The sequence below is a fragment of the Clostridium sp. YIM B02500 genome (genome assembly GCF_022324665.1).
GTDB lineage: Bacteria > Bacillota > Clostridia > Clostridiales > Clostridiaceae > Clostridium > Clostridium beijerinckii.
Genome location: NZ_JAKGTE010000027.1, coordinates 1 through 84,335, shown reverse-complemented (window position 1 = coordinate 84,335; position 84,335 = coordinate 1). Strand labels below are relative to the sequence as shown.

The window sequence follows — 84,335 nt, the reverse complement described above, 5'->3', positions numbered from 1 at the left end:
AGTAAACTTGTGTTTCATTCGGATCAAGGTTGGCAATATAAAATGAAACTCTATCAAACAATGTTAAAAAAGAGAGGAATAGTTCAAAGTATGTCTCGTAAAGGAAAATGTTATGATAACTCTGTGATGGAAAATTTCTTTGGATTGTTAAAGTCGGAGTTATTCTATTTTCAACAGTTTGACTCTTTAGAACACTTTAAGGCAGAACTTGAAGAATATATTGGTTACTATAATAATAGAAGAATTAAGAACAAACTAAAAGGACTGAGTCCTGTTCAATACAGAATTCAATCCTTCATGATAGCTTAGTTAAATTTGTCTAACTTTTTGGGGTCAGATCATTTTATCGATGTTTATTGCCTTAAATATTATCTCTATAGGAATTGACTTAAATTTATGCTATTCCTCAATAGATATCTTATAACTACACTCAAATACCTTATCAGTTGATAGGGATATCGTACCCTCTTTATCACTAAATTCACCTGCAAAATCTTCATAATCAGCATGCCCAAACCATGGTTCTATACATAGAAATGGTGCACCAGTTTCAGGTGCCCAAATACCTAAGTCTGGAAATCCTTTAAATTCTATACTTAAAGACTTATCATGATTTTTTGATTTCAATGATATCTTATCAGATTTTAGATCATCAAATACTAATACTCCATCTTTAAAGAGTTCTCTAGAAAGTGGTAATGTATGAGTATCTCTAAGACATTCTGTCCTTTTACGAGAAAGATATGTATCCTTAGTTATCTCAATAATAGAACTTGTCTCTTTTTTATTGAATTGTAGATAACACTCCTCTAATTCTTCACCTTTCTCTATAGGACACATAAATGCTGGATGAGCGCCAATTGAGAATACTATATCCCTATCATCTAAATTTATTACTTTATATGTGACTATAATAGAATTTTCTTCTAATGTATATGTTACAAATAAAGAAAACCTATAAGGATATATCTTTAATGTGTCCTCTGAGTAATTTAATCCAAAAGTTAGTGAATTATTACTTTCTATTAATAAGGTAAATTCAGATATTCTAGCAAGTCCATGTGCGGGCATTTCATATTGAATTCCATCAACTTTAAATTTAGAATCCACCACCTTTCCAACTATAGGAAACAAATGTGGTGCGTGATATTTCCAATACTTCGCATCTCCGTTCCAAAGATATTCTGTACCTTCTTTTTGTCCTGTTATCGAATGTAACTCTGCACCATGGGTACTTGCTGTGATTTTTATTTTTGAATTTTCTATCGAGTAAATCATATAAATCATCCTTTCATAGATATTAAATTTATGATATATATATGTTGCAATTCACAATTACAGCTAAAATTCTTACAATATTTTTAGAATTATGATGAAGAATTATTTTTGCAATATATATATTTAATAAAAATTATGAGAGTTAGGTTCTTAAGTCTCCCTAACTCTCACATATATATATTAACTTAAGGGGGATATCATACGTAGGACTTATCTAAATTTCTTCAACTGTTACCTTATTAAAAAGTTCGTTTACTATAGATTCACTTACAAATCCTGTTTCTTTTTCCATAGCATTTGCTGTTCCGCAAGCTGAAGCAAATTTCAAAGTATCTTTGATATCATATTTTCTTTGCAGTGCTACTGCTATTCCTGCAACATAAGAGTCGCCTGAACCTACAGGGTTTACAGTCTCAATCTTTGGCACATTTACTTTATAATACTTTCCTTCAAATCCAGCTATTGAACCGTCTTTTCCTAAAGATATAGCTACAAGTGATATTCCTTTAGATTGGAATTCCTTTATTTCTCTTATAGCATCTTCTACAGACCTAATGCTTCTTCCTGTTAGTGCTTCTATTTCATCCTTATTAGGTTTAATAAAGTATGGTTTGCCTTCAATACCTTCTCTTAAAAGCTCACCACTTGTATCTAATAAAAATTTCTTGCCTTGAGAATTGGCCATCTCCACTAATTTCCTATAGAAAATCTTAGGCACATTTTTAGGAACACTTCCAGAGGCTACAACAACACTAGCTTTCTCAATCAAGTCTATATATTTATCTAAGAAATTTTGTTGTTCAATTTCACTTACTTCTGGTCCTGGTTCGAGTATTTCTGTCTGAACATTATCATCAGTAATAAATGCTAAACAAGATCTCGTTTCTCCACTTATTTTTACAAAATCTTGTTTTATTCCATATTTCTTAAGACTTTCTTCTATAAATTCACCAGATTTACCTCCAAGTAAACCTGTTGCTATACAATCTTCTTTTAAGATAGTTGCTACATTAGCTACATGTAAGCCCTTTCCTCCTGGTGTATTTTCTACATACCTTGCCCTCATTACTTGTCCTTTTTTTATATCATCTATTTCATATCTCTTATCTACAGAGGCATTAAGGTTTATAACTAATATCATCTTTTTTCTCCTCCATCTTGTATTAATTTTCTATTTCTTATAAAACAGAAATTAATATCTATTTGCGCTACCACAAACTTCAATCTTATGCTTCACTATCTTTTTCATAGCTTCTTTGCCTGGAGTCATATATTTTCTTGGATCACTTTCCTCTGGGTGTACCTCAAAAAACTCTTTCACAGCACTTGAAAATGGAATCTTTAAGTCTGTAGCAACATTTACTTTGCATATTCCAAGTGAAATAGCTTTTTTAACAAGCTCGTCCGGTACATCAGATGCTCCATGAAGTACTAGTGGAACACTTACTTTATTTCTGATTTCCTTTAACCTTTCAAAATCAAGTTTTGCTTCTCCTTTGTATAATCCATGTGCTGTTCCTATTGCAACAGCCAAAGAATCTACTCCAGTTCTCTCTACAAACTTCGCTGCATCATCAGGATTTGTATACATAGTATCTTTCTCATCTACGACTAAATCATCTTCTCTTCCGCCTAATTTTCCTAGTTCAGCTTCAACAGTTGTATCAAATTTATGAGCATAGTCTACTACCTCTTTTACAATAGCAATATTTTCTTCAAATTCATGTTTTGAAGCATCAATCATACATGATCTAAAGCCAATATCTATGTCTTTTTTAATTTCATTGACATCTTCAAAATGGTCTAAATGAATAGCTATTGGAATGTCATATTTCCCTGCTGCAACTTCTGCCATAGCTTTTATATAATCTGGCCCTGCATAATCTGTAATTGTTGAAGGTGTTCCAGCTATAATTACAGGAGATCTCATTTCGTGTGCTGTTTCTACTACAACTTGTAGTGTCTCTAAATTATGAATATTAAAAGCAGGTACTGCATACCCATCCTTTTGTGCTTTTTTTAACATTTCTCTAGTTGATAATATCATTTTTACTCCTCCTCTTAATTTGAATATGTACAATTTTTTATATTAATATTTCTAATTTACATTTAAGAATTACATAATGAGCTTTAAGTTTCTAAGCGTTTTTTCTTATTACACTTCTTCAAAGCGAAACGTTTAGCTTTAATGGTAAATTATATGTTTTTTTCATTATATATCAAAAACTTACTGCCTTCAAGTCTAATTTAATATCTTTCATAAATATTGAAAATGTATTTTTTATGTATAAATTCATCTTTCTTGCAATAAAATTATGATTATTAAAAACATCTTTCTATTTCTAATTCTTTAAACTAAATCTATCCAATTGCTCTTTTAATAGTTGTGATTGAGATGCTAACTCTTGGATTTCTGCTGCAACTTTTTGAGATGTATTTGAATTCATCTGAACTACAGTAGATATTCTGTCTAACCCACTAGTAATCTCACTTATTTCTAAGGTTTGATTCTCAGAAGATATTGAAATTTCTTTAACTAAATTGGTTGTTTGTTCAATATTGGTGACTATATTTTGTAATGATTCAACGGTTTCTTGCGCTAAACTAGTTTCTTCATCTACCGCCTTTATGGATTTTCCAATTATTTGAGTTGTATTTTTAACTGCTTCTGAAGATTTTTCTGCTAATATCTTAACTTCATTTGCAACAACCGCAAAACCTTTACCTGCTTCACCTGCTCTTGCGGCTTCTATCGCGGCATTTAATGCAAGAAGATTTGTTTGTTTTGAAATATCCTCAATAGTATTTATTATATTAGCTATTTCTCTAGATGATTTATTCACTTCTTCCATTGACCTCATTAGTGTATTCATTCTCTTACTACCTTCAGCCACTATCTCTTTAGTCGTACTAGAAAAATTATTTGCTTGCTCTGCATTTTGTTCATTTTTTCTTGCTTTATCTAATATTTCATTAAAGCTAAAAGCTAATTTTTCTATAACATTGGCTTGTTCTATAGACCCTTCTGAAAGAGTTTGAGTCGTTAATGCAATGCTCATAGAAGTACTTGCAACCAAATTGACAGCAGTATTGATATTGTTAAAAATATCATTTAACTTATAAATAATTTTTTCTAATGAATCTCTCATTGGTATAAAATCACCCTTATATTCCATTTCAATATCAATATCTAATTTTCCATCTGATATATTTTCTAAGATCGAAGATAAATCTATTATATATGATTTTAGTGTTTTCACAGTTTCATTTAAGTTTTTAACCATAATTCCAAGTTCATCTTCTGACACAAAAGTATCATCATCTTTGAGATTTCCTTGAGATATATCCGCGGATATCTTCATAACATGATATATACCTTTAATTATAATTTCTTGCATTATTTTAGCTACTAAAATTGCTGTTCCAAGTATGAATATTATCATTAATATATCTATTATGAAAACCACATTTTTATATTGGTTCGTTTGACTAACAAATTCGCTTGCTGTTTCCTCTGAAATCTTTGAAATATTAGTTAAGCAATCTAAAGCACCATCAATATTTTGTTTGTATGTACCTTTCATCATGCTTATTGCCTGATTATTGTTTTTTTCTAGAAGAGCTTCACTTATCTTATCCCTATATGCTTGTGAGGCACTCATATATACTTCAAATGAATCGATTAACTTCTTTTGCTCAGAAAACAAATTTCTGAGACTCTCTACTTTTTCTTCAATTTTTTCAGCTTCATCATTCGCATTTGCCACATTATCTTTTATCTTTTGCGGATCTGTTTCTAACATAGCCTCATACATATTTTTATCCATTATCATAAAGTCATTTCTCATATCCCATATCATGTTAGTAACATTATATGGTCCATTATATAAAGTGTTAGTTTTATTTGCTACACTTCTTAAACTTATCAATGTTGTGATGACGCAAAGAATTGTTAGTGCAATAATCAATGAGAATCCTATCCCTATTTTTCTTTTAATAGGGTAATTCTCTAATTTTGCTTTAAATATCTTATACATTTGAATCAACGCTCCTCACAATCTGTTAAAATTGTTATCGGTAATAACATTATAATTTATCTGTGATTTCCTAAAAAACAGTTTTAATGCAAGGTTATTCTTATAAATTTAAATTTCATATTTGATTTAGATGCGAATAGTAAATTTATAGTCTGTGAGCACTTGAAGTTTGATAAAACTTTGCGTTTATATCTTTATTATCATGAGTTACTCACAGACTATTTTAAATATCTTTTTTGTATTTCACTAAACTAGATTTCAAAATATTTTTCTTAATTTCGCTACAATGACCTTTAAAATATATTTTATTTATCGATTCAATACTACTTTAATGGATATAAAACTTTTTGTGATTCATCATCATTAAAGTTTTCTGGTGTTACAATAACACAACCTGTATCAACATTTTTTTCAATTTTTTCTCCATTTAAGCTTTTCATAATATTTTCTACTGCATCATATCCCATTGTATATGGTTTTTGAACAGCTGTAGCTTTTATAGTCTTATCTTGTAGTAAAGGAATAACATCATCTGATGAATCAAATCCAACTACAATAGCTTTTGAATTTGTTTCTTTAACTCCTCTTGCAACACCAACTAGTGATTGTTCATTAGCTCCATATATTGCTGTTATATCTGGATGTGCTGTTATTATATCTTGAGTAAGTGTCAATGCTTTAGCCTTATCACTATCGCAATATACTGTTTGAACAATTTCCATACCTGAGAATTCGCCAATAGCTTTTTTAAATCCTTTTTCTCTTGCTATTGCTGATCCGGCTCCTGGACTAAAACTTACTATTGCAACTTTTCCTTTTCCTCCAGTTAATTCTCCAAGTTTTTTACCAACTTGATAAGAAGCTTGTTCGTTATCTGTTGTTGCATATGATAAATAATCTTTAACATCACAAGCTGAATCTATTAAAGCTAATGGAATTTTAGCATCTATTAATTTTTGTGCTGCTGGCGCTACTGCCTTTGAATCTGAAGCTGCCAATACAACACCATCTGGTTTTTGGCTTACTGCATTTTCAACGAGAGTAACTTGTCCATTAATATCAGATTCTCCACCTGGTGCTCCCACAAAATCTATGCTAGCTCCATATTTTTTAGCTGCCTCTTCTGCTCCTTTTTTAACCGTTTGCCAATATGGTGATTCTACAGTCTTAACTACTACTGTTATTTTCTTATTTCCCCCATTACTACTACCACCATTACTTGCTTGATTTGATGATGTACCTCTTCCGCACCCCATTACAGCAACACTTGAAACCATTGCTAATGCAAGAATTAAAGCTAATTTTTTAGTTCTTAATTTCATAATAATTCTCCCTTCATCCTTCTTGATTTGTTCAATTATTTAAAATATAGTGTTTAGTATTTTTATATTTATAAAATTTTATTTATCTTGATATAATAATGCTTTAGTAAATACTTATTCATATCATTTTTTGTTTCATTATTGCATCAGTTATATAATAAAATTTTAATAATATCGTTTACTTCTCTTACATTATTTTAGCTGTTTTCTTTCTTCTATAAGTATCTAATGCAACTGCAAATATAATTACAAGACCGATTGCTACTTGTTGCCAGAATGCACTAACACTTAATAGATTTAGGCCATTTCTTAAAACTCCTATTACAAAAGCTCCAATTATTGTTTCTCTTATTTTACCTACACCACCTAAAGGACTACATCCACCAACTATTGCTGCTGATATTCCATCCATTTCATAGCTAAGTCCAGCAGTAGCTTGAGCTGATACTAATCTAGATGCTAATATTATTCCTGCTGCAGCTGCTAATAGCCCTGAAATCATATAAACGCCAATTTTAGTTCTATCAACATTAATTCCTGAAAGTTGTGCTGCATCTTCATTACTTCCTAAACAATATACATATCTTCCAAAAGTAGTTTTTCTTAAAATAAATCCGAATATAAATGCAAGAGCAAACATAATAAGTACTGCTACTGGTATTCCTAGCACTTTACCTCCACCAATTACATAAAAGCTTTCTGGTAATCCTGATACAGGTAGCGCACCTGTGATAATATATGCTGCACCTCTTGCAATACTCATCATTCCTAGGGTTGCTATAAATGGTGCAATTTCAAGCTTTGTTATTGCTAATCCTGTCAATAAACCACATAGAGTTCCTACAGCAAGACCTGCTAGTATAGAAATCGGTACTGGAACTCCATAAACCATAAGTTTACCTGAAACAACACCTGAAACCGCCAACACTGATCCAACAGACAAATCTATTCCCGAAGTTATAATCGCATATGTTTCTGCTATTGCTAAAACACCTATTACCGATGTCTGCAATGCTATTGTAAGTAAATTATTAACAGTTAAAAAATTTTCACTTAATATTGTGAATACTATTCCCATTAATAAGAGTCCGATAAGAATCCCTGAATTTTTTATTAAATATTTTAAATCTACAGTTTTTTCTTTTGAATTTACAACTACTTTTTCCATCTCCATACCTCCAAAACTTTAACTTATTGCATAAGAAAGTATATTTTCTTCTGAATAATCTTTTTTCTCTAACTCTCCTGCAACACTTCCTTCTCTGAAAATAATAACTCTATCGCTAACCCCAATAATTTCTGGTAGTTCTGATGATATCATTATTACACCTATTCCGCCTTCTACAAGCCTTTGCATCAATTCATATACTTCGTATTTTGCACCGACATCTATTCCTCTAGTTGGCTCATCAAATATTAATATTTTAGGGTTTCTACTTAGCCATTTTCCTATTATTATTTTTTGTTGATTACCACCACTTAAATTTTTAGCTAATTGATTCATACTTGGTGTTTTTATTCTAAGACCTTTTATATAAGATTCAGCATTTTCTCTAGCTTTTTTATCATTTACAACTTTAAATTTACTGATTTTCTCTAGATTAGATAAATTGATATTATATTCTACCGATTGACCTAAAGCTAGTCCATCTTTTTTTCTATCTTCTGTTAGGTATGCTATTCCTTGACTCATAGCATCATGTGTTGATCTTACCTTTATATCTTTTCCTTCTATTTTAAATTCTACAACCTCAGCTTTATCCGCTCCAAATAAAATTCTGGCTAACTCTGTTCTTCCAGATCCCATTAAGCCATAGAAACCTAAAATTTCATTTTTGTATAAGTTTACATTTTCTATATCAAGCTTCTTTCCTTGTTTAACTTTTTTAATTTCTAAGATAACTTCTTTTTTATCAGATGCCTCATATTTTGCTGTGGGAAATTTGTTGCTCATATCCCGTCCAACCATTGATGCTATCATGTCTTTCATCGTTATGTCTTTGTAAGCACATGTCTTTATAAAATTTCCATCTCTCAATATTGTTACCGTATCACATATTCTTTCTAGTTCCTCTAATCTATGTGATATATATATAATTCCTACACCTTTTTCTTTAAGTTCTTCTATTACTCTAAATAAGTTTTCTGTCTCGCTTTCTGTTAAGGCAGCTGTTGGCTCATCCATGACTAAAATCTTACAATTTACTAGTAGCGATTTTGCTATTTCCACCATTTGTTGCTCAGCCACACTTAAATTTGAAACCTTTTCATCAGGGTTGATTTTAAGGTTTAAACTATCTAGCAATTCTATAGCTCTTTCTTTTTGACTTTTATCATCAATTATAAATTTCAAGCTTTTGTTCATTTTTTCACGTTTAATAAATAAATTTTCCGCGACAGTTAAATCCTTAAATAGATTAAATTCTTGGTACACTATACTTACACCCAGTTTTAAGGATATATCAGGATTTAGTTCTTGTATTTCCTGGCCTTCTATAAATACCTTTCCAGCATCTTTTTGATGAACCCCTGCTAATATTTTCATTAATGTTGACTTTCCTGCTCCATTTTCTCCAACTAAAGCATTAAGTTCTCCTTTTTTTAATAACAAATTAACTCCTGATAAAGCTTTAACTCCTGGAAATGATTTTTCTATATTTTCCATTCTTAATAATTCATCCATTTTATACTTCACCACTTCCTATTATTTTTTCTCGCTAAACGTTTAGCTTTTTTTATTCAATTAACATCTAACCGTTATTTTATATAATGATATCACATTATGGTATCATTTACAATATGTAATTACATAATATTATAGAAATTTTCACCTCCAGTTTTTATTTACATACATTGTAAATAGCGGAGTTAATATTATAGTAATTATTACTGCAGCAGCGATTTGAGTAGTTGCAGATTCAACATAAATCTGAAATCTATTATCTAGTAACGCTAATGCCGAAGGCGTTGCTATAGCATTACCTGCAACACTAGATAGCGCAGCCCCTGCATATCCTGGTCTTTTATTTATAACCTTATCAATCACCACCAAAGGTATTCCTGTTCCTATAAGAACAATTAGTCCAAGTAAAACTCCACCTAGTCCAGCTTTTACAACGTTTTGTAAGTTTATAGAAGCGCCTATACAAAAGCCCATTAAAGGAATTATCATAGTTATTCCTGGTTTAAAAAACGCCCCTGTCTCTTCATCTATATTTCCAATTAACATTCCAACTAAAAATGGTCCCATTACACTAATAAAACTAATTATCGATATATTAGCCTTGCCACCTATCCCTAAAATTATAAGGGTAAAAAAAGCTCCTGTATTAAAATTTAGTATATTCTGAGCGGCTAAATCTTTTTCATCACCATACTCACTTACTAGAGTTAAATACAAATTATTATTGCTATTAGTAGCAGCTCCAACAATTGCAATTGTAGATATGCCTAGAATACCATCAAATCCGAAATATGCATTTAATGTAATTCCAATAATGGCTCCAGATAAAACTTTTGCAGCCAGCAATACAGCTCCTCTTTTAAAGCACTCTTTAATATCTCTAATTTTAAAATTTGTTCCTAAGCAAAATAAACATATTCCTATTATCGTAGCAGATCCTTGCGCTGAAAATAAAGCGGTTGTAAACGATCCTATTTTCATTACATCCGGTATAAAAGTGTTTATTACAGCAGCTAATATTAATGGAACCATCATTAATCCACCAGGCACTCTTTTTATAGTTTTTAAAATTTGCAAAATGTTCACCTCTGTTTGCTATATACTTTTTTCAATTATGTTTTGCTGGTCATTTTAGTTTCACTTTATATAATTTGCATAGATCTAGTGAAATTTTTATAGCATATACTCATGGGTAAATTTCTATCAGCTTAAAAACATAAGTGCCTGATATATCATTATAAATTCTTAAAGAGTTGTTATTGTCCCATCAAGATCCCATAGGTCTTCCCAACTTTTAGCACCTTCCCATAAGAATACTTGTCCTTTAATTAGACGACAATTCTTATCTGCCTCTTCAAGCTCTTTCATTTCTTCATCAGTTAAAGGATCTTCAATTGCACTTAAAAGATTGCTATAGTATTCATTTTCGTGAATTGAGAATGGAATTGGTGTATGTCCATGTTGAACTCCCCATTTAACACAAATTACTGCTGGGTGAACATTGTGCGCTTTTGCGATTTTAACTACTGTAGGTTCTTCAATATCTGCAATATCACTATCAGTTTTATCTCTATCTGGACGAGTTGGTGATCCAATTGGGCAGAATCCAATTACTTCTATACCATTATCTTTACAGAATTTATATAATTCTGGTTGTTGGAAACATGGGTGCAATTCCATTTCATTAACAGCTGGCTTAATCTTAGCATCTCTTAATATTAATTTTAATTTAGGAATTGTTACACTAGATGTTCCTATATGTTTTACTAGTCCCATTTCAACTAATTGTTCCATTTGTCTCCATGTCTTCATGAAATCTTCATGTATATATGGTTTTGCATTTGGATCACGAGAATCTACTGATACTCCTTTAGCATGGAAGTTAGGGAATGGCCAATGTACAAAATAACAATCTAAGTAATCTAATTGAAGATCTTTTAATGTTTTCTTGCAAGATTCTATAACATTATCATGTTGATCATTCCAAACTTTTGATGTTATAAATAATTCTTCTCTTTTGATTCCACTTGCTAATATTTCCTTATAAACTTCACCAATTAAATCTTCATTTCCATAAACACTAGCTCCATCAAAAAGCCTAAATCCTAATTTAGCTGCTCCTTTTACTGCATTTGCAATATCTTCAGCTGAAAAACGATCTGAACCGAATGTTCCCATTCCTATTCCAGGCATTTTAGCCCCTGTATATAATGTTCTTTGTGGCACTTTATTTGGGTCTATAGGTGTAAAATTCATATTTATCTCTCCTCTTTAATTTATTTCTTATAGTTTATTTTTTATAAATTCTTCTAATATGATTTATCTTAAAATAGCTATTAATCAGCTATTGATTAAGCTTGTCTATTCTTATATAATTAACTTTTAAATCTCAAACAATACTTTTGTGGCGCAAGCTTCTCTGTCTCTCATTATTTCAAATGGTGCTAACCCATCTTCTAATTTATATACATTTGTAATCATTGATTTTAAATCTATTTTCTTTTCTTTAATATATTCAACTGCTGTAGTCCATTCATATCCTGGATAAGGTGCACTATAAGACATCCATGAACCTGTTATATTTAATTCTCCTCTTAATATCTTTTCAAAAGTCTCTGGTTTAAGAGTTAAATCTCTAGTTGCAGTTCCTATATATACAACTGAACCACATTTTTTTACTATCTCTAAACATTGGGCTTGAGCTATAGGTGATCCTGAATTTTCAACTACTACTTCTGGCTTACCATGTTCAGTTAAATACTCATTTAAATCCACCTTCATTGAATTTATTACATCATCCGCACCTAATTTTTTTGCCAATTCTAATTTTTTGTCAACAACATCTACCATATAAACTTTGCCTGCACCTACTGCCTTCAAACACTGAAGTGCTAAAAGACCTATAGTTCCTGCACCGAAGACTAAAGCTGTTGCTCCTGCTTTAATATTAATTCTTTGAATACCATGTAGTGCTACTGTTAATGGCTCAATCATAGCTCCTTCTTTATAATCAACTTCATCTGGTAATTTAACTACATTTTGAGATTTAACTGCTACATACTCTGCCATAGCTCCATTTTGCCTAGAGCCTATAAATCCATAATTACTGCACATTGCAGGCCTGCCTTGCTGACAAGCTTCACATTTTCCACATGGTAGTAATGCTCCTGCTGTAACCCTATCGCCAACCTTAACGTTCTTTACTTTCTCTCCTACTTCAACTATCTGTCCAGAGAATTCGTGCCCTACCACTATAGGAAATGAATGTACGCCTCCATCTAAAGCTCTTGGAAGATCAGATCCGCAAATTCCACAGTACTTAACTTTTATCAATACTTCGTCATCCTTATATTTAGGTATTTCTAAATCTTGCAATTCTACCTTTGAAATGCCAGTTATAACTAATGCTTTCATTTCTACACCTCGCCTTTTTTGAATGTGTCTTTCAAATTTTCATATATTTCTAAATATATAGGATAATATCTCTTATATATTTCATGAGCCTCCATATTAGGTTCATGCACTCTAGTAATTTTTATAGTTCTTTGAACTGCTTCCCTATAATCCTTATAAAGACCAGTACCAACTCCAGCTAATATTGCTGCTCCTAAGGTAGTCGCTGTATCTGAAGTTGGAACTTTAATTCGTTTTCCTGTTACATCACTTTTTATTTGAGTCCAAGTTAAACTATTAGCAGCTCCACCGATAGCAATCAGTTCCTCAACATCAACATTTACCTCTTTTGCAGTTTGTAAATTATGCTCTAATGAATAAGCTGTTCCTTCTAATATAGATCGTACTATGTGTCCCTTTGTCTTATCATATCCTAGACCATAGAACACTCCTTTAGCATGTTTATCCCATATAGGTGATCTCTCACCTGCCATATATGGTAAATATATCACTCCATCTGCTCCAATATTGACACCCTTTGCTTTATTTACTAGTGCATCAAATGAATTTTCTCCAGTTTGTTCTTCCATATGCTTTTCGTATTCTCCAAATTCATTTCTAAACCACTTAAGACTTCCCCCACCAACTGTTCCTCCTTGGAGTAGCCATGCATTCGGAATTACATGAAATCCTAATATCAATTTTTTATGGCCAATTGGCTTATCTAAACAAATACTCATGCCACCAGCTTGTCCACCTTGCTCCTGCGTTTGTCCAAACTCAATAACTCCAGCTCCTAATGTTCCGCAAGCTGCATCTAATCCACCAGCTACTACCGGTGTTCCAATTGCTAACCCAGTTTGCTTTGCTGCAATATCGTTTACAGTTCCAACAACTTGATCACAAGGAACTATGTCTGGTAACTTTTCCATAGGTATTCCTAATTCTTCGCATAGTTTAGCATCATATTTTCCCGTTTTCATATCAAAGCAATGAAGTCCATATCCTTGGGATAAATCTTGTGTCATAGCACCTGTTAATTTGAATGCTATGTAACTATTGCTTTGAAGGAATTTATAAGTTTTAATGAACACATCAGGTTTGTTTTCTTTAAGCCATAAAATCTTAGGAGTTGTGTATGTGGCATCAAATGAATTACCACTCACTTCGAATATTTTGTCTTCTCCTATTTTTTTTATAACTTCCTCACATTGTTTTGTAGATCTTCTATCCATCCAGATCATTGCATTATGAAGAGGTTTACCTTCAACATCCACAGGGAGTGCAGCCCAACCTTGTCCATCTATTCCAATACCTTTTATTTGTTCTGGATTAATATGACTCTGTTCAATGCATTCCTTTGTTGCATCACACACAGCATTCCACCATTCTTCAGCATCTTGTTCTACAAAATCCTTTTCTGGATAATACACTGAGTATGCCTTATTAGATTGTGATACTACATGTCCATCTAAATCAAATATTGCAACTTTACAAGCTGATGTTCCAATATCTATTCCTAATAACAACTTTTCCATCGTTTCACCTCTTTATAGATTAATATTTCTAATTCTATTAACTTTACTCAGTTACAACGCCTTTTTTAATTAAAATATTTGCATATAATGCTGATTCGCCGGTAACTACAACCGCATATGCTTTTTTAGATCTTTCATAAAAATCCCATTTATCCATATATTCAAAATCTGTAAAATCATCATGACCATTCTTAACTATTTTTCTATATTCCTCCCAAATTGTAGGAACTATAGGATCACCTTTTACAACTTCCATCAATGCCACTGGTTTTTCAACATAAGTATCAAGAGGGAATAATTTTAATATAGCCTCCAGAACTTCTGGAACATTGTGTCCATCTAATCTAACTAACCTTTGAGAATATGTTCCAGCCGGAAAATTTCCGTCAGAAATCACAATTTCATCTGTATGACCCATTTCCATTAAAATTTTCAAAAGCTCTGGTGATAATATTTTCGAAATTCCTTTTAACATATTAGCTCCTCCTAATTGTTTCGCCTATTAACTTTCAACTATAGCGAAACGTTTTGTTTTTTATTTAAAAATCATGTGTAATTTCTTACACACGTATTTTCACTTAGCTTTTCCAATAGATTTAGTAACAATTAAATCTGATTTCAATCTATTTATTGATGGGAAATTGCTATTATCCCCACTCATTCTTTTAAGCAATAATTTTGCTGTCGTTTCACCTATCTTTTCCATAGGTTGAACTACTACTGACAATGGCGGATTCAATACCCTTATTAATTCCATATTATCGAAACCTATTATCGATAAATCATCCGGTATATTAATCCCCATCTCATTTATTGCCATTACTGCACCTAATGTCATTTCATAATTAGTTACATAAACGGCAGTTGGCGGATCATCCATGCTCAACAATTCCTTGAAAAGAGCATATCCACTATCCATCCTGTAATCTCCATATTTTATTAAATTCGAATCGATTTTAAATGAATAATCTTCATGTACTCTATAATAACCTTTTAATCTTTGCTCAGCGGTATACATTTCTTGAGGGCCTACAATTACACCTACTCTTTTATGTCCCTTGGTAAATAAAGTTTCTACTGCATTATATGATGAATTTAAATTATCCCCAAGTACCACATCACATTCTATATCTTTTAAAAGTCTATCAATAAGTATTACAGGTATTCCACTTTCTAATATATCACGTAACTCGTTTACTTCTTTCCCTGATGGTACTAAAACTATTGCATCTACTGACTTATTAACTAAGAATTCTAATTTCTTCTTTTCTAAGTCATAATCTTGCTTATAGTCACATATTATAGTTCCGTAACCGTCTTTCAAAAGAACATCTTCTATTTTTGAAACAATTGATGTAAAAAACAGATTATTTAAATCTGGTAGAGCGATCCCTACTGTTCTAGTTTTATTAGTCTTTAATCCTCTTGCCATTTCATTAACCGTAAAATTTAATTCTTCAATGGCAGCTTGAATTATTTCTCTATTTTTATCTAAAACATTTCCACCATTTATGTATTTAGATATAGTTGCTATTGATAAGCCTGTTTTTCGAGCTACATCTTTAATTGTCGCACTTATTATAACCACCTCCCTAAGTGAAACGTTTAGCTTAATTTAATATTATATCTTTCTATTTTATTTGTCAATAGATAATGTCTAATTTTACTAAACAAATTAGTAATAATTTGTTTTCTTATATTATTAATTAATTGAAAATATCTAAGCCAGTGCTCAAATTGAGGAATGCACTTAAAACCTATATCACTTTAGAGTTTTGATATTTCATTTTATTATCACTAAGATTACTGCCTAGTCTTGCCCTTTTTAGCATTCCTCTTTTTGGTTTATCCTATCTTTTTATTATTTATTTCTATTTTCTTAACTCCTCACTAAATAATTAAAATATTAATTACCAAAGTTGGATAATACGTTTAGCTTTGTACACTAACACTAATGTTTAATGTTCTTACTTATAATCTCCATAAAAGTTTCTGGAGGTACTACTCTTACGCTTTTGTTTTCTTTTAGCATGTTTGTAACTTTCTCTACATTACTTGTCTCTTTTGTCCATACATGAACATAAACAAATGTGTATGCTTCTGGATTATGGACATTTGTTTGTCCTAAACTAACTCTATCATTTATCTTTTTTACTAACTCTTCTTCGTCTTCAAGTGAATTCCAAAGTAGATCTCTGCAAGACACTAATGGTTTATTATTAGACCATAAAATTTCTCCTTTATAATTATCGTGTCTATGATAATCAAGATAAAATAAACCTTTGATATTTGATTTTTTAGTAAACTCATTCCATAGCTCAACATCATGAAAGGCGGAATCATCTATTATTGATACGTAATTTTCATTTACTCTTTTCATATAACTATTTAATGAGTCAACATATGAACTTAATTTATTACGTGGGAATTTGCTTGGATATATGTATCCATTTCCTGATGGAGCCACGATAAAATTATTCCTTGTATTTTCATTGCTTACGCTTTTATAATATAAATCAAACACAGTAGGACTTAAATAATATAACGCTGGAGTCATAGACCAACCTAAAGAAAGTTTGTCTCTATTTTCATAACCAAACCACTTAGGCGAACCATAATTAGTTCCAAGATTCCACTGCTGATTATCTCCATCTGACATTATAAAAGTAACATAGTGAACATTTTCTTCTTTAGGAACTTTTAATGAAGAGTTTTTATTAATATGAGGTTCTTTGAAAGCACTTAATGTAGTTAAATTATAGGACCAATCTGCTGCAACCATGCTTACACCATGTTTTGAAGCTGTACTTACATTAATAAACTCATCTGGCCCCCAGCCTAAACAGGTAGCGTTATTATCCACAGAAGAAAATATTTTATCTCTAAGAGATGTTTTATCTACACTTCCTTCGTAAAATATTAAAGATTTAGTCATTATAGCATAGTCCCTTAATGCATCAATTCTATCAGGAGAAAGCTCCATTACCATGGAATGATTTAGTCCTTTATTCCACAAATTATCATAGGCCCAATTTTCATCTGTATTTCTGCAATCTCCTTTACTTTCTATACCAAGTTCCTTTATTTTAGGTTCCAGCTTTTCATCAATAACTATAGCGTTTTTAAGGCCTGCTAAGGAACAAGCATTATTTATTGAAGGATCTTTAGTTTCACCATTATAAAGCACGTACCCTTTTATATAGTCTTTATATATTTTTATTAGCTCCCAAGGATCTGATATCATTTCATAAGGTACATTATGATTACTTTTTAAATCTTCCAACCATATTTTATAATCAGGCTGAGAAGAATTAAGTGTATATATTTGAAAAGAACAATGATTATTAACTAGCCCCTGAAGGCTAGTTATCATTGTTCTTTCACCAGGTGTCATCGAATCTAAAGAAATCGCATATAAAGATTTAGGAATTATATTATTTTTCATATAAACAGAATTTACATTTGATACCTGAATAGCATTAGATTTATCTGTTTCATCTATACTCGAAGCTTTACTATTCCACTCACTCCATTTAGTATCAAATGAGTCTCCGTTAGCTTTGCAATAATCATAAAATTTATTTAAGAATCCCATTCTTTCATTATTATAAAAAGACTTCAATGTAGTATCCTCAAAATTTGCTAATGCCAATTGTCTTTTAATTATGCCATCAGCATTGACATCTTTATAATTATTAATCATGTCGTACATTATCATGAAAGTAGATGTTCTTCCTATACCCTCTTTGCAATGAAAGTGAAGCCAAGAATCTTTTGGTTTATTTTTTATAAATTCCATAAAATAATCAACCATATCATCATTAGGTATTCCACCATCTCTAACTGTTACTCTTTCATATCCTAAATTTTTTGATTTAGTAAGTTCTTCTTCGCTTTGAACTGTTTTAACATCCATAGTTTGTTTAGAGTTGTTATAAAAAGTTATAGGTTCATTTAATTTGATACTTTTTAAATCCTCTTTTTCTTTAGCTATAACTTGATCTCTTGTAAGTCCCACATTAGCATTATTCTTTGCATCTGCCCAGCTAACTGAGAACCCATTTATGAATCCATGACATTCCTGTCTTAAATCTATTACTGTCATAGGCAGAGAAGTATCAATTGCCTTTGTTAAAAGATCTATATTATTCCCTGAAAATTGTTGACTGCCAGAAATATTCAGCTTATCTAACCCTTTAAGATCTAAATCTTTATTGTCCTTTACAACTGCTAAATCAGTAGTTTTTCGGAAGTGCTTTGGTAAAACACTATTATAATTAACTGAGTCTAAAATTAGATGTACTCCATTATCCTTATCCGACGGTACCTGAGCTATTGCATTGTTGTTCACTGCAAATGAGAAAATGCTGACTATCAGCAGCGTTAAAATTGTAATCCTTTTAAAATTTTTCTTCATATTGTTCCTCCTATTTTTAGATAATCATTAGTTATAATGATAGTATCCGATAGGAACATAATTTTTATTCAAAATAGTAATTTAAAATTATATAAATTCAAAATATCATATATTTCTTCTTGCACCTTAATCTATATATTAATATTGTATTTACTTTATTTGTATTTATCTAGAATCAATGCATTACAAAGTTTATTGTAATTTTATATACTTTTTATCCTTCCTCAAAATATAAGATATTAAATCTAAACCATTCATAGTTTAACATTAATAAGTGGAACTTTATGCCATGTGTAAGTATATCTATAAATTATAGACCTTTTATATAGATATCAAACTTTAAGACTAGATTTATGTGGTAACTTACCAAAACCATAAATATTTTGATTCCAAAAACTATGAAAATATCGTTGAAGGTTCTAAGCATCATGTAGCTTATGGTTTAGATTGATTAAATATAAGTTAACATTAGTGATAAATTTCAAGTGCTAAGTTAATAAAGTATAAGGAGGATGAGGACTAACATGTGCACAGCAATAACACTACAATCTAAAAAGATGGAAAATTTTTTTGGAAGAACTATGGATTTTTCTTATGATATTGAGCCAGAACTTTATGTCGTACCCAAACATTATCTCTGGAATAATGCTCTTAGCATGAATAAAATTTGCGATCACTATAGCTTTATAGGAATTGGACAAGAAGCAGGTGGAATGCTTGGTTTTTTTGATGGAGTAAATGAAAAAGGATTTGCAGCTGCAGCATTATATTTTGCAGGTTATGCTAAATACAAAAATCATAATGATTCCATTACCAGGGAAGCTGTTTCTTCCTTAGATTTTCTTCATTATATTTTAGGAAGATGTGAATCAGTAAAAGATCTTAAAGAAATATTAATGGAGATAGATATTGTAGGTCTTGAAGATCCTGTAACGCAAACAGTCGCGCCTTTACATTGGATTGCTACAGATAAATGCGGAGAATGTGTCGTCATTGAACAAACAGAAAAAGGTCTAACTTTATACAAAAATTCAATTGGAGTTATGGCAAATAGTCCTGATCTTCAGTGGCACATGACTAATTTACGAAATTACATGAATGTATCTCCAACTCAGACTAGTGATACATGCTGGGGAAACATTCATTTAAGGCCATTTGGTCAGGCAGGAGGAACTATGCAATTACCTGGAGGCTACACATCTCCAGAACGATTTGTAAGAACAGCATATCAAAAAACACATATTAAAGCGCCTAGTGACAGTTTAGAAGCAATAAATACATGCTTTCATATTATGGAAAGTGTTTCTATTCCAAAAGGGATAGTAATAACAAATAGAGATACTTATGATTATACAAAATACACTGCCTTTGTTAATACAAATACTTGTGAATACTTCTTTAAAACTTACGATAATCCTAATATTACAAGAGCAAGCCTTTGGGATAACTATAAAAAGAATACTGAGCTAATCTCTCTAGGAAAGTTAAGGCGTCCAATTAAATTTGAGAAAATATAGCATTGATTCTACCATTTAAAATATATAATCTACACTTACGAAGGATACAATATCCATGGATTTGACCGTGCTATAATTTTATGAAGGATAAAAAAGTTCACCATACAGCAATGATGAACTTTTTTTGAGTACATATTGTACTCTACTATTAATTTATTTTTACCACCTTTAAATCCACTTATATCTCAGTTAAACTATTTCTGATAAGAAAAAGTGTATTATTTTTTTAGTTCAATTACTATATCATCTAATGCAAATTCATTATTCTTAGGATGATTCTCATCTATAGTAGGACTTGTATCAACTGCTTTTCCCTCTTCATTACCTGATTCTTGATGTACATTATTTGATAAATGTACTTTTGGAGTTATTATTAATTTAGTTGCATTTGGATTTAACTCCCCAAAACTTGACATGGATTTTCCAGCATATCTTCCTTCACTACCTTCATTTGTTGAAACACTCGTTGCTTTATAAACATTTCCTAAATCATCTTTTAGTTCTTCTATTGGAATATCTACAATAAAGTATTTCTCCTGTAAATCCTTTGAAATTTCTTGAGAATAATTTAACGTAAATGTTGCTGACGTTTTAGAAATACTTTCTATATTTAATTGAACTCCATTTTTTTCAGTTGTCTTATTTACCATTTGTTTAACATTATCTAATGCTTTTAAATTAATTTTAAACTTCCAATTTCCACTTATTTCTTTAGAATTTTCAGAGCTCATATCGCCTATATCTGTAAAATTTAATTCAAAGTTTATGTCCTTTCTTTCTTCATTAATAGTAATAGTTTCTTGACCTACATAAGTATTCTTAGAGACTTTTTTTACTTCAGAATTACCCGTTGATCCACCACTATAATATTTTATAGCAATCCTTGGTCCATTCATATTGAAAAACGGATTATCGCCTAAATCTTTATCACTTATTATTTCATAGGTATAAGTCAAATTTTTCCCATCAAATATTGCTTCTTTTATTGTGACTTTAATACCATTACTTTCTTGCGTAACTCCCACCACATCTGCATATTCCTTATATTTATCATATGCACCTGTTCTACCATTATCTATAAACCTAAATATATCTCCAACTATGGGAATTACTGCTGCATAAGATGGATAAGCCACTCCTAAAGTTCCTGCACCTCCAATTAACAAACAACATAAAACTGCTGCAGCTATTCCCTTATTTCTATATGACTTATTTTTATTTATAGACTTCTTTAAATACTTTTTTACCTTTGCTTTTTCAATATCAGTCGCTTCTATCATTTCCATTTCATCTTCATCTATTTCTATATCATTTAGAATTTCATAAATATCTTTCATATTACACTACCTCCAAATTTAGCCTAAGTTTTTTCTTACCCCTATAAATTCTATTGTCTAATGCAGCTCTGGTAAGTCCAAATTTTCTAGCAATATCCTCAGACTTTTCCCCTAGAAAGAACTTCATAATAAATATGTCCCTATCCATAGGCTCAAGAGTGTTAATTAAATTTATCAATTCATTTCTTTCTTCTAGCTTAATAATTTCTTCTTCCACTAATTCATTTGTGCTTATTTCCTTATCCTCTATGCTTACATTCAGATTCTTAACTTCTTTCCTGTAATAATCAATAGCCTTAAATCTTGCTATCTTAAATATCCATTTCTTGAAATCAACTTCTTCACCTGTAAATTTATGTGAATTATTCCATACTGAAAGAAACACATCATTTATGCACTCCTCAATAATTCCATCCTTATTAAGTGGTGAAAGTACTTTATATACTGTGGATTTAACTAATGCCAGATATTTATCCACTATAAATTCTAGTGCATCTTCTTTCCTCTTTTTCAGCCTACTGATATAATTTTTTTCGGTACACCTCATTGAAATTTCTCCAATCCATTATTTTCATAAAAGCTCTTACACTTTATATAACGTAAATAAAAATTTTTTCTCTCATTTCATTTTTATTTGTTCTACATATTTCTATTTTATTACTATATAAAGATTTTCATATTCATTAAATTTATTAAACCTCTTCGTGTTAAATCAAAGTAAGACTCATAGTAAAACGATGATGCCTTCTCTGAATCTAAGAAATACTTTTTTACCTAATTGACTTTCCTTTAATATATAAATTTTAAATAATACAATTAATTTTTTATAAAATCATTTAGTTTATAGTTCTTGCTTATCCCCTAAGACCTAATGGATTAAACCTTTTAGAATTCATATAGATGAACCATAAAATTTTCTTTGTGTCTTTACTTCAACTGTTTTGATTATTTGCTGCTTAAAAAAATTTTAGAATACTTATGTAATCTATGGAATTAATGCGTATATCATATACGAAAACAAAATGAAGGAGGTAAAAATATATGGCTGTAACTAAAACTATTGACTCTGTTTCTCTTAGTATTGAGGTTCAAAAAGGATTAGATAAAACTGGCGATCCAATTTATACTAAGAAAACTTTCTCAGGCATCAAAACAGATGCAGCACCAGAAAATATCTATGCTGTTGCTGATGCAATTAAAGCTGTTATGGAAGCCAATACTAAAGACTACTTTATAAATGAATCTTCTAGTTTAGCAAATGCTTAAGCAGATAAGTGAGAGTCCAAATCTATGATTTGGTTTCTCGAACTTAGTTAAATCATGTATATGATTTAACTTCCTTGACTCTACTCTAAACAGAAAGGTGGTGAATTAAATGGAATATTCTTTATCTATGACTTTTTTAACTGCGGCTGGTGAAAAAAGTACTTTAAGTGTTTCTGGTGCTAAATCAAGTCTTACAAAAGACGAGATTAATGCACTTATGGATACTGTAATCGCTAAAAATGTTTTCAAAACTAATTCTGGTGATTTAGTTAAGAAATCTGGTGCTCAAGTTACTCAAAGACAAGTTACTAAATTTGATGTAGCTTAAGTCTTAAGTAATCTAAAAAAGGAAGCTTATCTCATAGTGGATAAGCTTCCTTTTTTATTATCTTCATTGTCTAATGATTCAATCATTCAAGTTAATACCTCATGAAAAACCATGCTTAAGATTTCTACGTCCCTCATGATTCAAATTTTGCCAAGATTCTATAAATGCCTCTTTCTCCGTTAACACTCATTTTTTACATTCTAAATAGTAAACTGCTAATCTTGTCCTGTCCCCTCTTCAGGTTTAATTTTTATTTTTAATATTTCAGAATATATTCTCATCACTTTCACATAATAAAATTAAGTTTATAATTCCATAATATTTTAATTTAGAAAGGTGAGTGATCTAATGAAAAAGTACCCACTGGCATTTTTATTTTTTTTAATATTAATCTTTCATATTTTTACAATCCCTGTTGGCGCTGAACCAAAAACCTTACATGAAGGATTTTATAAAGCTACAGATTTAAATTTATCCCACGGCATTCATACTGTACAAAATACTTCAACCAGTGATTATGCCTTTATTGCCATTTTCGATTCAAATCAAGTAACTAGGCAATATATGCGATTAGATCCTCAGTCAGACAAGTATATTTTAATACCTTTAGAATCTGAATTTGAAATAATTGTATCTAGTAAAGGTAGCATTATTATAAACTAGATAAAATGCTCAATTCATTTTCTTGTTATCTATAAAAATTTAGAGGTGATTATGTTTATGAAAAAATTTATTTATGCATTACTATTCTTCTTCTTTATTTCTTCTAATATTATGATTTCACCTTGTATGGCTGAAAGTAAAATTCTTAAGCGTGGTTTCTACAAAGTTGAAGATTTAAATTTATCTCTAGATGCTACACATACAGTTCAAAATAATTCTTTTAATGAGCGGATTTACATATTTATTTTAGATTCTACTGAAACTCCTGTTCAAGCTATTCGCATATGGCCCCAATCGCAAAAATTTAATTTATTTCCTCTCAAAGCTGGATATAAAATTATAATAACTGGCGATGGTGAATTAGTTATTTCATAAGAGATGCTTTTATAGTGTCTCTTATGATACGGTTCGCTTAAATTATTCTTCACTTCATTCCCTCCAATAAGACTTTAGAACTTCCCACAAATAAGTATATCTCTCCCCCAAAAATTTCTTCATAACTTATATAGAATTTGAATTTTTTAATACGCTTCATACCAGTTCACTAATTATCACTCTTAGTTATTTCTACAAAGACACCCTCGTTAATTTCTAGTTCTTTTCTTATTTTTTTTAATAATATCTATAACTACTATCAGTAAATATGTTATTAAAGACAATATTAAATAAACTATTATGGCTGGAATTATGCTGCCCATTCTATACCATTGATTAATAGGCAGTATGATTGATAGTGATAATAACAAAAATCCAATCAACATATTTTTTATTGATTTGAATGAAATAATAGTCTGAATTATAAACATTATCGGAAATAAAATATAAATACCAATTAAAATCCACTTACTATATGGGAAATGAGAATCTATAAATATAAATAAGAATGTTAATATACTCGGTAATATAGTTAAAAGTATTTTTTTCATAAATTATGACTCCTTTATTTAATACTATCCCATTTTCCATCTTTCATTTTCAAGGTTTTATTGCAAAAGCTTGCAACAAGATTATCATGTGTCACAACTAATATTGTCTTATTATGTTTTTGATTTAATTCTTGCAATATTTTCATAATTTTAATGCTATTTTCTTGGTCCAATGCTCCTGTTGGCTCATCAGCTAATATAATTTCGCTTTCTTGAGTAAGTGCTCTAGCAATGGCAACTCTTTGCTGCTGCCCTCCTGATAATTGCCTAATACTTTTATTTTTTAAATTCAATATATCTAATTCTTTCAAATACTTTATTGCCTTATTTATTCGTTCTTTTCGTGAAATACCTCTAAATTTAAGAGGAAGCATTACATTTTCTAACACGCTAAGATCTTTTATTAATGCAAAGTTTTGAAATATAAAAGAAATCTTTTCATTTCTGATTTTAGATAACTGATTAAGTTTCTTAAAGTCCACTTGAAAATCGTCAATATAATATTCACCTTTAGTAGGGTTGTCTATACAACATAATATATTAAGCAATGTGCTTTTACCACAACCAGAAGGCCCCATAATAGCTATAATGTCACCTTTATCCACCTTTAAGCTTATTCCATCTACAGCTATAACTTCGTTATCACCTTTTCCATAGGTTTTATATATATTTCTTAAATCTAATATACTCATTCTGTAAATCCTCCCATCATCTCTTTTGGAGTCAACTTATTTATTTCTTTAAAACTCATTAGCATAATTAAAATAATTGTTAATAACAATATCCCAATTGAAATATATAAATTGAATAATAAGTTTTCATTAATAAAAAATGCATAAACGCTTCCGCAGTTCTTTAAATAAAATAAACTTCCTCCTATGATTCCAATTAGTATATTTATAAGAAATTCAGAAGAAAATGTTTTAAATATATCTTTTTTACTAATTCCAAAAGAATAAAGAATTCCAATCCTATCTACATCTTCAGTTATTTTATAACTAATTGTAGTAATTATTGATGCAGATGCAATAATAGTAATTATAATTATTCTAAATATTTCATAGTACTTTTTTGATTTTATTTCTTCCAAAAATTTATCTAAATCATCACCAAAATCTGAAACAACTATATCATCAGAAATTTTTCTTATATTTGATTCTAATTCAGTTGAATTATTTTCTTTGTCACCATTGAAAAATATCGTTATAGGTTGATATCCAAAATTTTGAAAGAATGTTTCGTCACTAAGTGGAATAACAAATGACTTATTTAATAAAAATGAGCTATCTACACTATTTGTATAATCAAATGCTAATACATCCTTCTTAAATTGCCCTACAATTTTATAAGTTATATTATTAGCTACATAGCTAGTGCCAACCTTAACTTTTTTAGCCAAATCATTTCCGACAATTACAGGTACATATTCATCACTTCTAATCCATTCTTCTTTTGAAATTTCCTGAGTTATATTATTTTGATAATGTTCTATCATTCCATAATTGAATCCAATTGGATGTATCAACTCATCATTTGTATCTTTTTCTGTAAAATTAGACTCTAAGTCTTTAGAATTTAACCCTAAAACATCAATTGGAATATCCGTATACAGATCCCTTTGAATAAAACCGTAAGTATAATTATTTTTTGATATTAATTCAAGACTTTCCTTTATATCATTTTTATAATCTTCAATATCTTTGTTTTCCTTAAGGATCATCTTATAAAACGTCATGAACTTAGAATTATCTATGGAAATTGATCTGTTGTACCTATTTCTATATGACCTATCAAAGTTAATTAAAGAAACCAAAGACGCAGCATAAAATATCCATAAAGCTACTTCCAATATAATTAATACATTAACTATCAAGTTTCTTTTTATATCAAAAAAGATAAATTTGCTTTTCATACTACTTACCTTATTTCTTTCATTATTTTAAATCTAATTACATTAAACAACACTAGTATAGATACAATTATAGATATTATAAATATTAGCATTGAACTTAATATAATATTTGGAATGTTAACAGCTGAATATTGAGATGGGAAAGACTTCATCATAAAATCTATTGTAATTTTTGATAAAGCTAGTCCAGCAATAATTCCAATCGAAGATATTCTTATGAATTTTGCAAAAACCTCTTTAAATACATCAGAGTTTTTAGCCCCCAAGACTTTCATAATAGCAACTTTTTCACGTATATTTTTAGCAAAGAAATATGAAAATAAAAGTAAATTTGCTATACCAAGTATTATTTGATATAAGCTATTTTTAAGTTCGTAAACATTTTTGAATAAATAATCTATAACCGAAGTCCTCGAAATCTCTTTTTCAGAAACATTAATATTTTTCAGGTTAATTTCTTTAATGTCTATATTACTTATATTATTCTTATAAAAAATAACATTAGGAACCTTAGTGTTTATAAAATATAGAGATCTTATAGGAATTATACTGCTATATTTAAATACTTCAGTATTTCCAAGAACCCCAACAACTTTATAATCTTCATTAAATATTTTTATATAACGTTCCCCATTTTTCTCTTCAACTAATCTTTCTAAACAAAAACCTATAATAGCAACTTTTTCATTGCTCATTAACTCTTCTTCAGTTAAGTATCTTCCTTTAATTAAATTTCTACTTTCTATGTCAATCCCATTAGAGCAAGGCCATATATCATTAATATAAAACTTATTATCAACTTGTATTTGATCTTCAAATGGCTTTAAAATAATTTTCTTATATCCTGCCTCTTGAACAGCATCTACTATTTCTGATAAGCTTGGATTTTCTTTATCCTCATCTTTATTTACAACTTCAGCTCCATCAACATATTTAGTCTCATGTACTGTATCTATTTTTAGATACTTATAATCTTTATTAAATCGGTTTTGTTCTGTAACTCTATTATAATTTGAATATACAATACTTACTGTTAAACTAAATGCAAAAGTTGACACTAAAAAACCAATTATTAAAAATAGCTCTATCTTAGTATATTTATTCATATATTACTCCACATGAATATTAGTAACGCACTGATTTTTACTAATATTCTTATCTAAATTTTGATTTTAAACTAGCCTACCTTCACGTAAATGCACTTTTTCTAAACCTATGAGTTTGAGATATAACTCATCTTCCATACGTTTTGTGATGAGGTAGTGTATGTCCACTTTCCTAGCATCGTGGAGTTCTTGCAGCCCCTCTAGCATAGACATGATTATCACTACCTGAAATTGTATTTACGTCTAATGTTTTACATATCTTTATTTTAACATATATAACATTATTGCTAAGATTTATTTTTTCTTATTCTATATTTCTATTGCCACTGGACAAATGTAATTCTACTTCAATTTGGGCATTCGAATCCATCCAGCAAGTTTTATCATTTACCTTACCTACAAATGATAAACTAACAGAAATTAATATAGAATAAATTGTACATACAAAAATAAACGGTAGTTGGATTTCTCATTCCTAACTACCGTTTTTTACTTTTATGAATCTTTCATGAGCTAATATTCAATAATGTTATTTAATTTAATGACATACTTAATTTGAAAAATGACTTTAAAGAGATGTTAACCCTTCCTCTAATTTGATAAGATTAGTTGCAATTTTTATTCCATATAATATATTGCTTTTCTTAACTTGTATTGTTCTTTCTTCATATTATTATTTTCAGTATAGCTTAAACATTATATAATGTTATTGTCATATAGAAAGTCACTATCGTTCATTATCTCATCATAATTACCATCTCTAATAATCGCATGATTACTTGAAAAAACAATTGCTCTTTTAAATACCCCTTTTACATATTCAAAGTCATGGGTAGAACATAAAATAGTTTTTCCTGCATTATTTATAGCTATCATGAATTCTTTTAAAAATCTCTTAGTTTTAGGATCAAGTCCGTTCATTGGTTCATCAAATATATAAACGTCTGGATTTAAAACTACTACGGTAGCTATAGAAACCTTTTTCTTTTCTCCACCGCTCAAATGATATGGCTGTCTATCTCTTAATTCTTCAATTTTCAATAATTTTAGAGTGTCTTCTACCCTTTTTCTAACTTCTTCTTCATCCATTCCCATCTGTCTTGGCCCAAATGCAATTTCATCATATACATTTGAACAAAATAGCTGTACATCTGAATTTTGAAAAACAAAACCTATTTTTTTATGAAAAGCCTTCGAGAACTCTTCATTTTGCATTTTTTTATTATTAATTTCTTCACCTTCAAATAAATAACTTCCACTATCAGCAATTATTAATCCATTAATTAATTTCATTAATGTAGACTTCCCACTTCCATTTACACCTATTAAAGCAATGGCTTCACCTGCATCAATATGTAGGTTTACATTTTTTAGTGCGGTAACTTCAGCATCATATGAATAATTCGCATCTTTTATATCAATCATTAAATCACAACCTATCAAAATAAAAATATGTTAACACAAAAATTATGGTAAGAATAAAACAAACATAATCAACTAGCTTAAATTTAAATTTCGTATATACTTTATATGTTCCTGTAAATCCTCTAGATTCCATTGCTCCATACATCTCTTCTGCCATCTCTTTAGACTTTATAAACATAGTTCCTACGACTCCGGAAAGTGCAGTGCTTTTATGATTGTTTTTACCTACTGATCTTAATTTAAGAGCATAAACCATATTTAATGAAAATTCGCCTAAAATTATAATATATTTTATAGTAATATCAAGTACCAAAATAAATATATCTGGTATTCTAAATATTTTTAAAGTAATTATTAATTCATTCCACTGAGTAGTGCAAGTTAATATACTGACAGAAGCAACTGAAACTAATACTTTTAATGTGATCATTAAGGTATTATTACTATACCCTAAAAAAATAGCTGGTAACAAAATAATAAACGTAAAAATTGCCGCCGCCATACTTGCTTTGACAACATATTTTATTTCTTTTATACTTAAAAGATTTATTAGCACAAGCATAAACACAGTTGTAATTACAATAAAGTGAAAATTTCTGCTTAAGGAAACAAAAATAATTAGTATGAGCGTTGATATTAATTTAGTTAATGGGTTAATTCCAAATTTAGAGTTTCTTATTTTAGTTTGCTGCCTAAACATAGCAAGCACATTAAATATTGACAGAATGCTCTTATCTATAAAAGAATTCTTGTCTTTTAGCGGTGTATAATTGTCTTTCTTTAAAAGCCATTCTGGCATTAATAACTTCCTTTCTTATAACGTATATTAGGCACATTTAAAAGAGAACCCAAATATAAAATTTGGACTCTCACTTTTGTTTCACTACATATTGCTGAATTGATGGAGCACATATAAGTTAAACTAAGATTCAGATTTAAATCACCTCACCTGAATCAAGTTTCACTTTATACTTTTGTTGTCTTTTTCATACTTGCTATTATTCTAAATACTAACAATAGTATTGCAACACCTGCAACTGCAGATAAAATATATCCAAAATTATCTGGAAGACCTGCAACAGAATAATCTGGCATTAATGCATTAAAGCTAAATCCATTTTCCATGCCTTTAGGTATAAATCCTAACGTATTACCACCTGTTACTACAGAACTTATTTCATCAGTTCCCCATTCTCCCCAAGCTGTACCTGTAGCTAATAACCCTAATGGTGAGAGGCATATTAGCGCTATTATTAATCCATATACAGGCTTTGATTTTGTAGTAGCTCCCTCATAGATAATTCCTGGTGAAACTTTTTTTATAAAGCTTAATACGCCAACAGTTATAATTCCTTCTAATACTCCTGCGACTACAAGATGTGGAATAAGCATTGAAGGTATAGTAATTGATAAAGGATAAGGACAATATAGCGGTATACCTGCTGCATCTTTAAAAAGTAATGGCTGTACTCCGAATTCTATTGCTGCACATAAAGCGGCCAAATTTATTCCAATATAAGCTGCAATAAATGTCCCAATATATTCTCCTTTCTCTGTCTTAAATTTCTCTTTTAAAAACTTATAAATATAATAGCCTACAAATGGTATGACGAATGCCATATTAAAGCAGTTGGCTCCAAAGGCTAAAATACCTCCATCACCAAATAGTAATGCTTGAATCAAAAGTGCTATCGTCACTGAAATACATGCCGCCTCAGGGCCTAAAAGAATAGCAATTAATGTTCCTCCTACAGCATGTCCAGTGGTTCCACCTGGTAACGGAACATTGAACATCATCGTTAAAAATGATAGTGATGCCCCCACTCCCATAAGCGGCAATTTCTTTTTAGTTACCTCTTTTTTTACTTTTGTTACAGCTCTTGTCCAAACTGGAATCATTGCCGCCCCCATAACTGCACAGGTAGCTGGGCTTAGATAATTGTCTGGAATATGCATTTTAATTCCTCCTTTAAAGCATGTGAAGATAATTACACTTGTTATTTCCTCAATATGCCCAATTTTTAATAAAAACAAAACCACAAAAACTGATTACAAATAAAGCAATCAACCTTCGTGGTTATTAATAATCCAAATTAATCTATTAATTTATATATGTTGCAATTCACAATGCACATTTCACAACTACAGCCAAAATTCTTTTAATATTTTTAAAATTATGCTGAAGAATTATTTTTGCAATATATATTGTATGAAAACTGTATACCCTCGTAGTATACAATTTTATGATACTATACAATTCCAAAATTGTAAATATTAAATTACCTTTGAATTCTTGTTTTTATTTTTTCTTCAATATATGTAACAAATGAATTTAATCCTTGTCCAGTTCTTGATGATATTCTAAAGGTAGCTGCCAACGGATTTAATTCTTTAACATTTTCTTCTACCTTATTGTCATTAAAGTCAAAGTATTCCATCATATCATACTTACTTAATACAACTGCATCAGCTTTAGAAAATAGTAATGGATATTTTTCAACCTTATCATCCCCTTCTGGAATACTTAAAACAGCAATTTTAAAATCTTCACCAAGTTCAAACTCAGCAGGACATACAAGATTACCAATATTCTCAATAAAAATCAAATCAATTTCGTCTAAATCAAAGTATCCTAAGATATTATAAATTGCTTTTGATTCTATATGGCACTCTCCTTCTGTATTAAGCTGAATGACAGAAATTCCAAGTGAATCAATTTTTTCAGCATCTACTTGTCCCGCAATATCGCCTTCAACTACAGCAATATTAAATTTATCCTTTAATTGTTTTATTAGCTCTATAATCAAACTTGTTTTGCCTGTCCCTGGTGAACCCATCACATTTACTAAATATACATTTTTTCTTCTTAAAATTTCTTTAATATCATTGTTGAAATTTTCGTTTAATTCTAGCAGCTGTTTTACAACTTTAATTTTCATCCATTCACCTCATATCTGCAATTTTTTAATAACTTTATTATTTTGTGTTTCCAATAATCATATGAAATCTCTTCTCTTTATTCTATAATAATATATGTTAAGAACAAAATCACAGATTAATTTCAGTCAATTTAAAATTATATAGCCTTTTTATGAAATATGTGACCACCAATCACTTAATGTTACTAAAAAGCACTTGACTTATAGTTAACTTCAAGGTATAGAATAATATCAGAAACTATAAATAAAAATCTTATTTATAGTTTAGCACTAATTTATTTATACATTAACTACTTTTATTAAATTATATCTTTTAATCATAGCGAAAGGAATGATCATTAATATGAAAATTGCAGTAATAGATGCACAAGGTGCAGGCCTTGGTCAAAACATCATAAAGAGGATCCGTAAAGAAATAGAAAATGATGTTTATATTATTGCACTTGGTACCAACTCATTTGCTACCTCAAAAATGGTACAAGCCGGTGCAAATGTTGGTATAAGCGGTGAAAGGGCAATCAGTTCATTTTGCAAGACAACTAAAATAGATAGTATAATAGGACCAATCGGAATAATCTGTAGTGGAGGTATAAATGGAGAAATTACTACTATGATTTCCAATGCAATATTTAATATGGATTGTACTAAATATATACTTCCATTACAAAAGCATGGCATTTATATTCCTGGAACTAGAAATCTACAAATTAAAGATATAATTGAAGAAATTGTACTTGATATAAAAAATAATATAGAAAAATTCTAATCTAGTATTAATAGATTAAGATTACTTTATTAACACGCCTATAATTAATATCCAATAAATATATTTTTGCTTTTATATGATTAAACTATATTTTTCACTAAGTAAATAGAATAATCTTTTTAGTACACTTCTTATACTCTTGATAATCTGTCTTAGAGTTACTTTCTAATGTCTTTTCTTCAATCTTAATTCTATATCCATAAATGACAGCAATAATTGTTATAGTTACAATAGTTCCAATGATGCTTCTAAGAGCTAATGCTATTCCAATTAAATATAATATACTTCCGCTATATGCAGGGTGCCTAATGTATCTATATGGACCTGTTTGAATTATTTTTTGCTTTAAATCCACTTGCACTGATATGGTGAAAGATCTTCCAAGTGTCAATACTGAATACAACCTCAATATGATTCCAACATAGTAACTGCACAGCCTATCCAAAACATTATTTCAGGTAATATCATTAAATAATTCTTTCTACAAAAAAGATTCAGAAATATTATAGTTATAGTACCAAGTACTAGTATTAAGCAATATCCCCTATTCCTTTTTTCTTATTCAAGTCCTCTCTGTTTATAATGAAGTATAACTAAAAACAAATAGACAGTATATTGACTACATTGGAATAATATGCTATTGTAATTTTAGACAGTATATTGTCCAACTAAGGAGGAGATATTTTATGGATAACTATAAAGCGCTTTTTTTAATACAACAAATATACGCAACTCTGTTTTCTCTCACTAATAAAATTCAAATTAAGGGTGATGAATATTGTGAACCTTTAACTAGCAGACAGCTTATGGCAATGGTTGCTATTATTCATTTACCTGAAAATGAAACGACTCTAAATAATATTTCTAAAAAACTAGGTACAACAAAACAGAGTGTAAAACAATTGATTACTAATTTAGAGAACAAAGGATATGTAATTACTGTGCCAAGCCAATATGATAAACGTGCAGTTAATGTGAAGATTACTAAAGCTGGAACGGATGCCATGATGATAGGTGCCGAAAAATCGATGGAGTTTTTTGGGATGCTTTCTAAAGGTTTTTCCATTGAAGAAATGGAAATCTTATGGACATTATTAAAGAAATTATATAGGTTTGATGGCGAAGAGCAGGATGGTTTCGAAGAAGAAGCTGAATTTGATCTGGGTGACGATGCACTGGAAATACAAAAGAGAGCATTAAATGAATTTGATAGAAGAAGAAATGAAGGAAAATAAAAAATAAATAAAGGCGGTACAATATTATGAATGATATTCTATCTAATAACTCTCAAGATCTTAATGACTTTTTATCTAAGTATATGAATAAGTGGAAAATTCCCGGAATGGCTGTAGGTATTATTAAAGATGATGAAATAATATACTGCAATGAGTTAGGACTGCGTGATGTTAACAAAAATTTGAATGTTACAAAAGATACTTTATTTGCTATAGGCTCTGCAAGTAAATCTTTTACTTCACTATCAATAGGTATATTAGTTGATGAAGGTAAGCTTGATCTTGATACTCCTATAAAAAAATACATGCCTAGTTTTGAAATGCAAAATAAATATGCTGAAGAACATATTACATTAAGGGACATGCTTTGTCATCGTTCAGGATTGCCTAGACATGATATTTTATGGTATACAAATCCTTCTTTAAGCAGAAAAGAACTGGTAGATAAAATTAAATACTTGGAATTTAGTAAAGATTTCAGAGAAACATGGCAATATAATAATTTGATGTATGCCACAGCTGGCTACCTTGTTAAACTAGTTACAGGAATGACCTGGGAAGAATTTGTGAAATCAAGAATTCTTGAGCCTCTTGGTATGAACAGCACAAATTTCTCAGTAGATGCTTTAAAAGAGTCTTCTGATTACAGTAAGCCCTATGCGCAAAAAGGTGAAGAAATTAATCAAATAGACTTTAGAAAACTAGATGCTGTTGCTCCTGCTGGTTCTATGAATTCAAGTTTAAATGATATGTTAAAATGGCTTAGCCTTCATTTGAATAAAGGTAAAGTAAATGGAAAACAGATTATATCAGAAAAAACTATAAGTGAGTTACATTCACCTCAACTCCCTTGTGAGCTAATCCCTTTAAAGTTTGATGAATTACAATTTTCATCTTATGCCTTAGGTTGGTTTGTTGAAGCCTATAGGGGAAAAAAACATGTTAACCACGGTGGAAATATAGATGGATTTTGCTCCTATACAAGCTTTCTTCCAGACGAGAATATTGGCGTAGTTATTCTTACTAATTTAAATAATCCTGTCTGTGCAATGCCTATAGCATACCATATATACGACAAGCTTTTAGGCTATGAACATAGTGATTTTTGTGAAAAACTAGAGGATGAAGCTGAAAAGATGATGAAAGCAATGGAAGCTGCTACTAAGCCTAGAATAGACTCAAAAAAAGATAACTCAACTCCATCTCACTCCCTTGAAGAGTATACTGGCATATATGAAAATCCAGCATATGGTTCTTTAAAAATCGAAGTAAAAGATAATATCTTAAAATTAATTTATAATAATATAGACTATACACTTAATCATAAATGCTATGACATTTTTACCATGACAATAATGGAATATTACTTGATTGATGTAACCTTTAATTATGATAGTAATGGAAATATTAAAAGTGTTTCAATACCTTTTGAGGAGACTGTAAAAGAAATTTTGTTCATGAAATGTAAATAATAATAATATATATATTGCAAAAATAATTCTTCATCATAATTCTAAAAATATTGTAAGAATTTTAGCTGTAATTGTGAATTGTGCATTGCAACATATATAATAATACAGAATTGCATTTATAGATCTTCTTTATTTGCAATTCTCTTTATAAGTTCAGTACATTCTTCTACAGCCTTCTACAGCAATAATATCTGCTCTAAAATCTACTAAAAAAACATTGTGAAACTCTATTTTTTAGCAGTGAAATTTTCAACCTATAGATACTCTTTATTTATTAACAAATACTGATGATGCGTTTTTAATACTTACAAAACTCTAATTATCCCTAATACCAGACCAACGCAAAAACCACAAATAGCACCATTTATCCTTATCCACTGCAAGTCATCGCCTACACGCTCTTCAATCAATTTTATAAGAGTTTCAGTATCTAATCTTTCAATATTATCTCTAACTAATCTTCCTATATTTTCATGATTGGAATTTATGTAACCTGATACACGTTCCTGTATCTGCTGCTCTAATTTATTTATTAAATCAATATCTTCTGATATACTGTCTATTAAATTGCTTAGCATTGGCAGTATATTATTTCTTATGTAGTCTTCTTTAACATAACCTAATATTATATTTTTTAATTCATCTAATATTTTTATTGTAAAGTTATTTAGTTCAACATTACTGCCTAAACTCATTTTATACTCATCTATTTTTTGAATAACTTCTTCATTGTTACTTATGTTTCTTATATTGCTCTGCATTAATTCAAGCAGTGTAATTCTACTGGTATTATCATGTTTTTTTAAATCCTTTAATATTACAACGACTAAATCTTGAGCTATTTTTCCTACTTTATCTTTTCCTAAAACATTTAAGACTGTATTTAATGAATATTGCATTATTCCACTTATCTTTAGTTTATTTATAGAATTGAATACTATATTTCCAAGTTCATTCTTTACTTTATCTTGCTTTACTATCTCTTCAAGCTTAATAAGTAAATTATCTAAAATTTTCTCTTCATAATTATTTCTTAAGAATATGCCAATTAATTTTTCAAGAAAGTTTTTAGAATCTAATGTATTCAAATATTTTTGAATTAGTTTAAGCAAAGATGAAGAAACTTTTTCTATAGGAATATGCTCTATGACACGTTTAATAACATACATTCCTGCTTCTATTCCTTGCTTAGAACATATAATTTTTTTGCATATATTTAATATTTTTTTCACTACTTCTAATTCATGTACTTTATTTATAATACTTGATTTATTGAGCAAGTTGTTTTCAACTATTGATACTAAACCTTCTGTTATTCTTTTACGATTCCTAGGCAGAAGTGCAGTATGTGGAATTGGAATTCCTAAGGGATACCGAAAAAGTGCTACTACTGCAAACCAATCTGAAAATCCACCTACCACTCCAGCTTCAAATCCACTTTGCAATATAGTTATTATAGGTGTATTTTGTGGAAACAAAGTAATTATAAAACCTATAAACATAATGACTAATAAAATTAAGGCTCTTTGATTAGTTTTCATTTTCATATTATAGCCTCCTATATTGTCAGTATGTAAACATATTGTAAAATTTATACTAGACTGAGGCATAATAAAAAAATTAATTGGCAAATTTAAAGTCTGGATCTAATTTATCTAATTTTATATTCCAGTTTGAAGATTTATAAATATTATAATCAGAAGTTATTGCCATGCAAGAAACACCTTGCAAGCTATCTATAAATTTCAAGCCATTATCCACACCTGCTATAAAAACAGTTTTGGTTAAAATATCAGCAAGCATATTGCTATCAGGAATACTGCTGTCTACAACTATAGTTACACTCATTACACCATTATCTGTTGGATATCCTGTGCTTGGGTTTAATATATGATGATACCTCTTACCATCCTTTATAAAATATCTTTCATAATCCCCAGAAGTGGAAAGTGCTTGTTCTGATAAATTAATTATTCCTACATAATCTTGATCGCTGTCTTTTCTAGGATGCTTAACTCCAACATTCCATGGTGTTCCATCTGGCTTTTTACCAACTGTATATATAGAACTACCTCCAAGGCTTATAATCCCGCCTTTAATATCGTACTCTTTATAAATTTTTAACACTTCATCTGCAGCAAATCCTTTAGCTATTCCACCTAAATCTATTGCCATACCTTCTTTTAGTAACTTAATACTACTATCCTCTTCATTTATACTGATATCATTATATCCAACTAGCGGTAGTTTTGACTTAATCTCATCATCTGTAGGTATTCTTTCGTTATCTGTTCCTATTCCCCAAAGATTTACAAGTGGGCCTACAGTTATGTCAAATACCCCATTACTCAATTTAGAATACTTAACTGCGGTTTCAAGCATTTTAATAATCTCAGGATGTACTTGTACATATTCTTTACCTGCAGCTTGATTAATTTTACTTATATCACTGCTATCTATAGTCACACTTGCCATTTGCTCAATCTCATCTAATCTTGAAAAAGATGCTTCTATAGCTTCATTAGCTTTTGGACCATATGCTTTTAGCTGAAAAACAGTATCCATTTTCAATGCCGTTTTAGTAATAATCTCCTGATTCTTTGAACACCCTGAAAAAATAAGAATACATAGTATGCATGTCATTAACATAGATATTTTTTTAATCACTTTAATCGCCCTCATAATTCAATTTAATAAATTTATTAACCTACCAAACATTTTACATCATTTTAGAGTCATTTTATAGAATTTTTTCCAATAAAGTAATATTTTTATTTAACATTTTATAGATAAACAATATATAACTTAGATTTATGCGCATACCTCACCGAAATGAATAATATACTTTTGTTCCAGTTTCTAGGTGATTCTGATGGGTGATTCTAAGGCTATAAAGTTGCACCCAAAGTACTAACCTCAAAGAACAAGCTCTCAACTAGCACATTTGGAACAACTTATAGCCAAAGAATCACATCCATCAAAATTACCAATGAAACATTCCACAAAAATATATTACCCATTTCTAGTTGGGATATATTTCATAGTATAAATCTAACTTATAATTGGCTTATCTATATGGATGAACATATTAACAAATTTACTAAAACTTTAAGTTCATATCTTTACTAGAAATCATAAATATATTTGTGAAGAAAACATTTGAAAATGAGCTGTTAAAGGTTCTTAGCTGTAGGTTGTTCCACTTTAGCTTGTCAAACTGAAAGTTGGAGCATGCTAAAGTGGATACAACCTGCCGCTTAGAACCTTCAGCGATATTTTCATAGCTTTTCGGAATCAAAATATTTATGATTTCGTGAGTTATACGCCTAAGTATAGATTATAGTTGGTTTATTGCTAAAACTTACTATGAATAGTATAATCTTTTTATGTTAAATACTTTAATTATATGAATGTAAACTATAGTCTGCATTTAAGTAATAAGGGAATGGAGTGAAATTCTTCAACTACCCCAGTAACCGTGAAACTGACAAAATCAAAGGCATAATCAAAAATAACAAGTCCAATCTTTTATTTTTTGATTGTGTCTAACGTGCCACTGAGAAATTGGGAAGGCTTGAAATTAGGATGAAGTTGAGTCGGGATACCTTGTTTTATACACCGATAATATCCTCTGAGGGTGGGATATTAGGCACATGGCAATAAATTTCAAGTACAACGCTACCATGAATATTTTTCATCAGTCAAGAAGGTAAATTGATCTCATCATATCAAGTCTATTAGATCAGTCTACTTCCGAAGGATAGTTGAAAATAAGCTGGTAAATGAACTTGTTATTTTTTGAATGTGACTTAAGTAATCATGCGTTTTATGAAAATAAGACTTTTAAGTTTTATTCTGATTTTTATAGGCATGTTATTATGAATCTATGCATACTCTCGATGGTATGCTTTTTTTGTTACCCTTAAATACACTATATTTTAGGAGGGCATCATGAAACTAAAAAATAAATTTTTATCACTCTTTTTAATAGTTATATTAGCTATGAGTACACTTTTCGGTTGTGGTAATAAGACTGCAACAATGACAGATAGAGAAGGTAACAGCTTTAAGCTTCCTGAAAAAGTAAAAACTATAATATCTACAGCGCCATCAAATACCGAAATATTAGTTGGGCTGGGACTTTCAGATAAGCTAGTAGCTATAGATAAATATTCGTCAGATGTGGATGGTATCAATAAAGATTTACCTAAGATTGACTTTAAGAATCCAGATGCTGAAACTCTTGTGAGTTTAAAGCCTGACATAATAATAGCTTCAGGACATAATAAAACTGGGAGTGAAGACCCCTTTGCAGCTGTTAAAGAAACTGGAATTCCTGTTGTATACATACCTACTAGTTCAAGCATAGAAGACCTTTATAAAGATATTGACTTTATATCAAAAATCACTGGTACTGAGAAAAAAGGTGACGAGATGACAGCTAATCTAAAAGATGAAATAAATTCAATAAAGAAAATTGGAGATACTATTACTGATAAGAAAAATGTATATTTTGAAATAGGGTCAACTTCAGGTTTATATAGTTTTGGTAATAATACATTTTTAAATGAAATGATTGAAATTGTAGGCGCCAAAAATATCTTTGCTAATGAAAATTCGTGGATATCTCCAAGTCCTGAAGCTGTAGTAAAAGCCAATCCTGATGTAATACTTACAAATGAACCTACAAGTAATGCTGTCAATAATATAAAGACTCGTGATGGTTTTCAAGAAGTTACTGCAATTAAAAACAATAAAGTCTTTGCTATTGATAATAATTCCTCTTCCAGACCATCACAAAATGTACTGAAAGCACTTAAACAAATAGCAAAAGCTATTTATCCTGAGGAATATGCAAATGTATAAAAAAATTATTATATTATTAATACCCTTAACATTTTTAATTTTATGTATCGGAACTTCTATTGGAAGTTCTGATACTAGCTTAATCCATATTGCATCAATAATTGGATATAAAGTTTTAGGAATTCCACTACTTAAAGAGATTAACCCTAATGATGTGGCGATAATTTGGAATTTAAGATTGCCTAGAGTTTTTTTAGCCTTTCTTGTAGGTAGTTCCTTATCAGTTAGTGGTGCTGTGGTTCAATCATTACTTAGAAATCCACTTGCTTCACCATATACCTTAGGAGTATCTTCTGGTGCTTCTCTTGGAGTTGGATTTCTTATAATATCTGGTTTTTCAATACCTATGCTCGGCAGGCTTACTCTTCCTTTAACAGGCTTTTTATGTGGGCTTTTGACTGTATTTATTATCATAAAATTTGCCTACAATGTTGATAAAAGCATGTCAACTTCAACTATAATTTTATCTGGTATGGTTTTTTCTTTATTTTGCAGTGCAATACTTACAACAGTAACTGCCTTATATAGTGAAGATATAAAAAGCATAGCTCTTTGGGAAATGGGTTCCTTTTCCATGAAGGGATGGTCATATGTACAAATGGGAGTTCCATTTTTTATAATTGGAATAATAGGTGTTATGCGCTACTGCACTGAAATGGATATATTATCTTTTGGTGAAGATCAAGCAAAATCAGTTGGAGTAGATGTTAATACTATAAAGACTCGGCTCCTTATTTTCTCTGCTATATTAACAGGTTCTGCTGTAGCCTTAAGTGGAATTATTGGTTTTGTGGATTTAATAATTCCTCACTTAGTAAGAAGAATCATTGGAGCAAAGCATAAATATGTGATTCCAGTCTGTATAATTTTAGGCGGCTGTTTTATGGTGATTACTGATCTAGTAGCAAGAATAATTATAATACCATCAGAATTGCCAGTTGGCGCTATTACTGCTCTGATTGGAGCTCCATTTTTTGCATACATATACTTTAATAAGGCACATGAAAGAAAATAATTAATCAAAGTAGGTGATGATTTTGTTAGAGCTTAAAAATTTTTCTTGTGGATATGACAAAATAGATATCATAAAGAATATTGCCTTTAAAGCTAAAAGAGGAGAAATTCTTTGTATAGTTGGTCCAAATGGATGTGGAAAAAGTACACTTTTAAAAGCTATAGGCAGACTCATTGAATATAAAGGAACACTAACATTTGATTCAAAGAATATAAAAAATTTACCTGTGAAGGAATTTGCAAAACACATTGCACTTATGACTCAAAGTAACAATGTTTACTTTCCTTACACAGTTTATGAAACTGTTGCTTTAGGCAGATATGCTTATTTAAAAGGAGCTTTATCCTCTTTAAGTAAGGAAGATGATTTAATCATAATGGAGGCTATAAAAAGTGTTGGCCTTATAGATTCAAAAGATAAACTTATAAATGAATTATCTGGCGGCCAGCTTCAACGTGTCTTCATAGCAAAAGCCTTTGCCCAAGATCCAGAAATTATTTTATTAGATGAACCAACAAATCATCTTGATTTAAAGTACCAAATTGAGATTCTAGAATATTTAAGCCTTTGGGCAAAAGAAAATAATAAAATTGTAATAGCTGTATTACATGATTTAAATTTATCTAATTTATTTGGTGAAAAAATTATATTACTAAGCGATGGCGAAATAGTCAGCCAAGGTACACCTAAAGAAGTATTTCTAGAAGATAACTTAAAAAATGTATATAACATAGACGTAAGAAATTTCATGATTAGTTCTTTAAAGCAATGGCAATAAGATATATCGATAAAAGAAGTGAATTGATTGAATTCTTATTTTCTAATTAAATTGAATATAATCAAAATATAGATATCCAATAGACATTAGCTGACACATATACGCGCCCCTTTATTGGGGCATTTTTTACGCTAAACATTAGTATTGAGGATTTAAAGCTACTTCAAGTGTTCCATATAAGATTTGAAATGTTTCTGGTAGCATGACTTTTATCACCAGACTTAACGAATACCTTGCAATGGAAAAATATATCCGCTTTCAACCAAACTCATTACAATATATTTTAAACCCAATGCAATATGGTTATAAAATTATAATTCTATAAACCCAATTTTTTTATAAAGATTTACAGCAGCTGCATTTTCAGGGTGCACATATAAAATTAAATCATCGTATCCTAAATTCCCTAATACATTTATACTCTTTTTCAAAAGGTTACTTGCCATCCCCAGTTTTAAATATTTCTTAACTGTAAATAACTCTGAAACAAATGGTTTCCCTTTAAATAGACTGATAAGAATTACAGCAGCAATTTCCCCATTTTGTTTAATTTGAAATGAAGCATCGGGAATAAATGTGCCAAAAGTACTTTCAACAATACTACAAATCTCCTTATGTAACTCTTCTATTGTTTCACCATTGAAGTCTACAGTATCTTTAAATGCGTCTAACATAGAAACTGATAATCCATCTATATCATCAGAATCTATCTTATCAAATGTATAAATTCCTTTTAGTTCTTGTGGTGCAAGTTTGCAAATCATACCTATTCTTTCACTCATATACTATTCTCCTAATTTTTTTCTTATTTTGTCCTATATGAAACTTATACTGTAAATTATAATATATTTTCTAATATTACATTATTGTATTCTCAAATAAGCTTTTTATAATTACTTAGTTAAATCTACATGTTGTGATTTAAATTTGCCACCATCCTGACACATTGGACTATTATAATAAGGTTATAAAGATAATAAAAACTTTTTTTCATAAATTTTCCCCCTATAAATATAAATCAAAGAGTAACATTCATATCCCCGTTATGACATGTTACTCTTTATTTGGTTCAAACAAATTGGTTAAATAAAATCACTTTATTTCTTCCAGTATTTTTGGCTCGATATAGTGCTGTGTCAGGCATTTCAAGCAAATTATCAATTTGAGTTGTCGTATTAGGATACGATGCTATTCCTACTGAAATTGTAATTTTTATCTATCTATACTAGTGCTTTTTTACAACCGGTATCCATATTTCGCTTTTAAAAGTTGGTGAAGTTACATCTTTATTCTCATTCCATAAAATTTCTGGACCTTGTGTTTGTTCATAGTTTGAAGATGGAAACCATTCAGAATAAATGCGTCCCCAAACGTTTTGCAATGTATCTGGAAATGGTCCTACAGCTTCAAATACAGCCCATGTTGATGCAGCAACTTCAAGTTTTGATAAATTATTGGGAAACTCCTTTGTTGTTGCAACACCTATATAATGATCAAGTTCTCCTTTCTCCTCCATTCGTCCTTCTGAAAAATTTAAAGATGCACTTATTAGTCCTCTTGGTTCTGTATTAGATAACTCTTTCAATTCATTAATATTTTCAACAGTTAGGCTTTGCCACATCTTAGCAATCTCTGGATTTACTCCATTAAAAATTATAGGCACCCTTTTTTCTATTCCAATTATATAAAATGCTTCTTTCTCCTCAATTCTATAGTTCATTTCATTTCCTCCTTCAATTGATAATCGAAAAGTCATTCGCGGATAGGCTTTTAATGATTTTCCATTATATCGAGCCTCTGATGGTGTTATGCCATGTAAATTTTGAAACGCTCTTGTGAACGAATCTGCTGACTTGTATCCATATTTAACAGCTAAATCAATTATTCTTACATTTCTATTATTAAGTTCAAAAGCCGCTAAGGTAAGGCGTCTTCTACGAATGTACTCCGATAACGAAACACCCGCAAGAAAAGAAAACATTCTTTGAAAATGATATTCTGAACAAAATGCCAGTCTTGCTACTTTTTTAAAATCAATTATTCCATCAAGATTTTCTTCAATATAATTTAATGCTTCATTCATTTTTTTTAACGAATCCATTTGGTAACTCTCCTTTCATCAATAGAATATCAGAAATTACATTTATCCATCCGACTATTCCTGCACAATTATGTAGGATTTATTAATTACACAATCCCTCTACTTCTTTAACAATGCTTGATAATTCATCAATAATCTTCTTCATATTTTCAGCATTCGGTGCCAATGAATAGAATATATCTTCTATTTTTTTCTTGAACTCTTTTGGTATAATTCTAAATGTATCTATATTATCTAAAGAACCTTTTTCATTCATAATGTACGTTTCATTCAACGCATATATAACCTGAATAAGACAAGATATGACACGATAAATACACCCAGTAGTATATACAATATCATCTTTTAACATTCCTTTGTGTGCAAGTGCAATAGAAAAACCCGCTTCCCATAAAAACTTATTTACAATGCTTGTTTTTATAGATACAGGGTATGGAGTAATTTTATCTTTAAGATTCACTAAACTATTATTGGAACTCCAAAGTATTTTACAGTAATAAGTCTCTGCTACATAAATGGTATTCGCAAATCCATGAGGATGACCAGGCTGATAATCTATTGTTATTATCTCATTCAAACAATCATCTATAACATTAGATACTTTATTTAAATCCCTCAATAAAAAATCTGTTGGCAATCCGTCTATACGCAGCCATCCTCCACCATTTATCCATGGGCCCCATTCTCCAATCTTAGTTATGAGATTAGAACGGTGCGTATCATCTAATTCGGTGGCTAATCGATTTAATCCTTCTAAATCTAATTTGGAACCATCACTATAATATATACCAATATCTATATCGGATTTTGCCGAATAATTACCTTTCGCTCTTGAGCCTCCAAGAACAATGGCTTCAATACCTTTAACTGTTTGTAATGAGGTTAGTATTTTTTCTATAATCAAGTTAATCTCCATAATAAATTTCTCCTTCTAAATAAAGTCCCGCAGCTTACACCACAATAACATTGCGAATTATTCTAGATACAAACACTATTGTATTCGTACTATATCAATTCGTATTTATATTCTATTATTTTGCTATATTGAGTTCAAGATAAAGTTTAATTCTATATCGTTTTATAAAAAGAGGGTTACCTATTGCCCCCCCCCTTAATCATTCTTATAAATAATTTGCTTTATGGAATGTATAGAAAGACAATATTCATTTGCTAAATCTAGCATCTTATATCCATCTTTATATTTCCTTATAATTTCTTTATTTCTATTAGATAAAATCTTACGAATTCCAGATTTTTCTCCCCACTTTTTATAGCTAGATTGCTGTGCAGGGATATATATATATTCTCCTTGAATATATTTCTGTATTTCAACTAGTAAATGTTCTGGTAATACATTACTCGCATTTTTATATTTCATACATGCTTCACTCCTAAATATTAAAATAAATAGGATACAAAGTCGTATGCATAAAACTTTTATTAGTGGCTTAATACTCCATACAAAATGCCACTACAAGCACATACCGACTTTGTATGGAGTACATTTTGACCTATAATCATATTTTCACCTCCTAATATAACATTTCAAATTAGCTTATATATTTATTTATATAATTTTAAATTCTCTCCTTGATTTTCAATCCACAAGTTTAAAAGTTCTTTTAGATCCTCAACCGTTTCCTTATCTGTAGCACCTTCATTAGATTCGAGTTTTTCAACAACTTTAAACTCGAAGGCACTTTCTCCATAAGCTGCCCAATCTTCCTTTAATTTTTTAGATTTAGCTCTCCCCAAATTTAGCTGAAATTTGATTGATTCAAAGGGTTTATATAAATTTGTACATATATCCACGAAAGAATATCCATTAACAGTATTATAGATTTGAATTATTCCCATTTCTATTTCTTGTTGCTTATAATTATTTATTATCTCTTTTTTATTAATTTTATCCATAATAACTTCCTCACATTTCTTATAATATTTACTTCCATCATCATTTCTTCCCAAGTATCCATAGTCTACTAAGTATCGCCGTATTATTGCGTCATCCTCATAAATAGGCTTAATAATTCTCTTTACTTCAGCTTCCGTATACTCTTTATTTGGTTCAAACAAATTAGCAAACCTTGGTAATAATGCTTTTCTTTTCTCCTCTTTAGCCGGAAAACTTCTAAGTTTTGGATTAGCTATTTTACTATTCCCATCGTCAACTAACTCTATAGCTGCTAAAAAAGCTCTTGCTTGTCTCGCCCTTTCTCTTAGTGCAAATCTCATATTTCTTACTGTTGATTCTGCACATCCAAGCTTAATTCCGATTTCTTTATTACTATACTTGTTTGACACCATTTCCAAAAGCTCTTTCTGAATTTCAGTAAGTCCAGTATATTTCTTATCAAGCATCAGTATTCTGTCCATAGGGCTCCCATGCTCTGCTGTATGAGTGCTTATGTCACTACTATTTTTACCTGTATATTTTCCGCATATTAAACAAATAAATTCTGCTTTTTTGCTATCCCATATGTAACCCCTTTTAAAGTCGTCAATAGTTGCATCACGAATAAGCTCTTTCATTTTCCTCTCCTTGTCTATTAATTTAATAGACATTTTATCATTTTAATATATATATGTCAATTTTACTGTTTAAAGTTGGTTAATGAAATATCTCATTAACCAACTTTCAAAGAATATTCTATAGATTACTACATCATGCCAACTCATAGTCAGCACTGTTATATTCAGAATTATATATTTAAAGGATTTATTGTCACTGTTATTATTAAATTTCAAATGCATAGAAGTTCGTAAAGAGAGATATGATGAATTTTACAAAAGAAGTTTTTAGCGTTAGCGTGTAGTGACTGAACATCAAATAAATTAAAAAAGAGCTGACTATCTATTATTTATCAGCTCTTACTTAGGTATTTTTTTATATTCTATGTTCTTCATTGTTAAATAAAACCACTTTATTTCTTCCAGTATTTTTTGCTTGATATAGTGCTGTGTCAGCCATTTCAAGCAAATTATCAATTTGAGTTGTCGTGTTAGGATATGATGCTATTCCGATTGAAATTGTAATTTTTATAAATTTATTATCTGAAATATAAAAATCATTATCTTCAACCTTCTCCCTTAGTCTTTCCGCAATCTTAGCGGCTTTAGAGTCTGAACAATCTAATAATATTATAGAAAACTCTTCCCCTCCCATTCTAGATACAACATCATAATCCCTGCATGTATCAAGAAGTATTAAGGCTAAACTCTTTAAAATAGTATCCCCTGCATTATGCCCATAAGTATCATTTATTTTCTTAAAAAAATCAATATCTATAAACAACATAGATAGCTCTTCTTCTTTTCGTACAGCCCTCTGAGAAATATTATTGAAACTATTGTCAAATTTCCTTACATTATTCAAGCCAGTTAAATAATCTTTTGTTGCCTCATTTCTTAACTTTTGATAAATTCTAACTGTTTCAAATATGTAGTCTGCGTATTTAATTGAGATATACGATACTATTAAATATCCAGAAAAGTATAAACTCACTGCTTGAAAAACAAATTTAACATTTTGAGGTACTGTAAATGATGAAATAACTGATGCTATAACAAAGAAGATCATGGAATAAATATATTTACGTTTTTTTGATATCTTTAATAAAGAAATAATTCCAAATCCGATCCCCATAGCTAAAGCAATTGCTGATCCAATTAGTGATATATCAGACACTCCCAAAATTAAAGATCTAAAAATAGCTATCAGAATGGAAGCAATAATTGAAGAGAAAAAACCACTATAAATAGCAGAAAATAAAATTGGTATATACCTAAAATCAATAAAAGCATCTGGCGTAATATGTACACTGTTTATCATCAGTATCACACCTAATATCCCGCTATAAAGTCCCCATAAAAACTTACTTTTCAATGACATATCTTCAAAAATTCTTTTATTTCTAAGAAGATGCTGAGCAATACTCATAAACGCTATTAAAATACATGCATTTTGAAAAAACTCAAGAACCATAATTTATAACCCCTTTTTCATAAATTTATAACTGCTTATCCAACAAATTTAATATTTCTAAAATCCCCCATTATTCAATTCTCAAAGTATATTTTTATAATTTTCTAATTGAATTCTACATATATATTGTAATAATAAATTTACATTGAAAATTCCAATTAGGCAAGTCCTAAGTTAAGACCAAAATATAGAAATTCAATTGCAGCATATATATTAAGTAATTTTTATATCGGATTTTAATTGCTTATAATATAGATAACCCAATTAAGACCTGAACTTATGCATATAACTCGCCGAAATGAATAACATACTTTTGTTCCAGTTTCTAGTTGGGATATATTTCATAGTATAAATCTAACTTATAATTGCCTTATCTATATAGGTATCAAAAACAAGAGATATACCTATACTTTAATATTTGTGAATTATACTAGAAATTAGATACATGTTTGTGAAATCGGCATTTGAAATTGAGTTGTGATAGTTCTTAGTTGAAGGTTGTTCCATTTTTTGCTTGTCCTAAACTTGTTTTTGGAGCATGCAGAAATGGGTTCAACCTTCCACTTAGAACTATCCAGCGAAAATTTCACTAGTCCGCTGGAACAAATTTGTATCTAATTTCGGTTCTGCCACACATAAATATGATTTTAAATTGGATACCTATATTAAAGGTTACTGAAATTATAAGTAATACAAAACTTTTCTATTATATACTTCTTTAAATATCTTATTTATGATTTATCAAATTACCAAAAATATATAAAATATTAATGTGAATATTATAAGGCTGGCAAAATTATATGTGGTAAATTTAAACATATATTTTTTCCCATCATATTCTTTAGCATAAAATTTATACGATATCAAGCTTGCAAGCGAGGCAATAATTGTTCCCATTCCTCCGATGTTTACACCGACTAATATCTCTTTCCAAGAATTTGTGAATTTTGATAGCAAAATTGCACAAGGAAGATTACTAATTAACTGACTAAAAAATATTGAATAAAAGTATACACTTGTACTATTTGTTAATGCTTTCTTCATTAATTCATCTATAGTTGTCATATTAGATAAATTTCCTATCGCTATGAAAAAGCACACAAAAGTAAGTAATAAAAAATAGTCTACTTCCTTAAAGAGCTTTTTTTCTATAACAAAACTAATAATTAAAGTTATTATAAAAGCAACTCTATAATCAACTATATTGAAAACTGAAAGTAATATAAAAATAAACAAACTACAATAAATAATTGCGCTTTTTTTATCTTTAATTTCTATTTTATCTAAATCATATTCCAAATTTACATTTGAGATCCTGCGATTGAGAACAAATAACCATATTGCACCAATTATCACAAAAAATATTGTATCCCTAAAAAAATCTAACATTCCAACATCAAAAAAAGAAAATAAATATAAGTTCTGTGGATTTCCCATTGGAGTAAGACTACTACCAATATTCACAGCTAAAGTTTCTAAAATTATTATTTTCATTGGGTTAAACTTCGCTTTTTGAGCAATAATCATAGTAAGCGGTACAAAAGTTATTAAAGCCACATCATTTGTTATAAACATTGAAGAAAAAAAACATAGAGATGTTAATATTAATGAAACCATTCTAAGGTTTTTATGTTTTATTAATATTTCAACTGCTATCTTATCTAATAATTTTAACTTTTCAAAGGCAATTATTACTATCATAAGATTAAACATTAATATTAGTACCTCAAAATTTATATACTCTATTTTGGGCATAGAAATCAGAGACGTACCTAGTGCCAAAAATAATGATATAGTAAAAACTATTTCTGTTTTTAAAATTGATATAGCTTTATTCCAAAGCTGTTTTATATTCATAAATTCCTCCCGACACTTATTTCTAGATTAACTATAATCTTAAGCAAATTACAACTAAACACTCACTTTTATTCACATGCTGACGACATACATTCCAATAAACCCCATAAGTGCATAATTGCATGAAAAAGCTTGTCCGTTTGTACTAGTAACAAGTTAAGTATTTCTTCTTACCCCTGTATATTAATCCCAGCGAACATACTTTAGTATTATAGCATATTTTACAAATATCACATTACACGATTTTAAAAGAGTATTTATTATTTACTACGCTAAATCTTTCATATAAAAGTTTCTATCTCTAATGTCATAATAGCTAGGCATCAAATAAATTAATAAAAGAGCTGACTATGTATTATTTATCAGCTCTTACTTAGGTATTTTTTATATTTTATGTTTCTAATTATTTTATCCAACCTATAATTAAGAAATAAGGACACCAATATACTCCACAGAATATCTCCTAATGGATAAAAGAAATATTACTTTTTCTTATCTTTTTCTATTTTGTGTCTCTCTACAAACCTTCCCATTAGGAATGCAATTACGCCAACTCCAATACCTGTCTGCACGCAGAAAAGCAGGCTCTCCACCTCTCCTGGCAATTCTCCACCAATCCAAGTTTCCATAACTGGCTTAAACCACGGCTTGTACTCAGTACCTGTAATTTCAGAAACTACTTTACTTCCAGCATCATCAGATCCACCAAATTCAGCGCCTCTTAATGTGAATAATGGAATAACAGCAATTAATGCCGCAATAATTAGCAGAATTATAACTGTTTTCTTAGTCTTTGACATTAATTTTCTCCTCCCTTCACTAATCCAAGACCTGTTAATTCAGATTTTGCATATGTTTCAAGGCCAATTATAATAACAACTGTCAAAATCCCTTCTATAACTGCAAGTGGAACTTGAGTTGGTGCAAATACTGCAAGGAATTTAGCTGCCGATACAATAAATCCGCCGTTTTCAGATGGATATGCAAGTGCAAGCTGGATACTTGTTACACAATAAGTGAATAAATCTCCAATTGATGCAGCCAAGAAAATGCCTACATATTTATTAACTTTTAAAGCCTTACATAATCTATATATTCCATAGGAAACAAATGGCCCTGCAATAGCCATAGAAAATGTATTAGCACCCAGAGTAGTGATTCCCCCATGAGCAAGCAGTATTGCCTGGAAAATAAGTACAATGATTCCTAAGATACTAACAGCGCTTGGCCCAAATAATATTGCACCAAGTCCAGTACCAGTCATATGTGAACAGCTTCCTGTTACTGATGGTATCTTTAAAGATGAAAGTACAAAAACAAATGCTCCCGCCATAGCCAAAATGGTAATTGCCCTACGATTTTCAGCCAATGTCTTCTTAATTGATAAATAGCCTATGGCTATGAATGGAATGCAAATAACACCCCATATAATGCAAAATTGTGGTGGAAGATAACCTTCCATAATGTGCATTGCATTTGCTGCTGGAGCTACTCCAAAAATCAAAGCAAATGCTGCCGCTAGAGCGATAATTCTCTTTTCTTTCTTATTCATTTTTCTCCCCCTCAATAAGACTTTAATATTTCTAATATTAAAGTCTAAATAATAAAATAATATAAATTCCTATTTGTAATATGGCTGCTTTTTTTATATGCAAAATGATCTTATTTGCAGGAAAGTTCCGTATTGCAGCATAGCTGCTTTATATATATGTGAAATGATCTTATTTGCAGCATAGCTGCTTTATATATATGTGTGGAAATTTCTATTTTTAAAGCATTTCTTTAAATTCTTTTATACTTTTAGGATATGATTTTATATCCTTTAAAATATTTTTTTCTATAAGAGATTCGTAAACTTCTAACAACGTTGGTTGTTTCAAATTTGCTTGTTTTAAAATTTCCATGTTTGTAAAAATCTCTATAGGTGACCCATCTGCAATGATTTTCCCCTCATTAAAAACAAGAACTCTTTCAGCCCATCTATATGTAAAATCCACATCATGTGTAGATATTAACATTGTCTTTCCTTCTGTCCCAAGTTTCAATAAAACGTCTTCTAACATCATTGCATTTAATGGATCTAGAGCTGCTGTTGGTTCATCAAAAATTATAATTTCTGACTTCATTGCAATAATGTCAGCAATACTTACACGCTTCTTTTCTCCACCACTTAAATAATGAGGTGGACGATCCTTTAAATGAGAAATATTCATATATTCTAGTGCTTCATCCACCCGTTTTAATACTTCATCTTTTGGTAGTTTTAAATTCATAGGTCCAAATCCAACTTCTGCTCTAACTGTAGATGCAATAATTTGATTATCAGCATCTTGAAACACTATTCCTATGTTTTTTCTAAGTTCCTTTAAATTCTTTTTATTTATAACAGTATCTCTATAGATGATTTTTCCTTGTTCTGGGGTAAGTACCCCATCTACATTTAAGAAGAATGTGGATTTTCCTGAGCCGTTAGAACCAATGACAGCTATTTTCTCACCTTCATAAATATCTACATTTACCCCATTTAATGCAGACTTTCCATTTCCATAATCATAATGGAGCTCTTCAATTTTTAATATTAATTTTCTCATAATCGTTCCTTTCTAAGCACATGAAGATACATAACAAATTTAAAACTCTTCTTGTATGCAGAATAACCTCTCTTTCTAAAAAATGTTCTTATATAAAACATAACTACGCTTTCTAGATAAATGATCTTATGTGTAATATAGCTATCTTTTTTAAGAAAATGATTCTATTTGTAGCATAACTACCGTTTTTTAAAGAATGTTCTTATATGTAGCATAGCTACCTTTTTTTAAGGTGTATATTTTTCTTTGAGCTAGGCAAGGATGCAAGTGGATTTATTATTTTTTGAATGTGCCTTACCTTGCAAAACACCAAATTAAAACCAAAAACATTATAAATACTGCTGCTAAGACAATCTGCATAACTTCTACATTTTTATCTTCCTCTAAAAATACAAGGTCCCCATCATAACATCGTGATTCCATTGCATCATAATAAGCATTTGCTTTCCTAAGTGAAATGATAAGCATATTACTTGCAATACTCCCAAATGTATAGCATGAAGTTTTAAAATCACAATAACCTTGACGTGATTTTGCTGAGCTTTTCATTTTTGTAAATACATCCATTAAGATAAATATATAGCGATAAATAAGACTCATTAATTCTACAATAAGCTTTGGTACATGTGCCTTTCTAAGTACATAAATAATCTCAGAAGTTGGAGTCGATAAGGTCATCATCTGCAGAGCACTTATAGCTGCAAAAATCTTTAAAATTAAAAACACCATTTTCTTAAGCTGAGCAGTTGAAGTAAAAACATAGCCAAACCCAAGGTATAAATTGTACTGTCCTATTGGCTGCTTTGAAAAATCAATAGCAATAGTAAAAGTGCTGAGTAAAATAAACGTAATTGGAATTGCCAATATTGACAGGTATTCAGCTGCTGGAATTTTCCCTTTAATAACTGTAAGATAAGCCATTGCAATTATCACGGTAGCAGATACATATGGATTGTTAAATACAATGCATAGAACAAGCGTCAAAATTGATAAATAAACTTTAAATTCAGCATTCCAATGTCTGATTTTTGAAGCATAAGCATAGAAATCAATTGAATATCCTTCTCCATGTTTATGTCTAATTTTATGATTATGATGGGGAACTCCCTTCCTATTATCATTCATATTTTGATGTTTCCATATAAATACTAATAAGAAAATAGCCACCAGAAACACAGCACATAAAATAATTATTTTTTCCATACCTCATCTCCTTCGATTTTCTATCTATATATGTTGCAATTCACAATGCACATTTCACAGTTCACAATTACAGCTAAAATTCTTGCAATACTTTTATAATTATGATGAAGAATTATTTTTGCAATATATATATTTGCTTATGTACAAATTAACAATTAAAGTTTGCTAGTTATATATGCGTGCTATGGCATGATATGTGATTTATTATAGCTTGTCTGTAATTCTCATATATTTTTCTGCAAAATAAAAAGTCCTTCTAACAAAAGTGTTAAAAAGACATAATAACAAAACATATTTATTCATATAAAATATGTAAATAAATTTTCATTAAAACGCCCCCTCTATCACTCGTAGAGTTTAGTCACATTAAAAAGATAACAATTCGATATAATAGCTTATTTACTATCATACTTTATCGTCACATGCACATAATAATCCTCTATGAGATGCATCTATCTCATCATCTGACGAAAAATTATACATCGCTTAGACTTGCTATTTTCTTTAATGTGCCCTTTGGTGCAAAACATAGGCAGGTCTTCTGACTTAAGAATCATCATTTAAATACGCCTTCCCTATTTTTAAGTGGCATCCAATGTATTTAAACTCCTCTAATACAGCTACGGGATAGTTTAGGAATTTCACCTAATTCCCTTTTAATTAATTAAAAATCATTTTAAAAATTCAATTAAATTGATTTTAATTAAACCTACATTTTATTTATAAAATTTTTCTAATTTACATTTATATTCATAACCATAACATTTTTAGTAAAAAAAATCAATTCAATTTTCTACTGTATAGATAAACAATATATAACTTAGACTCATGCGTATACATCACCGAAATGAATAATATACTTTTGTTCCAGTTTCTAGGTAATTATGATGGGTGATTCTAAGACTATAAAGTTGCACCCAAAGTGCTGGCTTCAAAGAACAAGCGCTCACGGAGAAAGTTCTGCTTACCAAATGTAAAATTTGGAGCATCACTTTTTGGACTAGCACATTTTGAATAGTTCAAAGGAAACTCGACTCACTTCGTTCACTGAGTAATTTCAATTGACCAAATCATAGATTTGGAATTTCAATTAAGAATCACATCCATCAAAATTACAAATGAAACATTCCATATTATGACCCTTGTGGTTACAAAAGTATATCGCTCATTTCTGGTTGAAGGATATTTCATAGTGTTATCTATGGAATAAACTAACTTCAAAACTAAATTTATGTGGTAACGTACTGAAATCATAAATATTTTATTCCGAAAAGCTATGAAAATATCGCTGAAGGTTCTAAGCAGCAGGTTGTATACACTTATACCAGAAATACATATATTTTTATAACCTCAAGAGCCATAATATTCAGAAAATGTTTGAAGATGCATCTTATATATAAAGTATAAAATAAAATTTTTATCAAATAATATTATAGAAATAAGATTAAGGAGTGATTAATATGAAACATAACGAAAGCATTGGATGTTCTGTAGCAGAGTGCAAATATCATTGTAAAGAAGACGATTACTGCACTTTAGACAAAATTAAAGTAGGTACTCATGAATCTAGTCCTAAAAGTGTAGAATGTACTGATTGTCAGTCTTTCGAATTACACTAATAAAGAATCTATATTTTAACTACAGATTCTTTTTAACCTAAGAAAATAATATTATTATTAAATTCTTACTGAAAATAGAGATAGCATTCCTGGGTGTTCGCTATCTCTATTTCTTTGCTAAATAATAGAGATATTCTAAATATTCTTTCCTAATTTATCTTCATTTGCATTTCTTAATAGTATTTTTTAATATAAAAATCATCGTGTTCAATTATGCAAAATAATACGTATTAATTACCATTTCTTATGGCCCATTTAAAAATAAAATGCAGCCAACTCAATGACTGCATTCCTCATATATAATTTTTTCTTTTGCAATGGATTTATATTATTTTATCATACTACTATAAAAAGTTCTATATTATCTATCAATCAATTCTTTCTTAACATATTCATTAATAGTATATTCTTCTCCTTCAAATATCTCTGTCAAGTGTAGTATTATTTCTTGTTCTTCTTCTGGAAGATTTCTTATTGTATCTTTGATTGTATCTATAGTCACATCTTTCATAAAATAAAATCACCACCTTGATGTTATTATGAGATATTATATTACATGAATCCAAAATAATCCATAGTATAAATACTGGAAATTTGCTAATGCTATAAATGCTAATCTTTTATAGCTTGGCAGGTTGCCTAAAGACAGTAAATTAATTAATAGTTTACTGTCTTTTGTTCTTTTTTTAGGCCTGCTTAATATACTTATAATAGCTGAATATCTTTTGTATCATATATACCTAAGGGATTATATATCATATATAATCCCTCCTCGTAAAAAACTTATCAAACATAGATTTGTTAATTACATATAGATAATCCAATTATAAGTTAGATTTACACCATGAAATATATCCCAACTAGAAATAGGTAATATATTTTTGTGGAATGTTTCATTGGTAATTTTGATGGATGTGATTCTTTGGCTATAAGTTGTTCCAAATGTGCTAGTTCAAAGCTTGTTCTTTGAGGCTAGCACTTTGGGTGCAACTTTATAGCCTTAGAATCACCCATCAGAATTAACCAGAAACTGGAACAAAAGTATGTTATTCATTTCGGCGAGTTATATGCATAAGTTCAGGTCTTAGTTGGGTTATCTATATACTGCCATAATAAATTAAGCTTACTATATTAATTTATTATCTTTTCTATTTTGTAACATTTCTCTTGTTCTACAATATATTAATTAATATAATTGACATTTTCTCAATGCACATTATTTCTTAAAAGAAATAAACAGAAAATATTATCACCTTTCATGTTTATTTTTTAATATAAAAAAGCAGTAGTTGGTGACCTCCTGACTACTGCTTTTGTAAATAGAAAACAGAATTTATAAGTAAAATATGTACAAGATCAGCAGCTGCAAGCTACGTCTACTCACTACAATATTATATTTATATCTAAGTAACGCCCATTACATATCATTTAATTTGCTGTCACAACAATAAAGTTGTACTTCCCATCCTTCTAAAGGTGGATCTACTACATAATTTTCGTCAACATAACTTCTTATAAATTGCGCAGCTCTCTTCTCAGCATATTTTGCATTTAGCACATTACCGTCATCGTCCATTTCAATTACGTTAGCAAAGATTGCATATGCTTGTTCCATAGCACTTGGTTCTTCAAATATACACGAATAATCAATCCCCTCTAACAACGGATAACCTACAGTTCCATTTGCAATCCAAAATGAAAAAATTCTTAATGCTCCACTAAATGAATGACTTAATTTTTTCAAACAAATACCTCCTCCTTACACATGATCAATTCATATATTCATTGTTTATATATAGATAAACAATATATAACTTAGACTTATGTAATAACCTACCGAAAGTAAAAACATTGTTATTTCACAGGACTATGAAAATTTCGCTGAAGGTTCTAATCATCCAGTTGTATTCAATTTCGGCTTATATCCACATAAGTTCGCCTCTCATTGAGGAACCATATAACCTCTATAAATAAATTATAATATACATTGTTTCTTTACCTGATAATTAATATATTCTTTGAGTTTTATTTCAATTTATTAAATTTTTAATCTGCATTACTGTTAAACCTGTTTTTTCTGCTATGACTTCTGCATCTAAAATGTCCATAAGCTTTTTAGCTATTCTTATTCTTTCTTCCATTCTCCCTTGATTTTTAGCTTCATTTATTTTATCTCTTTCAAATTGTTTTTCAGTCTCTTTACTTCTCCAAAATGATATTGCTTCTGAATCAGTGCTCATATATTCAATTCCCTTTTGTGTTATTTTAACTTCCATTTCTCTCATTATCCCAAATTTCCCTTTGTATTCTAACATTCCAGACTTAGTGAGTTCTCCTATCCTCCAAAATATATAGTCATCAGAAATTTTCTCTTCACTATATCCCATTACACTTCCAACAATTCTTGCACATTTTCTAAATTCATTTTCTGTATACTTCAATATATTTATATCAAAATAATCTTCACTTACAGCTTGTACCTTGCCATCCTTAAAAATACGAAGTATTGAATTATTATCTTTTAATGATTCCCACTGATTAATTAAATCATGATATTCTTTATATTCAATTTTTCTTCTTATTTTTATAAATTCTTTTAGCTTCTCAGTAATAATTTCTGCTACCGCTCTATATGTATATATGATACTGTTACCCTCATAAATCTTCTCCGAAACATTTATAAAATAAATACTCTCTATTTTATTCTTCAATAATTCTAAAGCATACATCATTCCACATATATCACTACAGCATTCCCCATACCATAGATAAATTACATCTATATCCTTAATGTTTGAAATTTCTTTATAAAATTGCTTGTAAGCTCTTTTAAGATAATCAATTTCTTCCAAACGAATTCTTTCATCCTCTTTATTAATACTATCTACCCACTTTAATCTCTCACTTAAGTTTATGCCATTTTGGATTATTCCAATGGAAATATCATCAGGAAACACTATAACTTTTTTCCCTTCAAATAATTTTTTCTTTTTAACAGCATGTTTCAAACTGCCTCCCGCTGATTGCGAAAAGCATATATGTATAATACTCTCCATACTCTACCTCTAATAATTCAATATTAATTTTAAATGTATGTGTTGCAATAATAAACTTACATTTAAAATCCTAATAGGTAATGTTATTATTCCTATCAGGTCAAACTCTTAATTCAAATAAAAATATAGAAGCTCAATTACAACACATATAATTTATTTTTTAGCAAGAAGATAAAACTATGTTAACACCAATAACATTCCACCACTTATCATCTTTTGATATAATTCTTCGAACATACAACTCCATTACCGCCACTAGCTTCAAACCCGCATTTTTCAAGCATATTCTGAAGAATATATATTCTTCTCTGGTAATATTCTAAAGAATACATATTCTTCGGAATAAATATGGTAAAGAATATTAGAAAATTCTCTATTTTTTGCATATATCCTAAGTGAGCTAAGTGAAAATCAAAAGGTAATCTTCCAAGTATTATATCACAAGAAATAATATTCCAAAAAGTAATACTTTAGAAATAATTTCTTAGAAGTATTTAATTACATCAATAACACTTTGATCTTTGTATTTTAGTGTTCTGAGTATTTATTGACCATAAAATAATAACGTTATATAATCAGGCTATGGTTAAAGTGTTATTAAAAATTAGTGTCATAAGTGAACAAATATACTAGATATTTTTAAGTACTAACTTGTGGACTTTTCTCTTGAATGTGACCATGTGAATTAAGTTTAACTGATAATATTTTTTATAAGGAGATTATTATGGACTATATAAAATCTAATAAAGAGGCCTGGGAAGAAGCATTTGAACGCCGAGCAAAAGGTTGGTCTGAGGATGTATACGAAAGTTTACAAAACGAAACCTATCCATTCCTTAAGAAAGAATTGATTGAGGAATTACTTGAATTTGATTTTACTAATAAGACAGTAAGCCAATTCTGCTGTAATAATGGTAGAGAGTTGTTATCAATAATGAAGTTTGGTGCTAAACAAGGTGTTGGTTTTGATATCGCTGAAAACATGGTTTCATTTGCCAACGAAACTGCAAAAAAAGCAAAAACTAATTGCTTGTTTATAGCAACAAACATTCTTGATATTGATGAGAAATTCAATAATAGTTTCGATTTTATTTTCATAACTATTGGTGCTTTAATATGGTTTAAAGACTTGAATTTACTATTTGATAAAGTGTCCCTCTGCTTAAAATCTGGAGGAATATTAGTAATTAACGAAACCCACCCAGTTACAAACATGCTTGCTGCTTCAGGAGAAAATAATTATGATAAAGAAGTACCAAACAAGCTAGTTAATTCCTATTTTAAGGAGGACCCATGGATAGAAAATAGTGGTATGTGCTACATGAGCGAACAGTCATACAAATCAAAAACTTTTTATAGTTATTCCCATACTTTTTCGGATATTGTGAATTCATTAAGTTCTAACAAAATTGTTATTTCAAAACTTCGTGAATTTCAATACGATATGTCCACATCCTTTGCTAACTTAAACAATCTCGGTATACCTCTATCGTATATTCTCATAGCTAAAAAGCTAGATTAAATCATTAGTTTTCTAATCGATTAGCAATACTATGTAATAATAAACTCTTACTTTTTTCCAGTCGTGACTAGAGACAATAGATTAAACTTTCTGTATTAATTTATTGTCTTTTTTATGTTTGTAACATTTCTCTTACTCTACAGTATATTAATTAATATACTGGCATTCTCTCCATGCCATATTAATTTTTTTGATAGATAAACAGAAAATATTATCACCTTTCACTTTTATTTCTTAGTATAAAAGCAGTAGTTAGAAACCTCTTAACTACTGCTTCATTTATTTTATTTAATTATAACTGTATTAGTAATTTAATGTTTTTCAATTATATAATCCATTGTAACTATAATTTTATTTGAATATCTTAATTTTAAATATTATTGTTTGATTCTAACATTTTTTATCTTCTGGTACATTAGTAGGATCTTCAATTAGAGTAGTGAAAAAATAATCATGTTGATGTTCATCTGCAACTGTTGTCCTACCTTTTACTAAATGAATGTGTTTTCCACCTGGAAGATAAATAGCTGGACCAGTAGTGTCACAAATCTCGTGAAAATGATCACCAAAAGTATCTGTAAACTCAGCTACTTTATGGATATGAGTCTTTCCATATTTAATTGGAGGACCAGTCACACCAGCGATACGATGATTGTGCAATTCACCTTCATCATCTTCTTCATAATCTGTGCTTGATTCAAATTCATGATTATGCTTTTTTATCCTGTAACTTTTTTCATCATAATCCTTTTTATCGTTATAATCACATTTATTTTTATCGTAATTATAATAATTGTTTCCCATTTTCTTTTCTCCTCCGTTATTTATTATAAATCATTACAATGATACTTTCCTAATTTTATATTATGCTAATTCACATAATTTGCTATTGATTTTACAAAAAAAATGAAAGGTAGACTAAGTATTTCTACCTAATCTACCTTCACTAAACAGAGTATATGCAATTTAGTAATAATTATTATATAATGCTGATTTGATTCGTAGACGATTTTCTATCAATAACTATAATTACTCTATCTACATCTATATTTTATATTGTAGCTGTTATTCTTAATTTATTGCCTAATAATTTAAAGTGAATATAAAACCACACTAGCTCCAAACCCGCATTTTTCAAGCATATTCTGAAGAATATATATTCTTCTCTGGTAATATTCTTCAGAATAAATATGGTAAAGAATATTAGAATATTCTCTTCCTAAAAACTTAATATCAATTAAAATATTTTGCTTCAAAATTGATTCTTCATGTCACATGAGCCATGGTGAATTATACTATTTCTTATTTATAATCCTTACTCATTTTTTCTCGATTTTTCTTTCGATAAAAGATATATATTAAACAAAATTCCTAAAGCCCCAATAACACCTGATAGAATATATATCAACTCACTTGTTTTTTCCCATATTATAACTGAACTAATTATCATACACACAAATATAATCCATAAAACTGAAACGACTATGTTTATAATACTATTGTTCAAAGAATTTTTGTTAGACACAATAAGTCATCCTCCCTAAAATAATAAGATTGTCTAAAATTATTATGGTGCCAATATACCAAAATCATTAATATGAGTGTGACATTGTTTACAGGGCCAGCAATGAGAACCGAACTTATGCTAATCTCCGCCAAAATTTTCATAGTCCTATTTGCTCCATCTGACTTATGAAATTTTCACTGTAATGATCTAAATCAGATCATGCAAATATTTTTGCATGCCATAAATATCTAATTGCTTTTTCATATTTCAAATCCTGTCTTGTCCTCTTCTGTAATTTCTCTAATTACTTTACATGGTACACCCGCAGCAATTACATTGGCTGGAATGCTTTTTGTAACAACGCTACCAGATCCTATAATTGTATTATCTCCAATTGTTACCCCTTGATTTATATTAACACCTGCTCCGATCCATACATTATTTCCTATCTTTACAGGTTTTGCATAACATCCTCCTGCCACTCGTTCTTTTGCATAAGTTGCATGATTAGATGTATAAATTCCAACTCTTGGACCGAATAAAACATTATCCCCTATGTTTATCCCTCCACCATCTAACATCACGCAATCGAAATTGGCATAAAAATTATCTCCAATTGTAATATTAAAACCAAATTCACATCGAAATGTTGGTTCAAAGTGAACTCCTCTCCCAATACCTTTCAGTAACCTTTTTAATATTTCTTCTCTTTCATGCTGAGGCTTACCAAAACTATTATTATATTCATTTGTAAGAAATACAGTTTTTTCTCTTGCCTCAATCAATTCTGTCGTTAAATCATTATACATTTTACCAGATAAAATTAATTGTCTCTGTTCTTCTAAATTCATAATACCCTCCAACCATACTTTAGGATTTTTTTAATATTCTTAATTATCAAATAACAAGCTAGCTAAATGCTTTGCTTGCTTCCCACCAATCTTAAGTCCCTTGACACAATAATGACAGTAAGCGACCACTTTATCAGTAGTAATATTTTGGCAATGTTCACGCATCAACCTCTCTTGCTCTTCACTTGTTGTAGGAATAAATTTTCCATCTGCATTTTCAACAAATCGTTTCGGTGCCAACTTCAAATTTCGTTTTGGCGCTGGTGCATGCAAAGATACTCCGCAGAACTGTGTTCTTTCATAGTTCTCATCTTGCTCCACAATATCTACATTCATTTTCTTCAATAACCCACGAACAGCATCTTGCTCTGAACGGTTATCATAAGAACGCCAACAATCTTGTAATGTCATTTTTTCATGTGAATAATCTGGGAACTTAAATTCTTCATCATTCAAAATAAGTTCCCAAAGCGAAATCCTCTTCACTTCCTTCATAGTTTCTTGAAAAATAGCAGCACAATTATGACAAACATATACCATTGTACTATCCTCAGAAAACTCCTTATAATGTGGAGTAGCTCTCCAACGTGGCTGCATCCATTCCGGCATATCAGCCGTAAATTCCTCTACCTTATAGTTTCGAACACAGCACCTTATAATAGGCATATCAAATCTCTGTTTTAAATAGTCTTGAATTTTTGCGCTAAGTTCTGGTTCTTCTCTTGTAAAAGCACAGCTTGCCACATAAGTATAGTTTTCAGTATTCATAATAAAATCCCCTCCATTTATTGAAACAATCTTTATTATATTTGAATAATAAATCTTAACAATTCTAAGATTGTACTAATTTCATTATTAAAATCCAAATGACTCTAAATCTTATTATCTCTCAAATTTCATGATATAGTATTGCTTCCCATCTTAAGTAAATTATAACATATATTATTTTTTGTGAAATATATTCTATAATGATTAATCCATCAAATTGATTTTTCTTTTGATTAGCATATTTTTCAACCTATCACTCTAAAAATACAACTTACAAAGCTAGCTTTGCATCTCACTTCAAATCTATTGAATAGTGAAATTTGCTGACATATACTATAAATATAAAGCAAGGAGGGACGTGGAAATGAAAATTATTATTGAAAATATCCCTGCTGGATCGGAACCAGAAATAATAATAAAATGTAACGAGCCTGACGAATCATTACTACAATTAATTTATTCTCTCAAATCATCTTCAAAAAAGCTTATTGGATTTACAGATTTACAAATGCATATTATCAATCCTAAAGATGTATTTTATTTTGAATCTGTAGATAATAAAGTCTTCATCTACTGTAAGCAAAAAATTTTCCAATCAAGACTTAAGCTCTACGAAATTGAGTCTGAATATGAGAACAGTGATTTTTTTAGAGCATCAAAGTCAACAATTATTAATATTTCTAAAATAGAATCTGTTAGCCCAATTTTCTATGGCAAATTTGAAGCATTACTACAAAATGGAGAAAAGATATTCATTTCAAGACAATATGTTCCTGTATTTAAGAAAAAATTAGGATTATAAATAAGGAGGTTATACTATGAAATTTATTGGTTATTTAAAAAATTCTTTAAAAGATTTCTTTATATCTAGCGGATTCCTAATGATCCTTATTACAACGATTTCAGCGATTTATTCAAAGGAAACAATTGAAACTTCACAACTTTTTCAAATTATGTTATTCTCATTGGCGTATGTATTTTTTAAATTGGCTTTTATAAACAAAAACGATATTAATAAAAAAGTTCGACTAATTACTTTTAATGTTTTCTTAACGCTCTCAGAATTAATGATTTTATTATGGCTGTTGTTTTTTAGCCCAGGTAAGGTTATGAATATTAATTTACTTCTAGCATATATCTTTGCATTAGTTATAGTAAAATTTTTAGTTTATACTATGATGAGCATAAATGGCGAAAGGGAAGCAAAGCTTATAAATAAAAAATTAATTCAATACAAAAGCGAAAAAGATTAATAATATTTTTATTATCTATGTATATTATTTTAAAATTATGCTAATAATTAAAATACGTTTCCTATTTTCAATAAATAAAGAGATAGCCTTATTATCATTCACATGATCTTCTGCTATCTCTTATTTTTGTTATTCAGTAAATTTACTAAACAATAAATATTCTTTTAACAATTAACGACAATTAATATTTCTTACACAATCTAAAGCTTTTTGCTTTGTGTTTTCGCATGCTTCCCTTGCTCCCTGCTCGTATCCTTTACAGTATCCATCTTCACGTCCAGCTTCCACACCATCACAATACCCTTTATTACGTCCTTGATTATACGCATCTTCCAATGCATCTTTTCCAGGGTAATCCATTCTTGGACAGCACTCGGCATCGTCGCTAAGAGTTCCTTCGCAATTAATAGTATACATTATTCCAAGATCATCACAATCACAACACTCTTTGTTACTCATCTTTTTCTCCTCCGTAATGAATAATAAAATTAAACATTTATATTTAACAGTGTAAATTTATTTTTATATCTATTTCTTCATAGCATAGTTACACTATCATTAAGTTATGGTACATAAGAATCTCTCTACAATTCCATACTATGTATTAATTTATGATTTGCTATAAAAGAAATAATGAAAATATCAATTATCTTACTAATTTTTATCACATTTTTATTGCCGGATAATATACTAATGGAGTGGATATATTTTCATTATTAATTCTTAATCTCATACTAATGTATGATATAGAACATTGCGTTTCCTAAAAGACAAAAGCAGTAGTTAGGACCTCCCTCTCTACTGCTTTACTAAGTTTTATCACGAGAAGTGATATATATACATAAAAATAAGCAGTAGTCAGGTTACCCATTTCTACTGCTTATTTTATTAGAATTCCTCGTAAACTCTAGGATCTTGATTAGTTGTACGACCATCTTCACGAGAAAGTCCAGAAATGATTTTCATTTCATCTTCTGATAATTCAAAATCAAAAATATTAAGATTATCTAATTGATGCTCTTTTGATGATGCTTTTGGAAGTGGAATTGCCCCTAATTGTATATGCCAACGTAAAATTACTTGTGAAATGGATTTTTTATGTGCTTCAGCAATTCCAGCAATTTTCTCGTCTTTTAACATACTATTACCTCTTCCAAGAGGGCTCCAAGATTCTGTAAGTATACCATGTTCTTTATTACAAGCACGTTGCTCTTCTTGATTAAAATAAGGATGAAGCTCAATTTGATTAATACTAGGAGCTACACCAGTTTCTTTTATTAAAGTCTGTAAATGTTCTGGCATGAAATTGCAAACACCTATTGATCTAATTAAGCCTCTTTTCTTTAATTCAATCATTGCCTGCCAAGCTTCAACATATAAATTAATTCTTGGATTAGGCCAATGAATAAGATATAAATCATAATAATCTAATCCAGCCCTAAATAATGACTCTTCAACTGTATTAATAGCTTCTTTATATGAGTGATGACGACCAGGTAATTTAGAAGTAATTATAAGCCTTTCTCTTGAAACAGAGCATTTCCTTACTGCTTCCCCAACTGCGCCTTCATTTTCATAATTAAATGCTGAATCAATTAATCTATATCCTAAATCAATTGCCTCTTTGATGCTATTAGCTCCTTCTATACCATTTAGGCTGTATGTCCCAAACCCAATGCTTGGCACTTTAAGTCCATCATTTAATGAATATTCCGTAATGTTTTCTACCATAAATTATCAATCTCCTTTAAGTTTCCAATATTCTCATAAAATTTAATAATAACCTGTATTGCAATTATATTTTAACGTTTACTTTATTATAGCATATCTTTGATTCTTTACAAAAAAATGGAGAGCATAAAATTATTTTCACGCCATTGAGATTATTTTATATCTATATTTCTAATATCCATGTAGATTTTATTTTTGGTACTGCTAGCATAATAAAAATATTTCTTTAATTTTAGGTTTACATATTATTAAATTATTCTCTTATATATTATGAAAACAAAAATAAAGGAGTGATTCACTTGGATCAAATGGTATTAAAAACCCAACAATGGTTAAATGGAATTTACAAGGATAATTCTAATTACAAAATAATTCCTGAGGATGGGGCTACTGGCTGGACAACAATAACAGCACTAACAACTGCTCTGCAGATTGAACTTGGTATATCTACCCCTAACGGAAGCTTTGGCCCCGCAACAAGAAGTGCATTTGAAAATTTATCAATTGACTCTCAGCCACAAAATGACTGGTCTGAATCCGCTATTATATCTTATCAGCATAAAATATTTATTCTCCAAGGAGCATTATTCTGCAAAGGATATAATCCCGGCGGATTTACTGGTACATTTGGTACAAATACAGAAGCTGCTATAAAACAACTTCAAACTGATGCTGGATTATCTAATGCAAATGGCGTTGTTGATAGTATTTTAATGAAAGCTTTATTATCTATGGATGCTTTTCAAATGCTTACTTATGGTGAATATAAGGACAAATGTGATCAAAAAATACGTACTATTCAACAATACTTAAACAAAAATTATATTTCAAATACTTCTTTTAGTATAGATATAGGCTTAGTACCATGCAATGGAATTTATGACCGTTCTACTAATAAAGCCTTAATTTATGCTCTGCAGATTGAGGAAGGCATTTCTACACCAAATGGAGTATTTGGACCTTCAACTAAAAGTAAATGTCCTGTTTTATCATTGGGAAGTACTAAAACTAAATTTATATATTTACTACAGTTTGCTTTATATTGTAACGGTAAAGAATTTGATCCTAATGGATTTGATGGTGGTTATGGAAATGGAGTTAAAAATGCAGTTACAAAGTTCCAAAGTTTTTGCGGCTTAAATGCTGATGGAATTGCTGGAAGCCAAACCTTTGCATCACTGCTTGTAAGTACTGGAGATAACACTAGAAAAGGTACTGCCTGCGATTGTTCAACTACTATTACAGACGCAATTGCAGCTACTCTTAAAGCTAATAAATATGAAGTAGTTGGCAGATATCTTACTGGAAAATTTAGAATGACCTCATCTGAATTAAAAATTATATTTGATAATGGATTAAGAGTTATTCCAATCTTTGAAGTTGGAGGATACAAATTAAGTTATTTTTCGTATGACCAAGGTGTCTTCGATGCAGACTCAGCTATATTTGCTGCAGCCCAATTAGGTTTTACTAAAGATACAATAATATATTTTGCTGTTGATTTTGATGCACTAGATTCTGATGTAACATCTAATGTATTACCTTATTTTAAAGCAATAAGCGAAAAATTCACTAACGCAAATTCCATCTATAAAATAGGTATATATGCACCTAGAAATGTATGCAGCAGAGTGCAAAATGCCGGTTATTCTTGCAGTAGTTTCGTATGTGATATGTCTACTGGCTTTAGTGGAAATCTTGGATATCCACTTCCAAAAGATTGGGCATTTGACCAAATTTCAACCGTTACTTTACATGGCAATGCAGATATTGAAATTGATAATAATATTTCTTCTGGAAAGGATCCAGGTGTTAATAGCGTAGTTCCAGTCGATATCTTAGGAGCACTTAATGATAACAGTTTTGCAAAACTATTTGGCGTTGAATTCTCAACCCCTGATGCAGAAATAGAAATATTTAATAATGCATTTGTTAAAATCGCTATAGGAGCAGCAGTAAAAGCTGCCTTAGGAGATGACTCAAAAGTTATAAAATTTAAAGGTGGTGAATTTGATGGTGCCGATATACAAACGCCTCTTGATAATCTTAAAGCATCTTTAAATAAAGATAACATTGAATTGTCAACAATTCTTGCAAAAGCAAAAGATATGGAACTATCAATTAAAACATCAACTAATGGTACTAGTTTAAAGATTGAGCTTGAAAATTCATTTAACGTGCCTGAACATGATACATTTTCTCTTTCAGAAACTTTATCAATTGAATTTAGAGTAGATAAAGATAAATTGCTTGAAGATCTTAAACTTGCTACAAGCAGCGTAGTTGATTTTGTTAAAGAAAATCCCGCTATAGGTGTCATAATATGCATTGCAGTTGTTGCTGCTATATTACTTGCACTTCCTGAAACAGCTTTAGGTGCTGCAATTATATCTTCTTTTTCAGAATCAATTGAAGCAATTTCGGCAGTCATTGCAATTGCATAACTTTACTTTATAAAATATCAAAAACCTCCTCAAAATTGAGGAGGTTTTATAGAATTTAAAACTAAACAGAATCAGGATAACTATATTTTAATTCTAAATTTGTATTCTTAAGAATAGTATCTAAAAACAACTTCTTATCGTCCATTGAAGAAAACGACAATATAGGTATTACTAAACTTTCACCATTCATTGTAGGTATAAAAATATATTGTTCTAATAAATACAAACCTTTTATGGAGTTCCAATTATGAATTTTCTCTGAAAATCTAGTATTAGTTTTTATTCCTTTTTCTATAAATTTTAAATGCGTTGTCTCAAATGTATCTGTTAATTTATTTGTTCCATATATTCTTAGAAATCTTCTTCTTAGTGATCTGTTAAATATTTTTTTTCTAGAAAAGAAGAATATAATGTACATAATAATAATAGTTACAGTGTATAAAGTACTTCTAAGTAAAATCATCAATCCAAGCAGTATAAAAAAAGCAAGTACAGCATATGCACGAATTTGCTGTTTGTAAGTTTTTGTGTTAACAATATACTTCATATTAAAAGCTATTAATTCATCCTTTGAAATTTTAAACTCTATCTCCATAATACCTCCTATTTTGTGGCTTATTCTAATCTTAAAAGTATTAGATTAAATTTATTTATTTAAAACAATCTTCATATTATCTTTTAAATTAGTTTTATCTACTTGAACTAATATAACCCATTTCCATGTACCATCAAAACCTTCTATTCCATCAACTTGTGCAACTGATGATTGTTTTAAGTTTACTGTTAAAGTATCATTGCCTACATTTATACTTTCAACTCTATATCCTTGTACTGAACTATTTACGGAAGGTATTTGTAAGTATAAAATTGCCATTTCCTTATCAGGTGATTTCATTGGAATTTCTCTTGGTGTAAAATATTTATCTTTAAACCTTTGAAACTCTTCATTAGTCAACATTAGAATCGTATCTTGCTGAATAGCTTGTTCTTCATCAGTTTTACTAAACCCAATTACATTAGAATAAAATTCTTTAAATGCTACATTTTTATTTGTCGAGCATGCAATCAAAAATTGAAACATAATTATGGTAGTAAAGATTAAAAGCAAAACTCTTTTCATATTATACTCCCACCCCTATTAATTTCATTTTTATATCTATGAAAATGATTCAGAAAATGTAGACATAGCATATATATATAACCCCAAAACAATTACACTTATAATACCCATTGAATAAAAAATCACTTTCCATATTTTACTCTCATTCAACTACTTCCCTCCAGTATAAAAATCTATAATTAGTAATATTAATTACTATCTGAACCAAATTTCTATTCCATATAATAATTATTATAACATATATTTCAAATCACCACATAAACTGCTCATATCATAGCTCTCTACGATTCTTTTACTAAGGACATATCAGAAAAGTACAAAAAAATAGAGGGCACAAGATTACTCTCATGCCCTTTAAACTATTTTATATCACAAAACCAACTTCCTAACGTATCTTTTAATTCTAAACATTTGCTCATAGGCAAATTTTGAGTTTCAACCCAGATTCCATTTTCATTTGAATTAGCATAAATACGAATATCTTCAAAATATTCTTGCACATATTCCATGTCAACTCCGGCAAAACTTCCATCCCCTCTATATCCAATTGGAAGATAATTAGTTCTTACATATCCATTAGTTTTATTAATTATTCCATCATTAAACTCATTCATATCGCAATCAGTATCTATACCATTTACACATCCTGTTTCCGAATATTGGTGCCCCACTCTATTAGCAAAGAAATTAGAATTTAATTTCCATGGATTATTATTATAATTCGCCTCCCATAGTGGATAACCAGCAATTCTGTCATCCAAGTTATCTGTAAAGCTAGTATAAGTATAGATACCAATTTGCATATTTGATATCTCTTTAAATTTAGCAATAAATCTTAATATATAGTCCATTAGCCCATCAAAATTACTTTCTACGTCTAGCATTGGAATTAGATCATTTGCTTTATCCTTTATAGCATTATAAAAACTATTAGCCTGAGTTTCTGGCTCACTAGTTCCAACCAAGAAATGATAAAATCCTGTTTTTAATCCTTCGCAATGCGCATTGGAATAATTAACCTCTAAACATCGATCTTTAAATGTCGTACCTTCTGTAGCTTTAATGTAAACAGCTTCTATTCCTGAATCTTTAACCTGTCCAAATTTTATGCTTCCATTATGATTACTTACGTCTATACCTTTCATATATACCATCCTTTCTACTACACCTCTTTTATTAGTTATTTTTATATAATAAAAACACCTACTTTTTGATATGCTCCCTTTATAATAGTCAATTAAAATAATAAACTTGACAGTATGAAGGGACAATATCATTTCCGTAAGTGTTTTTAGTTCATCTACTATTATAGATGATTTCAATATTAATTTTTTATAGATATTATTTAGGATTTCTAAAATTTTTCTATTAATTTTATTTTGCTCCAAGTGAATAATTTATTTATTTAATGCTGTTTATCTATGAATTGTTTTACTGATATAATTCTAATGATATATTTAAAGTAACAATAATTTTCAGCTTTTTGTAACGAAATCTTTTTTTAATAGTCATATATATAAATACTAAAAATCCACCTAAATCTTTGAATAATCATTTTAAGATTTATATTGTAAAAGGGGAGGAAGATGGAAAAAACTGATTTTGAAATAATATATGAATTATATGTTAAGAATGTATTTAAGTTCTTGCTAAAATTGACTAAAGACTATGATTTAGCAGAAGATTTAACGCAAGAGACTTTTGTAAAGGCATTTAATAAAATTGAAAGTTTTAAAGGAAAAAGTAAATTGATTGTTTGGCTGTGTCAAATAGGAAAAAACTTATATTTTGATTATTTAAAAAAGACATCTAAAATAGTTGATATTGAAAACATACAAGAAATGGAATTTAATACTAAAAATCTTTTAGAAGATGATTTTGTTAAAAAAGATGAATTAAGTTATATTTTAAAAATAGTTATGCAAATGTGTGACCCTTACAAAACCGTATTCTTTAGTAGAACATATTTAGAATTAAGTTATAAAGAGATAGGGAAAAAATATGGAAAAAATGAAACTTGGGCTAGAGTTACATTTCATCGTGCAAAACTAATGTTACAAAAAAGCCTGAAGGAGATGAAAATATGAAATGTGAAGTAATTATGGACTTGTTACCTGCATACATCGATAATACATGCAGTCCTGAAAGCAAACTTCTTGTAGAAGAGCATTTACATGATTGTGCACAGTGTAGCAAACTTTTTAAAGATGCTACAGAAAATATTGAGGTCAAAAGTTATGATGATAGTGACACTTATGTTAATCTCCAAGAGAAAGATTTATTACTGAATGCTAAAAAGAATATACGATTTGAGACCATAAAAAAAATATTTAAAGTTATATATGCTGTGATTATTGGTCTTAATATATTAGGAATAATTGCTGGATATCTTTCTATTAAAATAGGTTATGATTTAGAATATCCCAGTTTCTATTTTGGAAGTTTAGGAATTAAAACATATAGTGTCTTATTTATTATGTTTATGCTTCCTTTATTTTGCAGTATCTTAGGAAAAATTATTTTAAGTAAGATGAATTATATTAAATCATATGGATGGAAAATTATTTTAAATGTTTTAGTGTTGTTAATTTCTATCATGATAAGTTTGGTTAGTGGATTTATGTTAGTTTTTGTAACTCCACCATTAGAGTCATATACAAATTCACCTAAGAATTACTTACATGTTGGTAATGATATGCGTAAATATGAAGCCATTTATAAGAATTTTTTCCCTGAAAAAGTGCCAGATGATGCTGAAAATATCGACTATTTCTACAGAAAATATAACGGTTTATTTGAAACAACAAGTAGAATTTCAGCTTCTTGGTCATTGCCAGAAGAATCTTATAAATACTATAAACAAATAATTAAAAAAAGTTCAACAATGAGTGAAATTGAAGCTAATAAATATGAAATATATTTGTCTGGCTATGCTTCTCCCCCTAACTTAAAATTAAATTTTGAATTTAATGATGAGAAAAAAGAACTAAAATATACTGCAATAATTGAAAAGAAGTAATAAGCTTATCATTAATAGTTAGTTTAGGAAATAAGATCTTCGAAAAATCAAAGAGTCTACAATAAAATGCTGTAGACTCTATTTTGGGTATTTTATATACATGAATATGACTGTTGATTATAATATTATTATATATGTTGCGATTCACAATGCACATTTCACAATTACGGCTAGAATTCTTGCAATATTTTTAGAATTATCACGAATAATTATTTTTGCAACATAATATATTTTTAAATTATATAACTAAAAAAATATAATCACTTAAACTACAATTCTTTTTTAGTATAAATATATTTCAAAATAGATATTATGAAAGGAGCTTTTTTATGTTTATCATTTTCATGTGTGTACTTGCAGTTTTTTTATTGCTATCATCGATTAGCCTATATTTTAATATTTTTGAAGGATTTAATAAAAAAATTATTAAAATACGTGGCTTTAATTTTCAATCATCTAGTGAAAATTATTATAAAAAATTAAAACTGTTAGGAAAAAGTGATTTCTTTATTTTCCTATGGTGTTTATTTTTAATTATAATCAAACTTTTTTTCAACGATATTATTACTAGCACAATTGATATGTTAATAAGTGTAAGCTTAATCTTATCAGTATTTATAGATAATTATATATTTTCAAAGAAAATAAAAAATATTTAAAATATGTTATAGTCTCAAATCCGACCACGTTTCCTTTGGAGTTTTCAATTTTACAACAAGTATTTCCGAGGAAATACCTTTCAAAAAATCATTATGATATATACTTTTCCATCTTAGTTGCTGCCTGCTTTTCTAGCTGCTTGATCCTTTGATAAGACAGCTTTAATTTCTCCTGAACAACATAATACTTTCTATGTTCTATATGAACAATTTTTATAATGTCGCTTTCTTCTTCAGTCAATATAGTAAGTGCATTTTCTATCCTTTTTAATTCTCTTTTCTTATTTGCTTGCTCCCTATATAAAGCTTCTTTTCTTTCCATTAACTTTTCTGCTTGCTGTTCCACACTTGAGGTAATCTTATAAGTTTTACCTGTTCTTTCTCCCATCTCTATTCCACTTATTCCTATGATTTCTTCCTCAATCTCCTGAACTCTTATATCTATATCTTGTATGTCCGCTAAAATCTCTCTATATCTTCTTACTTTATCTATTGTACTGTTCATATTAACCACCCCTAGTTTCTAAATTTCTAAAAATAAGTAAAATTCATTTTGTATATAATAGGTCTCCATATTTAAAATTTGATATATCATAAACAGAAAAATTTGGTACATGTTTGTAACCTCAAAGTTCATACTATGAAGTAGGCATTTTAAAATAAGCTGCTTAGATTCTTAATGAGAAGTTGTTCCATTTACTGCTTGTCACATTGAAAGTAGGAACATGCAGTAATAAGTGTAACCTTCCATTTAGAACATTTCAGTGAAATTTTCATAGCCTTATAGAACAAATATGTATTCAATTTCGGTTGAGATTTATGTAAATTTGATTTTGAACATTATATTATTTCAACTAGTATAGCTAGATGAATTTAGATCAAAAGAAATGGGGAATGATGCCACAATTTTGGTTATTAAAAACCATTACAATGATGCATTTATATGTTATGATTTAATTGTAATCATTCCCAATTCCTTGTTTGCAGAGTGATATTCATATATCACTCCTCCTTACTCATTAGCCTTCTTACTTACTAATCTTTCAAAGTTTCCTTATACCTCTCCACAAAATAGATCTCAATTTAATCAAGTTTTATATTCACACTATGATTTATAGATAACACAATTATAAGTTAGATTTATGCTATGAAATATATCCCAACTAGAAATGATTAATATACTTTTGTGGAATGTTTCATTGGTAATTTTGATGGATGTGATTCTTTGGCTATAAGTTGTTCCAAATGTGCTAGTTCAAAGCTTGTTCTTTGAGGCTAGCACTTTGGGTGCAACTTTATAGCCTTAGAATCCCCCATCATAATTACCCAGAAACTGGAACAAAAGTATGTTATTCATTTCGGCGAGTTACATGCATAAATTCAGGTGTTAGTTGGATTATCTATAAATAAAACTATTTATCATCTTCTACTGGCATGAAGCTTGCATCTAAGCTAAACATTAAGAAATAAAATCACCAATTAACTCCCTTTTATAGACTATTAAGTTCAGCTCTAATCCACTTTAATTTATTCTTTATCAATTCTATTTCTATTCTTAAATTATCTATTCCATCTAAGCATGTAAAATAAGCATTTTCTGCTACATCTCTTTGAAGTCTTAATTCTGCAACCTCTTTATTTCCTTTGACTAATTCCATTATTAAGGTAGCTGGATATTTATCTTCCCTAAGTTTTAATATTTCCTCAGCTTGTTTTACTTTATATTCTTTCTCTGCCTGAGCCTTTTTAAGCCCCAAAGTTTTTAACTGTGTATTGCTCCTGTTTAATGCTATAATGCATGTATTTAATCTTTGTATAATTCCTTTTGAATCCATATTATTTCTCTCCTCAACTTTATTAATTAAAACTTTATTCTTGATATTTTCATCATTTTTACTTATTTCATTATTTTCATAATCTAATGAATTAATTTCTTTTATTAGAGCAAAATCATTTTCGCACTCTAAATCTTTGTTTCCATCTGCATAGCTATATTCACCTTTCAAAACCTCTCCCCCCATCAACTCAGCACTTTTCTTCTCTAAGAGTTTATTTGCCTTATCTCCAAATTCAGCATGTTTTTTAAAAATTATTTTCCCTGGCATATTGCTGCTTTTTAAGCATATGCACCAATGTATATTGGACATATTCTCACCTCAGTCTATAATTATTTTCCGTGCCTTGAATTTCAACTATAAAATCCTTGGTCATTTCATATATTCTACTTCCTATTGCTTCATCAAAATTTAGCAGTCTTTCAACTGTGAACTCACTTGAAACAATAACTGGCAAGTGATTAAAATACCTATAATTTATCAGTTCAAACATTATATTTATGTCTGTTTCATTAACTTTTCCTTTATATAAATCATCAATTAATAGAATTTCGCAGCTTTGATATTTGCTTAAGGTCTTTTTATAATATTCTTTGTCTAGTATATTTTGTTTAAGGCTTGTAATTACATCTCTATAAGGCATGTAAACAACTTTTATATTATTTTTCAAAAAGTTATTTGCAAGAGCTAAGGCAATATGAGTCTTTCCACTTCCTGGATTACCGCAAAGTAGAATTGAATTTTTCCTATTTGATCTTATCTCGTCAAAACTCATATAATAATCTGTTGCAATAAATTTCATTTTTTTAGAAGTTCTTGACCATTCTTCAAAATTGCTAAAGGTCTTTTCTAAATTTTCTGGGTTTATCCCACTATTTTTCCATAGCCTTTTGACATTTTCAATCTCTAAGCACGAACATGGTGTCATCAGTGGCTGTGCATGAAATTGAGCTTTTATAATATAACCTGTATCTTTGCATTTTTCACATTTAAAATGGCCTGTCTCTTGTGCAGCCTGCACCTGCTTTTGGTTTCCGTTCTGGGATTTTAATATTGAATTTTCTCTCACCTGATTTAATATTCTTTGAAGTGCGTCCATAAATATACTTTTCCTCCTTCAATGGATATAATCCCTGCCAACAATGCTCTATGCTGTTTTCTAAAATCTTAATTTGTGTTTCTTCGTCTTGAGATAAATCTTTTAATTTATTCAATAATATTTTTAATTCCCTTTCCATTATTGGTTTTTTAATTCTTTGTCTCATGTTTATAAATTCTAATATACTTTCAATTAGCGGCTTATTTTTAGTAAATTCTTCTATAAATACATTATTCTTATGATTATTATAGTTTTTATTATTCTTGTTAGTTGTTAGCTCTTTGTCAGCTGTTTGTGATATGCTTGTTAATTCACTGCTAGAATGACTGACATTTTTCTCTTGCTTCCCTTGGTAAAGTTCCCAGTTTACTATCTTTATAAGTCTTCCAGTCTTTGTTACCTCTTGTGTTAAAAAATCATATCTTTCAAATTTCTTAAGGGCAGTTCTTACATTTTGAAGTGATATACCATCACCACTTTTCTTAACTATTCCCTCCAGGGAAGTTACAAATTGACCTGCTTCTGCTTTAAACTTTGTTCCTTTCCATTCCCACTCTCTTTTTTCATGATTTGCCATACTTAGAATCGTAATCAATATAACCTTCTGCTCTAAAGTTGAATTTAACCAAATAGCCTTTTCAAATAAAACTCTGTGAATCTTAAACCAGCCCTCGCTCATCTTATCAACTCCTATACCATCTTATAGCTTTCGTATTCTTTATATATCATCTTGCATCTACTTCTCTTCCCTTATCGCACATCCAAAAGGAATCATATTCATATGTGGCACATTTTAAACCTTCTAACTCTTCGTTATCTTCTTCGTAATCAAAGCTCTTTAATTCAATAGAATCTGCTTTGCATACTCCATCTTTATAATTTTTACAGGTTCTCCAGTTACACTTAATTAACAATTTGAATTCCCCCTGACATAAAATATCTATCTCGATAACTTTTGTTTTTCACCTCTTCTAATGCACTCATAAATTTTGATGAATCTTTTATTGTCTACCCTGTTATCTTTAAATCTCTAAATATGTCATCTGTTGAGCATTTATAAATATCTGCAAGTCTTTTTATCAGTGCTGGCGATGGTCTTGTCCACCCTTGCTCTAACTTATAAAATGTACTTTTACTTATTTTTAATGCTTCTATAACCTCCTCACTATCAAGACCAGAGTTTAATCTTCTTAATCTTATTGGTGTTAATTTCATATATTCTCCCCCATTCAATCGACGTTCTTAGCTGCTTGTCTGTCTTACTATACTTATATTTTATCAGTTTTTCCGATAAAATCAAAATCCGTTTCTATCGTCAATAATGATATTTTTATCAATTATATCAGTCATGCTTATATTTTCTCTTTTTCCCTTAATCTTCCTAATTAATTTATCAGTATATATGATAAATATGCAAAATTAATAAGGGTTAGATATTCTCTAGCCCTCATTAATTCTTTAATCATATTGATTTTTACAAACCTCTTCTACTTAACCACTTATATCATTGTCTTTCAAAATTCAGAAGTTTTATACTTTTAAGCAAAGAACAAAATCGCAGGCGAATAAGATTTCTTTTTTATTCTTTTTAAAATACAAAAACTAGTCAATCAACCTTTTTTAAGTTATACCTTCAAGGAGTACCTCGTCCACAAATTTTATTGGAATATAAATTCCTAAAGAATAAAAAAACAGCCTACATATTTAATGTAAGCTGTCAGACTCTATATAATATGCGGGCAATTCATCTCCTCGCCTTATACCAAAATCTTAGGCGACATGGACTTTTTATTATTTTTATATTCCTTACAATCCAAAATAAAAATTGATACTCGCCTGAAAATAAAGTATGTATATATGTTACAATTTACAATCCACATTTCACAATTCACAATCACAGATAAAATTCTTGTAATATTTTTAGAATTATGATGAAGAGTTATTTTTGCAACGTATATGTTTTATATATTTACATGGGTCCTCTTATATAAAACTGGTATTGCCAATGCTATAAGGAGTATCCCCATAAAAGCAGGTGCTGAATGACCAATTGATACATAGATTTGTCCACCAATGATAGGTCCAATCATTCTTGCTAAAGCCTGAATAGATTGACTGCCTCCTTGAATCCTTCCTTGTTCACTTGAATCCACAGATTTAGAAAGCATCCCATTGAATGAAGGCCCAAATATTGAATCACCAAAACCGAATATAAACATTCCAATGATAAAGAGAGGATAAAATGATAACAAAGCGGATAGAGCAATAAAAGCATATCCTATAATCTCCGACCCCATGCCGAGAATCGCTATTTGTTTATCATTAAGTTTTAGCAAAAGCTTTGGCATTATAAGGCTCTGTGAAATGATATCTTGAAAGCCCATAATTGAAAACATGAGTCCGATTACTGTAGGCTTCCAGCTAAAAGTATCTATTGTAAATTGTGAAAATACTGCTTGCAAAGATCCGTTTGGTATCCAAAGTAAGAACCCTGATATAAGTAACATTTTTATACTTTTCATAGAAAGTATGCTTGCAAGCTGTGTAAATGGATTTAGTCTCACAAAAGTGATCTTCTCTAATCTATCTTCATTGTGAAGACTCTCAGGCATAAAAAAGATTCCATAAATAACATTTAGTAAAGTTATTATTGCCCCAAAATACATTGGTACAGAATAACCAAACTTAGCAAGTAATCCACCTAAAGTTGGACCAATTACAGTACCTACACCTACAATAGCGCTCACCCATCCAAAGTATTTAGTTCTCTGATTACTAGGAATTATGTCTGCAAAATATGCAAAAATAGTACTTATAGTCCCACCTGTTATACCATCTATTATACGCCCGGCAAATAGTATCCATAAGGCGCCTCCTATACCAAAGACTACGTACCCGATTGCTGAACCCAATAGACATACTAAGAGTACTGGACGACGTCCATATCTGTCGCTCAAAGCACCAAGACCTGGAGCTGCCAAAAACACGCAAACTGCATAAACAGATGTAAGGAGTGTAACAACTATAGCTTGTTCTCCTGCATTACTTGTATAAGGCTGAACTAAGAATGGAACGACTGGTGCTATGATCGTAAAGCCTATTCCACAAAGAAATACAGATATAAGACCGAATATTAAAGCATGTTTATCTATAATTTGTTCTGAGTTTTGTTCATTATTTGATTTAAATTTGGACATTTAAACCCTCCTATCAATATTTGTTATTTTGTAAAGATTTATGAGTGATGTTGATATAAACTGAGTGAATCCTACTGCTAATAGTTGTTATTTTGTTTCATTAAGAACTATTATTACCGTGTAACAAATTGGGTATTTTTGACCATCCCTCCAAAATGGAGGAATGAGCAAAGATACCTAGTATCCTTATTACTTTGAGATCCCTTCCGAAACAATTGTTTTTCCTACATCTTTTAACATAATGTTAAGATCTTCTCTTTCATTTGCTAGTCCATTTCTCAAACCAGTAACAACCGGTACCTCTTTAACATCAAATTCAAGCAGCTCAAACATGTGCTTAGTATAATCAATATACGACTTGAATAGCTCAGGATCTGGATTTCCCTGATTAAATGTAAGAACTAGTCTTTTTTCAGCTGCATTTTCTTCCTTGAAATATGGAGAGTATCGTGGAGAAAATCGTGCAAACATCCTGTCAATGATGATCTTTCCTTGAGCACTCATCTGCATCATATAAATCGGCGAACCAAAAACAATCACATTTGCACGGTCAATTGCATCATTAAGTTTTTGCATATCATCTTTGATAACACACCCCTGATCACCTTTATGACAGGCCCAACATCCTTGACATGGTTTGATATCAAGATTATTGAAATCAAAGTATTGAGTTTCAACACCTTGTTCTTTCGCACCTTCGAGTATTTTATTTACTATCCAGGCAGTATTACCTTCTTTTCGTGAACTAGCACTAATTCCGATTATATTCATACTTTTTCCTCCTTGCATATCTTTTATATCTATAATTTGTTTTGTACTTTCTGATTTCATTTTAAATTCTCCTATAGTAGCAGATACTTTTTTTGTTTACCTCTCAACAAAATCATCTTAACACTATTTTGTTTACCTGTCAACAAAATATCATCAATAAAAATGCAGCCTATTACAAATAGTTTTAGGCTGCCTGTTGTTTTATTATAGATAAACAATTTAAGAATTAAACTTATTAGATGAACATATTTACAAAGTCGCTAAAACTTTGAGTTCATATCTGCACTAGAAATCATAAATATATTTGTGTAGAAAACATTTGAAAATGAGCTGTTAAAGGTTCTTAGCTGTAGGTTGTTCCATTTTAGCTTGTCAAACTGAAAGTTGGAGCATGCTAAAGTGGATACAACCTGCTGCTTAGAACCTTCAGCGATATTTTCATAGCTTTTCGGAATCAAAATATTTATGATTTCGGCGAGTTATATGCATAAGTTCCGGTATCTAAAGTACATTAGAACTAGTTTCTTGTTCTTTAACGGAACTTTGCTTTCCTTGAAGCAGTTTTGCTGCAATAGCCGATACAATTGGAACTGTAAGTATAACTGCTAAGCTCCCGCAAACAGCATTAAGAATATCAATTGCAACACCGTTTGAGTTAATCAATTGCCTAAACTGTACTTGGTAAGAGTACATTAAAATAAAAGAGAAAATGGATTCACCTAGGAATGCTAGAATAAGAGTATTACTCATAGTCCCCATCATATCTCGTCCAATATTCATACCTGAACTGAATAATTCACTAAAGGACGCATCCTGATTTTGCTTCTTTAATTCATTGATTGAGGTAGCAATAGAAATAGCAATATCCATTACAGCTCCAAGTGAAGCAATAATAATACCTGTAAATAAAAGATCTTTCACCTGCAGCTTACTTTGTCCAGCAATGTTAAGCAATGCATCTGTATCTGAAGATGTATAACCAGATATACCTAGAATCCTACTAAAAATAAGCATAATTACAACTGACACAACAACACCTGCAACTGTTCCTAATACAGCGGACAAAGTTTTTCTATCAAAGCCACCCACTAGAAAGAGGGTTACGCAAGAAGTTACAATGACAAGCAACATAGTTGCCAAGACATCAGACACACCCATGAAAAGTAATGGAACAAAAATAAATAATACCGTGGTCAATGTAAATATTATCCCTAGCACAGAATGAAAACCACGCCATCCACCTACTAAGCAGATTGCTCCAATAAAAAGGCCTATAAGTACAAGCAAAGGAACAACACGATATGGTGCAAACATATAAACATTTACGTACGATTTATCATCAGTAGATGTATTAACAGACACCACAATATCCTGTCCATTATGAAGAATAAAATTAGTATCATAATTAAGGGCATTATTAACCTTAAAAGTCTGTCCTTTATATTGCCCACTTTCTATAAGTACATCTACAATTTGTCTTCCAATGTAAAGCCCAGAAAAACCTGATGAATTTATTACCTGTTCATCAATTGAGAGAACTTTACCCTTTTCATAATGTACTTCTCCACCAGCTCCTGAACTAAATGGATTATAAATAGGCGTATGTGAGCTAAAAAGTATAGCCAGTATAATGTAAACAGACAAAATGGCAATAGATCCAATAATTTTGCCCCCTATCTTAATAGATGAAATCCAACCTAATTTTATATTCATAATATTCATGCTATTCTCCTACTTCTATACTGCCTTATAAAAAGCAGTTTAATTTTATATGACAAACAGTCCAGTCAATATAAACTGAACTTTTGTCTTTTACTAAGTTATGCTTATTTATTATTTCTTTGTAATAGTGTAGCTATCAATTAATGATTGATTACCAATTGTATAATCATTTGCTGCATAAGTATTGATTGTAAATGTATCATCAGTGAAACTTACATATGAGTACGATGGAACATACCCCTGCCATCCAACAACACTAAATGAATGGTCAGCACTTCCGCCAATTGTATCATTATTACCCTTGTTGAAGTCATAATATTTACTTCCTGTACCTGAATCAAGAGTAAAGTAAACTGTTCCCTTAGGATTAGTTACACTGTCTGGATATTCTTTTTTTGCATAAGTAGCATTTGGATTTGTAGTGCCTGGTACAGAAGCGTTGCTACTATTTTTCAAAGTTTCAGGATCACCAGTATTAGGATCAACAGCACTTCCATTTAACATTTGTGCAGTACGAGTATAGTAGTGATCATGTCCTTGTAGCACAACATCTATATTGTATTTATCCATCATTTTTGTCCAAGTATTACGTATTGTTAAAACTGGATCATCAAGTTCATTTTTAGTATTGTGATTAGCTTCGCTGTATGCAGATTGGTGCCATGTAGCAACCTTCCACTTTACATTTGGATTGGCTTTAATAGCCTCTGCTATAAATTGATCATGATCAGCAGTACCATAGTTATTTGCATTCAATACTAAAAATAATACTGGACCAGCAGTAAACCAGTAGTCACCATCATTTCCATATTGTGTAGCACCTAACTTACTTATATTAGGCTGATTGTAGTGATAGCCATAATATTCACCCATTTGATGATCATGATTACCACAAAAAGCAGCTAAAGGCATATTTTGCATGTAATTCACTGTAGAATCTGGATTAAAGAAATCCCTATATTGATACCATTGTCCATCAGATGAATTTGAAGGTTGAACTAAGTAATTATAATCATTAATTTGATCTCCCATTGAGAAAAGGAAGTTTAAGTCCTTATTTTGAGTCACTAGTTTCAGCATATTATTCCAGCCTGTTTTATCATCATTTAAGTTCTTATGACCACCTGTAGCATTAGATTTGGCAGTACCTTTAGAATTATCAAATGCACCAATTTGTGGATCACCAAAAGCAGCGAACGTTACTTTATCTGTAGGCAGTGTGGTAATCGTATAAACTGGACTCCAATTACCTTGTCCATCACTTACAGAATAAGAGTATTGTGTATCTGGATCTAATCCTTTTACTTTCACTTTATTTGAATATTCACCAGTTGGAGCTCCTGCTGTTTTCTTCCCATTATAAACATTATCCCCATTATTAGCAGGGGTAGCCTTTCCATTAATATCTGTAAGGGCTGTCTCATTCTGATTAATAGATTGTGTAGCTTTTACAACAGTTTGTTCCGCATCCTGAATATCTGCAGAAGTTGGAAATTCTGTACCATTCATATTAGATGTACGTGAAATTTTTATTTGTGTCTTTCCAGAAGATTGTGTGAACCAAGCAAAATCAAGCTCTTTTGGATCAGAACCAACATTTGCATTAATATTATAAGGTCCTGTAACCTTAGGTAATGAGAAATTTTCAATACCTGATGTACCAGCAATTTCAGCATTAACGTTCCTTATAAAAGGTATACTGGCAGACGTAGCCATGACTGTAGCTACAGCAATTGGAAGCATGAATTTAACTTTCTTACTAATTTTCATATAATCTTACCACCTTCTAAATATTTTGTTCTTATATAAATTTACTCCTTTTATTTTAAATACCAGTTAACTTATAGTTAATTTCACTTTAAATATCATATTTTACCTAAAATTACATATTCTTACTAGCATTGCGTTGGTAAGACTACGTTACAAACAATTTTATTACAAAGGAATTATGAAATCTCTAGTATAAGACACACAAAATTTTAACAATGACAGATAATCATTTCACATATAAATTTAAATTCAATTCTGTTAATCTATAGGGCTCCACAATGATATTCAAACTTATGAAATTTCGATATGGCTGTTATTCAGGAAATTTAAACAGTGAATATGTATTGTTATCAATATGGAACCCTATATAGATATCCAATTCAAGAATTAAACTTATGAATAGTAATTTCTAGCATAAACTAATGATTTAACCATG

Annotated in this window: 80 protein-coding genes and 2 riboswitches; of the genes, 19 read left to right on the top strand and 61 right to left on the bottom strand. The window is 29.7% G+C overall.

The annotated features are described in order from the left end of the window. Nucleotides 1-309, top strand: a 309-nt coding sequence (locus L1S46_RS19560; RefSeq protein WP_238860101.1) for an IS3 family transposase, incomplete at its 5' end; no start/stop codon positions are given. Between the two features lie 90 nt (nucleotides 310-399). Here L1S46_RS19560 and L1S46_RS19555 read toward each other — a convergent pair. The 14 genes from L1S46_RS19555 to L1S46_RS19490 form a co-directional block, all read right to left on the bottom strand. Beyond that, nucleotides 400-1,278 (bottom strand): aldose 1-epimerase family protein, encoded by an 879-nt coding sequence (locus L1S46_RS19555; protein ID WP_238860100.1) that lies wholly within the window; start codon nucleotides 1,276-1,278, stop codon nucleotides 400-402. Nucleotides 1,279-1,492: 214 nt separating this feature from the next. After that, nucleotides 1,493-2,419, bottom strand: a complete 927-nt coding sequence (locus L1S46_RS19550; RefSeq protein WP_238860098.1) for a 1-phosphofructokinase family hexose kinase — start codon at nucleotides 2,417-2,419, stop codon at nucleotides 1,493-1,495. A gap of 51 nt (nucleotides 2,420-2,470) precedes the next feature. Then, nucleotides 2,471-3,325: a tagatose bisphosphate family class II aldolase gene (locus L1S46_RS19545; RefSeq protein WP_026885631.1), complete on the bottom strand. Its 855-nt coding sequence runs from the start codon at nucleotides 3,323-3,325 to the stop codon at nucleotides 2,471-2,473. A gap of 295 nt (nucleotides 3,326-3,620) precedes the next feature. After that, nucleotides 3,621-5,315, bottom strand: a complete 1,695-nt coding sequence (locus tag L1S46_RS19540; RefSeq protein WP_077831099.1) for a methyl-accepting chemotaxis protein — start codon at nucleotides 5,313-5,315, stop codon at nucleotides 3,621-3,623. 323 nt (nucleotides 5,316-5,638) lie between these two features. Beyond that, nucleotides 5,639-6,637: an ABC transporter substrate-binding protein gene (locus L1S46_RS19535; protein ID WP_077831100.1), complete on the bottom strand. Its 999-nt coding sequence runs from the start codon at nucleotides 6,635-6,637 to the stop codon at nucleotides 5,639-5,641. Between the two features lie 187 nt (nucleotides 6,638-6,824). After that, nucleotides 6,825-7,805 carry an ABC transporter permease gene (locus L1S46_RS19530; RefSeq protein WP_017210282.1) on the bottom strand — a complete coding sequence of 327 codons (981 nt, stop codon included), beginning with the start codon at nucleotides 7,803-7,805 and terminating at the stop codon, nucleotides 6,825-6,827. Between the two features lie 18 nt (nucleotides 7,806-7,823). After that, complete coding sequence (locus L1S46_RS19525) at nucleotides 7,824-9,320, bottom strand: sugar ABC transporter ATP-binding protein (RefSeq protein ID WP_077831101.1); 1,497 nt, start codon at nucleotides 9,318-9,320, stop codon at nucleotides 7,824-7,826. Nucleotides 9,321-9,464: 144 nt separating this feature from the next. Beyond that, nucleotides 9,465-10,406 (bottom strand): 2-keto-3-deoxygluconate permease, encoded by a 942-nt coding sequence (locus tag L1S46_RS19520; protein WP_238860096.1) that lies wholly within the window; start codon nucleotides 10,404-10,406, stop codon nucleotides 9,465-9,467. A 159-nt stretch (nucleotides 10,407-10,565) separates the two neighbouring features. Next, nucleotides 10,566-11,576 (bottom strand): aldo/keto reductase, encoded by a 1,011-nt coding sequence (locus L1S46_RS19515; protein ID WP_238860094.1) that lies wholly within the window; start codon nucleotides 11,574-11,576, stop codon nucleotides 10,566-10,568. A 126-nt stretch (nucleotides 11,577-11,702) separates the two neighbouring features. Further along, the gene (locus tag L1S46_RS19510) at nucleotides 11,703-12,734 is read right to left on the bottom strand and encodes a galactitol-1-phosphate 5-dehydrogenase (RefSeq protein WP_077843140.1); all 1,032 of its coding nucleotides are present in this window, start codon (nucleotides 12,732-12,734) and stop codon (nucleotides 11,703-11,705) included. 2 nt (nucleotides 12,735-12,736) lie between these two features. Further along, entirely contained in the window at nucleotides 12,737-14,251 is a 1,515-nt protein-coding gene (locus L1S46_RS19505; RefSeq protein ID WP_238860092.1) for an FGGY-family carbohydrate kinase, read from the bottom strand. A gap of 43 nt (nucleotides 14,252-14,294) precedes the next feature. Next, complete coding sequence (gene fucU / locus L1S46_RS19500) at nucleotides 14,295-14,726, bottom strand: L-fucose mutarotase (protein WP_017210276.1); 432 nt, start codon at nucleotides 14,724-14,726, stop codon at nucleotides 14,295-14,297. A 99-nt stretch (nucleotides 14,727-14,825) separates the two neighbouring features. Next, nucleotides 14,826-15,839: a LacI family DNA-binding transcriptional regulator gene (locus tag L1S46_RS19495; protein ID WP_238900784.1), complete on the bottom strand. Its 1,014-nt coding sequence runs from the start codon at nucleotides 15,837-15,839 to the stop codon at nucleotides 14,826-14,828. Nucleotides 15,840-16,202: 363 nt separating this feature from the next. After that, a complete protein-coding gene (locus L1S46_RS19490; protein ID WP_238900783.1) occupies nucleotides 16,203-18,668 on the bottom strand; it encodes a GxGYxYP domain-containing protein in 2,466 nt (821 codons plus the stop codon). A gap of 524 nt (nucleotides 18,669-19,192) precedes the next feature. Between L1S46_RS19490 and L1S46_RS19485 the strand changes: the two genes are divergently transcribed. Continuing rightward, complete coding sequence (locus L1S46_RS19485; RefSeq protein ID WP_238860085.1) at nucleotides 19,193-20,185, top strand: choloylglycine hydrolase family protein; 993 nt, start codon at nucleotides 19,193-19,195, stop codon at nucleotides 20,183-20,185. Between the two features lie 218 nt (nucleotides 20,186-20,403). Here L1S46_RS19485 and L1S46_RS19480 read toward each other — a convergent pair whose 3' ends face one another. Together L1S46_RS19480 and L1S46_RS19475 are read right to left on the bottom strand one after the other, a co-directional pair. Beyond that, nucleotides 20,404-21,522 carry a DUF4179 domain-containing protein gene (locus tag L1S46_RS19480; RefSeq protein WP_238860083.1) on the bottom strand — a complete coding sequence of 373 codons (1,119 nt, stop codon included), beginning with the start codon at nucleotides 21,520-21,522 and terminating at the stop codon, nucleotides 20,404-20,406. 1 nt (nucleotide 21,523) lies between these two features. Further along, on the bottom strand, nucleotides 21,524-22,069 hold the full coding sequence (locus L1S46_RS19475) for a sigma-70 family RNA polymerase sigma factor (RefSeq protein WP_238860081.1): 546 nt from the start codon (nucleotides 22,067-22,069) through the stop codon (nucleotides 21,524-21,526). A 494-nt stretch (nucleotides 22,070-22,563) separates the two neighbouring features. Between L1S46_RS19475 and L1S46_RS19470 the strand changes: the two genes are divergently transcribed. The 4 genes from L1S46_RS19470 to L1S46_RS19455 all read left to right on the top strand — a co-directional run bounded on the left by L1S46_RS19470 (nucleotide 22,564) and on the right by L1S46_RS19455 (nucleotide 24,154). Further along, the gene (locus tag L1S46_RS19470; RefSeq protein WP_238860079.1) at nucleotides 22,564-22,788 is read left to right on the top strand and encodes a DUF1659 domain-containing protein; all 225 of its coding nucleotides are present in this window, start codon (nucleotides 22,564-22,566) and stop codon (nucleotides 22,786-22,788) included. A 109-nt stretch (nucleotides 22,789-22,897) separates the two neighbouring features. Beyond that, nucleotides 22,898-23,116, top strand: a complete 219-nt coding sequence (locus L1S46_RS19465; protein WP_238860078.1) for a DUF2922 domain-containing protein — start codon at nucleotides 22,898-22,900, stop codon at nucleotides 23,114-23,116. 348 nt (nucleotides 23,117-23,464) lie between these two features. Then, nucleotides 23,465-23,779 (top strand): hypothetical protein, encoded by a 315-nt coding sequence (locus tag L1S46_RS19460; protein ID WP_023974570.1) that lies wholly within the window; start codon nucleotides 23,465-23,467, stop codon nucleotides 23,777-23,779. Between the two features lie 57 nt (nucleotides 23,780-23,836). Next, on the top strand, nucleotides 23,837-24,154 hold the full coding sequence (locus L1S46_RS19455) for a hypothetical protein (RefSeq protein WP_238860075.1): 318 nt from the start codon (nucleotides 23,837-23,839) through the stop codon (nucleotides 24,152-24,154). 209 nt (nucleotides 24,155-24,363) lie between these two features. On the opposite strand, the gene L1S46_RS19450 is transcribed toward L1S46_RS19455, so the two are convergent. The 8 genes from L1S46_RS19450 to hypB form a co-directional block, all read right to left on the bottom strand. Then, nucleotides 24,364-24,705, bottom strand: coding sequence for a hypothetical protein (locus L1S46_RS19450; protein ID WP_026885650.1), 342 nt, complete (start codon nucleotides 24,703-24,705; stop codon nucleotides 24,364-24,366). A 14-nt stretch (nucleotides 24,706-24,719) separates the two neighbouring features. Continuing rightward, nucleotides 24,720-25,397: an ABC transporter ATP-binding protein gene (locus tag L1S46_RS19445; RefSeq protein WP_238900782.1), complete on the bottom strand. Its 678-nt coding sequence runs from the start codon at nucleotides 25,395-25,397 to the stop codon at nucleotides 24,720-24,722. Continuing rightward, nucleotides 25,394-26,617: an FtsX-like permease family protein gene (locus L1S46_RS19440; RefSeq protein WP_238860006.1), complete on the bottom strand. Its 1,224-nt coding sequence runs from the start codon at nucleotides 26,615-26,617 to the stop codon at nucleotides 25,394-25,396. The genes L1S46_RS19445 and L1S46_RS19440 overlap by 4 nt, the downstream gene beginning before the upstream one ends. A gap of 5 nt (nucleotides 26,618-26,622) precedes the next feature. Next, nucleotides 26,623-27,723: an ABC transporter permease gene (locus L1S46_RS19435; RefSeq protein WP_238900781.1), complete on the bottom strand. Its 1,101-nt coding sequence runs from the start codon at nucleotides 27,721-27,723 to the stop codon at nucleotides 26,623-26,625. 696 nt (nucleotides 27,724-28,419) lie between these two features. Further along, nucleotides 28,420-29,148, bottom strand: a complete 729-nt coding sequence (locus tag L1S46_RS19430) for an ABC transporter ATP-binding protein (protein WP_238860002.1) — start codon at nucleotides 29,146-29,148, stop codon at nucleotides 28,420-28,422. Between the two features lie 4 nt (nucleotides 29,149-29,152). Continuing rightward, nucleotides 29,153-29,947 carry an energy-coupling factor transporter transmembrane component T gene (locus L1S46_RS19425; RefSeq protein ID WP_077856776.1) on the bottom strand — a complete coding sequence of 265 codons (795 nt, stop codon included), beginning with the start codon at nucleotides 29,945-29,947 and terminating at the stop codon, nucleotides 29,153-29,155. A 167-nt stretch (nucleotides 29,948-30,114) separates the two neighbouring features. Next, complete coding sequence (gene cbiM, locus L1S46_RS19420; RefSeq protein ID WP_023974577.1) at nucleotides 30,115-31,104, bottom strand: cobalt transporter CbiM; 990 nt, start codon at nucleotides 31,102-31,104, stop codon at nucleotides 30,115-30,117. Between the two features lie 323 nt (nucleotides 31,105-31,427). Further along, nucleotides 31,428-32,087 (bottom strand): hydrogenase nickel incorporation protein HypB, encoded by a 660-nt coding sequence (hypB, locus tag L1S46_RS19415; RefSeq protein ID WP_238860001.1) that lies wholly within the window; start codon nucleotides 32,085-32,087, stop codon nucleotides 31,428-31,430. A 343-nt stretch (nucleotides 32,088-32,430) separates the two neighbouring features. Between hypB and L1S46_RS19410 the strand changes: the two genes are divergently transcribed. Next, entirely contained in the window at nucleotides 32,431-32,853 is a 423-nt protein-coding gene (locus tag L1S46_RS19410) for a DUF3842 family protein (RefSeq protein ID WP_238860000.1), read from the top strand. Nucleotides 32,854-32,950: 97 nt separating this feature from the next. On the opposite strand, the gene L1S46_RS19405 is transcribed toward L1S46_RS19410, so the two are convergent. Continuing rightward, nucleotides 32,951-33,298, bottom strand: coding sequence for an isoprenylcysteine carboxylmethyltransferase family protein (locus L1S46_RS19405; RefSeq protein WP_275297125.1), 348 nt, complete (start codon nucleotides 33,296-33,298; stop codon nucleotides 32,951-32,953). 241 nt (nucleotides 33,299-33,539) lie between these two features. Between L1S46_RS19405 and L1S46_RS19400 the strand changes: the two genes are divergently transcribed. Both L1S46_RS19400 and L1S46_RS19395 read left to right on the top strand, forming a co-directional pair. After that, a complete protein-coding gene (locus L1S46_RS19400) occupies nucleotides 33,540-34,088 on the top strand; it encodes a MarR family transcriptional regulator (RefSeq protein WP_238900780.1) in 549 nt (182 codons plus the stop codon). 26 nt (nucleotides 34,089-34,114) lie between these two features. After that, the gene (locus L1S46_RS19395; RefSeq protein ID WP_238900779.1) at nucleotides 34,115-35,560 is read left to right on the top strand and encodes a serine hydrolase; all 1,446 of its coding nucleotides are present in this window, start codon (nucleotides 34,115-34,117) and stop codon (nucleotides 35,558-35,560) included. A 305-nt stretch (nucleotides 35,561-35,865) separates the two neighbouring features. On the opposite strand, the gene L1S46_RS19390 is transcribed toward L1S46_RS19395, so the two are convergent. Together L1S46_RS19390 and L1S46_RS19385 are read right to left on the bottom strand one after the other, a co-directional pair. After that, a complete protein-coding gene (locus L1S46_RS19390; RefSeq protein ID WP_238900778.1) occupies nucleotides 35,866-37,107 on the bottom strand; it encodes a DUF445 domain-containing protein in 1,242 nt (413 codons plus the stop codon). 73 nt (nucleotides 37,108-37,180) lie between these two features. Continuing rightward, the gene (locus tag L1S46_RS19385; RefSeq protein ID WP_238900777.1) at nucleotides 37,181-38,227 is read right to left on the bottom strand and encodes an FAD:protein FMN transferase; all 1,047 of its coding nucleotides are present in this window, start codon (nucleotides 38,225-38,227) and stop codon (nucleotides 37,181-37,183) included. A 736-nt stretch (nucleotides 38,228-38,963) separates the two neighbouring features. Further along, nucleotides 38,964-39,189: riboswitch (cobalamin riboswitch) on the top strand. A 322-nt stretch (nucleotides 39,190-39,511) separates the two neighbouring features. Here L1S46_RS19385 and L1S46_RS19380 point away from each other — a divergent pair. The 3 genes from L1S46_RS19380 to L1S46_RS19370 are packed head-to-tail and all read left to right on the top strand — an operon-like array spanning nucleotide 39,512 to nucleotide 42,219. Continuing rightward, nucleotides 39,512-40,426 (top strand): ABC transporter substrate-binding protein, encoded by a 915-nt coding sequence (locus L1S46_RS19380; RefSeq protein ID WP_238900776.1) that lies wholly within the window; start codon nucleotides 39,512-39,514, stop codon nucleotides 40,424-40,426. Then, nucleotides 40,419-41,441, top strand: a complete 1,023-nt coding sequence (locus L1S46_RS19375; protein ID WP_238900775.1) for an iron ABC transporter permease — start codon at nucleotides 40,419-40,421, stop codon at nucleotides 41,439-41,441. Before L1S46_RS19380 ends, L1S46_RS19375 begins: the two co-directional genes overlap by 8 nt. A gap of 22 nt (nucleotides 41,442-41,463) precedes the next feature. Further along, on the top strand, nucleotides 41,464-42,219 hold the full coding sequence (locus L1S46_RS19370; RefSeq protein ID WP_238900774.1) for an ABC transporter ATP-binding protein: 756 nt from the start codon (nucleotides 41,464-41,466) through the stop codon (nucleotides 42,217-42,219). Between the two features lie 311 nt (nucleotides 42,220-42,530). Here L1S46_RS19370 and L1S46_RS19365 read toward each other — a convergent pair whose 3' ends face one another. The 12 genes from L1S46_RS19365 to cbiQ form a co-directional block, all read right to left on the bottom strand. Then, entirely contained in the window at nucleotides 42,531-43,001 is a 471-nt protein-coding gene (locus L1S46_RS19365; RefSeq protein ID WP_238900773.1) for a GNAT family N-acetyltransferase, read from the bottom strand. 287 nt (nucleotides 43,002-43,288) lie between these two features. Then, a complete protein-coding gene (locus tag L1S46_RS19360) occupies nucleotides 43,289-43,423 on the bottom strand; it encodes a diguanylate cyclase (RefSeq protein WP_343217280.1) in 135 nt (44 codons plus the stop codon). 21 nt (nucleotides 43,424-43,444) lie between these two features. Further along, nucleotides 43,445-44,320: an AraC family transcriptional regulator gene (locus tag L1S46_RS19355; RefSeq protein ID WP_238900772.1), complete on the bottom strand. Its 876-nt coding sequence runs from the start codon at nucleotides 44,318-44,320 to the stop codon at nucleotides 43,445-43,447. Between the two features lie 82 nt (nucleotides 44,321-44,402). Next, on the bottom strand, nucleotides 44,403-45,236 hold the full coding sequence (locus tag L1S46_RS19350) for a nucleotidyltransferase domain-containing protein (protein WP_238900771.1): 834 nt from the start codon (nucleotides 45,234-45,236) through the stop codon (nucleotides 44,403-44,405). A 195-nt stretch (nucleotides 45,237-45,431) separates the two neighbouring features. Continuing rightward, nucleotides 45,432-45,698 (bottom strand): CD3324 family protein, encoded by a 267-nt coding sequence (locus L1S46_RS19345; RefSeq protein WP_168982562.1) that lies wholly within the window; start codon nucleotides 45,696-45,698, stop codon nucleotides 45,432-45,434. Between the two features lie 185 nt (nucleotides 45,699-45,883). Then, the gene (locus L1S46_RS19340; protein WP_238900770.1) at nucleotides 45,884-46,852 is read right to left on the bottom strand and encodes a DUF2087 domain-containing protein; all 969 of its coding nucleotides are present in this window, start codon (nucleotides 46,850-46,852) and stop codon (nucleotides 45,884-45,886) included. 355 nt (nucleotides 46,853-47,207) lie between these two features. Further along, complete coding sequence (locus L1S46_RS19335; RefSeq protein WP_238900769.1) at nucleotides 47,208-48,305, bottom strand: diguanylate cyclase; 1,098 nt, start codon at nucleotides 48,303-48,305, stop codon at nucleotides 47,208-47,210. Nucleotides 48,306-49,046: 741 nt separating this feature from the next. After that, nucleotides 49,047-50,162 (bottom strand): SLC13 family permease, encoded by a 1,116-nt coding sequence (locus tag L1S46_RS19330; RefSeq protein WP_238900768.1) that lies wholly within the window; start codon nucleotides 50,160-50,162, stop codon nucleotides 49,047-49,049. A 482-nt stretch (nucleotides 50,163-50,644) separates the two neighbouring features. Further along, entirely contained in the window at nucleotides 50,645-50,962 is a 318-nt protein-coding gene (locus L1S46_RS19325) for a cobalt transport protein CbiN (protein ID WP_012059874.1), read from the bottom strand. After that, on the bottom strand, nucleotides 50,962-51,714 hold the full coding sequence (locus L1S46_RS19320) for an energy-coupling factor ABC transporter permease (protein ID WP_077831734.1): 753 nt from the start codon (nucleotides 51,712-51,714) through the stop codon (nucleotides 50,962-50,964). Before L1S46_RS19320 ends, L1S46_RS19325 begins: the two co-directional genes overlap by 1 nt. A 217-nt stretch (nucleotides 51,715-51,931) precedes the next feature. Next, nucleotides 51,932-52,753: an energy-coupling factor ABC transporter ATP-binding protein gene (locus tag L1S46_RS19315; RefSeq protein ID WP_238900767.1), complete on the bottom strand. Its 822-nt coding sequence runs from the start codon at nucleotides 52,751-52,753 to the stop codon at nucleotides 51,932-51,934. Between the two features lie 294 nt (nucleotides 52,754-53,047). Further along, nucleotides 53,048-53,956 carry a cobalt ECF transporter T component CbiQ gene (cbiQ, locus tag L1S46_RS19310; protein ID WP_238900766.1) on the bottom strand — a complete coding sequence of 303 codons (909 nt, stop codon included), beginning with the start codon at nucleotides 53,954-53,956 and terminating at the stop codon, nucleotides 53,048-53,050. A 513-nt stretch (nucleotides 53,957-54,469) separates the two neighbouring features. Continuing rightward, a riboswitch (cobalamin riboswitch) is annotated at nucleotides 54,470-54,646 on the bottom strand. Nucleotides 54,647-55,416: 770 nt separating this feature from the next. On the opposite strand from cbiQ, the gene L1S46_RS19305 reads away from it, so the two are divergent. Continuing rightward, on the top strand, nucleotides 55,417-55,575 hold the full coding sequence (locus tag L1S46_RS19305) for a DUF1540 domain-containing protein (protein ID WP_238900765.1): 159 nt from the start codon (nucleotides 55,417-55,419) through the stop codon (nucleotides 55,573-55,575). 361 nt (nucleotides 55,576-55,936) lie between these two features. Here the strand turns inward: L1S46_RS19305 and L1S46_RS19300 are convergent, their stop codons facing one another. The 3 genes from L1S46_RS19300 to L1S46_RS19290 all read right to left on the bottom strand — a co-directional run bounded on the left by L1S46_RS19300 (nucleotide 55,937) and on the right by L1S46_RS19290 (nucleotide 58,631). Beyond that, entirely contained in the window at nucleotides 55,937-56,086 is a 150-nt protein-coding gene (locus L1S46_RS19300; RefSeq protein ID WP_238900764.1) for a hypothetical protein, read from the bottom strand. A 906-nt stretch (nucleotides 56,087-56,992) separates the two neighbouring features. Then, on the bottom strand, nucleotides 56,993-57,319 hold the full coding sequence (locus L1S46_RS19295) for a hypothetical protein (RefSeq protein WP_238900763.1): 327 nt from the start codon (nucleotides 57,317-57,319) through the stop codon (nucleotides 56,993-56,995). Nucleotides 57,320-57,605: 286 nt separating this feature from the next. Further along, on the bottom strand, nucleotides 57,606-58,631 hold the full coding sequence (locus tag L1S46_RS19290; RefSeq protein WP_238900762.1) for a DUF1835 domain-containing protein: 1,026 nt from the start codon (nucleotides 58,629-58,631) through the stop codon (nucleotides 57,606-57,608). A 724-nt stretch (nucleotides 58,632-59,355) separates the two neighbouring features. On the opposite strand from L1S46_RS19290, the gene L1S46_RS19285 reads away from it, so the two are divergent. Further along, a complete protein-coding gene (locus L1S46_RS19285) occupies nucleotides 59,356-60,153 on the top strand; it encodes a methyltransferase domain-containing protein (RefSeq protein ID WP_238859937.1) in 798 nt (265 codons plus the stop codon). Between the two features lie 390 nt (nucleotides 60,154-60,543). Here the strand turns inward: L1S46_RS19285 and L1S46_RS19280 are convergent, their stop codons facing one another. The 4 genes from L1S46_RS19280 to L1S46_RS19265 all read right to left on the bottom strand — a co-directional run bounded on the left by L1S46_RS19280 (nucleotide 60,544) and on the right by L1S46_RS19265 (nucleotide 63,255). Beyond that, entirely contained in the window at nucleotides 60,544-60,957 is a 414-nt protein-coding gene (locus tag L1S46_RS19280) for a YmaF family protein (RefSeq protein ID WP_238900761.1), read from the bottom strand. A gap of 511 nt (nucleotides 60,958-61,468) precedes the next feature. Continuing rightward, nucleotides 61,469-61,678: a hypothetical protein gene (locus tag L1S46_RS19275; protein WP_238900760.1), complete on the bottom strand. Its 210-nt coding sequence runs from the start codon at nucleotides 61,676-61,678 to the stop codon at nucleotides 61,469-61,471. Nucleotides 61,679-61,920: 242 nt separating this feature from the next. Further along, nucleotides 61,921-62,511 (bottom strand): sugar O-acetyltransferase, encoded by a 591-nt coding sequence (locus L1S46_RS19270; RefSeq protein ID WP_065419069.1) that lies wholly within the window; start codon nucleotides 62,509-62,511, stop codon nucleotides 61,921-61,923. 39 nt (nucleotides 62,512-62,550) lie between these two features. Then, a complete protein-coding gene (locus L1S46_RS19265; RefSeq protein WP_238900759.1) occupies nucleotides 62,551-63,255 on the bottom strand; it encodes a hypothetical protein in 705 nt (234 codons plus the stop codon). Nucleotides 63,256-63,643: 388 nt separating this feature from the next. Between L1S46_RS19265 and L1S46_RS19260 the strand changes: the two genes are divergently transcribed. Next, nucleotides 63,644-64,081, top strand: a complete 438-nt coding sequence (locus L1S46_RS19260; protein ID WP_041898677.1) for a LytTR family DNA-binding domain-containing protein — start codon at nucleotides 63,644-63,646, stop codon at nucleotides 64,079-64,081. A gap of 16 nt (nucleotides 64,082-64,097) precedes the next feature. Then, a complete protein-coding gene (locus L1S46_RS19255) occupies nucleotides 64,098-64,532 on the top strand; it encodes a DUF3021 family protein (protein ID WP_023974599.1) in 435 nt (144 codons plus the stop codon). Nucleotides 64,533-64,703: 171 nt separating this feature from the next. Here the strand turns inward: L1S46_RS19255 and L1S46_RS19250 are convergent, their stop codons facing one another. After that, entirely contained in the window at nucleotides 64,704-64,991 is a 288-nt protein-coding gene (locus L1S46_RS19250; RefSeq protein ID WP_012059888.1) for a hypothetical protein, read from the bottom strand. Between the two features lie 429 nt (nucleotides 64,992-65,420). Then, nucleotides 65,421-66,263: an aldo/keto reductase gene (locus tag L1S46_RS19245; protein ID WP_023974600.1), complete on the bottom strand. Its 843-nt coding sequence runs from the start codon at nucleotides 66,261-66,263 to the stop codon at nucleotides 65,421-65,423. Nucleotides 66,264-66,571: 308 nt separating this feature from the next. Between L1S46_RS19245 and L1S46_RS19240 the strand changes: the two genes are divergently transcribed. Continuing rightward, the gene (locus L1S46_RS19240) at nucleotides 66,572-68,707 is read left to right on the top strand and encodes a glycoside hydrolase domain-containing protein (protein WP_238900787.1); all 2,136 of its coding nucleotides are present in this window, start codon (nucleotides 66,572-66,574) and stop codon (nucleotides 68,705-68,707) included. A gap of 61 nt (nucleotides 68,708-68,768) precedes the next feature. Here the strand turns inward: L1S46_RS19240 and L1S46_RS19235 are convergent, their stop codons facing one another. The 3 genes from L1S46_RS19235 to L1S46_RS19225 form a co-directional block, all read right to left on the bottom strand. Then, the gene (locus tag L1S46_RS19235; protein WP_238900758.1) at nucleotides 68,769-69,302 is read right to left on the bottom strand and encodes a YcxB family protein; all 534 of its coding nucleotides are present in this window, start codon (nucleotides 69,300-69,302) and stop codon (nucleotides 68,769-68,771) included. 51 nt (nucleotides 69,303-69,353) lie between these two features. Next, nucleotides 69,354-69,827, bottom strand: coding sequence for a hypothetical protein (locus L1S46_RS19230; protein WP_023975171.1), 474 nt, complete (start codon nucleotides 69,825-69,827; stop codon nucleotides 69,354-69,356). 359 nt (nucleotides 69,828-70,186) lie between these two features. After that, on the bottom strand, nucleotides 70,187-70,972 hold the full coding sequence (locus tag L1S46_RS19225; protein ID WP_238900757.1) for a GH25 family lysozyme: 786 nt from the start codon (nucleotides 70,970-70,972) through the stop codon (nucleotides 70,187-70,189). Between the two features lie 441 nt (nucleotides 70,973-71,413). Between L1S46_RS19225 and L1S46_RS19220 the strand changes: the two genes are divergently transcribed. Next, entirely contained in the window at nucleotides 71,414-71,914 is a 501-nt protein-coding gene (locus tag L1S46_RS19220) for a sigma-70 family RNA polymerase sigma factor (protein WP_238900756.1), read from the top strand. Further along, on the top strand, nucleotides 71,911-72,846 hold the full coding sequence (locus L1S46_RS19215) for a zf-HC2 domain-containing protein (protein WP_238900755.1): 936 nt from the start codon (nucleotides 71,911-71,913) through the stop codon (nucleotides 72,844-72,846). Before L1S46_RS19220 ends, L1S46_RS19215 begins: the two co-directional genes overlap by 4 nt. 750 nt (nucleotides 72,847-73,596) lie before the next feature. Here the strand turns inward: L1S46_RS19215 and L1S46_RS19210 are convergent. The 10 genes from L1S46_RS19210 to L1S46_RS19165 form a co-directional block, all read right to left on the bottom strand. Beyond that, entirely contained in the window at nucleotides 73,597-74,010 is a 414-nt protein-coding gene (locus tag L1S46_RS19210; protein WP_238859917.1) for a hypothetical protein, read from the bottom strand. Nucleotides 74,011-74,995: 985 nt separating this feature from the next. Continuing rightward, the gene (locus tag L1S46_RS19205) at nucleotides 74,996-75,652 is read right to left on the bottom strand and encodes a hypothetical protein (RefSeq protein ID WP_238900754.1); all 657 of its coding nucleotides are present in this window, start codon (nucleotides 75,650-75,652) and stop codon (nucleotides 74,996-74,998) included. 4 nt (nucleotides 75,653-75,656) lie between these two features. Beyond that, nucleotides 75,657-76,361, bottom strand: a complete 705-nt coding sequence (locus tag L1S46_RS19200; RefSeq protein ID WP_238900786.1) for an ATP-binding protein — start codon at nucleotides 76,359-76,361, stop codon at nucleotides 75,657-75,659. Then, nucleotides 76,330-77,118, bottom strand: coding sequence for a hypothetical protein (locus L1S46_RS19195; RefSeq protein WP_238900753.1), 789 nt, complete (start codon nucleotides 77,116-77,118; stop codon nucleotides 76,330-76,332). Before L1S46_RS19195 ends, L1S46_RS19200 begins: the two co-directional genes overlap by 32 nt. A 46-nt stretch (nucleotides 77,119-77,164) precedes the next feature. Then, entirely contained in the window at nucleotides 77,165-77,353 is a 189-nt protein-coding gene (locus L1S46_RS19190; protein WP_077831704.1) for a DUF1540 domain-containing protein, read from the bottom strand. Between the two features lie 94 nt (nucleotides 77,354-77,447). Further along, a complete protein-coding gene (locus L1S46_RS19185) occupies nucleotides 77,448-77,654 on the bottom strand; it encodes a helix-turn-helix transcriptional regulator (RefSeq protein WP_012059900.1) in 207 nt (68 codons plus the stop codon). A 746-nt stretch (nucleotides 77,655-78,400) separates the two neighbouring features. After that, entirely contained in the window at nucleotides 78,401-79,636 is a 1,236-nt protein-coding gene (locus tag L1S46_RS19180) for an MFS transporter (protein WP_238900752.1), read from the bottom strand. Between the two features lie 189 nt (nucleotides 79,637-79,825). Beyond that, nucleotides 79,826-80,407 carry a flavodoxin family protein gene (locus tag L1S46_RS19175; RefSeq protein WP_238900785.1) on the bottom strand — a complete coding sequence of 194 codons (582 nt, stop codon included), beginning with the start codon at nucleotides 80,405-80,407 and terminating at the stop codon, nucleotides 79,826-79,828. 501 nt (nucleotides 80,408-80,908) lie between these two features. Next, on the bottom strand, nucleotides 80,909-82,120 hold the full coding sequence (locus L1S46_RS19170) for a YibE/F family protein (protein ID WP_343217279.1): 1,212 nt from the start codon (nucleotides 82,118-82,120) through the stop codon (nucleotides 80,909-80,911). 120 nt (nucleotides 82,121-82,240) lie between these two features. Further along, nucleotides 82,241-83,899, bottom strand: coding sequence for a metallophosphoesterase family protein (locus L1S46_RS19165; protein ID WP_238900750.1), 1,659 nt, complete (start codon nucleotides 83,897-83,899; stop codon nucleotides 82,241-82,243). Nucleotides 83,900-84,335 lie beyond the last annotated feature (436 nt).

Excerpts from the sequence above, each read along its gene's own strand:
- L1S46_RS19555 (WP_238860100.1), bottom strand. The coding sequence starts at position 1,278 with ATGATTTACTCGATAGAAAATTCAAAAATAAAAATCACAGCAAGTACC.
- L1S46_RS19550 (WP_238860098.1), bottom strand. The coding sequence starts at position 2,419 with ATGATATTAGTTATAAACCTTAATGCCTCTGTAGATAAGAGATATGAA.
- L1S46_RS19545 (WP_026885631.1), bottom strand. The coding sequence starts at position 3,325 with ATGATATTATCAACTAGAGAAATGTTAAAAAAAGCACAAAAGGATGGG.
- L1S46_RS19540 (WP_077831099.1), bottom strand. The coding sequence starts at position 5,315 with ATGTATAAGATATTTAAAGCAAAATTAGAGAATTACCCTATTAAAAGA.
- L1S46_RS19535 (WP_077831100.1), bottom strand. The coding sequence starts at position 6,637 with ATGAAATTAAGAACTAAAAAATTAGCTTTAATTCTTGCATTAGCAATG.
- L1S46_RS19530 (WP_017210282.1), bottom strand. The coding sequence starts at position 7,805 with ATGGAAAAAGTAGTTGTAAATTCAAAAGAAAAAACTGTAGATTTAAAA.
- L1S46_RS19525 (WP_077831101.1), bottom strand. The coding sequence starts at position 9,320 with ATGGATGAATTATTAAGAATGGAAAATATAGAAAAATCATTTCCAGGA.
- L1S46_RS19515 (WP_238860094.1), bottom strand. The coding sequence starts at position 11,576 with ATGAATTTTACACCTATAGACCCAAATAAAGTGCCACAAAGAACATTA.
- L1S46_RS19510 (WP_077843140.1), bottom strand. The coding sequence starts at position 12,734 with ATGAAAGCATTAGTTATAACTGGCATTTCAAAGGTAGAATTGCAAGAT.
- L1S46_RS19505 (WP_238860092.1), bottom strand. The coding sequence starts at position 14,251 with ATGGAAAAGTTGTTATTAGGAATAGATATTGGAACATCAGCTTGTAAA.
- fucU (WP_017210276.1), bottom strand. The coding sequence starts at position 14,726 with ATGTTAAAAGGAATTTCGAAAATATTATCACCAGAGCTTTTGAAAATT.
- L1S46_RS19490 (WP_238900783.1), bottom strand. The coding sequence starts at position 18,668 with ATGAAGAAAAATTTTAAAAGGATTACAATTTTAACGCTGCTGATAGTC.
- L1S46_RS19485 (WP_238860085.1), top strand. The coding sequence starts at position 19,193 with ATGTGCACAGCAATAACACTACAATCTAAAAAGATGGAAAATTTTTTT.
- L1S46_RS19480 (WP_238860083.1), bottom strand. The coding sequence starts at position 21,522 with ATGAAAGATATTTATGAAATTCTAAATGATATAGAAATAGATGAAGAT.
- L1S46_RS19475 (WP_238860081.1), bottom strand. The coding sequence starts at position 22,069 with ATGAGGTGTACCGAAAAAAATTATATCAGTAGGCTGAAAAAGAGGAAA.
- L1S46_RS19470 (WP_238860079.1), top strand. The coding sequence starts at position 22,564 with ATGGCTGTAACTAAAACTATTGACTCTGTTTCTCTTAGTATTGAGGTT.
- L1S46_RS19465 (WP_238860078.1), top strand. The coding sequence starts at position 22,898 with ATGGAATATTCTTTATCTATGACTTTTTTAACTGCGGCTGGTGAAAAA.
- L1S46_RS19460 (WP_023974570.1), top strand. The coding sequence starts at position 23,465 with ATGAAAAAGTACCCACTGGCATTTTTATTTTTTTTAATATTAATCTTT.
- L1S46_RS19455 (WP_238860075.1), top strand. The coding sequence starts at position 23,837 with ATGAAAAAATTTATTTATGCATTACTATTCTTCTTCTTTATTTCTTCT.
- L1S46_RS19450 (WP_026885650.1), bottom strand. The coding sequence starts at position 24,705 with ATGAAAAAAATACTTTTAACTATATTACCGAGTATATTAACATTCTTA.
- L1S46_RS19445 (WP_238900782.1), bottom strand. The coding sequence starts at position 25,397 with ATGAGTATATTAGATTTAAGAAATATATATAAAACCTATGGAAAAGGT.
- L1S46_RS19440 (WP_238860006.1), bottom strand. The coding sequence starts at position 26,617 with ATGAAAAGCAAATTTATCTTTTTTGATATAAAAAGAAACTTGATAGTT.
- L1S46_RS19435 (WP_238900781.1), bottom strand. The coding sequence starts at position 27,723 with ATGAATAAATATACTAAGATAGAGCTATTTTTAATAATTGGTTTTTTA.
- L1S46_RS19430 (WP_238860002.1), bottom strand. The coding sequence starts at position 29,148 with ATGATTGATATAAAAGATGCGAATTATTCATATGATGCTGAAGTTACC.
- L1S46_RS19425 (WP_077856776.1), bottom strand. The coding sequence starts at position 29,947 with ATGCCAGAATGGCTTTTAAAGAAAGACAATTATACACCGCTAAAAGAC.
- cbiM (WP_023974577.1), bottom strand. The coding sequence starts at position 31,104 with ATGCATATTCCAGACAATTATCTAAGCCCAGCTACCTGTGCAGTTATG.
- hypB (WP_238860001.1), bottom strand. The coding sequence starts at position 32,087 with ATGAAAATTAAAGTTGTAAAACAGCTGCTAGAATTAAACGAAAATTTC.
- L1S46_RS19410 (WP_238860000.1), top strand. The coding sequence starts at position 32,431 with ATGAAAATTGCAGTAATAGATGCACAAGGTGCAGGCCTTGGTCAAAAC.
- L1S46_RS19400 (WP_238900780.1), top strand. The coding sequence starts at position 33,540 with ATGGATAACTATAAAGCGCTTTTTTTAATACAACAAATATACGCAACT.
- L1S46_RS19395 (WP_238900779.1), top strand. The coding sequence starts at position 34,115 with ATGAATGATATTCTATCTAATAACTCTCAAGATCTTAATGACTTTTTA.
- L1S46_RS19390 (WP_238900778.1), bottom strand. The coding sequence starts at position 37,107 with ATGAAAATGAAAACTAATCAAAGAGCCTTAATTTTATTAGTCATTATG.
- L1S46_RS19380 (WP_238900776.1), top strand. The coding sequence starts at position 39,512 with ATGAAACTAAAAAATAAATTTTTATCACTCTTTTTAATAGTTATATTA.
- L1S46_RS19375 (WP_238900775.1), top strand. The coding sequence starts at position 40,419 with ATGTATAAAAAAATTATTATATTATTAATACCCTTAACATTTTTAATT.
- L1S46_RS19365 (WP_238900773.1), bottom strand. The coding sequence starts at position 43,001 with ATGAGTGAAAGAATAGGTATGATTTGCAAACTTGCACCACAAGAACTA.
- L1S46_RS19355 (WP_238900772.1), bottom strand. The coding sequence starts at position 44,320 with ATGGATTCGTTAAAAAAAATGAATGAAGCATTAAATTATATTGAAGAA.
- L1S46_RS19350 (WP_238900771.1), bottom strand. The coding sequence starts at position 45,236 with ATGGAGATTAACTTGATTATAGAAAAAATACTAACCTCATTACAAACA.
- L1S46_RS19345 (WP_168982562.1), bottom strand. The coding sequence starts at position 45,698 with ATGAAATATAAAAATGCGAGTAATGTATTACCAGAACATTTACTAGTT.
- L1S46_RS19340 (WP_238900770.1), bottom strand. The coding sequence starts at position 46,852 with ATGAAAGAGCTTATTCGTGATGCAACTATTGACGACTTTAAAAGGGGT.
- L1S46_RS19335 (WP_238900769.1), bottom strand. The coding sequence starts at position 48,305 with ATGGTTCTTGAGTTTTTTCAAAATGCATGTATTTTAATAGCGTTTATG.
- L1S46_RS19330 (WP_238900768.1), bottom strand. The coding sequence starts at position 50,162 with ATGAATATAAAACAGCTTTGGAATAAAGCTATATCAATTTTAAAAACA.
- L1S46_RS19325 (WP_012059874.1), bottom strand. The coding sequence starts at position 50,962 with ATGTCAAAGACTAAGAAAACAGTTATAATTCTGCTAATTATTGCGGCA.
- L1S46_RS19320 (WP_077831734.1), bottom strand. The coding sequence starts at position 51,714 with ATGAATAAGAAAGAAAAGAGAATTATCGCTCTAGCGGCAGCATTTGCT.
- L1S46_RS19315 (WP_238900767.1), bottom strand. The coding sequence starts at position 52,753 with ATGAGAAAATTAATATTAAAAATTGAAGAGCTCCATTATGATTATGGA.
- cbiQ (WP_238900766.1), bottom strand. The coding sequence starts at position 53,956 with ATGGAAAAAATAATTATTTTATGTGCTGTGTTTCTGGTGGCTATTTTC.
- L1S46_RS19305 (WP_238900765.1), top strand. The coding sequence starts at position 55,417 with ATGAAACATAACGAAAGCATTGGATGTTCTGTAGCAGAGTGCAAATAT.
- L1S46_RS19300 (WP_238900764.1), bottom strand. The coding sequence starts at position 56,086 with ATGAAAGATGTGACTATAGATACAATCAAAGATACAATAAGAAATCTT.
- L1S46_RS19290 (WP_238900762.1), bottom strand. The coding sequence starts at position 58,631 with ATGGAGAGTATTATACATATATGCTTTTCGCAATCAGCGGGAGGCAGT.
- L1S46_RS19285 (WP_238859937.1), top strand. The coding sequence starts at position 59,356 with ATGGACTATATAAAATCTAATAAAGAGGCCTGGGAAGAAGCATTTGAA.
- L1S46_RS19280 (WP_238900761.1), bottom strand. The coding sequence starts at position 60,957 with ATGGGAAACAATTATTATAATTACGATAAAAATAAATGTGATTATAAC.
- L1S46_RS19270 (WP_065419069.1), bottom strand. The coding sequence starts at position 62,511 with ATGAATTTAGAAGAACAGAGACAATTAATTTTATCTGGTAAAATGTAT.
- L1S46_RS19260 (WP_041898677.1), top strand. The coding sequence starts at position 63,644 with ATGAAAATTATTATTGAAAATATCCCTGCTGGATCGGAACCAGAAATA.
- L1S46_RS19255 (WP_023974599.1), top strand. The coding sequence starts at position 64,098 with ATGAAATTTATTGGTTATTTAAAAAATTCTTTAAAAGATTTCTTTATA.
- L1S46_RS19250 (WP_012059888.1), bottom strand. The coding sequence starts at position 64,991 with ATGAGTAACAAAGAGTGTTGTGATTGTGATGATCTTGGAATAATGTAT.
- L1S46_RS19245 (WP_023974600.1), bottom strand. The coding sequence starts at position 66,263 with ATGGTAGAAAACATTACGGAATATTCATTAAATGATGGACTTAAAGTG.
- L1S46_RS19240 (WP_238900787.1), top strand. The coding sequence starts at position 66,572 with ATGGTATTAAAAACCCAACAATGGTTAAATGGAATTTACAAGGATAAT.
- L1S46_RS19235 (WP_238900758.1), bottom strand. The coding sequence starts at position 69,302 with ATGGAGATAGAGTTTAAAATTTCAAAGGATGAATTAATAGCTTTTAAT.
- L1S46_RS19230 (WP_023975171.1), bottom strand. The coding sequence starts at position 69,827 with ATGAAAAGAGTTTTGCTTTTAATCTTTACTACCATAATTATGTTTCAA.
- L1S46_RS19225 (WP_238900757.1), bottom strand. The coding sequence starts at position 70,972 with ATGAAAGGTATAGACGTAAGTAATCATAATGGAAGCATAAAATTTGGA.
- L1S46_RS19220 (WP_238900756.1), top strand. The coding sequence starts at position 71,414 with ATGGAAAAAACTGATTTTGAAATAATATATGAATTATATGTTAAGAAT.
- L1S46_RS19215 (WP_238900755.1), top strand. The coding sequence starts at position 71,911 with ATGAAATGTGAAGTAATTATGGACTTGTTACCTGCATACATCGATAAT.
- L1S46_RS19210 (WP_238859917.1), bottom strand. The coding sequence starts at position 74,010 with ATGAACAGTACAATAGATAAAGTAAGAAGATATAGAGAGATTTTAGCG.
- L1S46_RS19205 (WP_238900754.1), bottom strand. The coding sequence starts at position 75,652 with ATGTCCAATATACATTGGTGCATATGCTTAAAAAGCAGCAATATGCCA.
- L1S46_RS19195 (WP_238900753.1), bottom strand. The coding sequence starts at position 77,118 with ATGAGCGAGGGCTGGTTTAAGATTCACAGAGTTTTATTTGAAAAGGCT.
- L1S46_RS19185 (WP_012059900.1), bottom strand. The coding sequence starts at position 77,654 with ATGAAATTAACACCAATAAGATTAAGAAGATTAAACTCTGGTCTTGAT.
- L1S46_RS19180 (WP_238900752.1), bottom strand. The coding sequence starts at position 79,636 with ATGTCCAAATTTAAATCAAATAATGAACAAAACTCAGAACAAATTATA.
- L1S46_RS19175 (WP_238900785.1), bottom strand. The coding sequence starts at position 80,407 with ATGAATATAATCGGAATTAGTGCTAGTTCACGAAAAGAAGGTAATACT.
- L1S46_RS19170 (WP_343217279.1), bottom strand. The coding sequence starts at position 82,120 with ATGAATATAAAATTAGGTTGGATTTCATCTATTAAGATAGGGGGCAAA.
- L1S46_RS19165 (WP_238900750.1), bottom strand. The coding sequence starts at position 83,899 with ATGAAAATTAGTAAGAAAGTTAAATTCATGCTTCCAATTGCTGTAGCT.